Here is a 111,449-nt window from a genome sequence, read left to right as displayed (position 1 = left end):
TACCTGGCGATGGACGTCGTACGGCGCAACAACGACGAGCTGATCAAGGGCGTCGACCGGGCGGCCACCACGACCGTCTCCGCGCTCCGCATCTCGGTGATGCTGGCGTCCGCCCTGGAGAACCAGCGCAAGGTCGTCGACCAGGTCAACGCGCTGCGCGGCACCACCGAGGACCTCATCCGGGGCAACGCGGAGATGCTCGCCACGCAGAGCGGCGAGATCCAGCGCATCGCGGCGGACCCGGCGGTGGGCGCGGAGACGCTGCGGACGGCCTTCCAGCAGATCTACCGCACGCTCGACGCGATCGACACCTACAAGGTCCAGGCGACCGAGGTGATGGCGGCGACCGTGGAGTCCCTGACCTCCGAACTCCAGCAGGCCAGTACCTACTTGGAGCGCAGCCGGTCGCAGAGCGCGCTGGAGGGTGGCCTCGGATGAGACGCCTCCTCCCGCTCACCCTCACCGCGGTCGCGCTGCTCACCGCCTGCACCTCGCAGTCCAAGCAGCCCGCGACCGACGACAACGCCGCCAAGCCCGGCACCCTGCGCGTCCTCGCCTCCAGCGAACTCAGCGACATGACCCCGGTGTTCGACCGGATCCGCAAGGACACCGGCATCACCATCCGCCCCACCTACATGGGCACCCTGGACGCGGTCGACCTGCTGGCGAAGGGCAAGGTCGACGGGAAGTACGACGCCCTGTGGCTGTCGTCCGACGACTATCTGCGGCTGCGGCCCGACGCGGCGAAGAAGGTCGTGTCCGAGACGCCGATCATGTCGAGCCCGGTCGCGATCGGCGTGAAGACGGCCACTGTCAGGACGCTGGGCTGGCAGCCGGACAAGGTCAGTTGGTCGCAGATCGAGCAGGCCGTCCAGGACGGCAAACTGACCTACGGCATGACGGATCCGGCGCGCTCCAACTCCGGTTTGTCCACGCTGATCTCGGTGGCCTCCGCCCTCTCCGACGCCCAGTCGGCGCTCACCGACGCGGACGTCGCGAAGGCGACTCCCCGGCTGAAGGAGTTCTTCAAGGGGCAGCAGCTGACGTCGGGTTCGTCGGGCTGGCTGGCCCAGGCCTACCAACGCCGGGGAAACGTGGACGCGTTGCTCAACTACGAGTCCGTCCTCAAGGGCATCCCGGGCCTGACCGTGATCCGCCCGAGCGACGGGGTCGTCACCGCCGACTACCCGCTGACCTCGCTCGCCGCGACGGACGCCACGACCCGCGAGAACGTCCGCCGGGTGACGACGGACCTGCGCACGGACGCCCTCCAGAAGCTGATCACCACCCGCACGCACCGCCGCCCGGTGGTCGCCTCGGTGCCGCCCGCGTCCGGCCTCGACACCAGCCGACGGCGTGAACTCCCCTTCCCCGGCAGCCAATCCGTCGCCGACGGCCTCCTCGACTCGTACGAGAACAAGCTGCGCCGCCCCTCGCGGACCGTGTACGTCCTGGACACCTCGGGCTCGATGGCGGGCGAGAGGCTGTCCCGGCTGAAGAAGGCCCTCACCGATCTGACCGGCGACTTCCGGCAGCGCGAGGAGGTCACGCTGATGCCCTTCGGGTCGTCCGTGAAGAGTGTGCGGACGCATGTCGTGAGCCCCAGTGATCCACAGGCCGGGCTGAACGCGATCCGCGAGGACACCAAGGCGCTCAGCGCCGACGGCAACACCGCGATCTACACCTCGCTGGAGAAGGCGTACGACCATCTCGGCACCGGCGGCGACACGTTCACGTCGATCGTGCTGATGACGGACGGCCAGAACACGACGGGCGCGAAGGAATCGGAGTTCGAGGACTTCTACCATCAACTGCTCGCCGGTCCCCGGGAGATCCCCGTCTTCCCCATCCTCTTCGGCGACTCGGACAAGTCGGAGCTCCAGCAAATCGCCGACCTGACCGGCGGCCGGCTCTTCGACGCCCAACAGGGCTCGCTGGACGGCGCCTTCGAGGAGATCCGTGGCTACCAGTAAGTTCCTGGGCTACTTGGAGTCCCGCAAGAACCTCACCGGCAGCGCCTGCGGACTCGTCGGCCTGGTGCTGACGTTCGTGGGCGTGGCGGGGCCGTACTGGCCGGTCGTGGTCGTGGGGCTGTACGGCGCGGGCGCGCTGATCGCCCCGCCGGAGCGGCCGGCGCCGCCCGACTTCCCGGACCCTTCGGCCCAACTGGAGGAACTGCGCGACGACTTCGAGAAGCTCGGCGGCTATCTCACCGGCGTCGACCTGCCCCCGGCCGCCGCGGGCCGGCTCACCGAGCTGACCCAGCTCCTCGCCGCGCTCCTCGATCCGCAGGTCACCCACCATCTCGCCCAGGATCCGGAGGGCGTGCACATCCTGTCGCGGGCGATCCGGCAGGACGTACCGGAGGCGGTCGACACGTTCGTACGGACGCGGTGGTGGACGCGGCTGGCGCCGGGGGCCGAACCCCCGGAGCGGCACCTGGAGCGGCAGTTGACGGTGCTTCAGGAGGAGGCGCAGGGCCTGGCGCGGGGGCTGCGCGAGGCCGAGGAGCGGCGGCAGGAGACGCACACCCGGTTCCTGGAGGAGCGCGGGCGTTCTCAGAACAGCTGACCCAGCACGATCAGCAGGACGACGAGCAGGACCAGGACGCCCACCACCTTCAGCGCGCCGTACTGGAAGCCCTCACCGGCCGTCGGTGGCACCGGTGGCGGTGCGGGCACGGTCGGTCGTACCGGTGGGTTGAAGACGTCGTGGCCGGTGACCGCGGCCCGGGTGCACCACGGGCAGGTCGGGAGGTGGGAGCCGTAGGTGTGCAGGGGGCGGCCCTGGCAGACCTGGACACGGGAGCGTTCCTGGTCGAGGGCCCGTAGCCAACTCTCCGCGTTGGGGCGGGCATTCGGGGTGTGGACGCCCGCGCCGAAGGCGGTGTGAGCCAGGGTCAGGAGGCCGGGCGGGAGGACCGAGGGGTCGACGGTGCCGCGCGGGATGACGACCAGCTCGGGGCGGACGACGTAGGAGACGCTCGCGGCGATGTTGTCCTTGACGGTGGACTCGGGCGTGCTGTCGTGCGGGACACCCCCGAAGGGGTGGTTGCCCGCGGTGAGGAGCTGGTAGATCAGCACGGCGAGCGCGAAGTCGTCGCTCTCGGGGGTGGCCGCGGCGCCCGACTGGCGTTCCGGTGAGGAGTAGTCGGTGGTGTGCATCAGGCAGGGGAAGTGCTCGCCGGTGACCGGGTCGGTGAAGGCGATGGAGTCGCAGTCGAGGAACGTGACGAAGCCGTTGGCGTCGACGACGACGTTGCTCGACGAGAAGTCGCCGATGACGAGCTGGTCGTAGTGCATGCGGGCGGTCATGAAGGCGAGGTTCCAGGCGACGCCGAGCAGGAAGCGCCAGTCCGCGCGGTCCGGGAAGAGCCGTAGGCGCTGGGCGCGGGTGAACAGGCCGACCAGTTGGACGTGTTGGGGTTCGCCGAAGCGGCGCATCGCGTAGCCGAGGAAGGCGTCGTCGGGGCCGCGGGCGATGGCGGTGGGCCAGGCGAGTTCGGGGGGCTGGTTGGCGTCGGTGGGGCGGGCGGCCAGCGGTGACATGGTCAGCATGCGGGCGAGCCGGCGTTCGAGGTCGGGTCCCGGGCGGTCGCGGTAGAGCTTGACGACGATGGTGTCGTCGCCCTCGACGGGGAAGACGGCCGCCTGGCCGCCGCCCTTGAGCGGGAGTTCGGCGAGGGTGACGGGCTTGCCGTCCAAGTAGACGGTGCGGCCGGTCATTTCGCCACCGTGCGCACGGCCCGCAGCAGGGTCTTGTCGTCGGCGTTCAGGCTGGTCAGCCGGTCCGACCTGAGGAGGGCGGCGATGCCCTCGTGCGCGCTGTCGGTCACGGGCCCGGGGGTGTCCAGGGAGCGCAGGACGGCGTCGACGAAGGACACGTTGGGCTGCGGCGGGCCGCCGCCGGGGGTGGAGAGCGCGGCCTGGGCGAGGCCGTCGGTGGACAGCAGCACCCCGTCGACGCGCGGGTCCGCCACGCAGTCGGTGTGCAGTCGGCGGGGCGCGTCCGGGGAGGTGAGGAAGACGGTCTCGTTGCTGTACTCGCTGACGGCGGGCGGCTGCGGGAGGAGATGGAACTGCCGTTCCCCGTCCTCGGTTCCGGCGCGGACGACGACGAAGCCGTCGCCGACGCTGAGATGGCCCAGCCAGCCGGGGGTGAGGACCACCACGGTGAGGGTGGTCGCGTAGTCGGGGGCGGCGGCGCCGTAGGTGTCCAGGAAGATCTTGCTGACGTCGTGGAAGGCGTCGGCGAGCAGGTCGTGGACCTCCTCGCCCGGCGGGCAGCCGGACGCGGCGGCGGCCCGGCGCCGGAAGTGCTCGGCCGCCAACTCGACGGCGTGCAGGGCCCCTTGGTCGGAGTGCGGGCGGCTGCCCGCGCCGTCCGCGACCGCGAGGACGGTCACCGAAGCCGAGGCCACATAGGTGCAGGCGTCCTGGCAGGGGGTGCCGGTGCGGCGATGGCGGTAGCCCTCGACGCTCAGGCCGTGGATGCGCCAGGGCGAGTCGGCCACCGGTCAGCTCTCCCAGGCCGGGCGCTGTGTCTTGAACTGGCTGAAGATCTTCTCGAAGACCTCGTCGCCCGCGCCCTTCTGCTCGGCGTTCGCGCTGGCCGACATCATCTGGAGCAGCTCGCGGAACGGGAAGCCCTGGATGCGGGCGTTGAACTTCGGCGCGAAGGCCTGGAGGACCTGTTCGCCGCGGTCGGTGATGCCGCCGACGCCGATCGCGTAGAGCCGGAAGCGGCGGGCCTGCTGCTCCTCGGCGAGGACGGGCAGCAGCCGGTGCCAGGAGTCGGTCATATGGCCGGTGCCGTCGGTGGGGAGGCCGTCGGTGACCAGGCAGATCTGCGGGCGGTAGTACTGGAGTCCGGAGGCGCGCAGCTCCGCCTTGCGGGCCGCGACGACATGCATGGCCAGCTCCAGCGCCTCCGTCATCAACGTCACGCCGGACGCGGTGAACCGGGGTGCCTGGAAGGCGTGCGCGGGCACGAACGGGCTCATCGGAGTGCGCGGGTCGAGGAGTTGGGGCCCTCGCCAGGCGCCGACGCCCCGGCCGCCGAAGGTGATCACGGCGACCTCGACGCTGTAGCTGAGGGAGACGTCGTCGTGGAGTTCCCGGGTCCACTCGGCGAGGGCGTCGTTGAGCGACTGGATCGGTGCGCCCGCCATGGAACTCGACGTGTCCAGGCACAGCACCAGCGGCAGCCGTTGCGCGTTGTTCTCGAACTCGATGTCGGCGTACTCCGCCGGCAGCGTGGGCGGGTATTCGCTGTGCATGGCTTCTCCTGGGCGGACGGGCCCTAGCTGTTGCGGGCGTGGTGCCGGGCGGCCGGCGGGAAGGCGTAGAGGACGTCGGAGTCGGGTTCGCGGGCGTCGGTGACCTCGACGTACGCGCCGGGCTCGGGCGGGGTGCGGTCCGGTTCGGTCCACACCGCCCGGTAAAGGACGTGGTCGAGTTCGACATAGCCCTGCGGGTGAAGTGCCGTACGTACGACGGCTGTTCGGGACGGGCCGGTGCGGGGGCCGACCCGGCGGCCGGGGGACGCGGTGGGTGCGGGGGCCGGCGGGACCGGCCGCAGTCGGGCGGTGGTCTCCTCGGAGCGGACCTCCGGCGCGCCCGCCATGGCGACGGCCGGGGCGCGGGAGCGGCGGACGGCGAGGAGGAGGCCGAGGACCAGCAGAAGCAGTACGGCGATCAGGGCGACGAACAGGATGAGCGGGTAGTTCGAGGACTTGTGCCCGCCGAGTTCGGCCACGCCGTGTTTCTCGATCAGTTGACGGCCGGTCAGCGCCGACCCCTGGAGAGCCTTGCACACGTCGTCGCCGCCGCAGCCGCCGAGGGCGTTCAGCGTCTTGGTGTCCAGCCGGTCGATCCGGGCGTCCGGGTCGACGAGCCGGGAGCCGGCCAGGATGAACAGCGCGGTGCCGCCCTGGCCGGTGTGGACGCCGGCCGGTACCTGTACCCGAAGGTTCTTGAGCTCCCGGCGGACGTCGGCCTGGCTGACCCGCTGACCGGTGTCGAAGTTCAGGGGTTTGTTCAGCGTGACGGTGACCACGGCCCCGGAGTCGAGCGTGTCCTTCCAACAGCCCAGCCGGGTCGGAAAGTCCTTGCCGCAGTCGGCGGCGTCCGCGGCCGCCGGCCCCGCCGGAATCACCGCGATCAACAAGCCGAACAGCAAGGCAGTGAACAACGTACGTCTCATGACGACCCCCCGTTGCCGCCCATAGTGGAGGCAACAGGGCCGTGGCCGAAAGGGGTTGACCGAGAATGCTCAATTGACTTCTACAGCTTGAAAACCTGATGGCAACGGGTGAACATCTGCCGCGCCCGTTCCACCCAATCACTGGCCAGAACATCAAAATCGGTCTGCGAGATCCGGCAGGTCAGCGGGAGGTCGCAGACCCCGGCGAGGCACGGCCCGGGTCCGCGCACGTCCCACACCGACAGCATGGGATTCAGCTGTTCGGTGTTCCACGCGTTCGACGCGGCGGCGGCGATCGCCAATTGATCCTTGCGCAGGGAATGACCGTCGGTGACAAAGGCGACAAGGAGTCTTTTCGTGGTCATGAAACGCACGGTGAGCGTGCGCCCCGACGCCTCTAGATCGAATTGCAGGGACACGGAATCGACATCGCTCTGCACGTGGTAATTCCGGCGGGCTCCCCAGTTGTGCACCAACTGCCGCCAGGACGAGCCGATGTCGTAGTCCCGGCCGGGCGGGATGGAGGCCTCAGGCGTCGCCACGGACCACCGCCCGGGTGACCATCTCGTCGGTGAGGCCCGCGTCCAGCAGGGCCTGCGCGTGCAGCAGCAGACAGGACGGCACCGGCAGACTCGCGCCGCCCTCGCGCCGGGCCGCGAGCTCACCCCGGCGGACCTCGATCGTGCGGGCCACGGCGGGCGGCGGCCAGACGGCGGTGCGTGGCGGCGCCAGCAACTCGGCCAGCAGTACGTCCAGTCGGGGCCGGTCGGCGGGCCGCTTGGCCAGACACCGCGCGATCAGCGGCCGTATCCCCGGCGGTACGCCGTCCAGGTCGGGCTCGCCGTGCACGACCCTGAGGCTCACCGCCTCCCCCGAGCCGTAGGGCGGGCGGCCGGTGAGCGCGTACACCAGGACGCCCCCGAGGGAGAACACGTCGCTGGGCGGGCCGACGGGCGCCGCGGTCATCTGCTCCGGCGACATGAAGGGCGGGGTGCCCACCACGATCCCGGCCTGGGTGAGGCTCGGGGCGCCCTCGACTCGGGAGATGCCGAAGTCGATGACGCGGGGGCCGTCGGAGGCCAGCAGCACGTTGGCCGGCTTGAGGTCGCGGTGGACCAGGTTGGCCGCGTGGATCGCCTGCAAGGCCTCGACGAGGAACGCGCCGAGCCTGCGGACCTGGGCCTCGGGCAGCGGTCCGTCGGCGCGGACGGCCTCGGCGAGGGAGGGCCCGGGCACGTACATCGTTGCCAGCCAAGGGAGTTCGGCCTCGGTGTCGGCGTCGACCACGGCCGCCGTGTAGGCGCCGCTGACCAGCCGGGCGGCGGCGACCTCGCGGGCGAAGCGCTCGCGGAACTCCCGCTCGGCGGCCAGTTCGGGCCGTACGACCTTCACCGCCACCTCGCGGCCGGCCGGTGAACGGCCGAGGTACACCCATCCCATACCGCCGGAGCCGAGCCGCCCGGCGATCCGGTACGGCCCCACGCTCAGCGGATCGCTGACCGGAGTGCGCACCCCGCTCACCTCACTTCGGGGTTCGTTGCAGGTTGTCAGTCCCTGTTGCAGGTTGTCCCGAGTGTCCCCCGAAATGCCGGTCCAGGCAGAGGTGATGCCGGAAATGGGGAACTGGCGAACAACGTGGCAGGGCCCCGCACGCCGTTGTGCGGGGCCCTGCCACGTTCTGCGAGCGAGTCTCGGCTAGCCCAGGCGCTCGACCAGCGCCCGGTACTCGTCCCACAGCTCCTTAGGGGTGTGGTCGCCGAAGGTGTTGAGGTGCTCGGGGACCAGGGCGGCCTCCTCGCGCCACACGTCCTTGTCGACGGTGAGCAGGAAGTCCAGGTCGGCCTCGGACAGGTCGAGGCCCTTGGTGTCGAGGGCGCCCTTGGCCGGCAGCACGCCGATCGGGGTCTCGACGCCCTCGGCGCGGCCGTCGAGCCGGTCCACGATCCACTTCAGGACGCGGCTGTTCTCGCCGAAGCCGGGCCACACGAACTTGCCCGCCTCGTTCTTGCGGAACCAGTTCACGTAGTAGATCTTCGGGAGCTTCGCCTGGTCCTTGCCCTTGGCGACATCGACCCAATGGCCCATGTAGTCACCCATGTTGTAGCCGCAGAACGGCAGCATGGCGAAGGGGTCGCGGCGCAGCTCGCCGACCTTGCCCTCGGCGGCGGCGGTCTTCTCGGAGGCCACGTTGGCGCCGAGGAAGACGCCGTGGTTCCAGTCGAAGGACTCCGTCACCAGCGGTACGGCGGAGGCGCGCCGGCCGCCGAAGAGGATCGCCGAGATCGGCACGCCCTTGGGGTCCTCCCACTCGGGCGCGATGATCGGGCACTGGGCGGCGGGGGTGGTGAAACGGGCGTTGGGGTGGGCGGCCGGGGTGCCGGACTCCGGCGTCCAGTCGTTGCCCTTCCAGTCCGTGAGGTGGGCCGGAGTCTCCTCCGTCATGCCCTCCCACCAGATGTCGTTGTCGTCGGTCAACGCCACGTTGGTGAAGACGGAGTTGCCCCACAGCGTCTTCATCGCGTTGGCGTTGGTGTGCTCGCCGGTGCCGGGCGCGACGCCGAAGAAACCGGCCTCGGGGTTGATCGCGTAGAGCCGGCCGTCCGCGCCGAACCGCATCCAGGCGATGTCGTCACCGATGGTCTCCACCGTCCAGCCGGAGATGGTGGGTTCCAGCATGGCGAGGTTCGTCTTGCCGCAGGCGCTCGGGAAGGCGGCGGCGACGTACTTCGACTCGCCCTGCGGGGGCGTCAGTTTGAGGATCAGCATGTGCTCGGCGAGCCAGCCCTCGTCCCGCGCCATCACGGAGGCGATGCGCAGGGCGTAGCACTTCTTGCCGAGCAGGGCGTTGCCGCCGTAGCCGGAGCCGTAGGACCAGATCTCGCGGCTCTCGGGGAAGTGCGAGATGTACTTGGTGGAGTTGCACGGCCAGGGCACGTCCGCCTCGCCCTCGGCGAGCGGGGCTCCGAGCGTGTGCACAGCACGCACGAAGAACCCGTCGGTGCCGAGTTCGTCCAGGACGGGCTGTCCCATGCGGGTCATGGTGCGCATGGAGACGGCGACATAGGCGGAGTCGGTGATCTCGACGCCGATCGCGGAGAGGTCCGAGCCGAGGGGGCCCATGCAGAACGGGACGACGTACATCGTCCGGCCCTTCATGGAGCCGCGGAAGATGCCCTTGTCCCCCGCGAAGATGTCCCGCATCTCGGCGGGGGCCTTCCAGTTGTTGGTCGGGCCCGCGTCCTGCTCGCGCTCGGAGCAGATGAACGTCCGGTCCTCGACCCGGGCGACATCGGTCGGGTCGGAGGCGGCGTAGTACGAGTTGGGGCGCTTGATCGGGTCGAGCTTCCTGAAGGTGCCCTTTCGGACGAGCTCCTCGCTCAGCCGCTCGTATTCGGCCTCGGATCCGTCACACCAGACCACGCTGTCCGGCTGGGTCAGTTCTGCGATCTCGTTCACCCACGAGACCAGTTCTTTGTGCTCGGTTGGGATGACGGGGGGAGCCGCGATGTCGCGCGCCACGATTGCTCCTATGGTGAGGGATTTTGTCCTTGTTGCCCCGTGGGGGCCGCGACCCGGATGCTTCACGATGGTCGATCTTGGCGCTCATCCGGTGCCGACCGCACTCATTTGATCATCCGACGCACCCGCCCATATGTCCAGAGGGCCTCACACCTGAGCGACGTGACCATCGCCACGTAACGAGATGTTTTCCGTGCGTCACCACCGCTTCACCCCGGGTACCCGAATGTCGGCTACGCATGAGACAGTGGCCACTTCTGATCCCCCATCTCGGCACACTGACACGTAACTTACGGTCCCGTAGGTACGATTGCGCGCATGACTGCGTCCGTCCCCGACGCGCACACGGACACGCCGGCTGACAGCCACGGTCCCTCCGCGCTCTCGATCCCCGAACACGTCAAGCCGAAGCTGCGCGGCTGGCTGCACCTCGGCATGTTCCCGGCCGTACTCATCGCGGGCCTGGTGCTCACCGCGCTCGCCGACTCGACCCGGGGCCGTATCGCCTGCGGGATCTTCGCCCTGACCGCCTGCCTGCTCTTCGGTGTCAGCGCGCTGTACCACCGGGGCAACTGGAGCCCGCGCATGGACGGCGTCCTGCGCAGACTCGATCACGCCAACATCTTCCTGATCATCGCGGGCACCTACACACCCCTGACGATGCTGCTGCTGCCGGGCGCCAAGGGCGAGTGGCTGCTGTGGGGCATCTGGGGCGCGGCGGCGGCCGGTATCACCTTCCGGGTGTTCTGGGTCGGCGCACCGCGCTGGCTGTACACCCCCTGCTACATCGCGATGGGCTGGGCGGCCGTCTTCTTCCTGCCCGACTTCATGCGCACCGGCGGCATCGCCGTCCTGGTCCTGGTCATCGTCGGCGGACTGCTCTACAGCGCGGGCGGCGTGATCTACGGCATCAAGCGCCCGAATCCGTCACCGCGCTGGTTCGGTTTCCACGAGGTCTTCCACTCCCTCACGGTGGCGGCCTTCCTCGTGCACTACGTCGGGATCTCGCTGGTGGCGTACCAGCACGGGTAACGCACCCTCCCGCTTCCTCCTGGCCACGGCTCGCGAGCCGTGGCCATTTTTCATGCCCTGAAAGTTGATCCCCATTGACATCAACCACCTTTTGAGAGCTACTCTCATTTCATGGCTACTGTCACTCAGCAGAACAACGATGTGCGACGCGACCCGCGCCGCTGGTGGGCTCTCGGCGCCCTGGTCGCGAGCATGCTCACGCTCGGCTTCGACACGACGATCCTCAATGTCGCCCTGCCGACGATGGCGGGCGACCTCGGCGCGAGCACCGGCCAGCAGCAGTGGATGGCGGACGCGTACGTGATCGTCTTCGCCGCGCTGATGCTCCCGGCGGGACTGCTCGGCGACCGCTTCGGACGGCGCAGGATGCTGATCGTGGGGCTCGGCATCTTCCTGGCCGGCTCCGTGGCCGGCGTCCTGGCGAACGACGTGAACTGGGTCATCGCGGCCCGCACGGTGATGGGCGTCGGCGCGGCCCTGATCACCCCGCTCGCCCTGTCCGTACTGCCCTCGCTGTTCGGCCCCGACGAGCGCACCAAGGCCGTCGGCATCATCTCCGCGGCCTCCTCGCTCGGGCTGCCGCTCGGCCCGATCATCGGCGGCTGGCTGCTCAACCACTTCTGGTGGGGCTCGGTCTTCCTGGTCAACATCCCGATGGCCGCGATCGGCATCGCCGCCTGCGTCTTCCTCCTCCCCGAGACCAGCGACCCCGCTTCCCCCAAGGTCGACACCCTCTCCACCGCGTTCACGGCGGCCGGCCTCGGCGCCCTCATCTACGCGATCATCGAGGCGCCCAGCCGCGGCTGGGGCCACCCGCTGATCGTGAGCATGCTCATCGGGTCCACGATCCTGATCGCCGCCCTGGTGCTGCGCGAGCGGCGCATGGCACGCCCGATGCTCGACATGTCCCTGCTCACCCACCGCGGCTTTCTCTTCAACACACTCGCCGCGACCCTGGTGATGTTCGTCCTGTCCGGCCTGCTGTTCGTGCTGCCGCAGTACCTCCAGGCGGTGCTCGGCAACGACGCGCTGGGCACCGGTGTCCGGCTGCTGCCCCTGATGGGCGGCCTGATCGTCGCGGCCCGCGCCGCCCAGCCGGTCGTGGCCCGTTTCGGATCCCGCGCGGTCGTCACCGCGGGCCTGGTGGTCCTGGCCTTCGCCGCGCTCCTCGGCAGCCGTACGACGGTCGACTCCGGCTACGGCTTCACCGCGCTGTGGCTGTCCGTCACCGGTTTCGGCTTCGGCTTCTCGGTCGTCCCCGCGATGGACGGCGCCCTCGGCGCGCTGCCCCGCGACCGGGCCGGCAGCGGCGCCGGCCTTCTCATGACCATGCGCCAGGTCGGCGCCGCGATCGGCATCGCGCTGCTCGGCAGCCTGCTCGCGAGCACCTTCCGCGACCGCCTCGACGTCACCGGGCTGCCCGCGAAGGCCGCCGACACCGCCGGGGAGTCCGTGGTCGCGGCCCACATCGTCGGTCAGAAGGCAGGCTCGGCCGACCTCATCTCCTCCGCGAACAGTGCGTACGTCCACGGCATGGGCCTGGTCCTGCTGGTGTGCGGCATCGCGGCCCTGGTCACCGCCCTGCTGGCCGCTGCGTTCCTGCCGAACACCCCGGTCGCGCCCGCCACGAAGGAGGACGAGAACCCGGCCATGGCCACCGTTGTGGCGGATGCCGGACAATGAGCAACATGACGGCCGCACCCTCCCCCTTCCGCAACCCCGCCGACCGCCCCCAACTGGGCCTGCGCGAGCGGAAGAAGATCAAGACCCGCGAGGCGATCCGCTCCGCGATGTACGCACTGGTCAAGGAACAGGGGTACGACGCGACGACGATCGAGCAGATCGCCGAGCGCGCCGAGGTGTCGCCGTCCACCGTCTTCCGTTACTTCCCCACCAAGGAGGACATCGTCCTCACGGACGAGTTCGACCCGCTCCTCATGGAGGAACTCCGCGCCCGCCCCACCGACGAGCCGTGGATGACCTCCCTCCGCTACGTCATGAAGAAGGCCATCAGCCTCGGCATCAAGGAGGACGAGGAGATCTCCCGCCTCCGCACCCATCTCATGGTCCAGGTCCCGGCGGTGCGTTCACGCATGATGGAGAGCATGTCGGTCACCGGCACCATGCTCTGCGAAGCCATCAGCGAACGCACCGGCCGGGCCCCGGACAGCCTGGAAGTACGGGTCTACGCCATGGCCCTCATCGGCGGCCTGATGGAGACCTCCCTGTACTGGGCGGAGAACGGCCACCGGGACGATTTCACGGACCTGGTGGACCGCACGATGGATGTGCTGGAGCACGGGTTGCCGGAGTAGGGCTCGACCTCGAAAGCGGAGGTGTCGCTGACGGTCGCGGCCGGCTGGAAGCTCTGCCCCGGCGGCTCTCACCCGCTCAGCGCGGCACGCAACTGCTCCGGATCGGTCGTCGGCGCGTCACAGGTGAAGTGACGGCAGACATACGCGGCCGGTCCGCCAGCCACCAGCGGCCGGTCGGCGAGCAGCGGAAACTCGTCACTCCCCGCGACCCCGAACGCGACCACCGCGCCGGGCGCGATGCCCAGAAGTGCCGTACGGTGCAAGGTCTTTGCGGCCTCGTCGTCGAGGGAGGGTCCTACGACGGCGACCTCGCGCGGCCCGTCGACATACGCCTCGGCGACCGCGAGCCCCCACCCGACGAACCTCGGCACGCGGGGCCCGAGCGCCTTCACGACCCCCAACGCCCGCTCGGCCGCGCTGCGATGCGGCTCGGCGCCGGTCTGCGCGGCATACCCGAGCAGCGCGCCCGCGGCGGCGGTCCAGCCCGACGGGGTGGCGTTGTCGGTCGGGTCCTGCGGCCGCCGGATGAGCCGCTCGGCGTCGGCGGCGGTGTCGTAGAGCGCCCCCGACTCGTCCACGAACCCGGCGAGCACATGGTCGAGCAGCAGCCCGGCGAACTCCAGCCAGACCCCCTCCCCCGTGACCGACGCCAGCGCGAGGAAGCCCTCCGCGACATCGGCGTAGTCCTCCAACACGCCCGCGTTCGCGCCGACTTGGCCGTCCTTGCTGGTGCGGGCCAGCCGGGCGTGGTCGTCGAGATGCAGTCGTACGAGGAGATCGGCGGCACAGACGGCGGCCTCGACCAGGTCGGGGCGGTCGAAGTAGGCGCCGGTCTCGGCCAGTGCGGCGATCGCGAGGCCGTTCCAGGCGGCGACCACCTTGTCGTCCCGGCCGGGAGCGGGCCGCCCGGCACGGGCGGCGAGGAGCCGCGCCCGGATCGACTCGATCTTCTCGGCGTCGAACACGCCCTCGGTCTGCGGGAGTTGGAGGACCGACTGCCCCTCCTCGAAGGTGCCTTCGTCCGTCACCCCGAAGTAGTGGGCGGCGAGTTCCGCGTCGTCCGCGCCGAGGACCTCGGTGAGCTGCTCGGGCGTCCAGACGTAGTAGGCACCCTCGACGTGCCGGCCGGTCCCGTCGTCGCTGTCGGCGTCGAGCGCGGAGGCGAACCCGCCCTCGGCGATGCGGAGTTCACGCACCATGAAGTCGGCGGTCTCGACGGCGACCCGGCGGGCCAGATCGGAGCCTGTGCTTCGCCACAGGTGCGCGTAGACCCGGCAGAGCAGGGCGTTGTCGTAGAGCATCTTCTCGAAGTGCGGGACCACCCACTCGCGGTCGACCGAGTAGCGCGCGAAGCCGCCCGCGAGCTGGTCGTAGATACCGCCGCGCGCCATCCGCTCACAGGTGTCCCGCGCCATCTCCAGGGCGCCCTCGGAACCGGTGCGGGCGTGGTGGCGCAGCAGGAACTCGATCACCATGGACGGCGGGAACTTGGGTGCCCCGCCGAATCCGCCGCGCTGCGGGTCGTACTCCCGGGTGAGCCCGAGGAGCGCCTGGGACAGCTCCTCCTTGCCGGGGGCCTCGGCGGCGCCGTAGTCGATCTCGCGCTGGGACAGGTCCCGCACGATCTTCCCGGCGACCTCGGCGACCTCTTCCCGCCGGTCGGTCCAGGCGCTGCGCACACCCTCCAGGACCTGCCGGAAGGAGGGCATGCCGTGGCGCGGCGCGGGCGGGAAGTAGGTGCCGAAGTAGAACGGTTCGGCGTCCGGGGTGAGAAACACGGTCATGGGCCAGCCGCCCTGCCCGGTGGCCGCCTGCACGGCCTCCATGTAGACGGCGTCGACGTCGGGGCGCTCCTCGCGGTCGACCTTGACGCTGACGAAGTGCTCGTTGAGGTAGTCGGCGGTGGGCTGGTCCTCGAAGGACTCGTGGGCCATGACGTGGCACCAGTGGCAGCTCGAATACCCGACGCTCAGCAGGACGGGTCGGTTCGACTTCCGGGCCTCCTCGAAGGCCTCGGCCGACCAGGGCCACCAGTCGACGGGGTTGTCGGCGTGCTGGAGCAGATACGGGGAGGTCTCATGGGCCAGTCGGTTCGGCATGCCCCCATCGTGCCTGACCGGAGTCGGCTGCCACGGGACCGGCCGCCGCTTCCGCGCCGCGAACGGGTGATCGTCGCCCTCTCGCGCTCACGCCCCGCCCGAAGGACACTCATAGGCCAAGGAGTTGACGCCGGAGGGGGACGCGACATGCGGGACAGCCATCGGACCGACGCCGAGCGGCTGTTGGCCCGGGCCGTGGAGGAGGAGGTGCGGCGCTCCGGCGGGCGCATCGAGGGGCAGGTGCTGCTGGCGCGGTCCCGGGCCGCGCTGGACGCCATGGCGGAGACGGCGGCCGAGGAGTACGCGGCGTATACGGCGGCTCTCGACGAGGCGAGCGCCGGACAGCTCACCTTCGGGCAGCGCTACGCACGGCAGGGCGGCGGAACTCCCTTGCTGGTGGCGGCCGTTGCCGCGGTCGCGGCGGTGGTGGCGGACCTGGCGCTGGGCACCGGCGCCGGCACGGCGTTCGGCGCCGGGGCGACGGTCGGCGTCGTGGGCGCGGCGGCGACCGTGGTGAAGGTGACCGCCTCGCACCTGCCCGCCGCGCACCACCGTGCCGGTGCCGTGAGCCAGCCCGGCGGCCCGGAGCAGTTGCGGTTGCAGTGGCTGACGGCGCTGGAGGTGCGGGGCATCCGCCCGTTCCTGGACCAGCAGCGGGTGCTCGCCGCCTCCACCGGCCCGACGCGGAAGCCGGGGCCGCGACTGCGCGGTGCGGACAAGAGCGCGGCGGCCCGCAGGCGGAGTGTGCTGGAGCAGTCCTTCGGTCAACTCCCGGAGCCGGTCGGCCCGTTCGCCGGGCGGCGGGCGGAGCTGGCCCGGATCCGGCAGTCGGTGCAGGCGGCCCGCGCGAGCACGGAGACCCGGCCGACCGTGGTCGTCCTGCACGGCGCGCCCGGCTCGGGCCGCACCACCCTCGCGGTGCGCGCCGCGCACGATCTGCGGGACCAGTTCCGCGGTGCCTGTGTGGTGGACCTGCGCGGCGACAGCCCGGGCGAGCCCCCGCTGCCCACCCGCGACGCCCTGCTGCACCTGCTGAACCGGCTCGGCGCGCCCCGCGAGCAACTGCTCTTCCGGGAACGCTCCTCCCCCGACCAACAGGTCAAGCGGCTGGGCGAGTTGTACCACCAGCACCTCACCGGCCTCCCGGTCACGATCGTGCTCGACGACGCCTCCGACGCCGAGCAGGTGGCGACCCTGGTCCCGGAGCGCTCGGACAGCCTGGTCGTCGTCACCGCCCGCAAGCCCCTCGACCTGCCCGCCGAACTCGCCGCCTGGGTGCACCAGTTGCCGGTGGAGTCGCTGGACGCGGCGGGCGCGGAGGAGCTGCTCGGCGCGGCGGCGCAGGACACTTCGGGACCCTACGACGCCGAATCCGCCGAGCAGATCAGGGAGTTGTGCGGCGGACTGCCGCTGGCCCTGCGGATCGCGGGGTCGTCCCTCGGCCCGCGCTCCCCGCGCCGACTGGCCACCGATCTGGGCGCGTACGGCCCGGTGGAGCCCGTCGAGCGGGTGCTGTGGCTGCGCTACACCGACCAGTCGGACCCGGCCCGCACCCTGCTGCGCCGACTGGCGCTGGCCGGGCGGGCGTCCCTGGGCGCGGCCGCGGCGGCCGCGCTGCTGGCCACGGACGAGACGGAGGCGACCCGTCACCTCCAGGCCCTGTCGCGGGCGGGCCTCATCGACCACGTCCGCGGCACCCGCTACCGGCTGCACGACCTTGTCCGCGCCTTCGCCCAGGCCCGCCTCCTCGACGAGGAGGAGCCCGCGGAGCGCACGGCGGCGCAGGAGCGGCTGATCGTGAACTACGGCGAACTCGCCGACTCCGTACTGCGGTTGGTCGACGGGAACATGTCCACACGCTCGGACCGGTTCGGCCCGCACGGCTTCACCTCGCTCGACGAGGCGCTGCGCTGGCTGGACGACGAGTCGAGCTTCATCACCTCGACCCTGCGGCACGCGGAGGGCGTCGACCAGGGCGCCGTACTGAACCTCCTCGGCGCGCTGTGCGACTACTGCCTGCTGCGCGGCGACCTCTACCGCCTCGGCGAGATCAGCGAGTTGGCGCAAGCTGTCGACCAGGGCCTCCTTGTCCGCTCGGTGCAGTGGCGCACCGGCATCGCGGCCCGGCAGCTCGGCGAACTCGACAAGGCGTGCACCACCCTCACCTCCGTCGTCGACCTCTACATGGAGGCCCACCACGACGCGGGCGCCGCACGCGCCCTGTGCTCCCTCGGCATCACCCTCCACCACCAGGGCAACCTCACCGAGGCGGCACTGCGCCTGCGCGAGGCCCTCGACCTCCAGGCCGCCCCGCAACTGGCCACCGACCGCGCCTGGACCATGCACGCCCTGGCCGCCGTCGAACGCGACCGCGCCCGCCTCCCCGAGGCCATGCGGCTGCTCACCGAGTCCCTGGTCCTGCACCACGCGGGCGAGTCCGTGCACGGCGAGGCCTGGGCCCACTTCCAGCTCGGCCAACTCGGCCTGCGCATGGGCGACATCCCCCGCGCCGAAGCCGAACTGACCAGCGCCCTCGGCCTCTACGGCCGCACCCGCGACGCCCGCGGCGAGGCCTGGGCCCTGACCCAACTGGCCCGGGCCCGGCTGGTCGCCGGCGACCCCTCCCCCGCGGTCGACGGCCTGCGCCAGGCGGCCGCCCGGCACCGCGAGAACGAGGACGCCCGCGGCGAGGCCTGGACGGTCTACTACCTGGGCCAGGCCCTGGAGGAGACCGGCAACCTCGACTTGGCCGTACGGGAACTGGAACGCTCGCGGACCATGTTCTCCCGCATGCGGGACGTCTACGGCCTCGCCTGCGCCCGGCACCACTCGGCCCGCGTCACCCGCGACCAACGCGCCGCCCAGACCGGCTCCCTGCGCAACTCCGGCTTCGCCCGCCAGCTCCTGGTCGACGCCCGCGCCGACTTCCAGCGCATCGGCGTCGCCCACGGCGAGGCGTGGACCTGCCTGGAACTCGCGGTGGTCGACGCGGGCAATCTCCGTACACAACAGGCACTGACCCTGTGCGACGAGGCGCTGAGCCTCTTCACCTCCTACGGCGACCACCGCGGCGAGGACTGGGCGCACTTCCTGCGCGCCACCCTCCTGCCGTACGCGGCCCCCGGCGGAGTCGAGGTCGGCACGGCGGTCGCCCAGGAGGAACTGGCCCAGCTCTCCCGGGCCGGCCACCCGTCCCGCGACGAGAAGCTCGACGACTATGTGCAGGCGTACCAGCTCCTGCTGGAGCGGGGAGTGAACCTGGAGGCGGGCTGGCAGGCATGGCGGCTGGGCATGGTGCCGAGCCGTCACGCCCGTGAGGTGATGGGGGTGGCGGTGCCGGGCACTGCCTGAGTCACCCCCGGGGACCGCTCACACGGCCCGCCCGATCAGCCCCGCTTGGCCTTGGGTTCGGCCGGGGCGGCCTCGGACTCCGTCTCCGGGTCCGGGGCCTCCTTGAAGTCGACCCGGTTCATCTGCTTGCTCATGGACTTCATCAGTCCCCACACGGCCAGGGCCATCACCGCGAACACGATGAAGCCGAGGACGCCGGGGGTGACCTTGTTCTCGTCGACCTCGGCGAGGGGGACCAGGTGCGTCATTGCCAGGGCTGCGCTTGCGCTCATGTCAGGCATTGTCGCGGATGCCCGCAAAGAGGTCGTCCTCGGGGAGGGAGCTGGCGACGAGAGACTTCGCGAGCTCGTACTCCTCGGTGGGCCAGACCTCCTTCTGGATCTCCATCGGGACCCGGAACCAGCCGCCGTCGGGGTCGATCTGCGTGGCGTGCGCGATCAGCGCCTTGTCACGGATCTCGAAGAACTCGGCGCACGGGATGTGCGTGGTGAGCGTGCGCTCCTTGTGACCCGACTTGTCCCAGCGCTCCAGCCACTCGGCGTAGGGCGACTCCAGGCCCCGCGCCAGCAGCGCGTGGTGCAGCGCCTCGGTGCGCTGCCGGTTGAAGCCCTGGTTGTAGTACAGCTTCTGCGGCTGGTACGCCGGGCCGTACTCCGACTCCGGATAGGTCTCGGTGTCGGCCGCGCCCTCGAAGGCCACCATCGAGATCTTGTGGGTCATGATGTGGTCGGGGTGCGGGTAGCCGCCGTTCTCGTCGTAGGTGGTGATCACCTGCGGACGGAAGGAGCGGATCTGCCGCACCAGCTCGCCGGCCGCCTTGTCGACGTCCTCCAGCGCGAAGCAGCCCTCGGGCAGCGGCGGCAGCGGGTCGCCCTCGGGCAGCCCCGAGTCGACGAAGCCGAGCCACTCCTGCTTGACGCCGAGGATCTCGCGGGCCTCGTCCATCTCCTTCTTACGTACCTCGTGGATGTGCTCCTCGATGTACTTGTCGCCCTGGAGCTTCGGATTGAGGATGGAGCCGCGCTCCCCGCCCGTGCAGGTCACGACCAGCACGTCCACCCCCTCGGACACGTACTTCGCCATGGTGGCCGCGCCCTTGCTCGACTCGTCGTCGGGGTGCGCGTGGACGGCCATCAGTCGCAGCTGGTCAGTCAAGACTCAATCCTCAGTAAGTCGGCGCCCCGGTGTCCTGGGGTGCAATCGGCGCTTCTATAGTGACCGAATCGAGGGGCGAATAATTCCGGGGGCTGGTTTCGGGATCCCCTCGCCGGGAGGACGATCATGAGTACGGCGAGTACGCGCCTGCCCGAGGGCCGTTACGGCCGCTCGTCGGACGAGCGTGCCGACCACAAGCTCAAGATCGCCGGCGCCGTCCTCGCCGCGGCCCTGCTCGCCCTGGTCGGCTACTTCGCCTACCACTACGTCGTCGAGGCCAAGATCAGCGCCGAGGTGATCACCTTCCAGGCCTCGGACAACGAGGTCAAGGTGCATCTGGAGGTCCACAAGGACTCCGGCACCAGCGGCTACTGCACGCTGCGCTCCCAGGCCGCGGACCAGTCCGAGGTCGGCCGGGCCGACTTCCACTTCGACGGCTCCGCCACCCGCATCGACCGGGTCGTCACCCTGCGCACCACGGCCAAGGGCACCACGGCCGAGCTGCTCGGCTGCCACTCCGACTGACGTCACCCCCGTTACGTAGGCGCTGACCTGCGTTGACGTATTTCTGACGGCTTATGTCCTCCCCCTCACGCCGTTGAATTGTTAGGCTCGTGGTTTCGCCCTTCCATGAAGGAACATTCTTCTGGGTAGGGCGATGCTTTGTATTCCCAGTACCTACGAGGAGCACCCTGTGACCCAGACCAGCGAAGACGTCACCTGGCTCACGCAGGAGGCGTACACCAAGCTCAAGGACGAGCTGGAGTACCTGTCTGGTCCCGCGCGCGCCGAGATCACCGTGAAGATCGCGGCCGCTCGCGAGGAGGGCGACCTGCGCGAGAACGGCGGGTACCACGCGGCCAAGGAGGAGCAGGGCAAGCAGGAGCTCCGCATCCGCCAGCTCACCCAGCTCCTGGAGAAGGCCAAGGTCGGCGAGGCGCCCACGTCGACGGACGGCGCGGTCGCGCCCGGCATGGTCGTGACGATCGCCTTCGACGGCGACGAGGACGACACGACGACCTTCCTGCTCGCCTCGCGCGAGTACGCGAGCGCCGACATCGAGACCTACTCGCCGCAGTCCCCGCTGGGCTCCGGCGTGCTCGGCCACAAGGTCGGCCAGGACGCGGAGTACGAGCTGCCCAACGGCAAGAAGGCCTCCGTACGGATCCTCAAGGCCGAGCCCTACAACGGCTGACCCACAGCAGCGGTCCTTCGCCTTCGACCAGCCCCCGGCAGCCGCACGGCGCCGGGGGCTCCGTCGTGCCTCAGGCCGTCGCCGAGCGGTACTTCCGCACCGCCAGCGTCCGGAATATCAGGATGATCAGCAGCGAGTAGATCAGTGACGCCCACACCGGATGCACCATGGGCCAGGCGTCCGAGGGCGACTGTCCCGGGTTGGCGAAGAGCACCCGGCAGGCCTGCACGGTCGCGCTGAACGGGTTCCACTCGGCGATGTGCCGCAGCCACGGGGTCATGTGGCTGGTGTCCACGAACGCGTTCGAGATGAACGTCACCGGGAAGAGCCAGATCAGCCCGCCGGAGGTGGCCGCCTCGGGCGTACGGACGCTGAGGCCGATCAGGGCGCCGATCCAGGTGAACGCGTATCCCAGCAGAAGCAGCAGCCCGAAGGCGCCGAGGACCTTGCCGGCGTTGGTCCCGCCGTCCGAGCCGACGCGCCAGCCGACCAGCAGGGCGACGACGGCGAGGACCAGCAGGGTCAACGCCGTCTGCACCAGGTCGGCGAGCGTACGGCCGGTCAGCACCGCGCCGCGCGCCATGGGCAGCGAGCGGAAACGGTCGATGAGCCCCTTGTGCATGTCGTCGGCGATGCCCGCGCCGGAGCTGGCGGTGGCGAACGTGACGGTCTGCGCGAAGATGCCGGCCATCAGGAAGTTCTTGTAGTCGGTGGCGCTGGTGCTGCCGCCGATCTGCATGGAACCGCCGAAGACGTAGGTGAACAGGACCACGAACATGATGGGCTGGATCAGCCCGAAGATCACCATTTCGGGGATCCTGGACATGCGGATCAGGTTCCGCTTGGCGACGACCAGCGAGTCGTGCACGGACTGGCTCAGGGCGCTGCTCGGCGCCGCGATCGGTACGGCTTCGGTGACGGCACTCACTTCGCGGCCTCCTTCTTGTGCTTGCGGTCCTTGGCGTCCGGGGTGGTGTCCGCGCCGTTCTCCTCGGCCTTCTCCTCGGCCAGGTGGCCCGTCAGGGAGAGGAAGACGTCGTCGAGGGTGGGGCGGCGCAGGCCGATGTCGTCTATCTCGATGCCGCGGGTGTCGAGTTCGCGGATGACCTCGGCGAGGAGCTTCGCGCCGCCGGTGACGGGCACGGTGAGCTTGCGGGTGTGCTCCTCGACGGTGGTGTCGCCCTTGCCGAAGCCGCGCAGCACCTCCGAGGCGATCGGGATGTGCTCGCGCTCGTGCACGACGACCTCGACGCGCTCGCCACCGGTGCGGGCCTTGAGCTGGTCGGAGGTGCCGCGGGCGATGACCCGGCCGTGGTCGACCACCGCGATGTCGTGCGCGAGGTGGTCGGCCTCCTCCAGATACTGGGTGGTCAGCAGCAGGGTCGTACCGCCGGAGACGAGCTGTTTGATGACCTCCCACAGCATCTGGCGGTTGCGCGGGTCCAGGCCGGTGGTCGGCTCGTCCATGAACATCACCGGCGGGGAGACGACGAGCGCCGCCGCCAGGTCGAGCCGGCGGCGCATGCCTCCGGAGTAGGTCTTGGCGGTGCGGTCGGCGGCGTCCGCGAGGTTGAACTGGTCGAGCAGTTGCTCGGCGCGGACCTTCGCGGCCTTCGCCTTCATCTGGTAGAGCTGGCCGACCATCTGCAGGTTCTCTCTGCCGGTCAGGTATTCGTCGACCGCGGCGAACTGGCCGGAGAGGCCGATGGACCGCCGTACCTCGTTGGGCTGCTTGAGCACGTCGAGACCGGCCACGACCAGCCTGCCGCTGTCGGGGCGCAGCAGGGTGGTCAGACAGCGGACGGCCGTCGTCTTGCCCGCGCCGTTGGGCCCGAGGAGGCCCAGCACGGTGCCCTCGGGGACATCGAGGTCGACGCCGTCCAGAGCTTTCACATCGCCGAAGGTTTTCACCAGGCCTTCGGCATAGATGGCGCCTGGCATATCAGTCTCCACGTCGTCGGGGATTCTTTGAAAAGCCTGGGTTTGAGTCTTTTGCTCTGCCCACGGCAACGGCATGCTGCTGCCTGCGGGCGATTCGAGACACACCATAACGCGATGTATCGCGAGTCTCAACGGATTTTCTCGAACGAGTGACGGGACGGATGGGGAACGGTCAGGGAACGGGCTCCGACCTCAGTCGATGACCGTGTAGCCCGCGTCGCGCAGAGCCTGGCCGACCTCGGCGCAGTGCACCGGACCCTTCGTCTCCAGATGCAGCTCGACCTCCGCCTCCGTGAGCCCGAGCCGAGGGTCGGTCCGGACGTGGCTCACATCGAGGACGTTAGCGTCGACCACTGACAACACCCCGAGAAGCGTCGCGAGGGCCCCCGGCCGGTCCGTCAGCCGCAGCCGTACGGCCAGGTAGCGGCCCTGCGCGGACATGCCGTGGCGCAGGATGCGCTGGAGCAGCAGCGGGTCGACGTTCCCGCCGGACAGCAGCGCCACGACCGGTCCCTCGAAGCCCCGCGGATCGCTCAGCAGCGCCGCGACCGGGCTGGCGCCGGCCGGCTCGACGACCAGCTTGGCCCGCTCCAGGCACAGCAGCAGCGCGGCGGACAGCTCGTCCTCGGTGACCGTGCGGACCTCGTCCACCAGATCGGCGACGATCCCGAACGGCACGTCACCGGGCCGCCCCACCTTGATGCCGTCGGCCATGGTCGCCGGGTGCTCGACCGACACCGGCCGGCCGGCCGCCAGCGAGGGCGGGAACGCGGCCGCGCCCGCCGCCTGCACGCCCACGATCCGCACATCGGGGCGCAGCGCCTTCACGGCGACCGCGATACCGGCCGCGAGCCCGCCGCCGCCGATCCCGACGACGATCGTGCGCACCTCGGGGCACTGGTCCAGGATCTCCAGGCCGACAGTGCCCTGGCCCGCGATGATGTCGGGGTGGTCGAAGGGGTGGATGAACACCGCGCCCGTCTCATGGGCGTACTCCTGCGCGGCGGCCAGCGTCTCGTCGACCACCTGGCCGTGCAGGCGCACCTCGGCGCCGTACTCCTTGGTGGCACTGATCTTCGGCAGGGGCGCGCCCACGGGCATGAACACCGTGGAGCGCACGCCCAGGAGCGCGGAGGCGAGCGCGACGCCCTGGGCGTGGTTTCCGGCGCTGGCGGCGACGACACCGGCGGCGCGCTCCTCGGGCAGCAGTCCGGCGATGCGGACGTAGGCGCCGCGCAGTTTGAAGGAGCCCGTCCGCTGGAGGTTCTCGCACTTGAAGTGCACCGGTGAGCCCACGAGCTGGGTCAGATGCCTGCTGCCCTCCATGCCGGTCACCCGCGCCACGCCCGTGAGCATCTTCTGGGCGCCGCGCACATCGTCGAGGGTGACGGGTCGCAAGGAGTCAGCCGTGCTGTAGCTCATGACTCAAGCATCGCAGTTCACAGCCGCGCGCCATGGCTGTGACCAAGCTCCGAGACTGGTTTGCGCAGCGCCGGTACGGGCCGCCTTCCATCCGCGTACCCTGTCCCCCAACCCAGCACCCCTTCATGAAGCGAGCCCCCGGCCATGCCCACAACACCTGAAATGTCGATGGACATGACGACCGTCGGTGAACCCGGTCTCCTCGACACGCTGCAGCACGAGGTGGCGGTCTTCGCCCGCCGTGCCGAACAGACCCGGCTCGGCGGAGTCGGACAGGTGCGCAACTCCATGGACCGCGCCGCGTATCTGCTGCTCAACCGCCTCGACAAGGAGGGCCCGATGGGCGTCAAGGCGCTCGCCGCGAGCATGGGCATCGACTCGTCGACGGTCACCCGGCAGGTGGCCCCGCTCGTCGACACCGGGCTCGTCAAGCGCACCTCGCACCCGGAGGACGGCCGCGCGGTGGTGCTGCAGCTGTCCCCGCGCGGGCAGGCTCGCCTGGAGGAAGTCCGTTCGTCCAGGCGTCAGTTGATGGACGAGCTGACACACGACTGGGCGCCTGAGGAGCGCGAGGCGTTCTGCACGCTCCTCACGCGCTTCAACAGCGCCCTCTCCGCGCGGATGGCGGTCCCGGGCGGGGAGAACCAGCCGGCTTCCTGAGCCGGCTTCCTACAAGGGTGCCCGCCACGCGCGCGTGGCGGCGATGTGCGATTCCCGCCCTTCGTCCCGAACTCTTGACCTGGCGACAGACCTGGCCTCAGATGAAACCGGGTCGTTCAGGGGGGAGGCTCGGTGCGAGAACGGCAGGCGTCCCAAGGCGCCCGCCGGGCCCGGGAGTTCGAGGCGTTCGTCGCGGGCGCGGCAGGGCGGCTGCTGCATGCCGCCACGCTGCTCACCGCGGAGGCGCCGGACGACAACCCGCGCGCGCGACGCCTGTTGACGGTGTCCCTGGCCCACACGTACGCGTGCTGGGACCGGCTGCGCGGCGAGGACCCGTACGACCACGCCCGCCAGTACCTGGCCACCCGTTTCGCCCGCGCGGCCTGGCACCAGTACGGCGGTCTCGGCCGGGCGCGCCACCACTCCGGCGGCGCGCTGGGCGTCCTCGCGCCCCAGGAGCGGCTGATCGTCGTCCTCAGGCTGTACGAGGGGGTCGCCGAGGAGCAGGCCGCCGCGCTGCTGGGCCTCCCCACGGAACGGGTCCGGACGATCTGCGACCGCGCGACGGCCACCCTGCTGCATCCGTCGCGCGGTCCGCTGCCGAAGGTGGGCGGGGCCAAGGTGGCGCCCTCATGAGGCCGAGGAGCGGGGGTACGCGCGCGTGAACAGGCCCGAACGGGAGGCGGCCGTACGGCGGATCATGGAGCGGACTCCGCCGCAGGTGCCGCCCGAGCTGTACCCGGACATCGTGCGGCGCGGCGGCCGCATGCTGCGTCGCAGGAGGGCCGCCCGGCGGCTGATGTGGCTGCTGCTGTGGACGGCGGTCGTGGCGTTCACCGTGTGGGCGCTGATGGCCCATCCCTGGGTGGAGCCGCCGTCTGAGACGACTCCACCCCTGACGGGCTGGTAGCTGTGGGCTGTGGGCTGTGGGCTAGCCCAGTGCCTGCTGGAGGTCCTCCAGGAGGTCCTGCACGTTCTCGATGCCCACGGAGAGGCGTACGAGATCGGCGGGGACCTCCAGGGCGGAACCGGCGGCGGACGCGTGCGTCATCCGCCCGGGGTGCTCGATCAGCGACTCGACACCGCCCAGGGACTCGCCGAGCGTGAACACCTTGGCGCGGTTGCAGACCTCGACGGCCGCCTCCTCGCCGCCCTCGACCTGGAAGGAGACCATGCCGCCGAAGGCCCGCATCTGCTTGGCGGCGACCTCATGACCGGGGTGCTCCGGGAGCCCCGGGTAGAGAACGCGCGTCACGCGCGCGTGCCGGGTGAGCATGTCGGCGACCTTGGTGGCGTTCTCGCTGTGCCGGTCCATGCGCACCGACAGCGTCTTGGCGCCGCGCAGCACCAGCCAGGAGTCGAAGGGCCCGGCGACCGCGCCCATCGCGTTCTGGTGGTACGCCAACTCGTCGCCGAGCGTCTCGTCGGCGGTGACCAGCGCGCCGCCGACGACGTCCGAGTGACCGCCCATGTACTTCGTGAGGGAGTGCACGACGACGTCCGCCCCGAGGGCGAGCGGCTGCTGGAGGTACGGCGTGGCGAAGGTGTTGTCCACTACGAGCTTCGCGCCCGCGTCCCGCGCGATCTGCGCGACGACGGCGATGTCGGTGATGCCGAGCAGCGGGTTGGAGGGGGTCTCCACCCAGACGACCTTGGTCTTCGGGGTGATGGCCGCGCGGACCGCCGCCGGGTCGCTGGTGTCGGCGACCGACCACTCCACGCCCCACCGGGAGACGACCTTCGCGAACAGCCGGAACGTGCCGCCGTACGCGTCGTTCGGGATGACGACATGGTCGCCGGGGCTGAGCAGCGTACGCAACAGGCAGTCCTCGGCCGCCAGTCCGGACGCGAACGCGAGGCCGCGGCGACCGCCCTCGAGGGCGGCGAGGTTCTCTTCCAGGGCGGTCCTGGTGGGATTGGCGCTACGGCTGTACTCGTAGCCCCCGCGCAGGCCGCCGACGCCGTCCTGCTTGTAGGTCGAGACCTGGTAGATCGGCGGGACCACCGCGCCGGTGAGGGGATCGGCGGTGTTGCCGGCGTGGATCGCGAGAGTCTCGAAGTGCTGACTGATGTGCCTGTCGCTCATGGGGCCGAGCGTAGTGCGCTCGCGGGGCGGACGACGATCCCGAGGTTTTCCACAGGTGCGCGGGAACGGCGGCGATGGTTTTCCACAGGGCGGCGGACCGGGTTGGCCAATTGTCGGACCCGTCTGGTTCGCTTGAGGCATGGAGATTCTCTGGGTCCTGATGGCGCTGGTCATGATGGGCTTCGTGCTGATCCCGTTCCTGCGGCGCAGGCGCGGGATGATCGAGCAGGTCCTGCCCGGCCACCCGGACGCCGCGGACCCGGCGACCTACGGCTTCGTGCGCGAGGAGGAGCTGGACATCCGCATGCCCGGCCCCGACCAGGATCTGCTGGACGTCCTCGACCTGGTGCAGCGCACCCAGGACTACCACGCGGCGGCGCAGTTGCTGGCCGGCACCGAGATCACGGGCGAGCTGCGCTGGCAGCGCGTGCAGGCCTTCGCGGGCGCCGCGTCGCTGGAGCTGCAGCAGCGGCCCGGCGGGGTGAGCGAGATGCCGGGCGGGCAGTGGCTGCGGGTGTGGCGGGCCGAGAACCCGAAGGACGCGGGCGGCGCGGCCGTGCACGCGGAGTTCCTGGTGCAGCAGGCGTGGCGTACGTCGACGCGGGGGACGGACGAGTTCCGGATCATCATGGAGGAGGCGCGGACCGCGTGCGGTGAGGCTGCGCTCCTCTCCCCCGGTGACCCGGTCCCGTACATCGTCGAGCTGTCGGTGGCCCGCGGACTGACGTACACGCAGCCGGAGTTCGAGCGACTGTGGCTGACGGTCCTGGACCGCGCACCGGCCCACATGGGGGCGCACCTGGCCGCCCTGCACTACTGGTGCGAGAAGTGGCACGGTTCGCGCGAGCTGGCGAACTCCTTCGCGGAGGCGGCCGCCGCGCGGGCTCCCCAGGGCTCCCTCCTCGCCGCGATGCCCCTCTTCGCGGTCTTCGAGCACCTCCCCGAGGTGAACCTGGTCAGCAGCTTCTACCGGAGCGAGGTCGTGGAGAAGGCGATCCACGGCGCGCTCTTCGCCGTGCACGCGGCCCGCCCCGACGATCCGATGCTGGCGCACGTCCGCCATCTGCTGGTCTTCTTCCTGGTCCGCGCGGAGCGCTGGTCCGAGGCGATGAACCAGCTCATACACATCGACGGCCACGTCGGAGCCCTGCCGTGGACCCTGTCCCCCGACCCGGCGGCGGAGTTCGCGGTCTACCGCGCCCTCGCGGTGGCGGGCTACGAGGCGAACGGCGGAAGCCCGGCGAGCCTGCCGCACTGAGCGCCGGGGCGGCAGCACGGCGGACCGGAATTCTCGAAGCCCCCCGCCCGTTCCCACTCCGGACCCACCCTGAGGCCCGTTGGGAGACCGCATGTTCCTGCACAGCCGTACGCCCCGACTGCCGACCGCCGAGCAGGCCCTGCGGGGCCGCCCGGAGCCGGTGTTCACGGTCCCCGACCGCCACACCGTCCTCGGCACCCCACTCCTCGGCCCCTACCCCGGGCATCTGGAGATCGCCGACTTCGGCATGGGCTGCTTCTGGGGCGCCGAGCGCACGTTCTGGCGAGTCCCGGTGGGCGTGTGGACGACGCTGGTCGGCTACCAGGGCGGCTACACCGAGAACCCGCACTACGAGGAGGTCTGCTCGGGCCTGACCGGCCACACGGAGGCGGTCCGCGTGGTCTACGACCCGAAGCTGATCTCGTACGAGACGCTCCTCAAGACCTTCTGGGAGTCCCACAACCCGACCCAGGGCTTCCGCCAGGGCAACGACGTGGGCACCCAGTACCGCTCGGCGATCCACCCCCACACCCCGGCCCAGACAGCCACGGCAGAAGCCTCCCGCACGGCCTACCAACGGGTCCTCACGCGCTCTGGCTTCGGCACGATCACCACGGAGATCCTGCCGGCGGAGGGGCGGGTGTTCTATCCGGCGGAGGGGTACCACCAGCAGTACCTCGACAAGAATCCGGCGGGGTACTGCGGGATCGGGGGGACGGGGGTTTCCTGTCCGGTCGGGGTGGTCACGACGCATGGGTGAGCCTCTCCCGCCTGTCTCCGCGTTCGGTGATCGCCGCATCGGTGAGTTCAGCTTCAGGGAACACCTGGAGTTGATCCGGAAGCGGCCCGGCATGTACGGCCTGGACGGTTCGTACGGCGACTACGTCACGTACCTCCACGGCTACGATGCGGGCACTCGCGACAGCGCGCTGCTCGGTTTCCGGGAGTGGCTACTCCTCAAACTGGGCGACCGCAGCAACTTCGTGTGGTCCCGCCTCGTGACGCAACTGGCGCTGCCGGAGACGACTCCTGGCCGGGGCTACAAGGACCTGGACGAGAAGCAGAACAGCGTGGCCGTCGAGGCCCTGTTCCAGCTTCTCGGAGAATTCCTCCATGACCGTGACCTGGAGCGAGACGGATTGCGAAGCATCTTCCGCGACTACGCGCTCCGTTTTCGCGAGTGATCCCTGAGCCGCGAGACCCCGGCGGCTCACCCGTCGGGCACCTTGAGGCCATCTCTCCCCAAGGCCAAGTGTCAAGCATTTCGGCCCCGTTCGAATAAGAACGGCAGCCGCGTCCTCCCCGCCCTACGATCGCGCACATGCTGATTCGTCGGACATTACGGATGATCATCGTGTTCGCTGTGGCTCTCGCCGGAGCGATCGGGGGTGGGGTGGCGACGGCGCAGGCCGACGGGGGGCGGTCGTCGGTGGAGCGGCAGTTGTTGTTCTACAACCACTCCTACGGGGTCCTCGACCGGGAGACCGCCGACGCCATCGAACACTCCGCCTATCTGCGGGAGTTCGCCAACTTCCAGGTCCGCACCACGACCGGTACCGGCGGGCAGACCTGGACCGGCCGCTATCTGATGGGCCGCGAGACCTACCTGGAGCTGTTCGGAGTCGGTGACCTCGCCGGCCAGGACGGCACTCTCGGCTCCGCCGGGCTGGGGCTTTCGACCGAGCGGGACGGGGACCTGGCGACGGTCACCGAGCGGCTGAAGGACGAAGGGGTCGCCGACCCCATCGAGTTCCTCCAGACCCGGGACTTCGGTGACGGGGTGCCCGTGCCGTGGTTCGACGCCATCCTCACCGCCAGTGAGTACGACGCGTTCGGGGCCTGGGCGATGGAGTACCGGCCGGAGTACTTCGCCGATCCGCGCGGCAACACCGAGCCGGCGAGTTTCCCCGGTGACGTCGGCCGGGAGCGCTACCTCTCCGACGACTACCGGACCCACCTGATGCGTGACGTGACCTCGGTCCGCATCGCGGTGACCGAGGGGGACCTCGCCGACACCGTTCCGCTGCTGCGGGCCGGCGGGTTCACCGTCCGGACCCTGACGGGCGGTGGCGTCGTCGCGGAAGGCGGCGGCACCACGATCCGGCTCGACTCCGTCCCGCGCGACCAAGCGGGGTACCAGCAGGTCGACATGTCGCTCAACCACCCCGTGAAGTACCGGCACGTGGAACAGATCGGCAACTCGACCCTGACCGTCGGGCCCGGCAGCCGTGCCGTGTGGACGTTCGCCGGGGACGGCACCCCGTAGCGGGAAGAGTGTCACCTGGACGTGGTCGACCGGGCCGACGGCCATCAGCGCCCGGTTCGGCGCCATGCTGCCGTGCGAGCGCAACGGCACCTCGGAGTCCTCCTTGAACGTTCCCCGGAACGGCCTGCCGGCCACCATTCCCACGGGAACACCGGTCTCATGCCTGAGCCGTGGTCAGAAGAGCGGGTCGTCCATGCAGCCGCCGACATGGCTGCCGCCACAGGCGTGTTGGGCGCGCGCGGCGATGTCTTCGGCGGTTTCCAGGTGGTTGGTGTCGTGGCCCCAGGTCTTGAGTGCGTCCAGGGTGCGGCTGCGGTTGTAGCGGTTTGTGCTGGTCGCCAGGAGATGACGGGCGTGGCGCCCGAGTCCTTCCCGGTGGCGGGTGACCTCGGGATGCTCGGTCAGGGGGAAGGCGGCAACGACGGCGGCTTCGCGTACGGCCGTGTCGTCGTGGCCCAGGAAGGGGGCCACGGCACGGTAGAACGTGGGGCGCCGGTCCCGGAAGGCGCGCATGTCCGGGTAGTTGTCGAGATGGCCGCCGCCGAAGTGACGCTCACCGATGGCGACACACGCGTCATCGGCGTCGTAGGCGAGCGATCCGAGCCAGTCCAACAGCGCCGCTCGTACCGGATAGTCCCTTTCCCGCTTCCTTCGCAGGTCGGGCTCGAACGTCGTGGTGGCGGGATGGTCAAGGACGGCCGCCACGTACAGGGCCACGGGGAGGGTGGCTCCGTAGAAACTGTTCTGGTGGCATACCGGCTCCAACTCCTTGATGGCGTTGGCCTGAACCACCGGGTCGGCGTCGAGAAGTCGAGACAGCACGGCCGGCAGGAACGCGCCGTCCCCTCTCGCCGTACCGAGTGAGGCCCAGTCCGTGTCGGCCAACAGCGCCTGATGGCAGGGGAATCCATCGAAGGTGGAGCCGTCGGTCTGCTGGTTCCCACGGGTCACCGTGCAAGGCTACGTCGCTCTCGTCATGAGCGGTGACGGGCCGGCTCGCCAGGTCGCGGGGGCGGCGCCGTGCGTGCGGTCGGTCAGTCGAATGCCACGACGAGGCGGACGCCGTCATCACCGAAGCGGCCTGCGAGAGCCTTCATCACGGCGAAGACATGGGGCCAGTGCGTTTCCGGCCCCAGGACGGTGCCTGCGGTCAGCGGTTCGTAGGCGCACATCAGGTCGTCGGTGGTCCACTCCACGCCTTGACGCGGTGTCGACGGCAGCGATTTCGTGCGCCAGGTCAGCCCGCCGGTGAACTGTGCGGGCGCGGTCGGATCCATCGCAGCGAGTTCCGCCCAACTGACCCAGGTGGCGCCGGACAGACCGCCCGTTTCGACCGAGGACGCCAACTGCGAACGCATCCCACTCGACAGATCGACGGGGAGGCCGCGGTCCGGAGCGAGCGGTTGGAAGCCCGCGTGGTTGCGCACTCCGAAGAGACAGCCGAAGGCGGCGTAGTCCGTCTCGTCGTACAGCGGCCAGAGGTCCATGGCCGCTACCCACGGCTCACCGTCGTAGTAGTCGCTGTCGGATCCGGGGTGGCGAAACTCGATGCCGCCGTGGATGTCCGTACTCACGATGCGGCACCGTAACAGCGCGGGCCCGGACAGGCACCCGCAACCGAAGAGGATCAAGGAGGTGGCTCCGGTGGAGCGACCAGGGCGTGAACCGGTGTTCTCCGCGTACCAACAGGCCATGCGGGAACGGCTCCTCGCCGCCCCGGTGGTGCCCGCGCCCGAGCCCTGGCGGCCCGTCTTCGAGTACGAGTACGGCGTTCCTGTCGGTGGACTTCTCGGGATCGGCTTCGCCACGCATCCCGACAGCGGCCACGAGCTGGTGATGGTCGTCTCGGGCGACGGTCACGGCCTCTTCGACGCCGTGACCGGGGAGAAGGTGGCCCGGGACCGCGACCCGGACCCGGATGAGCACACTCCTGACGCGTCCACCGACCTGTCGTGCCCCGGGTTGGGTCCGATCGCCGGCGGCAGGGTGCGCATAGCCGGGGTCTTCGGCGGCGGGCTTCACACCGTCACCGCGGACGGCTGGATCCTGGAGGTCGTTGCCCCGGCCTGGCCCAATCATCGCGTCCTGGTGTCCCGGGACGGGGGGTTGCCCCACTCCGGTCCGCATCGAGAGGGGTGGTGGCACATCTTCCACGCCGGCTACTCCGAGTTCCGAGCCGCTGGTTTCTCCCCCTCCGGCCAGACCATCGCCGTTGCCACAAGCAGCGATCTGTCCCTGTGGACGCGCAGGCGGGCGTGAACCCGCCTGCTCCTCGTCGGCGTCGACTCAGCCCTCCGCCCGAGCGGGCAAGCGCCACCCCGGCCGGGGGAAGTGGCAGGTGTAGCCGTCCGGGTAGCGCTGCAGGTAGTCCTGGTGCTCGGGCTCGGCCTCCCAGAAGGGGCCGACCGGCTCCACCTCGGTGACGACCTTGCCGGGCCACAGGCCGGAGGCGTCCACGTCCGCGATCGTGTCCTCGGCTACGCGCTTCTGCTCGTCGTCCACGTAGTAGATCGCCGAGCGGTAGCTGAGGCCCATGTCGTTGCCCTGGCGGTTCTTGGTGCTCGGGTCGTGGATCTGGAAGAAGAACTCCAGGAGCGCGCGGTAGTCGGTCTTCTCGGGGTCGTAGAGGATCTCGATGGCCTCCGCGTGCGTGCCGTGGTTGCGGTACGTCGCGTTCGGGACGTCACCCCCGGTGTAACCGACCCGGGTCGCCGTCACACCCGGCAGTCGGCGGATCAGCTCCTCCATCCCCCAGAAGCATCCGCCCGCCAGCACGGCCCTCTGCGTCTGCGCAGCCATCGCGACCCTCCAATTTCTGTCAGCCCGGTCACTCGGACCGGCGTTCCGTACCCACCCCCCACAACGTACGAGGGTCCCGAGCGATTCCGCGCCCGGCCGACCACTCACCGGTCACAAGTCACGGGTCACGGGTCAGCGCGAAAAACCCGGTTGCCCGGCGCCGCCCGATGCGGGCTAATGCCACACATGGCTGACACGGCTGGAACCACTGGCATTCAGGGCTCCTACGACGGTCTCTTCACCGCCGTCCCCGACGCACTCGCCGCCACCCTCGCCGGCGGGGACGCGGGCGGCTCCGTCGCAGTCTTCGTGGACGGTGAGCCCGTGGTGGACGTGTGGGGTGGGTTCCTCGATGCGGAGCGGACGGTTCCGTGGGAACGGGACACGATCGTCAACGTCTTCTCCGTCACCAAGACGATGACCGCGTTGTGCGCGCTGATCCTGGCCGACCGCGGCGAGCTGGACGTGGACGCGCCGGTCGCCCGGTACTGGCCGGAGTTCGCCGCCGCGGGCAAGGACGGGGTGCTGGTGCGGCACCTGCTGTCGCACACCGCGGGGCTGCCCGACTGGTTCGGCAGTGTCGAGGAGATCTACGACTGGTCCGCCGCCACGGCCCGGCTTGCCGGACAGGCTCCGGAGTGGGAGCCGGGCAGCGCGGCCGGTTACCACTCGCTCACCCAGGGATTCCTGGTGGGCGAGGTCCTACGACGGATCACGGGCCGGAGTGTGGGTGAGTACTTCGCCGCCGAGGTGGCCGGACCGCTGAGCGCGGACTTCCACATCGGGCTGGCCGCCGAGCACGACCACCGCGTGGGGCTCACGATCCCGCCGCCCGGCAAGGACGAGGACTACACCGCGAGCGCGCCCGGCGCCGATGCGAGCGCGTCCGGCGCGACCGCGCTCCGGGTCCGTGACGGCAACAGCGTGGCCTGGCGGCGCGCCCAGATCCCCGCGGCGAGCGGCTTCGGCAACGCCCGTTCCGTCGCCCGGGTGCAGTCGGTGATGGCGGGCGGCGGTACGACGGCCGGGGTGCGGCTGCTGTCGGAGGCCGGCTGTGAGCGTGCGTGGGTGGAGCAGTTCAGCGGCGAGGACCGGCGGCTGGGGATGTCCGTGCGCTGGGGCCTCGGCTACGGGCTCTTCGGCAGCAGCTACGGGTGGGGTGGCTGGGGCGGCGCGCTGGTCATGGTCGAGCCCGCGGCCCGGATGGCGGTGGCGTACGTACCGAACCAGATGCGCGAGCCCGCGGTGGACACCCGGGGGATGGAGATCGTCATGTCCGTCTACGACGGGCTGACGGGCCTGCGCGCCTGACCTCGGCAGTCAGTCACCGGGTGTCCATCGCCCACGTCTCCGTGCGGAACACGGCCACGGCGTCACGCGCCCGGGCCTCGGGGCCATCCGGCAGATGGACGTCCTCACCCGCCCAGCCGGAACCGGCCTACGCGCCTCAACACACCGAGCACTCACGGGACACTCCCCGCCCAGCCAGAACCGGCCTACGCACCCGAACACAGCCAGCGCTCACGGGACGACGTCCGCCGCCCACCCAGTCGCGAACGGCGCGAACCTGTTCCCGGCCGCATGCGCCACCATCCGGGCATCACGCGCCCGAGCCTCGGGTCCGTCCGGCAGGTGGAAGTCCTCGCCCGCCCGGGCTGAGCTGGTCTGCGCGCCGGTGGCGGTCGTGAGGCGTCGGGTCACGTATCGGTCGAGGGCGTCCGGGACTTCGGACGGTGGCGTGTTCGCGAGGGCGTCGCCCAGGGTGGCCGCGTCCATGATGGCCTGGGCGGCGCCCTGGGCCGCGAAGGGGACCATGGCGTGGGCGCTGTCGCCCAGCAGGGTCACCCGTCCGAGGTTCCAACGGGGCAGCGGGGCGCGAGTGTAGAGGCCGTAGCGGAAGACGCGTCCGGCGCGGTCGAGGACGCTGAGCACGCGGGGGTCCCAGCCGGTGAACTCGGCGGTCTGCTCGCCGGGTTCGGCGCGGGCGGTCCAGGACTCCTGGGCCGTCTCGGTCTCCGTCTCCGTGCTGAACACGGCTACTACGTTGAGGAGTTCGCCGCGGCGCACCCAGTAGTGGACGAAGTGGCGGCCTGGTCCGAGCCAGACGCCGAACGGGGGCAGGTCCAGGTCGGTCACCTCGGTGGCCGGGAGCAGGGCCCGGTAGGCGGCGGTGCCGGAGAACACCGCCTCGTCGGCGCCGAAGAGCCACTGCCGGGCCTCGGAGCGGATGCCGTCGGCTGCCACCACCAGGTCCGCCGTCAGACGCTCGCCGCCCGCGATCATCACGGAGGCGGAGTCTTCGTCCTGGTCGATGCCCACGACGACGGTGTTCAGACGCACCGAGCCCGGTGGCGCCGTGGCAGCCAGGGCCCGGTGCAGGTCGGCCCGGTGGACCTGGAGGTAGGGCGCCCCGAACTCCTCCTCGACCTCGCGGCCCAGCGCGTACCGGCAGATCTCGGCGCCGTCGGACCAGGTGCGGTAGCTCACGTGGGAGGGACGGGCGGCCCGCGCGGCGACCGTGTCGAGGAGACCGAGCCGGCGCAGCGCGCGGGTGGCGTTGGGCGCGAGCTGTATCCCCGCGCCGGTCTCGGCGAACCGTGTCGCCTGCTCGACGACCGTGACCTCACGACCGGCCCGGCGCAGACTCAGCGCGGCGGCGAGCCCTCCGATACCCGCGCCCACCACGATCGCCGTACCTGTCGCCGTGCCGGTCGCCGTGCCTGTCGCTGCCGCTGTCGCCCTTGCCTCTGCGTCTCGCATAGCTCGACTCCGGTGCGACGGATTCGTACGTCAGGGTCGCCGCCAGCGTATCGAGGCGAACTCCCATGCCGTACGGGGCGATTCAGCCCCGGTCAGTAGCGCGCGGGGTACTCCAGCAGCGGCGGATACACCGCGCTCGGTACGCCGTCCACCGTCGCGCCCGCGTACTTGAGCATGCTGCCGACCCGCTGGTTGAGGTCGTAGGGGAAGTTGAGCGTGGGGGCGGACACCTCGTCCAGAGTGGCCGTCTGGGCCGGGGTGAGGTGGAGGTCCAGGGCGGTGAGGTTGGCCTCCAGGTGGGCCAGGGTGCGCGGGCCGATGAGGGTCGAGGTGACGCCGGGGCGGGACTGGACCCAGGACAGGGCCGCGGCAGCGGAGGTCGTGCCCGCGTCCGCGGCGACCTCGGCGAGGGCGTCGATCACCTTGAACTGGGCGGCGGTTGGGGCACCGAGGATCGCGGCACGCTTGCTGTCGGCGGGAGTTGAGTCGGACCGGGTGTAACGCCCGGACAGGTAACCGCTCTTGAGCGGGCCCCACGGCAGTAGGCCCATCCCGGCGTCCTGGGCCAGCGGGATCAACTCGCCCTCGATGGTGCGCTCCAGGAGGGAGTACTCCATCTGGAGCGCGGTGACCGGTGTCCAGTCGCGCAGCAACGCCATGGTGTGTGCCTTGGCGGTGAACCAGGCGGGTGTGTCGGAGAAGCCGACGTATCGGATCTTGCCCGCCGTCACCAGGTCGTCCAGGGTGCGCAGGGTCTCCTCGATCGGCGTCGAACGGTCGTGGTTGTGCAGCCAGTACAGGTCGATGTAGTCGGTACGGAGGCGGCGCAGCGAGTCCTCCAACTGGCCGACGATCGCCTTGCGGCTCGCGCCGCCGCCGTTGGGATCGCCGAGGTGGAGGTTGCCGTAGAACTTGGTGGCGAGGACGACCCGGTCACGCAGGCCGGGGTGGGCGGTGAAGTAGTCGCCGAGGATCGCCTCCGAGTGGCCGTTCGTGTAGAAGTTCGCGGTGTCGACGAAGTTGCCGCCGCGTTCGAGGTAGGTCGCCAGGATCTTCTCGGACTCCTCGACGTCACAGCCGAAGCCGCCGTCCTCGCCGAAGTTCATCGCCCCGAGGCAGAAGGGGCTCACCTTGAGGCCGGAACGGCCGAGACCGACGTACGAGTCGAGTGTGTCGTGTGCCATGAAAATGCTCCCATGGAGAGTGGGCGGGGAACCGACTCCTCGATGACACCACTGTGAGCAGGCATGTTGTTAGGGCGATAGCATCAGGCTCTTGCACGATCCTGCCGATTCGAGGAGGCGCACCGTGGACGACTCGGACGCGCGGCTGCGCGAGCTGCGGGCCCTGATCGAGCGGCACGCCTCCCGCCCCCACGCTGTCGGCGGCCTGCTGCTGTCCCGCGCGGACCGGCCCGAGGCGCCGAGCGCGAGCCTCGCCCGCCCCGTGCTGGCGATCGTCGCGCAGGGCTCGAAGCGACTGACCGTGGGCGACCGGGTGCACGACTACGGCGCCGGTCAGTATCTGGTCGTGTCGGTGGACCTGCCGGTCGCCGGGCACTACACGCGGGCCACGCCCGAGGAACCGTTCCTCGCCTGCGGGCTCGCCCTCGAACCCGCGAAGATCGCCTCGCTGCTGCTCGACGCCGGAACCGAACCGCTCGCCCTCCCCCGCCGTTCGGCCCCGCACGGTCTCGCCGTGTGCGACGCGCCCTTCGAACTCCTCGACGCGGCCGTCCGGTTGCTACGGCTGCTCGACCGTCCCGGCGACGCCCGGATGCTCGCGCCACTGATCGAGAAGGAGATCCTGTGGCGGCTGATCACCGGTGAACAGGGTGCGCTCGTACGGCAGATCGGGCTCGCCGACAGTCAACTCACCCATATCGGCAGGGCCATTCGCTGGATCCGCGACCACCACACGGAGACCCTGCGCATCGAGGACCTGGCCCGGCTGGCCGGGATGAGCGCCTCCCCCTTCCACCGCCACTTCCGCGCGGTCACCGCGCTGACCCCGATCCAGTACCAGAAGCGGATCCGGTTGCAGGAGGCCCGGTTGCTGCTGATGAGCGGCGCGGAGGACGTCGCCGGCGTCGGCTTCGCGGTCGGTTACGACAGTGCGTCGCAGTTCAGCCGCGAATACCGGCGCCACTTCGGCAGACCGCCGGGGCAGGACGCGGTACGGCTGCGGGGCGCGGCGCGGTTCGAGCCGACGGGCGCGGACGCGGACGCGGGCCGCCTGTGACCTCCGTCCATCACAACTCCGTCCACCACGCCTCTGTCCACCACACCTCCACTCAGGACATTCCAGCCCACCACACCTCCGCTCAGGACATCCCCGCCCACCACGCCTCCGTCCGCTACGCGACCACGTCCTCCCGCTCCGCCAGAAAGTCCTCCCACCCCACCTTGCCGACCTCCGCGCCCTCCACCGCCAGGTTCTCCCCCGCGCGGTAGGCCCGCCCCGCCTTGCCGGGGATGCGCACCGGCAGCGTCGGCCGCCGCCGCCTGCCGCGCAGCTTCAGGTACGGAGCCGTCAGCGCCGCGATGTCGTAGAGGCCGGGTCCGGCCAGGTCGGGCACCCGGCCCGCCGGGGTGCCGAGGGCCAACTCGACCAGCCTGGCGGCCACTTCACGCGAGTCGACCGGCTGGATGCGGAGGCCGCCGGGGACCGGGAGGACCGGGAGCTTCGCCATCTTCTCGACCATCGTGAGCGTCAGCTCGTGGAACTGGGCCGCGCGCAGGATCGTCCACGGGATGCCCGAGTCGGCGATCGCCCGCTCCGAGTCGAGCTTGGTGCGCAGCCAGGCCAGCGGGACCCGGTCCGCGCCGATGACCGAGATGTAGACGAGGTGACGGACGTCGGCCTCCGCCGCGGCACGCACCAGATTGCGGGTCGCCACGTCGTCGCCCTTCTGGCCGCCCGCGAGATGCAGCACGATCTCCGTGCCGGCGACCGCCGCCGCCACGCCCTCGCCCTTCAGCAGGTCGCCGGTGACGTACTCGACGCCGTCCGCCGCTGGTCGCGCCTGCCGGCTCAGCACCCGTACCTCATGGCCGGCCGCGCGCAGCAGCGGTACGACATGACGGCCCAGGGTGCCCGTGCCGCCGGTGACCAGGATCGGTGAGGTCATGACCCAACTCCCTCCACAGGGCCCGGAATCCCCCGGGCCGTCCGCGCCGCCCCGTGAGGCGGCTTCACCGGTATGACTCCGGGCGGCGGAAAAGTGTGACGACGGGAGTCGACCCCCTCCACATCCCCCGCGCTCAACCCCCTCCACACGCAAGCTAAGGTAAGCCTTACCTGGCCAGTGATCGGAGAGACAGACAGTGACAGTGCGCGCGTTCAAGAGGAAGGCGGTCACGGCGATGGCCGCCGTGGCCGTCGTCGGGGGGCTGCTGGCCGGGTGCTCGTCGTCCACCGCCGACAACGATGCCGAGCGGACGGCCGACGGACAGCAGAACAAGGTGCTCGGCGCCTCGGAGGGCCCGTCCGCCGCCCCGAGCACGCTCGCAACCGGTATGGGCGCGGACACCGACACCGACGGGACCTTCCCCCGTACCGTCACGCACTTCGAGGGCACGACGACGATCAAGGCGAAGCCCACGAGGATCGCCGTGCTGAGCACCGGGCAGCTCGACGACCTGCTCTCCCTCGGCACCGTCCCGGCGGTCACCACCCGCGCCGACAACGCCGGACTCGTCCCCGACTACCTCGCGGACGCCTTCCCGACCGACAAGTCGAGGCTCGCCGCGATGACGGACGCGGGCACGCGCCAGGCGCCCAACCTGGAGACGCTGGCCGCCGCCAAGCCCGACCTGATCCTCGCCAACGACTCGCTCGGCGACCTCTATCCCAAGCTGTCGAAGATCGCGCCGACCGTCATCACGGCGGGCAACGGCATCAACTGGAAGCGCGATCTGCTGCTCGTCGGCGACGCGATCGGCAAGTGGCAGCAGGCGCAGAAACTGCTCGACGGCATCGTCGAGGACGCGCACGAGAAGGGCGAGGCGCTGTCGAAGACCTCCGTGTCGATGCTGCGCTTCACACCCGGCAGGACGCGGATGTTCGGTGTCTCGTCGTTCACCGGTTCGATCGCCGTCGACATGGGGCTCGACCGGCCCAAGTCGCAGCAGTTCACGGCGATTTCGGAGGACATCGGCGCGGAGAGCATCGACAAGGCGGACGGTGACTGGATCTTCTACTCGGTGCAGGGCGACGCCGGCAGGACCGACGCGGCGAGCACGCTGGCCGGACCGCTGTGGAAGTCGATGAAGGCGGTGAAGGCCGGGCACGCGGTGAAGGTCGACGACGACCCCTGGTACCTCAACGCGGGCCCGACGGCCGCCGGCCTCGTCGTCCTCCAACTCGCCGAGGACATCAGCAAGTAGTGAGCGAAGAGCAGTGAATGTGAAGCGCCTCGCCTGGCCGGCGGCCACCCTCGCGGTGGCCGCCGCCGTGCTGCTCAGTCTCGCGGTCGGCACCCGGCCGGTCCCGCCGTCCGCGGTGCTCGACGCGCTGCTGTACGGCGGGAGTTCACCGGACGCCCTGGTCGTACGGTCGCTGCGGCTGCCCCGTACCGAGATCGGGCTGACGGCGGGCGCGGCGCTCGGCGTGGCCGGCGCGGCACTTCAGGCCGTCACCCGCAACCCGCTCGCCGACCCGGGCATCCTCGGCCTGAGCCAGGGCGCGGCGGCCGGTGTCGTCCTCGCCATCGCGACGGGGCTCGCGAGCGGTTTCGAGGGGTACGTCTGGTACGCCTTCGCCGGCGCTGTCCTCGCCGCCTGTCTGGTCTACGGCATCGCCGCGCGCGGTCGCGGCGGGGCGTCGCCGGTGAAACTGGCCCTCGCCGGTACGGCGTTGTCGGCGATGACCGCGGGCGGTACGACCGTTGTGCTGACGTCGAGTTCGGCGACGCTGGACCAGTTCCGGTTCTGGCAGGTCGGCTCACTGAGCGGGCGGGACGCCGACACCGTCGTACGGATGCTGCCGTTTCTGGCGGCGGGCGCGTTGCTGGTGCTCGCCTGTGCGCGCGGGCTGGACGCGCTGGCGCTCGGGGACGAGACGGCGCGGGCGCTCGGGCATCGGGTGGGGGTCGTGCGGGTGTGTGCGGCGCTCGGGGCGACCCTGCTGGTGGCGTCCGCGGTGGCCGCCGCCGGGCCGATCGCCTTCGTCGGTCTCGCCGTCCCGCATCTGGCCCGGCGCCTCACCTCCGGCGGCCACCGCGCGCTGCTCCCGCTGTCCGCGCTCCTCGGCGCGGCGCTGCTGGTCGCGGCGGATGTGGCGGGGCGGGTGGTGCGGGCACCGGCGGAGGTGCCGGCCGGGGTGATGACGGCGTTGGTGGGGGTGCCGGTCCTGGTGGTGCTGGTGCGGCGGAAGGCGACCGCCGTATGAAAGCGACGGCCGAACGGGACGGAGCGCGCGGGGACTTCCGGCCCGCCGGTGTCACGGTCCTGCGCCCCCGTCCCGCCATCTCCCTTCTCCTGCACCGGCGTTCGGCCGTCATCGCCGTAACTCTCGTACTGCTGCTGGCTGTTGCCATGACCGCCGCCGCCTGTCTCGGCCAGACCTACATCTCGCCCGGCGAGGTGTGGCAGACCCTCCGCACCGGTTCGGGACCGTACGACCTCGTCGTCATGGAGTTGCGGGTGCCGCGGATCGTGCTGGGGGCGCTGGTCGGGGTGGCGCTCGGGCTGGCGGGGGCGCTGGTGCAGACGGTCACCCGTAATCCGCTGGCCAGTCCGGATGTGATCGGGGTGGGGCACGGCGCCGCCGCCGCGACCGTGCTGGCGCTGTCCACCGGGTTCGTCGCCTCGCCCGGTGCGATGCCCCTCGTCTCCGTCCTGGGCGGACTCGCGGCTGCCGCGCTCGTGTACGTACTGGCGTGGCGGCATGGGATGCAGCCAAGTCGGTTCGTGCTGACGGGGGTTGGGATCGGGGTCGCGCTGTCGGCCGTGGTCCAGCTCTATCTCACGGACAGCGAGCTGGAGGCCGCCGAGCAGGTCAAGCTGTGGCTGACCGGTTCGCTGAACGGGCGGGGCTGGGAGCAGGCGGGCCCCCTGGCCGTCGTACTCCTGCTGTGTCTGCCGGCGCTGGTGTGGGCGAGCCGTGCCGTACGCCCCCTCGGGCTGGACGGCGACACGGCCGCGTCGCTGGGGGTGCGGGTGGACCGTACGCGACTCGCACTCACCCTGCTCGGCGTGGTGCTGGCCGCCACGGCGACCGGGGCGGCCGGGCCGATCGGGTTCGTCGCCCTGACCGCCCCGCAGTTGGCCCGTCGGCTCACCCGCACACCCCAACTGCCGTTGCTCTGCTCGGCGTTGACGGGTGCGGTGATCCTGGTGACGGCCGACCTGGCGGCCCGGACGATCCTGCCCCCACTGGAGGTCCCGGTCGGCGCGCTCACCTCGCTGGTCGGCGGGCCGTATCTGCTGTGGCTGCTGGGGCGGAGCCGGGCCGAACGCTGAGGGACCGGCACCACCTCCCGACAGCGCTCAGATGGTGGCGGTGTCGATCACGAACCGGTAGCGGACGTCGCTCGACAGCACCCGCTCGTAAGCCTCGTTGATCTGGTCGGCGGAGATCAGCTCGATCTCGGCGCCGAAGCCGTGCTCGGCGCAGAAGTCCAGCATCTCCTGGGTCTCCCGGATGCCGCCGATGCCGGAACCGGCCAGGGTCTTGCGGCCGCCGATCACGGAGAACAGGTTGAGGGAGACGGGCTCCTCGGGGGCGCCCACGTTGACCAGCGCGCCGTCCGTCTTCAGCAGCGAGAGGTACGCGCCGAGGTCGAGCGGGGCCGACACCGTGGAGATGATCAGGTCGAGGGAGCCCTTCAGCTCCTCGAAGGTCTTCGGGTCGCTGGTCGCGTAGTAGTGGTCGGCGCCCAGCTTCAGGCCGTCCTCCTGCTTGCGCAGGGACTGCGAGAGGACGGTGACCTCCGCGCCGAGCGCGTGCGCGATCTTGACGCCCATGTGGCCGAGGCCGCCCATGCCGATGATCGCGACCTTCTTGCCGGGGCCGGCGTTCCAGTGCTTCAGCGGCGAGTAGGTGGTGATGCCCGCGCAGAGCAGGGGCGCGGCCACGTCGAGGGAGATGCCCTCGGGGATGCCGACGACGTAGTTCTCGTCGACGACGATCTTCTCGGAGTAGCCGCCGTAGGTGGGCTCGCCGTCCTTGCCGACGCCGTTGTACGTGGGGACGCCGCCGCCGGTGCAGTACTGCTCCAGGCCGGCCTTGCAGTTGTCGCACTCGCGGCAGGAGTCGACCAGGCAGCCGACGCCCACCCGGTCGCCGACCTGGAACTTGGTAACTCCGGGGCCGACCTCGGAGACGATGCCGGCGATCTCGTGGCCCGGCACCATCGGGAAGATGGCCTCGCCCCAGCCCTCGCGGGCCTGGTGGATGTCCGAGTGGCAGATACCGGCGAACTTCACGTCGATCAGGACGTCGAACTCGCGGACGGCCCGGCGCTCGATGGTGGTGCGCTCCAGGGGAGCCTTGGCGGCGGGGGCGGCGTACGCAGCGACTGTGGTCATGCCGGAACACTCTCCTAGGGGGATGTGCGCCCGGCTGCCTTCCGGCCGGGCACGGTCACGAGCCTGCCCGAATGTCCTACGGCCACCCAGACCACGCTTCTGCGTACGTTCGCTGTGCCTACCACCAGCGAGGACAGGCTCGTGTGCGTGCGACCGGGAATACTGGGCCGTATGGACGAACAGCCCGCATCCGCCACGGAGCCCCCGAACCCCGGCCGGCCCCTGGACCGGCGTGCCGAGCTGAGCGAGTTCCTGCGCACCCGGCGGGCCCGGCTGAAGCCGCAGGACGTCGGTCTGCCGGACTTCGGGCGGCACCGCAGGGTGCCCGGGCTGCGGCGCGAGGAGCTGGCGCAGCTCGCCGGGGTGTCGGTGGCGTACTACACCCGCCTGGAGCAGGGCAACGGTCGGAACGTGTCGGCGGAGGTCCTCGACGCGATCGCCCGCGCGCTGCGGCTGACGGACGCCGAGTCCGCGCATCTGACCCACCTGGCGAAGCCGAAGCAGCACAAGAAGAAACAGTCGGCGCCCACCCAGCACGTGCGGGTCGCGCTACGGCAGCTCATCGACACGATCGACTCGGTCCCGGCGTATGTCACGGGCCGTCGCTGCGACATCCTCGTCTGGAACCGGATGGCGGCGGCGGTCTTCGGCGACTGGTCGGAGCTGCAGCCGGAGGAGCGGAACTGGTCGCGGCTGGTGTTCCTGCGGCCCGAGTACCGGGACCTGTTCGTGGACTGGGACCAGAAGGCCAGCGACATCGTCAGCTACCTCCGCATGGACGCGGGCTGCCACCCGGACGACCCGCGGCTGGCCGCCCTGGTCGGCGAACTCTCCCTGAAGAGCGAGGAGTTCAGGCGCCTGTGGGCCATACACGACGTCAAGGAGAAGAACCACGGCGTCAAGCGTCTGCGCCACCCGCTGGTGGGCGACCTGACCCTGCACTTCGAGGGCTTCCGCCTGGCCGACGACTCCGAGCAGTCCCTGATCACCTACCACGCGGAACCCGGCTCCCCGTCCGCCGACGCCCTGCGCCTGCTGGCGAGTTGGGGCGCGGACGCGACCCGCGCGGGGGCGTCGGCCGACCGTCCCGGGCTCACTCCGTGACCCCGAGGTCCGCCCGCATCAGCCGCCGCATCGCGGCCAGCCGGGGCTCGGCTTCTTTGAGGTCAAGCAGGAGTTGTTCGGCGTTCTCGCCGTCCCGGGGCAGACCCCGGTCGAGCCGTTTCACGGCGGCGTCCACGTCCGCGAGGATCTCGTTGACCGCGCGGGAGGCGTCCAGGACACGTTCGGGTACGACCATCTGCGCCTCGGCGTAGCGGTCGCGGTAGTCGCGGCGCGCCTCTTCCACCTGGTCGCGTTCCAGTTCGGTGTAGACGCCGTCGCGGACGCGGTGCAGGGCGTCCTTGAGGAGCGTGTGGAACTGCCGCGAGGAACGGTTCATGGCCGTGTAGGCGTCCCGCCGCTCCTCGAACACCCGCCTGCGCTCGGCGAGTTGGGTCTCCTCCGTGCGCTGCCGGGCGGTGAGGCGCTGGCTGAGGACGGGCGCGAAGAGCGTGCCGAGCACGCCGACGACGGCGGTGATCATGGCGGTCACGGCGGCGGTCATGCGGTGACCCTATGGCACCCCCGGTACGGCGACGTCACCCCTGATACGGCGGCATCGATCCCCAGCTCCACCGAGGTACCGGCTGCTCCGCAGGCGGCTGCGCGTCCGGACCGGAGAAGTACACGGCCAGCCGTGTCCCCCACTCCACGTACGCGACGAACGCCGACCGGAACTCGGCGTCCGTCGGCAGGCCCGCGGCGTCCGCCGCGTCCTGGACGAGATTGACCCAACGGCGGCGCTGGGGCTCGGTGATGTGCTTGCCGACGTGCTTGGCGACCATGTGGCCGTGGCCGCCCTGGGTCTCGGAATAGGCCGCCGGACCGCCGAAGACCTCCGCCAGCCAGAGGGCGACGTGCGCTGCGTGCGCGGGCGCCAGGTCGGCGAAGAGGGGGGCGAGGAGGTCGTCCTTGAGCACCTTGTCGTAGAAGACCTCGGTCAGCCGCGAGAAGGCGTCGCCGCCGCCCGCCCAGTCGTACAGGGTGGGGACCGCGGACCCGTCACCGCGCACGTCGGTCGGCCGGTAGTGGCGCATCTCCTCGATGTCCTCCACGTACGGGCCGATCTCGGCGAGGAACGGCGGGAACTGCTCCGACCTGCGGAAACCCTCCAGATGTGCCTCGGTCGACGTCCACGTGATGCGGAGCACGAAGTGCTCGGGGTCCTCCTCGCAGCGGGTCAGTTCGTACGCCACGCACTGCGGGGCCGCGGCCAGGTGACGCGCGGCACGGGTGTAGGCGGCCAGGAACTCCGCCGACCGCTGCTCGGGGATGCGGTACCGGATGTACTCCACGGTCTGGGTTGTCATGGAGGCACGGAAACACGAACGGCCCGCCGGAAGCTGCACTTCCGGCGGGCCGTTCGCTGTCGGCCTACTCAGGTACTAGCGGTTCACTTGGCGTAGTACGCGTTGTAGATCGAGATGGTCGACTTGTTGCCCTTCTTGTCGGCGATCTTCGCGTGGAAGGAGATCGCCTGGCCCTTGGCCGGGTTGGTGACGGTGATCTTGCCGTTGACCACGGGGATCTTCTTCCAGGTCTGGCCGTAGTCGTACGACACCCACACGCCCAGGGACTGGAGGTTGCGGCCGGCTGCCGCGCCCTCGACGGTGACCGGGAAGGTCATCTTCTTGCCGGCCGCGACGCGGCTGTCCAGGCCCGTGACCGCGTTGAAGCGGGCCGTGGAGACCGGGAGTTTGGCGATGGTGGAACCGCTCGGCTTCTTCGAGGAGAACGTCCAGCTCGCGTCGATCCGGGTGGAGGCGGCGGCGACCTTGACGCTGCGGATGACCGAAGTGGTCAGCTTGTACGAGGCGTTGGCGGCCGGGACCTTGAAGGACTGCTCGCCGAACAGCGGGTCCTTGTTGGAGCCGACCTTGGTGCCGTTGCGGTACAGGGTCGTGTTCACCGAGGTGAACAGCGACGAGCCGGGGTTCTTCTGGGCGTCGGCGAACAGCGGCAGCATCCCGGTGATCTCGTTGCCGCTGCGGAACACCCCGTAGTCGGCGTCGAGATGCGGCCCGAAGACCGCGGTGTTGAAGGTCCGGGAGTAGGTCTGGCCGCCCTTGAAGTTCTGCAGGCCGCTCAGCGAGTAGTAGGCCTCCGCGATCGGGAAGCCGTCCGCGTCGAGCCCCCCGTCCTGCTCGAAGTCCAGCTCCCACTGCACCCCGTTGACGGTGGAGACGTGCAGGGTGCGGGTGCCGGGCAGTTTCTGCTGGATGCCGATGGCGCTGCCGCCTGACCCTTCGGGCAGATAGCCGAAGGCGCTGACCGATCCGGTCTTGCCGCTCGACGCGGCGCCCAAGTGGGTCTTCACCGTGGCGAGTTCACTCGCCTTGTAGTGCTTGGTGTAGCCGGTGGCGAGCTGCTTGACCTTGGCGGTGGTCGTGGTGTCGTACTGCTCGTCGGCACCCTTGGTGAAGTGCGCGTCCCACTGCTCGGACAGCGAACCGTCCGTGATCTGCGGACCGAGGTGCGCGGTACGGAAGTTGTCGTACGTGTCCAGGAGCCAGCCGAAGGAGGCGCCGCCCCCGTCGGGTGTCTCGACCGTGTAGGCCGGTGCCGCGAAGACCGACTTGACGCCGGTGTCCGGGACCGTGATGTCGACCGGCTTGGCGGTGCGGGCGTCGATCGTGACCGTGGTGTTCTTGCTGATGTCCAGCTTGGGCCGGGCGATCCAGTCGGCGCCCTTGGTGGGGTCGTCCGGGTTCACGAAGATCCCGGCGTCGAGGATGTAACCGCCCTTGGGGACACGGACCTTGACCGTGCCCGAGGCGTCGTAGGGGCTGAAGGAGCCGCCGGCGCCGAGGCCCGACATGCCCACCACCGAGGCGGAGTAGTACGTCGCCGGGGTGCCGTCACGATTGACGAACTTCAGCGTGAGGTCGTACGACTGCACCTCGCGCACCACGGCCGCGGCCGTACGGACGCTCTGTCCGCCGCCCGTCGCCGTCACGTACGCGGAGTAGGCGCCGTCGAGCGTGCCACCGAGCTTGGTGTTGACGGTCAGGCCGACCGAGGCTGTGCCGCCGGCCGGGACGGTCACCGAGGACTTGGCGAGCTTGAAGAAGCCCGAAGGAGCCGCCTGGCCCTTGGGGTTGGTGGCGGCCGCGGTGAGCTTGAGGGTGACGGCCGTGGTGCCGAGGTTGCGGTAGGTGAGCTGCTTGGTGACCGGGGTGTCGTCGGTGTGCGGCCACTGCTGGATGCCGAAGCTCTCCGAGACCGGGTCGGCGATCACGCTCTGCTTGATGGCCTTGTCGACAGCGATCCGGCCCGAACCCTGTTGGAACGGCGTGTAGTTGCCGCCCTTCGCGGATCCGGTGAGGGCGCCCTTCAGCTCGGCGTACCCCCAGTCGGGGTGCTCCTGCTTGAGGATCGCGGCGGCACCGGCGACATGCGGGGTCGCCATCGACGTACCCGAAATGGTCAGGTAGCCGGGCGGGTTCTCGCCGACCTCCTGGTCGATGACGCTGCCCGGCGCGGCGGCCGCCGTGATGTCCACACCCGGCGCGGTGACGTCCGGCTTGATGGCGCCGTCGCCGACACGCGGGCCGGTGGAGGAGAAGTCGGCGAGCTTGTCGGCGCCGTCGACCGCGCCGACGGTGATCGCCGCGTCGGCGCTGCCGGGCGAACCGATCGACTGCGGGCCCTCGTTACCGGCGGCGATCGCGAACAGGATCCCCTTCTCGGTGGAGAGCTTGTTGACCTCCGCCTCCAACGGGTCGATCTCCGGGGTGTCCTGGCCGCCGAGGCTCAGGTTGACGATGTCGGCGCCCTGTTGGGCCGCCCACTCCATGCCCGCGAGGATGCCGGAGTCGTCACCGGAACCGCTGTCGTCGAGGACCTTGCCGTTGAGGATCTTCGCGCCGGGAGCGACTCCCTTGTACTTGCCGCCCGACTTCGCGCCGGTGCCGGCCGCGATGGAGGCGACATGCGTGCCGTGCCCGAAGTGGTCGTTGGCGTCGGCGGCGGTGGAGAAGTTCTTGGACTCCACGACCTGTGTCTTCAGGTCGGGGTGGTCGGCGTCGACTCCCGTGTCCAGTACGGCGATCTTGACGCCCTTGCCGGTGTAGCCGGCCGCCCATGCCTTCGGGGCGCCGATCTGCGGCACGGACTTGTCGAGGCTGGCCCTGCGGACGCCGTCGAGCCAGACGTGCGCGATACCGGAGGCCGTACGGTCGCCGTTGGTGACGGCGTCCCACAGCTCGGGCGTGTCCTTCTGCGGGGTCTGGACGGCGTCGGCGTTCAGGGTCTTCAAAGACCGGCGGAGCCTGCCCGCGTCCCGGACGTCGGCCTTGGTGGCGGTGGCGGCGCCCTGGTAGCCGACGATGACCTTGAGGCCGGACTTCTGGGAGGCCCGCTCCGCGGACTTGTTGAGTTCGGTGACGTCGAAGAGCCGCTGGTCGAGCTTGCCGGAGGCGACCAGCCGGGCCGCGTCGGCGGGTATGACGAGGGTGTGCCCGTCGAGCCGACGCACCTGAACAGGTATGTGTTGACGGCCCTTTGCGGGTTGCAGGCCCACGACCCGACCCTTGGCGTCGACGGCGACCCGGTCGCCGGTGATCAGGGTGATGTGGTGGTCACCCGCCAGCCGCGCCCGCGCGGCACCGGCCGCACCGGACGCGCGCTGCTCGGGCTTCGCCGACGCCGGGCTGGTCATGCCCGCGGCGAGGGCGACGGTGGCGGCCACCGCGACGGTGGCCGCGCACGCTCTTTTCACTTGTCTGCGCAAGGCTCCCCCTGGAGCTGAGGTACCGGGCGAATTCCCCGTTCACCCGACCAGGGGAAAGCCCGCACACCTGTGCGCACACCCCCCGGAACACGCAGTATGCCGAGGGGTGATCAGCCACTCAAGAGATGAGAGGGGGGTAAGAAAGCACATCCGCGGACTGTTACCCGCCCGCGCGGACTCCGTTACCCAGTCGCCGGGTGCGGCGCGCGGGAACTCCGGTAAAGAGCCACCGGCACCACCGAACTCCCTTGCCCAGCAACCCAGTTACTTGGACGCGGCGTTCTCCTTCACCGTGATCTTCCCCTTGCGGATGGTGGCGAGGCGCGGTGCCTTCTTCGCGATGGCGGAGTCGTGGGTGACCATGATGAAGGTCAGCCCGTGCTCCTTCCACATGCGCTCCAGTACGTCCATGATCTCGTCGCGCATCGACTCGTCGAGGTTTCCGGTCGGCTCGTCGGCGAGCAGCACCTTGGGCTGCTTGACCAGCGCGCGGGCGATGGCGACACGCTGCTGCTGACCACCGGACATCTCGCCGGGCAGATGCCCGAGCCGCTCCCCGAGCCCGACCGAGACCAGCGCCTCGGCGGCCCGCTCGCGCCGCTCCTTGGTCTTCACCCCGAGCGGTACGAGAGCGGTCTCGACGTTCTCCTGCGCGTTGAGCGTCGGGATCAGGTTGAAGGACTGGAACACGAACCCGATGTTCTCGCTGCGCACCTTGGTCAGCCTTGCTTCGGACAGCTTCGCCAAGTCGACGCCGTCCAGCACGATTTCACCGGAGCTGGGCCGGTCGAGCGCCCCGATCATCTGGAGCAGCGTCGACTTGCCGCCGCCGGTGGGCCCCTGGATGACCAGGCGGTCGCCGTCGCCGATGGTCAGGTCGATGCCGTCGAGGGCGTGGACGACTTCCTTGCCCCGCGCGTAGCGCTTGGTGACGCCTCTGAGTTCGTACATGGTCCAACTCCTGGAGAAGTAACGGGGGTTGGGGCCCGCCGCCGGTGCGACGGGCCCCAGTACCGGGCGGTGACTGCCTGCCGTACGGGTGCGGACTACTCGACGCGGCGCAGGGCGTCCGCAGGGCGCAGTCGGGAGGCGCGCCAGCCGCCGAAGGCTCCGGCGATCAGGCCGCCGGTGATGGCGAGACCGACCGCGAGGGCGATGGTGGTGGCGTTGACGGGCGCGGTGAGCGCGACGTCGAGCGTCTTGGCCGCGGCCTGCCGGCCGGGGCCGAAGCCACCGCCGCCGCCGGGTCCGCCGCCCGCCCGGGCGCCGCCACCGGCCGAGTTACCGAGGGAGGCCGACAGGGTCGGGCTGATCGCGGTCACGATGTACGCGCCCGCCAGGCCGAGCGCGATGCCGAGGACGCCGCCGACCAGACCGTTGACGATGGCCTCGCCGACCACCTGCCGGGTCACCCGGCCCGACTTCCAGCCGAGCGCCTTCAGCGTGCCGAACTCCCGCACCCGGCGCGAGACCGCCGAGGAGGTGAGCAGACCGGCGACCAGGAACGCGGCGATGAGCACCGCGATCGACAGCCACTTGCCGACGCTGGTGGCGAGGCTGGAGGCGGTGGACAGCGACCCGGAGACGGTGTCGGCCAGGTCGGCGGAGGTGGTGACCGTCGTACCCGAGACATTGCTCGTGATGGTCTTCTTGACGGCCGAGATCTGCTTGGAGTCGGTCGCCTTGACGTAGATGGTGGTGACCTTGTTCTTGTCACCGCTCAGGGTCTGCGCCTGCGTCAACGGGACGTACAGGTTGGCCGCCGCGTCCCCGCTGGTCGCGGTCGCGATCCCGATGACCTTGTACTTGACGCTCTTGATCGTGACGGTCGAACCGACCTTGAGCTTCTTCTCCTTGGCGTACGCCGAGTCGGCGACGACGACCTTGGCGTTCGTCTCGGACGTGGTGAAGGTACGGCCGCTGGTGATCTTCGAGGAGGTCAGCGGGCCGAGCGCGGGCTTGGTGACGTCCGTGCCGTAGACCGAGTACGAGTTGATGTTGAAGTTGGCGCCACCGCCGGTGACCTGCCCCTGCGGCGCCCCGGTGCCGCCGCCGCGGTTTCCGCCCTCCGCGTTGCCGCTGCCCTGGTTCTGCTGGAACTGGCCGCGGGTGAACTGCCCGTCGACCTTGACGACGTTGAGGCTCAGCCCGCCGACGGCGTCCGAGACGCCCTTCTGCCCCGCCACCTTGGTGACGGTGGTGGAGGCCAGCGTGGTGAAGCCCTGGACCATGACGCGGTCACTGCTCTGCGTCTTGCTGTCGTCGTTGTTGTTGGCGTCGAACTGGAACCGCGGCTGCTGCGAGCTGCTCGAGGTGGGCGTGGCCGCCTTGGTGACGGTCATGTCCGTGCCGAGTCCGTACAGCGACTGGAGGACCTTGTCCTGTGCCTTCCCCATGCCGGAGGACACGGAGTTGACCACGATGACCAGCGCAATGCCCAGTGCGAGGCCGGAGGCGACGACGAGGGCCGCTTTTCTGCGGCGGCGCAACTCGCGCCTCAGGTAGGTGAAGAACATGGGCCGCAAGCTAGGTACAGCGCGTGATGATGCCATAAGGCCGACATAAGAGAACGATGAGAAGCCTGTCCGTGACCCAGGAGCGGGCCCGCGTGGGGCTGTCAACGCAGGGGGTTTATATCCCCTTTGGTGGTTTTTTGCATTGCCCCCGGCGGCTGTCGCGAGTGTCCTCGTTGCCGTACGCGATGTGCTGGTGTGATGATTTCACCCATGTCTGACGGCGGGGGAAACGGCACGGGAGACGGTTCGGGAGACGGCACGGGAGACGGTTCGGGGACCGGGAACATACGACGGTCCCGGCTGTCGGACTACGCGGAGCCGGCCGCACCGGACCCGACTCCCGCACCCAGGCCACTGAGCAGTGAATTCCCGGTACTGCTGGGCGAGTTCCGCCGAACGGCGGTGCTGGTGCCCACGGACGAGGACGACGCGCCCCTGCTCGCCGATTTCGGCGGTATCCGGTGGATCTACGCGTTTTCGAACGATGCGGCATTGGCCCGGTTCGCGATCGCGAGGGGTGAAGGCGGCCGGGAGTGGCCCTATCAACGGATGCTCGGGGCGCGGCTGTTGGACGCCGCGGTGCCCGCTGTGGGCGTGCCGTGCGGGGTGGCGCTGGATGTGGGCACGGAGGGCGAAGGGGTGCTGTTTCCGCCGGTGGTGGGGATCGTGCCGGAGGCGGTGGCGGTGGACGCGCGGGAGAGGGGACCGGAATGAGCGAGGACATCGAGGCGACGGGGCTCGCCGAGATCGCGCAGGGGATCACCCTGACCCTGGCCGAGTTGAAGGAACTGGGTGTCGACAGCCTGGCGGGCGCGGGCCGGGGCTTCTCCGAACTCAGCCTGTCCGGCCTTGAGTTGGGCCACGGCGAACTGCTCTCGCAGTTCACGTCGTTCTGCGAACGCTGGGAGTGGGGCGTGCGCGCGCTGGTGAACGAGGGCAACAACTTCGCGGCGGGCGTGGGCCTTTCGGCCGGCACCCTCTACGAGACGGACCAGTACGTCGGCGGCGCGATGAAGATCGTGGTCAACGCGGGCATCGGCAACCCCTACGCGACGGAGGACGAGGTCACCAAGGAAGGCTGGGGCGATCTGCTCCGCCACAACGAGTACACGGGTGGCGTCGACTACAGCCAGGAGTCGATGGACAAGGCGCTGGACGCGAGCGCGCAGGGTTACAAGGACGCGGCACGGGACGTCCTGACCTCGCACACGCTCAGCCCGCTGGGACCGGGCCTCAACCCGGCCAACCTGGCGAGCGCGGCCGGGGTGAGCGGGGACGAGTACAACAAGATGATCGACGGGGTGGTGGGCCCCTCGCCGGAGGAACGAGCGAAGGCAGCGGAGCAGCAGGGCGGGGACGCGGGCTGATGGACTTCGGCGATCTGGTCAACTCCGGTCTGAGCAAGGCCGGCGATGTGGTCGACGCGGGCAAGAAACTGGTCGGCGAGGGCGTCGACAAGGGCACGGACATCGCCGGTGACGCGCTGGACAAGGTCGGGGCGCACGACCTCGCGAACAAGGTCGAGGGATACGGCGACCGCATCGCCTCCGACCTGGGCGCGACCCCGGCCGAACAGCAACTCGGCGACAGCGACCAGCCGAAGGACCTGATCCACGGCGACCCGAAGGCGATCAGGGCGGCCGCCAAGCACCTCACTGACTTCTACACGGCGTTCGACGCGGTCGGCGACGGCATGCGCAGGCTCAACTCCTCGTCCTGGCAGGGCGAGGCGGCCAACACCTTCCGCGAGAAGTTCGCGATGCACCCGGTCCGTTGGCTGCACGCGGCGGACGCCTGCGACACGGCGGGCAGGGCGCTGTCGTCGTACGCGGACACGGTGGAGTGGGCGCAGGGGCAGGCGCAGGACGCGATATCGCTGTACGGCCCGGGGAAGAAGGCGTCGGACGCGTACAAGGCGGAGGTGGCGAAGAAGAAGGACGCCGTGCCGTCGACAGATCCGGGCGCGGCCGACGTCCAACGCGCCCACGAGATCCTCTCCGAGGCCCGCCGCCAACGAGACGAGGCCGGCCACACGGCAGCGAGCGCGGTCCGCAAGGCCCTGGCCCACGCCCCCGCCGAACCCCCTCCCCTCACCCGGCTCAAGGCGGACGCGGTCGACGGCTACCAGGCCGTCAACACGGAGGTCCTCCACTTCGGCGGCGGCGTCCTGAAGGGCACAGCGGGCATCCTCAACTTCGCCCGCGGCCTCAACCCCATGGACCCGTACAACATCACCCACCCCGCCGCGTACGTCCAGAACGTCAACATGACCCTGGCGGGCCTGGTCTCGACGGCCGCGCATCCCGAGCGGGCCGCGAAGGTGATGCTGGACGACTTCAAGAAGGACCCGTCGGAGGGGTTGGGGCGGCTGCTGCCGAACCTGGCGGGGGACGGGGCGGGGTTGGAGGCGGGGTTGGCTCGGCTGGCCGCGAAGGAGGGGCTGGAGGGGGCGGCGGAGTCGGGGGTCCGCCGCGCGGCGCAGGAGACGGCCGAGAGCTCCGCCCGGGGCAAGGTCGCGGACGGGCCGGAGGCCGTTTCCCGCGAGGAAGGGTCGGTGGTCAACAAGGGAAGCGACCCGATCGACCTCGCCACCGGCAAGATGTACCTGCCGCAGACGGACGTCACCCTTCCCGGCGCGCTGCCCCTGATCCTGAAGAGGCGGGTGGAGTCCGGCTACCGCCTCGGCCGCTGGTTCGGCCCGTCCTGGTCCTCCACCCTCGACCAACGCCTGGAGATCGACCCCGAGGGCGTCGTCTTCGTCACCGAGGACGGCCTGCTCCTGGCCTACCCGCACCCCGCCCCCGGCCTTCCCACCCTCCCGAGCCACGGCCCACGCTGGCCGCTGGACCGCGAGGACGGCGGCTACACGGTCACCGACCCACAGTCCGTCCGAGTCTGGCACTTCACCGACCGCACCGAGGGTCTGGCGGTCCTGGAACAGATCGACGACCGCAACGGCAATTGGATCACCTTCGAGTACGACACGGGGGGCACGCCCCTCGCCGTCGTCTCCAGCGGCGGCTACGAGGTCCGTGTCACGACGGAGGCCGACCGAATAACGGCCCTCCATCTGGCCGCCACCGGCCAGGAGTTGAAGCGGTACGGCTACACGGACGGCCACCTGACGGAGGTCGTCAATTCCTCCGGCCTGCCGCTGCGCTTCGCCTACGACGACGAGGGCCGCGTCACCTCCTGGACGGACACGAACGACCGCGGCTACACCTACGAGTACGACGACCAGGACCGCTGCATCGCCGAGGGTGGCTCGGCGGGCCACATGAGCCTGCGCGTGACGTACGACGACAGGGACCCGGAGACGGGACACCGCGTCACCACCACGGCCACCGCCGCAGGCCACACCCGCCGCTTCCTCGTCAACGACGCCTGTCAGGTCGTGGCGGAGACCGATCCGCTGGGCGCGACCACCCGCCACCACCGCGACCGCTACAACCGCCTCCTTTCGGAGACCGACCCGCTCGGGCACACCACGACGTTCCGCTACGACACGCAGGGCAACCTGCTCGCGGCGACCCGCCCCGACGGACGCGAGGCGAGAGCCGAGTACGACGAACTCGGCCTGCCGGTAAGGCTGGTGAACCCGGACGGCACGACCGTGCGCCAGACGTACGATGCCCGTGGCAACCGCACCTCGGTAACGGACTCCCGGGGCCACACCACCCGCTTCACCTACAACGAGGCGGGCCACGTCACTTCAGTGGCCAACCCGCTTGGCCAGACCACAACGATCCACTGCGACCGCGCCGGCCTCCCCCTGGAGATCACGAACCCACTCGGCGCCATCACCCGCTACGAACGAGACGACTTCGGCCGACCCGTCACACTCACGGATCCGACCGGTGCGGTCACCCGCCTGGAGTGGACGACCGAGGGCCACCTGTCCCGCCGCACGGCACCGGACGGCACGACGGAGTCCTGGACGTACGACGGCGAGGGCAACTGCACCACCCACACCGACCCGCTCGGCAGCATCTCCCGCTACGAGTACACCCACTTCGACCTGCTCACGGCCCGCACAGGCCCGGACGGAGTGCGCCACGAGTTCACGCACGACACGGAACTGAACCTCACCCGGGTCACCAATCCACAAGGCTTGACCTGGACGTACACCTACGACCCGGCAGGCCGCCTGATCGCGGAGACGGACTTCGACGACCGCACCCTCACCTACGCCCACGACACGGCAGGCCGCCTGACCACCCGCACGAACGCCCTCGGCCAGACGGTCGAGTTCGAGCGCAACGCGCTGGGCCAGGTGACGCGCAAGAACGCGGCCGGCCAAGTCACCACGTATGCCTACGACTTGACGGACCAATTGGCCCAGGCGACCGGCCCGGACACCACACTGACGCTGCTGCGGGACCGCCACGGCCAAGTCCGCTCCGAGACCGTGAACGGCCGCGAACTGACCTACACGTACGACGAGTTCGGGCGCCGCGTGACCCGTAGAACCCCCTCCGGCGCGACCACCGGATGGACGTACGACGACTTCGGGCGCCGCGTCGGCATGACGGTATCGGGCCGCTCCGTCGACTTCACATACGACGAGGTGGGCCGTGAACTGGCCCGCCAAGTGGGCGAAACAGTCACCCTGGAGCACACGTTCGACACCCTCGGCCGCCTGACCACCCAGTCCGTGACGGGCCCGACCGGCACCTCGCTCCAGCACCGCGCCTACACCTACCGGGCCGACGGCAACCTGACCACGATCCACGACCAGCTCTCCGGCACCCGCCGCTTCGACCTGGACGCGACAGGCCGCGTAACGGCGGTACACGCGGCGAACTGGACCGAGACGTACGCCTACGACGAGGCGGGCAACCAGACCCAGGCGCACTGGCCGCCGGGACACCCCGGCCAGGAGGCAACGGGCGCCCGCTCCTACGTCGGCACCCGCATCACCCGCGCCGGCAGCCTCCGCTACGAACACGACGCCCTCGGCCGCATCACCCTGCGCCAGAAGACTCGTCTGTCCCAGAAGCCGGACACGTGGCGCTACGAGTGGGATGCGGAAGACCGCCTGACGGCGGTAACGACTCCGGACGGCACACGCTGGCGCTACACGTACGACCCTCTCGGTCGCCGCACAGCGAAACTCCGTCTGGCGGCGGACAGCGAAACGGTCATCGAGCGGGTGGCGTTCACCTGGGACGGCACCACCCTGTGCGAACAGGTCACCACTTCACCGGACTTGCCCAACCCGGTGATTCTCACCTGGGACCACCAGGACCTACGACCCATAGCCCAAACAGAACGCATCACCACGGCCAACACCCCCCAGGCCGAAATCGACTCCCGCTTCTTCGCCATCGTCACCGACCTGGTCGGCACGCCGACAGAACTCGTCGACGAGCAAGGCGACATCGCCTGGCACACACGAAGCACTCTGTGGGGCACCACAGCCTGGTCAGCCAACAGCACTACCTATACGCCCCTCCGCTTCCCCGGTCAGTACTACGACCCTGAGACGGGGCTGCACTACAACTTCTTCCGCTATTACGATCCCGAAGCCGCCCGCTACCTGACATCCGACCCCCTCGGAATTGAGCCCGCACCCAATCCAGTCACATACATACCGAATCCGCTCACCTGGACCGACCCGCTCGGTCTCGCACCCGGAGTTTGCCCCCTAACAGGTCAGCAAATAAATCCTCGCGGGTACACATCATTGTTTGAAATGCGGTTGGATCCGACAGACTTTGGGCGAAGCCGCAGCGTGCACTTCAATCGAGCCAATGCCGCACTGGATGAAGCCATCAAGGCCGACCCTGAACTTGGTAGGTATTTGGATCAGTTCTCGCCCGATATTGCAAAGCAGGTGAGCGAGGAAGGTGGTCGGCGGAACCCCGCAGGCCATACATGGCAGCATGAGCCGGCCGCCAACGCCGGCGGACGCCAAGGCGTGATGCGCTTGGTCCCGACATACCAGCACACCCCGGGCTCCCCATGGTGGGATGTTCTACATCCCGGGAATTCCGGAGGGTATGCTGAGTGGGCGGTTCCAAACGGGGCACCACCAAATCGTAGTAGGTGAAATCGTGTCATACTTCATGAACAACACCATGGGGGAATCAATTGATGAACCGAGCGAATCAAGGATGCGTGAGATTCTGGCAGAGTTGCACGGTGCGGATGTTGAGCACGGCGATGTCTCCCTGATCCACGAATCCGGTTGGTCTCTGAGCGTCTACCCGGACAAAGCACTGCTCTGGGAGAACGTCAACGACTCTGAAATTCCGCCTCGTGAGTTCACCGCGGCATCCTGGCAAGAAGTAATTGATGCGCTCATTAAACTTTCTCGCGGTGACATCGCAGCGGTGAATTCACTTAATTGGGACGCCACCTAGCCGTACGGAACATCTATGCCGTATCTCGACTGGGTGCGTGTTCGGGATCTTATCTGCGCGCTGTTTCTATCGAGCGAAGAAGTGGTAGACCGAGCTCTCGCTTACCGTCCGATCGAAACGTAAATCGCCAACAAGGATCGGTTTCTCGGGATGACGCGAAAACCCTGCTCAAGAAGTCCGGAACTCGATCTCGATAATATCGAGGAGATGTGCTTGGCCGCCACGCCCGGCCCGTGGTTCGTCAGAAGTCTCGACGATGACCATGCCATGAACCTGGTCGCGGTCAGTACGGCCGAGGAGAGCGGACTGGACGAGAGGTGGCCTGAGTTCGACGAAGGCGACTTGATTGCGGCGACGCTGGTGCAGCATCCGCGATACGTGGACAGCACTGACGGGCGCTGGGACGAGAACGCGGCATTCATTGCCATGTCACGAACTGCGGTTCCTCAACTGGTCGAAGAAGTGAGGCGCCTACGAGGCCTCCTCGCTGCACCGCGTATGCAGCATCCTTAGCGGTGGAACCAGAACACCAGCCAGCCCCAAGTCGGGGACCAGCTACATGGTGTCGTGGTCGACGCGAGTCGGGAACCACCACGGTTCGGCGCGCGGACGCCGAAAGTCAGCTTGGTCAGTCGATTTCTGTGCCGCTTCGGCGGCTGCTCATGGAATCCAACGGGATCGAAGTAGAGTACGGGACCGAACTGGTGTGGAGTTCAGAGAGAATCCTCACCGCGAACAGGGAGTTCCGAAGCAACGGCCACTTCCGATCCTTGTACATGCCGTTTGATCCGCTCATGTTTTTTTGGGGACAACGGAGGAGGGGAACAGTTCGCGCTCGTGCGGGCCCCCGAGCGGGACAATGTCTTCGTCTGGGATCATGAGACGGACAGCCGTACCTGGATCTCCCCTTCGTTGGAAAGCTTCCTTCGCAGCGCGCTTTCCAGTGCCGGCGCAGACTGATACCGGAAGTAGCGAGCACCGCCCGACCGTCCAGGAGGGCGGGCTGCGCTCTCGAATGGAATCCGACATGCCAGCTCGAAGTATGCAAGCAGTACAGGTGCTCAGTAGGTTCGGCGAACTTGCATGGTTCGGACTTCCCTCAGAGTCCCATCCTGTGTACGGCTACCTCCAGGTGCCGTACATGAAGTGGCGCTATGCGTCGCCCAGGGCGGGTACCTCTCAGCTCCTGGAGGACTCCGTCAGAGAGCTTCCAACCCAAGTCGATTGGACACTCGGCACGACACAAAAGAATTGGATCCTGATTCCCAGCAGGATTCTGGACGAGTCCCACGGCTTCGAAGATCCAGCTTTCATGGAAGCCGTGAACCAAACCAACGTGCAGGATCAGGATTTCTGCCTTAAGGCACTCGCAGACTTCAGGCTGATCATCCAGCACCTTCAGCAAATCCCGGCACCGGGAGGCTGAATTTCAGGCACATTGAGGTTGCGGAAGTCCCTGAGGCAGCATTGATAGATCAATACCCTTTGCCCGTAAGGCCGTTCAGTTCACACCACACCGTCTTATGGTCCGCGGCCGGGGTCACGCCCCATCTTGTCGCCAGGGCATCGAGAAGTGCCATGCCTCGGCCGTGTTCATCCGTTGCCGTGGCGCGGAGCAGGACAGGGAGTGCGCGGGGGTCCGGGTCGGTGACCTCGACTCTCATGTGGCCGGTGTCCGTGCCGAGGACCCGGACGGTCACCGGAGTTCCCTCGCCGACGTGGTCGATCACGTTCGTCACCAGTTCCGTCGCGCAGAGGCGAACGTCGTAGGAGTGGGCACGGAGGTGATGCCGTAGTTCCGGCACTGCCTTCGGGGTGGCCAGCAGGCGGAGTTCGAGGGTCACTGTTCCGCCGCCTTGCGAAGAGCCGCGGCGAGTTCGCGGACCGTGGCCGTGTTGCAGTTCCCGAGCGCGACAAGGCCGGCGGTCAGGATGTCCACGCCCAGGGAGGGCAGCGTGATGCCGTGCAGGGCGAGGGCCTCGCGGAGTTCCTCCACGCAGAGGGTGGTGTCGTAGGGGGTGGACATGGACGGGTGCCTCCTGTGCGTTCCGTGACGAATCACTCACAGGCTGACGTCTTGCTGGCTACCGTAAAAGGGGGTTCGCGTTCGCGATCCCGGTAGCGGAGGAGGGTGATCGGTGGCCCGGGGCAAGGACATTGACGGCTCGATGAGCGTTCCCACCTTCTACGGCAAGGAGTTGCGGTGGAAGCGGGAGGCGGCGGGACTGTCGCTGGAGACGTTCCTTGAGGGGATCTTCTACAGCAAGACGTTCCTCAGCGACATCGAGCACGGGGAGCGGAGGATGCCGCTCGATCTGGCTCGGCATGCGGATCGTGTGCTCAAGTCGGCGGACGGGTTCTTCGAGCGGCATTGCGAGGATGTGCGGAAGGCGCGCAAGGGGGCTCACGCCGAGTACTTTTTCGACGTCCTGGAGATGGAGAAGCGTGCCCAGGAGATCGAGGAGTGGGACCCATCCCTGATTCCCGGCCCGCTCCAACTAGAGCCGTACATCAGGGCTGTTGTCCTGGCATCCCACCCAACTTACTCCGAGGAGGAGGTGGCAGCGAAAGTCGCGGCTCGACGAGAGCGCGCATGGCTCTTCGAGGACCAGCAGGCACCGGAGACGTGGCTCGTGCTGCACGAGTCGCTTCTGTGGAACCCGATCATTGCGCCCGCCGATATGGCTGATCAGCTTGCCCACATCGCGGAAGTCGCGCGTAAGCGCCGGTCATTTCCGCAGATCCTTCTGCGGAACTCGGGGGCGCACCCCTTCATGATGGGCACTGCAAGGTTCATGACCTTTGCCGATGCCCCGCCGGTCATGTACACCGAGGGAATGTACAGCGGTCAACTGATCGATGACCCCGGTCTCGTAAGGCAGTATGCAAAGGCGTACGGACGGCTCAGGGCTGCCGCGCTACCGCCTGAAGCATCCCTGAAGCTGATTGAGCAAGCATCCGAGGACTACCGAAATGGCAAACACCCCAATCGACTTGAGTGACGCCCTCTGGCGCAAGTCCAGCTACAGCAACGGCGACGGCGGTCACTGCGTCGAAGTGGCCGCCAACATCCCCGCCCTCGTCCCCGTACGCGACTCCAAGGCAGTCCCCCACGGCCCCGCCGTCATCCTCACCGCCGCCGCCTGGGCCCCCTTCATCACCGCCCTCAAGACCGACGGCAGCCGCTGATCACGCTTGCGACGGGCATCTCAGCGGGTATCGTCGTCGTAGAACAAGAAGCCCCCGCCACGGCCGGAATCCGTGACAGGGGCTCCAGCTCAGCCAGGAGCTTGGTGGGAGGTCCCTAGTACGTCTGGGGATCTCCCGCTACCTGGTGAACCTTTACATCCACCAGAGCCACCACCTCCTCACATGCTTGGCCCACTTCTCCGGTAGCAACCGGGTGAGCCGACACACAAGAGTCGGTTTCGGCCTGGCATGACGTCCCACAGGCGCGCCTCCCTTTTCCTAGGGAGGCGGCTTTTTTTCTTGCCCGGAACCGCCTCGCTACGGGCCGGGCCCCGAGGGGACGGGGCCCGGAACAAGGGAGGCGCACCCGGAGGTGCGTCACATGACGGATATTACCGCCAACTTGCCTTTCCTCTGGACAACGCAAAAGGCGGCCACCCCCAGCCAAGGGGGGCAACCGCCTTCAAGCAAACCGGAGTTGGAGGGTGGCGTCAGACCGCCGACCCCGCCTTCCACTGCGCCCAGTCCATGTTCCAGCCATTGAGGCCGTTGTCCGGAGACACCGTCTTGTCGCCGGTGTTGGAGACGACGACCACGTCGCCGATGATCGAGTGGTTGTAGAACCACGCGGCGGGCGTGCTCGGGTCGTTGGCGCCCTTCTTGTCCTGGAGGCCGACGCAGCCGTGGCTGGTGTTGGTGCTGCCGAAGACGGACGAGGCGCCCCAGTAGTTGCCGTGGATGAAGGTGCCGGAGCTGGTGAGGCGGATGGCGTGGGGGACGTCCTTGATGTCGTACTCGCCCTTGCCGTCGTCGTCCGTGAAGCCGACCGTCGCGCCGTTCATCCGGGTCTGGACGAACTTCTCGGACATCACCATCTGGCCGTTGTACGTGGTGTGTTCGGGGGAGCCGGCCGAGATCGGGATGGTCTTGACGATCTTGCCGTCCTGCTCGACCTTCATCTGCTTGGTCTTCGCGTCGACGTACGAGACCTGGTTGCGGCCGATGTGGAAGGTGACCGTCTTCTGCTGCACGCCGTAGACACCGGAGGCGCCCTCGACGCCGTCGAGCGCGAGCTTCAGCGTGACGGTGGAGTTCTCCTTCCAGTAGTCCTCGGGGCGGCAGTCCATGCGCTGGGTGTTGAACCAGTGGCAGACGACCTCCTGGCCGCTGCTGGAGGTGACGGTGATGCCCTTCTGGACGGCGGCCTTGTTGGTGATCGCCTTGTTGAAGTTGATCGAGACCGGCATGCCGACGCCGACCGTGGAACCGTCCTCCGGGGTGAAGTTCCCTATGAAGCTGTTGGCCGGGGAGACCGTGGTGAAGGAGGCGTTCTCGTGGGCCGCCAGGCCCGCGGAGTCCTTGGCGGTCGCGGCGACCTTGTAGGTGGTGGAGCGCTCCAGCTGGGCGCTGGGCTTCCAGCTCAGCTTGTCGGCGGAGATGGTGCCCGCTACGGCCTTGCCGTCCGCGGTCGTCATCGTCACGGCGGTGAGCGTGCCCTTGCTGACGGTGACCGCGGCCGAGTTGTTGATGGAGGCGTTGTCCGAACCGTCCGCCGGTGTGATCTTGATCTGAGCCTCGGAGGACTTCTTCGCCGCCGCCTCGTCGGCCTTGGACTGCGAACTCTGGCTCGCGTCGCTGCCGGACGACTTGTCGTCGCTGCCGGAACACGCCGTGAGCACGAGCACACCGCCGAGCAGTGCGGACGCGGCCATCAGGCCCTTGCGCCGCTTACTGTCCGTCATCACACGCTTCTCCATCGTTGCCGAAACCCCTGCCGAATCCCCCGCCGGGAACACAGTCCCCGTCCAACCCCGTTTATCCGTCTCTGAAACATCTCTAAAACGTCTCTAAGAAATCAACGCTACGACCCGTGCGTCCCGTTCCCCGCGTCCCCAGGGTGTGGGGCACACCACGTGCACACCCACACCCCTACGTCCCCCGAGGCCCCGGCACGGCTCAGCCGACCACTGCCGCCCCGTCCGCTTCTTCCTCGTCGCCGTCGACATCATCCTCGTCGAGATCCCAATCCGGCGAATCCGGGTCGTAGTCGATCTCCTCACTGCTCCAGGAGGCCTGGGCCAGCTCGACCCCGGGCATCTCGCTGACCAGGTCGAACGGGTCCACGAGATAGGCGAGGGCCTCGGCGGTGTCTTCCGTCACAGCGTTCTCGGCGTGGGCCCGCTCGTCGCCGGGCAGCTCCGGATCGTCGGCGATCTTGGCCAGCGCGGCCCGGGTCACGGCGTCCTCGTTCTCCACTTCCAGAACGAGTTCGACACGAAGGCGTACAAAACGTGATGTCTCTGGGGTGCTCATGCCGGGAGCGTACGGCCCACAGCTCCCGCGACTTTCCCACGACCCGCAGAGTTCATTAGCATCGCTCCACACGGCCAATTCGCCAGCGCCACAAGGGGATCGATATTCCGTGTCAACCGCTCGCCGAACGATGCTGACCGCCACCGCCGCGGGCACCCTGCTGGGCGCCCTGTGGTTCGTCCCCTCCGCGCACGCGACGGTGACCGACCAGGCCAGAGCGGAGACTTCGGCGACGCCGGCCCCGCAGGTCACCCAGCAGGCACGGGTCACCTCGACCGACGGGGCGACGGGCGCCACCACCGCCTCGGACGACACCCAACTCGCCGACACCGGAAGCCCGAACACCACTCCGTACATCTTCGGCGGCACGCTGTTCCTCGGCCTCGGCGCCGGTTTCGTGGCGTATTCGGTACGGCGGGAACGGCTCGGTTTTTAACTTACTTGACGATTTCATGACGTGGGCTTCATAGTCCGCTCATGAAGAGATCATCGGGCGTACGCCTGTGCGCGGCGGTCGCCGTGAGCGCGCTCTCGTTCGCCCTCATCACGGGGTGCTCCAGCGGCGGTTCGGACGACGTCAAGAGCGATACGAAGAGCAACGCCAAGGACACCGGCAAGAGTTCCGGCAAGGCGTTCACCGCCGCCGAGTTGAAGAAGCTGGCCCTCGCGAAGGGCGATGTCGTCGGCTACGAGGTCGGGTCGGTCGGCAAGACGTACCCCGCGACCAAGAGCGCCGTCACCGTCGACAAGGCACAGTGCCGGCCACTGGCCTGGGCCATGGCCGGGCAGGCGCCGGGTGACGCCGCCGCGGCCACGAACAGGATGGTCACCGAGGCGAAGAAGCCCTCCTCCAGCCCTTCCAAGTCCGTGGAGGACATGACCGAGAAGGAGTTCGACGACGCGTTCGGTGCCGCGCTGGACCGTACGACCACCGTCGTCGGGCTGTCCTCGTACGACGGCGACGGCGCCGAGAAGACCTTCAAGGCCGTCTCCGACGCGGTCAGGAGCTGCGCCGGCGGCTTCACCATCACCTCCGGCGCCGACGACCAGAAGTACACCGGGATCGCGGCCGAGAAGGCCTCCGGCACCGGCGACGAGTCGGTGGCGTTCGGCGCGAGCGCCGAGATGGAGGACTCCGACGGTCAGACGGGCACCGTGCACACCGAGGTGGTGCGGCACGGCACCACCCTCGTCACGTACTACACGGTCAACCTCGGCGCCCTGATGTCGACGAAGGCCTACGACGTGCCGTCCGTCGTGATCGACGCCCAGGCAACCAAGCTGAAGTGACCTGTGGGGCCCTGCCGTTGACGCGCCAGGGCCCCCAACTGCCCTACCTGAGCGGTCCGGTGACCTTCTCCACGGCCTCGACCACATGGCCGCCGCGCACGAACGCGTCCGCCGCCGCCAGGTCGGGAGACAGGAAGCGGTCCGGGCCCGGGCCCTCAACTCCCGCCGCCCGTACGGCATCGATGACCGACTGCGAGGCGGGTGCCGGGTTCAGGCCCTCGCGGAGTTCCACCGCACGGGTGGCCGCGTACAGCTCCACGGCGATGATCCGGGTGAGGTTGTCGACGGCGGTGCGCAGCTTGCGCGCGGCCGACCAGCCCATGGAGACGTGGTCCTCCTGCATCGCGGAGGACGGGATCGAGTCGGCGGAGGCCGGTACAGCGAGCCGCTTCATCTCGCTGACCAGGGCCGCCTGGGTGTACTGGGCGATCATCAGGCCCGAGTCGACACCCGCGTCGTCCGCGAGGAACGGCGGCAGGCCGTGGCTACGGTTCTTGTCGAGCAGCCGGTCGGTACGGCGTTCGGCGATCGAGCCGAGGTCGGCGGCGGCGATGGCGAGGAAGTCGAGGACGTAGGCCACGGGCGCGCCATGGAAGTTGCCGTTGGACTCGACCCGGCCGTCGGGCAGCACAACGGGGTTGTCGACGGCCGACGCCAACTCACGTTCGGCGACCAGGCGGGCGTGCGCGATGGTGTCCCGGCCGGCACCGGCGACCTGCGGGGCGCAGCGCACGGAGTAGGCGTCCTGGACGCGGGGCGCGTCGTCCTGGTGGTGGCCGGTGAGTTCCGAACCGGCCAGCACGGCAAGCATGTTGGCGGCACTGGCGCCCTGGCCGGGGTGCGGGCGGATGGCGTGCAGCTCGGGCGCGAGCACCTTGTCGGTGCCGAGCAGCGCCTCCAGGCTCAACGCGGCTGTGACGTCGGCGGACTTGTAGAGCATGTCGAGGTCGGCGAGGGCCATGACCAGCATGCCGAGCATGCCGTCGGTGCCGTTGAGGAGGGCGAGGCCCTCCTTCTCGCGCAGCTCGACGGGGGCGATGCCGGCCTCGGCGAGGAGTTCGCCCGCGGGGCGTACGACGCCGTCCGGGCCCTCCGCGTCCCCCTCGCCCATGAGGGTCAGGGCGCAGTGGGAGAGCGGGGCGAGGTCGCCGGAGCAGCCGAGGGAGCCGTACTCGTGGACGACGGGGGTGATGCCGGCGTTGAGCACGTCGGCCATGGTCCGGGCGACCTCGGGCCGTACGCCCGTGTGACCGGAGCAGACGGTCTTGAGCCTCAGGAACATCAGGGCCCGTACGACCTCCCGCTCTACCTGCGGGCCCATGCCGGCGGCGTGCGAGCGGACGATGTTGCGCTGCAACTGGGCGCGGAGTTCCGGGCTGATGTGCCGGGAGGCAAGGGCCCCGAAGCCGGTGCTCACGCCGTACACGGGCTCCGGCTTCGCCGCGAGCGCGTCCACGATCTCCCGCGCGGCGGCAAGCGCCGCGAGGGCCTCGCCGGAGAGCTCGATCCGGGCGCCGCCACGCGCCACGGCAAGAACGTCGGACGCGGTGACCCCGGACGTCCCCACCACCACAGTGTGCATATCCATATTCAGGAGCGTACGCATTGAATGCGACAGTGTCACTACCGGGGTACGGGTTGAACCCTTACAGGTAGGTCACGTCCGACGGCGTCGGGGAGTGTCCCGCTCGGCAGACACCCCGGACACGAACAAGCCCCCCCGCCCCCACACCCTCACGTCCGCCGCCCCCGGAACCGCCGCCGCTCCGCCGGCATCTCCGGCGACGGCGTGTCCGCCAGCCGTACCACCGGATCGTCCGGGCCGTCCCGCCCGGCGACGACCGGCTTGTCGGCGCGGAGGGCCTTTGCCTGGTACTGGGCCGCGTCCGCGAGGCGGAAGAGGCGTCGGGCCGAGCGGACCGGGCCGATCGGGTCCTCGGTGGACGCGACGCCGCAGGCTACGCCCTCGCCCAACTCCAACTCGGCGGCGCGGCGGCACAGTTCGGCTGCCGCGTCGACCACCTCGTCGGCGGGCGGCCCGACCGCGAGGAGGCAGAACTCGTCCCCGCCGAGGCGTGCGGCGAGTGCGCCGGGCAGCATCGCGCCGCACAGTGACAGGACCGAGCCGAAGCGTTCCAGGAGCCGGTCGCCGACCGCGTGGCCCCGGGTGTCGTTGACGCGCTTGAGGCCGTTGAGGTCGCAGACGACCAGGCTGACCACGACGCCCTCGCTCCGATGCCGCTCGACCGCCTCGTCGAGCCGTACGTCGACGGCCCGGCGGTTGGCGAGTCCGGTGAGCGCGTCCGTGAAGGCGAGGCGCCGCGCCTCCTCCAGCCGCTCGGTCTGCGCGATCCCGGCCGCGACCACGGAGGCGAGGACCGTCGCGAAGTCGGCGTCGCCCCGGTCGAACACGGGCGCCCCCAATGGCCGCGCCACGTACAGCTCCCCCCACGCCCGCCCGTGCAGCACGATCGGGGCGACCACACAGCAGCCGCGCCCACGACGCCGTAGCGCCGCCACCCGCTGATGGCAGTACCCGGGGCTGCCCGCGGCCGGGCCCTCGGCGGTCTCGACCCACGCGTCCGGCTCGCCGCCCCCGGCCCACCGCTCGTGCAGGAACTCGGTGATCTCCGGGAACTGGTGCACCGGATAGGTCTCGCGGTCCGGGAACTCCTCCTCGCCCTCCGCCCGCTCCCCCACGTTGGCCAGGACCCGCAGCCGCCCCAGTTCCCGCTCCCACACCGACAGCGCGGCGAAACTCCCGGCCAGCGCCCGGCACGCGCCGGACGCCGCCGCCCGCCAGGACTCGCGCGGGGTGTGCGCCGCGGCCATCCCCTGCGCCAGCTCCACCACGGCCGCCAGCCGCCTGTCCTCACCCATCACTCCAGGCTAGGGAGGTTTGGGATATATCGGGACATTGATGCGGCGAACAGGTGTCAGCAGCGGCCCCCCTACTCGCCGGGCCACTCCGGCTTGCGCTTCTCGTTGAACGCCGCCACGCCCTCCGCCCGGTCCCCGGAGAACGCCACCGACCGCCACGCCGCGTCCTCGACCTCGAGACCGGCCCGCAGATCCAGCCCGTGGCCCAGCCGCAGCGCCCGCTTGGCCGCGCGCAGGCCGACGGGCGAGTTCGCGGCGATGCGCGCGCCCAGCGCCAGTGCCTCGTCACGGTCCTGGCCCGCCTCCACCAGGACGTCCACCAGGCCCAGCCCCGCCGCCTCGGCCGCCGCCAACCGCCGTGCGGTGAAGATCAGTTCGGCCGCGCGGGCCGCACCCACCCGGCGCGGCAGCAACTGCGTACCGCCGCCCCCGGGGATCACGCCCACGGACACCTCCGGCAGCCCCACCACGGCCGTGGCGTCGGCCACGATCAGGTCGCAGGACAGGGCCAGTTCGAAGCCGCCGCCCAGCGCGAAGCCGTGCACGGCGGCGATCGTCGGCATCGGGAGTTCAAGGACGCCGGTGTAGGCCCCGCGCGCGAGCGGGCGCTGCCGGACGAGTTCCGCGTCGGTGAGCGAGTTGCGCTCCTTCAGGTCGGCTCCGACGCAGAACGCCCGGTCATGCGACGAGGTCACCACGGTCACACGGACGTCCCGGTCGGCCGCCAGCGCCGTACAGGCCGCGGCGATGGACCCGGCCATCGCGGTGGAGACCGCGTTCATCGCCTTGGGCCGGTCCAGGACGAGTTCCGCGACGTGCTCGTGCCGCCGCACCAGCACGAACTCCCCGAACCGCGACTCGGACCGGGTCTCGGACCGGGTCCCGGAACGCTCCTCGCTCATGACCGCCTCCTGGTTAACGTGGGTTAACAGAACTCGTCCCGATCATCGCACGCGCTCTCCCCGTTCGGGTGACATCCCGCCCAACTCCCGCCGCACCGCCCGTAGAAGCGCATAACGTGCGTCCGCCACAGCACAGGGGAGGGATCGTGACGACGACCACGAAGGCGCAGCCGGTCGAGGACACCGCGGACATAGAGCCACCACCCCTCCCCAGGGCCCCGCGCGGACGGCACCGCCGGCCCCGGCCCCGCAAGGTCCTGTTCGCCGTCGGCGGGCTCGCCGTGGCCGCCGGTGTGCTGAGCCTCGTACGGCTGACGCCCGAGTCGGGCATCGGCGGGGTGGGCACGGCGGAGGCCGACCCCCGCCCGGACCAGGGCGCCGACACGGGTGACGGCACCGACCGCCCGGCCAACGCCGCCGCGACCGTCAGCGCCGACCCGACGGCGTTCCCGTCCGCGACCTCCGTGATGGGCGGCACGAGCGCGAGCCCGACCATGGCCTCCGGGGTCGTACCGACTCCGTACGCGACGACCGCACCCACGACCATCCCGGAGACAACGACGGCGCCCGGCATCGCGGAAGCCCCTCAAGCACCGGTCTCCCGCCCGACATCGACGTCGACGTCCGCGTCGACTCCGACGCCCGCGGCCACCGCCACGCCGACCCCCACTCCGACACCCAGCCGGACCGCCGACTCCCCTGCCCCGGCGCCGAGTCGACCCGGTCTGTGCGTGCCGATCATCGGGCTCTGCGTGAACGGACTCGGGCAGCACTGAGCGGCGGACCCGGCCTCTACGCCGGTGACGAGTCCCGGCGGGTGAGAAGCCAGGGTTCGACCACGCCGAGGCCGCGCACCGGGCGCTGCCACATGGGCTGGAGGGCGAAGCGGTAGGTCGGTGCTTCCTCGCCCTCCTTCTCGGCGGTGGCCGCGGCCTCGGCGGCCTCCGCCTCGGAGGCGGGGGCCTCGCCGCTGCGGATCAGCTCCTCGGCGAAGGCGCTGTCGACGAGGACGGCGTCGCGGGGAGCTATCGAGGTGAGCCGGGAGGCGAGGTTGACCGTGGTGCCGAAGACGTCGCCCATGCGGGTCGTCACCGTGCCGAAGGCGATGCCGACGCGGAGTTCGGGCATGGTCTCGTCGCCCGCCATGGTCTCGATCAGGCGCAGCGCGATCTCGGCGGCGACCCCGGCGTCGTCCGCGGAGAAGAGGACCTCGTCGCCCAGGGTCTTGATGAGCCGGCCGCCGCGCGCGGCCACCAGGTCGGCGGCGGTGGTCTCGAAGGCCTCGACGAGTTCGCCGAGTTCGTCCTCCTCCATGCGGCGGGTGAGGCGGGTGAAACCGACCAGGTCGGCGAAGCCCACGGCCAGGCGCCGGTCGACCATCTCCTCGTCGTCACCGGCCTGGACGACCCGGCCCGCCGAGGCGGCGAGCTGGCGGCGCCAGACGTAGACGAGGAACTCCTCCAGTTCGGGGAGCAGCAGCTCGATGATCGGGTACGTCACCTCGGTGCGGGACATGCCCGGCTCCGGCGGCTCGGTCAGGCCCTCCAGGAACGAGTCCATCTGCCAGCCGGCCAGCCGGGCGGTGGTCTGCCCGGTGGAGCGGGCCACCTGCACGGCCATCGCCTCGCTCAGCAGCCCCGCCTCGACCAGACCGGCGAGGCGCCGCAGCGCGAGGACGTCCGCCTCGGTGAACGCCTTGGCCTGGCCGACGTCGGCGAAGCCCATGGCGCGCCAGAAGCGGGTGGCCAGCTCCATGGAGACACCGGCGGTGCGGGCCGCCTGGAAGGGCGTGTAGCGGCGCTCCGCGCCGAGGATGAGTCCTTCGAGACGCAGCGCGAGCGGATTCTCGCCGGGATCGGCCGCGTCGGCGGCATCGGGGTCCACCCGGCCGTCCGCGTCCGCGCCGGAGCCCGTGTCGTCGACGGTCACGCCTGCTGCCCTTCCGATCTGCCACGGTCAGGTATCGACCGGGCCCAATGCTACGGCAGGTGTGGGCCAGCTCACTCCGTGAGTCACGCGGAGATGACGGTTGCAAGAGCGCCCGGGGTCATGCCGGGCGCAGGCGCACGATGTCTCCCGCCCCCCACGGGCTCCTGCACTCCGTCCGCCAAGGCCCGGGATCAACCACACGTCCCCGGCGATCATCACCACCACTCCGACGATCCACCACCCCGACAACCCGGACCAGGCCCGCCACGACCGACCGCGTCACACTGACACGACGGCCACCACAGCGGCCAAGGTCACGCGGGGCGCAGATGCACGATGTCCCCCGCCCCCACGGGCTCCTGCACTCCGTCCGCCGTGGCCAGGACGAGCCGTCCGTCCCCGTCGATCGCGACGGCCTCCCCGGTGATCGACCGGTCCCCGGGCAGTTCGGCCCGTACGGTCCGGCCGAGTGTGGCGCAGCCGGCCGCGTAGGTCTCCTGGAGGCCGCTCTCCACCGGGTCGCCGCCCGCCGCGCGCCACTTGTCGTACCAGTGCTCCAGGGACCGCAGCACGGCCCGCAGCAGGGGGTCCCGGTCCGTGGTGACCGCGCCGGCCAGAACCAGGGAGGCCGCCTGGGGGACCGGAAGCTCGTCCTCGCGCAGGGTGACGTTGATGCCGACGCCGACGATCACGGCCTGGTCCCCGGCGCGCTCGGCGAGGATGCCGCCGGCCTTGCGTTCCTCCCCACCGACAGTGACCAGGAGGTCGTTGGGCCACTTGAGTGACGTGTCGACGCCGGCCGAGCGGGCCAGGCCGGTGGCGACGGCGACCCCGGTGAGCAACGGGAGCCAGCCCCAGCGGGCCACGGGGACGTCGCCCGGCTCCAGGAGGACGGAGAAGAACAGGCCGGAGCGGGCCGGTGCGGTCCACTGCCGGTCGAGGCGTCCGCGCCCCGAGGTCTGCTCCTCGGCGACCAGGACGGTGCCCTCGGCGGCCTTGCCCGCGGCGGCCAGGGCCACCAGGTCGGAGTTGGTGGAACCGGTGCGCTGCACGACCTCCACCCCGGTCCACAGCCCGCCCGCCCGCACGAGTCCGCGCCGCAGCGCGCCGGCGTTGAGGGGAGGCCGTTCCAGATCGGACCAACGGCTGCTGTCGTCTGAGGCATCTCGCGGCGTCATGCAAGCCACCCTAGGTGTGTTGTACGCCGCACTGCCGATCGGTGAACCCGCCACTACTCTACGGATGAGTAACAGTCCCCCCTTTTGAGCAGGCAGGGAGCCGCAATCCCGATGTCCGAGCCGGAAGCGCCTCAAGAGATCGACATCCACACGACCGCCGGGAAGATCGCGGATCTTCACCGCCGTATCCAGGAGGCGACGCACGCCGGCTCGGAACGCGCGGTCGAAAAGCAGCACGCCAAGGGCAAGTTGACGGCCCGTGAGCGGATCGACCTGCTCCTCGACGAGGACTCCTTCGTCGAGTTCGACGAGCTGACCCGGCACCGGTCCACGGACTTCGGCCTGGAGCAGAACCGTCCGTACGGCGACGGGGTCGTCTCCGGGTACGGCACGGTCGACGGGCGTCCCGTGGCCGTGTTCTCCCAGGACTTCACCGTGTTCGGCGGCGCGCTGGGCGAGGTCTACGGCCAGAAGATCGTCAAGGTCATGGACTTCGCGCTGAAGACCGGCTGCCCGGTCATCGGCATCAACGACTCGGGCGGCGCCCGCATCCAGGAGGGCGTGGCCTCCCTCGGGGCGTACGGCGAGATCTTCCGCCGCAACACCCACGCGTCCGGTGTGATCCCGCAGATCAGCCTGGTCGTCGGCCCCTGCGCGGGCGGTGCGGTCTACTCCCCGGCGATCACCGACTTCACGGTGATGGTCGACCAGACCTCGCACATGTTCATCACCGGCCCGGACGTCATCAAGACGGTCACCGGCGAGGACGTCGGCTTCGAGGAGCTGGGCGGGGCGCGGACCCACAACTCGACGTCCGGTGTGGCGCATCACATGGCGGGCGACGAGAAGGACGCGATCGAGTACGTCAAGCAGTTGCTGTCGTACCTCCCGTCCAACAACCTCAGCGAGCCCCCGGCGTTCCCGGAGGAGGCGGACCTCGCCGTCACGGACGAGGACCGCGAGCTGGACACGCTGGTCCCGGACAGCGCGAACCAGCCGTACGACATGCACACGGTGATCGAACACGTCCTGGACGACGCCGAGTTCTTCGAGACGCAGCCGCTGTTCGCGCCGAACATCCTCACCGGGTTCGGGCGGGTGGAGGGCCGTCCGGTCGGGATCGTCGCCAACCAGCCGATGCAGTTCGCCGGTTGCCTCGACATCGACGCGTCCGAGAAGGCGGCCCGCTTCGTCCGCACCTGCGACGCGTTCAACGTCCCGGTCATCACCTTCGTGGACGTCCCCGGCTTCCTGCCGGGCGTGGACCAGGAGCACACGGGCATCATCCGCCGGGGCGCGAAGCTGATCTACGCGTACGCGGAGGCCACGGTCCCGCTCATCACGGTCATCACCCGCAAGGCCTTCGGCGGCGCCTACGACGTCATGGGCTCCAAGCACCTGGGTGCCGACCTCAACCTCGCCTGGCCGACCGCCCAGATCGCCGTCATGGGCGCCCAGGGCGCGGTCAACATCCTGCACCGGCGCACCATCGCCGAGGCGGAGGCGGCCGGCGACGTCGAGGCGACCCGGGCCCGGCTCATCCAGGAGTACGAGGACGCCCTCCTCAACCCCTACATCGCGGCCGAGCGCGGCTACATCGACGCGGTGGTGCTGCCCTCCGACACCCGCCGCCATGTCGTACGGGGACTGCGCCAGCTCCGCAGCAAGCGCGAGTCCCTGCCTCCGAAGAAGCACGGCAACATCCCCCTGTAGAGGAGCCGTTGTGACGATCAAGGTCGTACGGGGCAACCCGACCCCCGAGGAGCTGGCCGCCGCCCTGGCGGTGGTCAGGGCCCGCGCCGCGGCGGCGGCAGCCACACCGCCCGGCGCCCCGAGGCAGCGCGACGCGTGGTCGGACCCGGCCCGCATCGCGTCCGCCCGGCTGCCCCACCCGGGGCCGAGTGCGTGGACCCGTACCTTCTGGCCGGGTTAAAGAAGGTCGGCGACGGCTTCGGCCATCACCTCGTACCCCTCGTCGTCGGGGTGCAGGTGATCGCCGAAGTCGTACGACGGGTGCAGCCGGTCCGGGTCATCCGGGTCGGCCATCACCCGGTTCAGGTCGACGATCTTGTCGAACTCCCCTGAGCAGCGCACCCATTCATTGACCTCGTGGCTCACCTTCGCCGCGCGCTCACCCCAGTGGTCCGACCCGCCGAACGGCAGCAAGGTCGCCCCGATCACGGTCAGTCCGCGCGCCTGCCGTATCAACTCCCGGTACCCGGCGACGATTTCACCCGCCTCGACCACCGGCGCCGGCTTGTACGTCGGCTGTTCGTCCGTCTCGCTGAACCCGATGTCGTTGAGGCCCAGCAGCACGACGAGCGTGTCCACCCCGGCGAGCCGCAGCACATCCCGCCCGAGCCTGTGCACACCCCGCTCCCCGTACCACGCGGAGTCGTTGAGCAGCAGGTTCCCACCGATCCCCGCGTTCAGCACGGGTCGTCCCGTCCGCCGGGCCAGCGCGTCCGACCAGCGCCGGTCGGCCCCCGGCGTCGAGCCGAATCCGTCGGTGATCGAGTCGCCGAAGAGCACGATCCCGTCCGTGCGCCCCGAGTCGGTCTCGACGGCGGACAGGAAGTACCAGGACTCGCTGGACTCCGTGAACCCCTCCCCGTCCAGCAGGCACCCGGGACCCCGGTGGCTGGTCGCGAAGGCCTGCGCGTGAAAGGTCGCCGGCCCGGTCGCCGTGTCGAAGTAGAGGGTGACAGCCACCGACTCCCCTGCCGCTACGGCGAGTTGGACCGCGTCGCTCACCAACTCCCCCCGCGCCGGCATCTCCCCCACCGCCGCGCCCCCGAAAGTCAGCGGCGCGACGGCCCCGCCACGGGCCACGGAGCCGGCCGCGATCCGCACCGGCGAGGTCCCGTACACGTTCGAGAACCGCACCCGCACCCGCTCCCCACCCGCCGTCAGCCGCACGACCTGGCGCACCGACTGCCGCCAGAAGCCCTCGCGGGACCAGTTGGGGGTGAAGCCCTCGGCGGGGAGCTGGGGGGACGCGATCCAGGCAGCGGTGAACATGGCACACCTCTCCAAAGGGAACTGCAGCCCCATTACCTTAACGGAACCGTGGACCCTTTTGGTGAGCCCCGGAGAAGTTGAGTACGCGTACTCAGGCGCCCCCGCCCATGTCGCCGCAAGCTCGGAAACATGTTGTGGTCCGACCCTGACGACGAGCCTCCCGAGGAGCTGCGGGAGATGCAGGTGATGTTGCGGCGGCTCGGGGTTCTCATGGCGCTCGCGATGGTGCTGGCGATGATCGTGATCGGGCTGGCGTGAGCGGTGCGGGCGGCGCCGATACCCTGGCCGTATGACAGATCAGCCGCGCCGCCGACTCGTGCTCGCCTCCCAGTCCCCCGCCCGGCTGGGCCTGTTGCGGCAGGCCGGGCTCGACCCCGAGGTGATCGTGAGCGGGGTGGACGAGGACGCCGTCAGCGCCCCCACCCCGGCCGAGTTGGCGCTCGCCCTCGCCGAGGCGAAGGCCTCCGTCGTCGCCGCGAAGCCCGAGGTCATGGGTGCGCTGGTGATCGGCTGCGACTCGGTGCTCGACCTGGACGGGGAGGCCCTGGGCAAACCCGCCGACGCCGAGGAGGCCACCGCCCGCTGGAAGTCGATGCGCGGCCGGGCCGGCACGCTCCAGACCGGTCACTGCGTCTACGACACGACGAGCGGCCGGTATGTCTCGGCGACCGCGTCCACCGTCGTCCGCTTCGGCGAGCCGACCGACGCCGAGGTCGCCGCGTACGTCGCCTCGGGTGAACCCCTTTACGTCGCCGGTGCGTTCACCCTCGACGGCCGCTCGGCGCCGTTCATCGAGGGCATCGACGGCGACCACGGCAATGTGATCGGCATCAGCCTGCCGCTGGTTCGCCGCCTGCTGGCCCAACTGGGCGTCGGCATCACGGAGTTGTGGACCCCGCCAGAGGGGTGATCAGGAGGGGCTGGGGGCCGGCGGCGGGGCGATCGGGGCCGGGGCCGGATCGTTGTCCGGCTGCCCTGGGTCCTTGGGGCCCTCCGGCGCCGGGGCCGCGTCCGAGGGGCCCGCGAGACGGTCGTAGGTCATCAGCAGCAGGACGACCAGGCCGAGCACCACGACCATGAACAGGAACGCGCCGGTGCCCACCATGGCCCACGCGAACGCGCCCAGCAGCCCGTGCACCACCGCCACGCTGATCAGCAGCACGCGGCCGAGGCCGGCCGGGGCGCGGTCGCGCAGCGCGACGAGCAGGGCGACCACACCGCACAGGGCGAAGTAGAGGCCGAAGACGACCCCACCGGCCTTCGAGCCCACGGACATGGCGTCCGGGTCGAGACCCGCCAGGGACATGTCCTGGCGGTCGACGACGATCCCCAGGAACCAGTTCAGCGCCGCTATGCCGACGGCCTCCGCGAACAGGACGACCGCCAAGATCCAAGCCACCGGCCTGCGCACCACCGGCCCCCACCCACTTCCGTCCTGCTGCCGTTCGAGACACCCCGAACGCTACTAACGGGTAAACCACGGGACAAGGGTTGTGGCGGGGGCAAAGAATCATTGGGCCATTCGTAGGGACTCCACAAAGAAACGGCGTGGCGCGCGGCACGCTCTCACAGAGACCTTGACCACACCGGAGGGCTAGGGTTTTACGGAGGAGTCCTGCGTACCGAGGTGCGACAAGGGATTTCGCGGGTCGAGCGGGCCTCGCATCACGCTCCGTGTGGGCAAGCTCACCACTGGGGACGGGTCGATGCGTCGTGTCGGCAGTCCCTAAACTCGGCTTGTTTCAAGGAGGGAGCCTCAATCGTGCGCAAGGTGCTCATCGCCAATCGTGGCGAAATCGCTGTCCGCGTAGCCCGGGCCTGCCGGGACGCCGGGATCGCGAGCGTGGCCGTATACGCCGACCCGGACCGGGACGCTCTGCATGTCCGCGCCGCGGATGAGGCGTTCGCCCTGGGCGGTGACACACCCGCGAGCAGCTACCTGGACATCGAGAAGGTGCTGAACGCCGCCCGCGAGTCGGGCGCGGACGCCATCCACCCCGGCTACGGCTTCCTGTCGGAGAACGCCGAGTTCGCCCAGGCCGTCCTCGACGCCGGCCTGATCTGGATCGGCCCGCCCCCGCAGGCCATCCGCGACCTCGGCGACAAGGTCGCCGCCCGGCACATCGCGCAGCGCGCGGGCGCCCCGCTGGTGGCCGGCACCCCGGACCCGGTGTCGGGTTCGGAGGAGGTCGTCGCGTTCGCCGAGCAGCACGGCCTGCCGATCGCGATCAAGGCCGCGTTCGGTGGCGGCGGCCGCGGCCTGAAGGTCGCCCGCACCCTCGAAGAAGTCCCCGAGCTGTACGACTCGGCCGTCCGCGAGGCCGTTGCCGCCTTCGGTCGCGGTGAGTGCTTCGTCGAGCGCTACCTCGACAAGCCCCGGCACGTGGAGACGCAGTGCCTGGCCGACTCCCACGGCAACGTCGTCGTCGTATCGACGCGTGACTGCTCACTCCAGCGCCGCCACCAGAAGCTGGTCGAGGAGGCGCCCGCGCCGTTCCTCTCCGACGAGCAGGTCGCCGAGCTGTACGCGTCCTCGAAGGCGATCCTGAAGGAGGCCGGCTATGTCGGCGCCGGGACCGTCGAGTTCCTCGTCGGCCAGGACGGCACCATCTCCTTCCTGGAGGTCAACACCCGCCTCCAGGTCGAGCACCCGGTCACCGAGGAGGTCGCCGGCCTCGACCTCGTGCGCGAGATGTTCCGCATCGCCGACGGCGAGGAACTGGGCTACGGCGATCCCGAACTGCGCGGCCACTCCTTCGAGTTCCGCATCAACGGCGAGGACCCCGGCCGCGGCTTCCTGCCCGCCCCCGGCACGGTGACCACGTTCGCCCCGCCGTCGGGCCCCGGTGTCCGCCTGGACGCCGGCGTCGAGTCCGGCAGCGTCATCGGTCCCGCCTGGGACTCCCTCCTCGCCAAGCTGATCGTCACCGGCGCCACCCGTGAGCAGGCGCTCCAGCGGGCCGCGCGTGCGCTGGCCGAGTTCCAGGTCGAGGGCATGGCCACCGCCATCCCGTTCCACCGCGCGGTCGTCGCCGACCCCGCGTTCGCCCCCGAACTCACCGGCAGCGCGGACCCGTTCACGGTCCACACCCGCTGGATCGAGACCGAGTTCGTCAACGACATCAAGCCCTTCGCCGCCGCCACGGACACCGAGGCGGACGAGGACACCGACCGCGAGACGATCGTCGTCGAGGTCGGCGGCAAGCGTCTGGAGGTCTCCCTCCCCGTCTCGCTCGGCATGTCGCTGGCCCGCACCGGTCTCGCGGCGGGTGCCAAGCCCAAGCGGCGGGCGGCCAGGAAGTCCGGCCCGGTCGCCTCCGGCGACACCCTCGCCTCCCCGATGCAGGGCACGATCGTCAAGGTCGCGGTCGAGGAGGGCCAGGAGGTCAAGGAGGGCGACCTGATCGTCGTCCTTGAGGCGATGAAGATGGAACAGCCGCTGAACGCCCACAAGTCCGGCACCATCAAGGGCCTCGGCGCGGAGGTCGGCGCGTCCGTCACCTCCGGCGCCGCGATCTGCGAGATCAAGGACTGACCCGCAGCACGTCGAGAGGTGCCCGGCCGACAGGAACAGCCTGTCCGCCGGGCACCTCTGTAATGTGACGGGACAACGCGGCGGCGCGCCGAGGAGGGCGGAGGGGACCCATGGCCAACACAGCCAGGCCGCCGGCGGGCCTGCGTGCCGACGCCCGCCGCAACTACGAGCGGCTGCTCGCCGAGGCCCGCGTGTCCTTCGCCGCGCACGGCACGGACGCGTCCCTGGAGGACGTGGCCCGGCGCGCGGGCGTAGGCATCGGCACCCTGTACCGCCACTTCCCGAACCGGCAGTCCCTGATGAGCGCGGTCTTCGAGGACGCGGTGGGTGAACTCCTCGCCCGGTCAAGAGAGTTGCTGTCCGCGCCGGAGCCGTGTGCGGCGCTGGTGACGTGGTTGCGGGAGATCGTCGCCCACGCCGGTGAGTACCGGGGGTTGGCGCGGGCGTTGATGGCGGTGGCTCATGACGATTCGTCGGCGTTGGGCCGGTGCAGTGGCCCTATCCGGGAGGCCGGGGGCGCCTTGTTGTCCCGGGCGCAGGTCGCCGGGGTCGTGCGGGAGGACGTCGAGATCGGCGACCTGCTGCAACTGACCCATGCGATCGCGCTCGCGGCGGAGGGGGACCCTGGGGATGCGGGGCTGGCCGACCGGTTGCTGGCGTTGACCTTGCGAGGACTGAAGGCGTAGTCACCCGCACGCCCTTGGCGGCGCTGCCCCCTCCGCGTGCCTATTGGTTCATCGGTCCTGTTGCGGTCTTGTTGCGGTCTATTGCGGTCCTCTTGGTCAACGCCTGCGGAGGTCCGCCACCCTCGCCGCTCGTTCCGCGCGCTCCGGCGACTCGCCGCCGAGTACGCCGGCCGCTCGCAACCCCGGGCCCCCGCCCGGCACTTGACCCCGTCGCGGAGCCGGGAGGGGTACGTCCCGGCGGCGTTGCTCCCGCGCCGAGGCCTGATCACCCCCCTGGCTTCCCGACGCGCCGGCCACGGCGATCTGCACCCCCTGGTCGGCCAGGGCCTGCAACTCGGTGGCCGCACGGTCGTCGTGGCCCGGGGGCTCGTCGGTGACGAGGCGGGTGATCACGTCGGTGGGCACGGTCTGGAACATGGTGTCCGTACCGAGCTTGGTGTGGTCGGCGAGGACGACGACCTCGGCGGCCGCCTGGACGAGGGCCCGGTCGACGGAGGCCGAGAGCATGTTGGACGTGGACAGCCCGCGCTCGGCGGTCAGCCCGCTACCGGAGAGGAAGGCCCGGGAGACCCGCAGCCCCTGGAGGGACTGCTCGGCCCCGCTGCCCACCAGCGCGTAGTTGGAGCCGCGCAGGGTGCCGCCGGTCATCACCACCTCCACGCGGTTGGCATGGGCCAACGCCTGTGCCACCAGAAGGGAGTTGGTGACGACGGTCAGGCCGGGGACCCGCGCGAGTCGGCGCGCGAGTTCCTGGGTGGTGGTACCCGCCCCGACCACGATGGCTTCGCCCTCTTCGACGAAGCTCGCGGCGAGATCGGCGATGGCCGTCTTCTCGGCGGTCGCGAGATGCGATTTCTGCGGAAAGCCGGACTCCCGCGTGAACCCGCCCGGCAATACCGCACCGCCGTGCCGGCGGTCGAGGAGTCCTTCTGCCTCCAGTGCGCGCACGTCCCGCCGTACGGTCACTTCGGAGGTCTGGACGACGCGGGCGAGCTCACGGAGCGATACGGCCCCATTCGCTCGCACCATTTCGAGGATCAATTGGCGACGTTCTGCAGCGAACACGAAACTGACAGTAACCCCAACGACCGTCTGCTTTCAGCAGTTTGCGGTGAATAGCAGAAGTTGTTCGCACAGCAGGGCGAGAAGTGGTATAGGGCTTAGTCCCGCCGCCTATGCCGCACGAATGGGCGGCGACTCCCCGTGACCAGCGGGGAGTCGGTCCGACGTCAGACTTCGCCCGTCGCCTTCCGGGTGTGGAGCTGTCGGGCCACCTCGGCGATCGAGCCGGAGAGGGACGGGTACACGGTGAAGGCGTTCGCGATCTGTTCGACCGTCAGATTGTTGTCGACGGCGATCGAGATGGGGTGGATCAGTTCCGAGGCGCGGGGCGCCACGACCACACCGCCGACGATGATGCCGGTGCCCGGGCGGCAGAAGATCTTGACGAAGCCGTCCCGGATGCCCTGCATCTTGGCGCGCGGGTTGCGGAGGAGGGGGAGCTTCACGACCCGGGCGTCGATCTTGCCGGAGTCGACGTCGGACTGGCTGTAGCCCACGGTCGCGATCTCGGGGTCGGTGAAGACGTTGGAGGAGACCGTCTTCAGGTTGAGCGGGGCCACCGCGTCGCCGAGGAAGTGGTACATGGCGATACGGCCCTGCATCGCGGCCACCGAGGCGAGCGCGAAGACGCCGGTGACGTCGCCGGCCGCGTACACGCCGGGGGCGGTCGTCCGCGAGACCTTGTCGGTCCAGATGTGGCCCGAGTCGCGCAGCCTGACGCCCGCCTCCTCCAGGCCCATGCCTTCAGAGTTCGGGATGGCGCCGACGGCCATGAGGCAGTGGGAGCCGGTGATGACACGGCCGTCGGCGAGGGTGACCTCGACCTTGTCGCCGACCCGCTTGGCGGACTGGGCGCGGGAGCGGGCCATGACGTTCATGCCGCGGCGCCGGAAGACGTCTTCGAGCACGGCGGCGGCGTCCGGGTCCTCGCCGGGCAGGACCCGGTCGCGCGAGGAGACGAGGGTGACCTTCGACCCGAGGGCCTGGTAGGCACCGGCGAACTCGGCACCCGTGACACCCGACCCGACCACGATCAGTTCTTCGGGGAGTTCGGTGAGGTCGTAGACCTGGGTCCAGTTCAGGATGCGCTCGCCGTCCGGGCAGGCGTCGTCCAGCTCGCGGGGGTGACCGCCGGTGGCGATGAGGACGGCGTCGGCGACGAGGGTCTCCTCGGTCCCGTCGGCGGCCTTCACGATCACCTTGCGCGAACCGTCGATGGCCTGCATGCCGTCGAGCCGCCCCCGGCCCCGCATGACCCGGGCGCCGGCCCGCGTCACCGAGGCGGTGATGTCGTGCGACTGGGCGAGCGCGAGCCGCTTCACACGCCGGTTGACCTTGCCGAGGTCGACACCGACGACCCGGGCCGCCTGCTCCAGCGGTGGAGTGTCATCGGCGACGATGATCCCCAGCTCCTCGTACGACGAGTCGAAGGTGGTCATCACCTCAGCCGTCGCGATAAGGGTCTTCGACGGCACGCAGTCGGTCAGCACCGACGCCCCGCCCAGACCGTCGCAGTCGACGACGGTCACCTCCGCGCCGAGCTGCGCGGCCACCAGCGCCGCTTCATAGCCGCCGGGTCCGCCACCGATGATCACGATCCGAGTCACGTACCCCATTGTCCCGCACGCTTCAAGGTGCTTCCGCCCGGGGCGGCCGGGTACTGTCGCGGGAGCCCGGTCGCCGACCCGACGGGAGGGCCCGACGCCCTCCGCACAAGCGGCCGGCGCGTGCCCCGGGCACGGGGAACATGGGCGCCGGAAGCACTTCAAAGCGCTCACCCGAGGCAGCCGGGCCCCGCCCCCAGTCCCACCGCCAGCCCCGAGGACAGGCGCCGCGCGGCCGCCGCAGAAGCCGCCCGTGTCGCCGCCGGTGCGGGCCCCAGCACGGGGAGCGTAGGCGCCGGAAGCACTTCAAGGCGCTCACCCGGGGCGGCAGGGCCCTGCCGTCGGAGTCCCTCCGCCGACCTGGCGGGGCCGCACCCAGCGCGCAAAGCGGTCGGTGCCTGCCCCCGGCACGGGGGGGGAGAACATAGGCGCCAGAAGCACACTTCAAGGCGCTCGCCCGAGGCGCCGGGCCCCGCCCCCCAGTCCCGCCGCCTCCCCCGAGGACGACCCCCGCACCCACCCCGAAAGCCGCCGACATCGCACCCGCCGCGTGCCCCGGCGCGAGGAACATGGGCGCCGGGCCCCGCGCCAGGGCATTCGCGGCCGGGCCCGGAGTCGCCCCCAGGTGCGGCCGGTGCGGGAGTGACACGCGGGTTCGCTGCCGTACTCTCGGAGCATGTCGCTCTACGCCGCGTACGCCGGCAATCTCGACGCGCGGCTGATGACCCGCCGCGCCCCGCACTCGCCGCTGCGCGCCACGGGCTGGCTGAACGGATGGCGGCTGACCTTCGGCGGTGAGCACATGGGCTGGGAGGGTGCGCTCGCGACGATCGTGGAGGCGCCGCGCTCCCAGGTCTTCGTCGCGCTGTACGAGATCGCGCCGCCCGACGAGGAGTCCATGGACCGCTGGGAGGGCGTCGGCCTCGACGTCTACCGCCGGATGCGGGTGCGGGTGCACACGCTGGACGGCGAGGAACCCGCCTGGGTGTACGTCCTCAACGGGTACGAGGGCGGCCTGCCCTCGGCCCGGTATCTCGGTGAGCTCGCCGACGCCGCCGAGTCGGCCGGGGCACCCCACGACTACGTGATGGAGCTGCGGAAGCGTCCCTGCTGAGGGCTTCCACCACACAACGCCGGGCACAGGCCTCGTTGGAAACGACAAGACAACGATCGCAATCCCGTGAGCTCTGTCATCTACGCGCGTAGGCCCGGACCGGCTACGCTCATCCGCGTGAACGCATCTCTTCTTCCGGACGACATCCAGGGCGACCCCCATGCCGCCGCTGACGCCGCCGCCACGCGCCTGCGCGAACTGACGGGCGCCGAGACCCACGACGTCGCCCTTGTGATGGGCTCCGGCTGGGGACCGGCCGTCGACGCCCTCGGCGTCCCCGAGGCCGACTTCCCCGTCACCGAGCTGCCCGGCTTCCCGCCGCCGGCCGTCGAGGGCCACGGCGGCAGGATCCGCTCGTACGGGATCGGGGACAAGCGCGCGCTGGTCTTCCTCGGCCGTACCCACTACTACGAGGGCCGCGGTGTCGCCGCCGTCGCGCACGGCGTCCGTACCGCCGTCGCGGCCGGCTGCAAGACCGTCGTGCTGACCAACGGCTGCGGCGGGCTGCGCGAGGGCATGCGCCCCGGCCAGCCGGTGCTGATCAGCGACCACATCAACCTCACCGCGACCTCCCCGATCGTCGGCGCGAACTTCGTCGACCTGACGGATCTGTACTCACCGCGCCTGCGCGCCCTCTGCAAGGAGATCGACCCGGCGCTGGAGGAGGGTGTCTACGCCCAGTTCCCCGGCCCGCACTACGAGACTCCGGCCGAGATCCGCATGGCCCGGGTGATCGGGGCGGACCTGGTGGGCATGTCCACGGTGCTGGAAGCGATCGCGGCGCGTGAGGCGGGGGCGGAGGTGCTGGGGATTTCCCTGGTGACGAATCTTGCGGCGGGGATGACGGGGGAACCGTTGAACCACGAGGAGGTTCTTCAGGCCGGGCGGGATTCCGCCACGCAGATGGGGTCGCTGCTGGCTCAGGTGCTGGGCAGGCTGTAGGTCCCCACCCCTCACACCCCGAAACGCAAGGACAACAGGAGAGGTTGACCGGACGTGCACGACGACGATCTCATCGCGCGGGCCAGGACCTGGCTCGCCGAGGACCCCGACGCCGACACCCGTGAGGAGCTGGGGAAGCTCATCGACGCCGGGGACGTCACGGAACTCGCGGAGCGTTTCGGCGGCACCCTCCAGTTCGGCACCGCCGGTCTGCGGGGCGAACTCGGCGCCGGACCCATGCGCATGAACCGCGCGGTCGTCATCCGGGCCGCCGCCGGTCTCGCCGCGTACCTGAAGAAGAACGGCGACACCGGCGGACTCGTCGTCATCGGCTACGACGCCCGGCACAAGTCCGCCGACTTCGCCCGCGACACCGCCGCAGTGATGACGGGTGCGGGACTCCGGGCGACCGTACTGCCCCGGCCACTCCCCACCCCCGTCCTCGCCTTCGCCATACGGCATCTCGGTGCCGTCGCGGGCGTGGAGGTCACCGCCAGCCACAACCCGCCCCGGGACAACGGCTACAAGGTCTACCTCGGCGACGGCTCCCAGATCGTGCCCCCGGCCGACGCGGAGATCGCCGCCGAGATCGACGCCGTCGCCTCCCTGCACGACGTGCCCCGCCCGGAGACCGGCTGGGAGATCCTCGACGAGGCCGTCCTGGACGCCTACCTCGCCCGCACGGACGCCGTCCTCGCCGCCGGTTCCCCGCGCACCGCCCGCACCGTCTACACGGCGATGCACGGCGTCGGCAAGGACGTCCTGCTGGCCGCGTTCGCCCGCGCGGGCTTCCCGGAGCCCGTGCTCGTCGCCGAGCAGGCCGAGCCCGACCCGGACTTCCCGACCGTCGCGTTCCCCAACCCGGAGGAGCCCGGCGCGATGGACCTCGCCTTCGCCCGGGCCCGCGCCACCGACCCGGACCTGATCATCGCCAACGACCCCGACGCGGACCGCTGCGCCGTCGCCGTGAAGGCGGACGGGGACTGGCGGATGCTGCGCGGCGACGAGGTCGGCTCCCTGCTCGCCGCACACCTCGTGCGGCGCGGCGCCCGCGGCACCTTCGCCGAGTCGATCGTCTCCTCCTCCCTCCTCGGCCGGATCGCCGAGAAGGCGGGCCTGCCCTACGAGGAGACCCTCACCGGCTTCAAGTGGATCGCGCGCGTCGACGGTCTGCGCTACGGCTACGAGGAGGCCCTCGGCTACTGCGTGGACCCGGACGGCGTACGCGACAAGGACGGCATCACGGCGGCCCTGCTGATCACCGAGCTGGCGTCCGAGCTGAAGGAGGAGGGCCGCGATCTGCTCGACCTCCTCGACGATCTCGCCGTAGCACACGGTCTGCACGCCACCGATCAACTCTCCGTGCGCGTCGAGGACTTGACCGTCATCGCGGACGCCATGCGGCGGTTGCGCGAGCGGCCGCCGACGCGGCTCGCGGGCCTGCGGGTGACGAAGGCGGAGGATCTCACCGAGGGCACCGACGCGCTCCCGCCCACGGACGGCCTGCGCTACACGCTCGACGGCGCCCGCGTCATCGTCCGGCCCAGCGGCACCGAGCCCAAACTGAAGTGCTATCTGGAGGTCGTGGTCCCCGTCGCCGCGCACGCCGACCTCCCGGCGGCCCGGGCACGGGCGGCCGAGACCCTCGCGACGATCAAGCGGGACCTGTCGGCGGCAGCCGGTATCTGAGGGGAAAAGGCCCCGGTTCAGAGGGAGTTGGGCTGCCGAGGCGCTCCGGCAGCCCCGCAACCACGGTCAGGACAGCCACCGCGTGACGAGCAGCGCGACCCAGGCGATACCGAGGACCGCGGCGAACGGCCACAGCGGACGCCCGCGCTCCCGCTCGCCGCTCTCACCCGTGGGGCGCAGGGCGGGATCGTCGATCATCGCGGAGAGTTCGGCGGCGAGGGCGTCGTAGGGGTGGGTGAGGCCGCGCTTGCGCTGGAGCCAGGGCCAGCGGGGTGCGGAGACGTCCCAGTGGTCGCCGTCGCGCACCCGCAGCTTCAGCTCGAACGCCTCCCGGCGGGCCGAACGGAGGTCGTCCCAGAGGACGTGGCGCGGCCGGCGCAGACCGTTCAGCCAGATGCCGGTGCTGTCGGCGGTGATACGCCAGCACAGTTTCCGGGGGACGAGGGCGGCACCCGCGAGACCGCCGACGAACAGCACGGTCCCGTTCCAGAGGCCCGGGTCGCTCCCGATCCAGAGGACCCAGCCGGCCCACTGCACCACCAGGAAGGTCGACAGCCAGTCCACCGGCCCCGCCCGCCAGCGCCGTGCCGGCACGGGTGTCAACCCCCGCGCGGCCTCGACCAGTTCCTGGTGCTCCGCGTCGGCCCGCGCCGCCCGCTCCACGGCCCGCTTCTCCCGGGCGAGCCGCCGCCGCAGGCCGTGCTCGGACACTGGCCGCACGGGCCCGGTCGACCACTCCGTCACCGGCGGCTCGCCCGGCTTCGGGGAGGCGCTCACGAGCAGCACTTCGGCGCCGTCGCAGGGCGTGCCGTAGAGGACGGCCTCGCGCAGGGGGCCGTGCTCGTCGCCCCTGCTCCCGTCGAGGAATTCGTCCAGTTCCGCCTCGGCGTCCTCGTCGGCCGCCTTGTCGTCGGCGTGCTCCATCACAGGGACCGTGAACAGCGGTCGTAGCGCCGTCGGGTCGTCCGCCGCGAAGACCACGGCGTCCCCGTGGGCGTCCTTGCGGACGAGGACCCGCAGCACCGGCGCGGGCGCCCGGCGCAGCGCGACGGCCCGGCGCCGGCCGAGGGCTCCGGAGAGGATCAGGGTGAGGGCCAGCCCGGCCAGGAACAGGCCCGTGGCGACCGCCTCCGGGCGGTCGTCCGCCCACAGGCCGGAGGTGCAGAGCAGGACGACACCGGGTACGGCCAGAACGGCCCCGAGCCGGAGGAGAAGCACGCCCCGCCGTACCGGACCGTCCGCGTCCGGCAGTGAGGCCGTGACCCCGCCGGCCGCCGCAAGGGCGCTGTGCCGCTGACGGGCACGCGCGCGTGCCCGTAGTTCGGTGGCCGTCACGGGGACCAGGACCAGCAGGGCGGCGCAGACCAGGACCGGCCACGACAGCCCGGTCCCTCGCACCGCCACCACCACGATCAGGAGGGGGGCGGAGAGCCGTACGGCCTCGGGGCGCCACAGCCACCAGACGACCTGGAGCGGCAGCAGCGCGATCAGTTCCGGGGGCAGGTCCGTCGTCGTCAGCACAGCGGGGACGACCAACAGCGCGCACCAGACGGCCAGTTCGACGGCCCACCGCCGAGGCCGGACCGGCACCCACCACGGCACCGCGCCCTCGGCCCATGCGCGCGCGTGCTCCTCGTCCCAGCCCGCACACCCGTCGGGTATCGCGGCGGACGGCAGCCGCACCGGCTGCTGGGTGATCGTGCTCATGACTTCCCAGGGGCTCTGACCACAGGCGTGGTGACGGACCTTCGCCGTCGCGACCTCGCGGCCGGGTTCGGATCGGATCGGATCATGACCCAGAAGGCTGTGAGAGCGGGACGGGCGCCGGTCAGCCCGTGGCCAGCAGGATCGCCAGCAACACAGCTCCCGCGACCGCCGGCGCGATCAGTTCGTACGCCCAGCGCACCGTGACCTCGCCCTGCGCCGACTCCGCCTGCTCCCGGTTCTCCAGCAGCTCGCGCAGTTCGGTCATGATCTGGTCGGACTCCGGCCGAGTGGACCCGCCCGGCACGACGCCACCGCCGCCCATACCGCCGCCGAACCCACCGAGCCCGCCGCCGAGGCCGAGCCCCCCGGACCTGCCGCGCCGCGCGCCCGCCGCCTCCGCCGCGGCCCGTGCCTCGCGCCGCGACGCCTTCTTGCGGGCGCGCAGCGAGACGGGAACCGCCCAGAGCTGGAACTTGGCGCCCGACTTGGCCACCGCCTCGTTCGAGAACCCGGACCGCAGCGAGGCGATCTCGCCCCACGGCAGCACGACGACCCGGAAGGGGTTACGGATCCGCAGCCGGTCCTGGTTGGCGTACACCGCCGGACGGAGCGTGAACGCCGAGATCGCCGGTACGACGAGGATCAGACCGGCGAGCGCGAGCCACGGGGTGCGGCCGCTGCCCGACACGATCGCGTCGATGCCGAGCCAGAGCGCGATGCCCAGCAGCAGTACGCCGCCGATGAGGCCCATCGGGGACCGGTAGATGCGGTCTTTGGACTCGGGCTGCGGGGTCGTCATGGTGCCGATTCTGCCTCAGGGGGTCGCCCGGTCACCGTCGGGGACCTGCGAAGCGCTCGGACAGCTCCCCGGGGTGTACAGCCGCTACGCGCGTAGATATGCTCGTCTGGTGACCATGCCCACCACTGCACCCACAGCACCCGCTCTCGGCGACGTCACCGCGTCCGACAGCACGCTGCGCCGCTTCCTCCACGGGCTGCCCGGCGTCGACGCGGTCGGCCTGGAGGCGCGCGCCGCCTCGCTCGGCACCCGTTCCATCAAGACCACCGCGAAGGCGTACGCCATCGACCTCGCCATCTCGATGGTCGACCTGACGACGCTGGAAGGCGCGGACACCGCGGGGAAGGTCCGCGCGCTCGGCGCCAAGGCCGTCCACCCGGACCCGACCGACCGTACGACCCCCGCGACGGCGGCCGTCTGCGTCTATCCCGACATGGTGGCCACCGCCAAGGCGGCCGTCGCCGGTTCCTCCGTGAAGGTCGCCTCCGTCGCCACCGCGTTCCCGGCCGGCCGTGCCGCGCTGGACGTGAAGCTGGCCGACGTGCGCGACGCGGTCGCCGCGGGCGCCGACGAGATCGACATGGTCATCGACCGCGGGGCGTTCCTCGCGGGCCACTACATGAAGGTGTACGACGAGATCGTTGCCGTGAAGGAGGCGTCCGGGGCGGCTCGCCTCAAGGTCATCTTCGAGACCGGCGAGCTGTCGACGTACGACAACATCCGCCGCGCCTCCTGGCTCGGCATGCTGGCCGGCGCTGACTTCATCAAGACGTCGACGGGCAAGGTCGCCGTCAACGCCACGCCCGCGAACACCCTGTTGATGCTGGAGGCGGTGCGCGACTTCCGCGCCCAGACCGGCGTCCAGGTGGGCGTGAAGCCGGCGGGCGGTATCCGCACCTCCAAGGACGCGATCAAGTTCCTGGTCATCGTCAACGAGACGGCGGGCGAGGACTGGCTGGACAACCACTGGTTCCGCTTCGGCGCGTCCTCGCTGCTGAACGACCTGCTGATGCAGCGTCAGAAGCTGGCCACCGGCCGCTACTCCGGCCCCGACTACGTGACGGTGGACTGATCCATCATGACTGCCTTTGACTACGCACCGGCGCCCGAGTCCCGCTCGGTCGTCGACATCGCCCCCTCCTACGGCCTGTTCATCGACGGCGAGTTCACCGAGGCCGCCGACGGCAAGGTCTTCAAGACCGTCTCCCCCTCCACCGAAGAGGTCCTCTCCGAGATCGCCCAGGCGGGCGAGGCGGACGTCGACCGCGCGGTACGGGCCGCCCGCAAGGCCTTCGAGAAGTGGTCGGCGCTGCCCGGCTCCGAGCGCGCCAAGTACCTGTTCCGCATCGCCCGGATCATCCAGGAGCGCAGCCGCGAACTGGCCGTCCTGGAGACCCTGGACAACGGCAAGCCCATCAAGGAGACGCGCGACGCCGACCTCCCCCTGGTCGCCGCGCACTTCTTCTACTACGCGGGCTGGGCCGACAAGCTGGACCACGCCGGCTTCGGTGCGAACCCCCAGCCCCTCGGCGTCGCGGGCCAGGTCATCCCCTGGAACTTCCCCCTCCTGATGCTGGCCTGGAAAATCGCCCCGGCGCTCGCCACCGGCAACACGGTGGTCCTGAAGCCCGCCGAGACGACCCCTCTCTCCGCGCTCTTCTTCGCGGACATCTGCCGCCAGGCGGGCCTGCCCAAGGGTGTCGTCAACATCCTTCCCGGATACGGCGATTCGGGCGCCGCGCTCGTCGCGCACCCGGATGTGAACAAGGTCGCCTTCACCGGCTCCACGGCCGTCGGCAAGGAGATCGCGCGCACGATCGCGGGCACGACCAAGAAGGTCACCCTCGAACTCGGCGGCAAGGGCGCGAACATCGTCTTCGACGACGCCCCGATCGACCAGGCCGTCGAGGGCATCGTCACCGGCATCTTCTTCAACCAGGGCCAGGTCTGCTGCGCGGGCAGCCGACTGCTCGTACAGGAGTCGATCCAGGACGAGTTGATGGACTCGCTGAAGCGGCGGCTGTCCACGCTCCGCCTCGGCGACCCGCTCGACAAGAACACGGACGTCGGCGCGATCAACTCCGCCGAGCAGCTCTCCCGCATCACCTCGCTCGTCGAGCAGGGCGAGGCGGAGGGCGCCGAGCGCTGGTCCCCGGCCTGTGAACTCCCCTCCGCCGGCTACTGGTTCGCCCCGACGCTCTTCACGAACGTCACCCAGGCGCACACCATCGCGAGGGACGAGATCTTCGGCCCGGTCCTCTCCGTCCTCACCTTCCGCACGCCCGAGGAGGCGGTCGCGAAGGCCAACAACAGCCAGTACGGCCTCTCCGCCGGCATCTGGACCGAGAAGGGCTCCCGCATCCTCGCCGTCGCGAGCAAGCTGCGCGCGGGCGTCATCTGGTCCAACACGTTCAACAAGTTCGACCCGACCTCGCCGTTCGGCGGTTACAAGGAGTCGGGCTTCGGCCGCGAGGGCGGTCGCCACGGCCTGGAGGCGTACCTCGATGTCTGAGAACCGTTTGAGCGTCTTCAAGACCTACAAGCTGTACGTCGGCGGGAAGTTCCCGCGTTCCGAGAGCGGCCGGGTGTACGAGGTGACCGACTCAAAGGGCAAGTGGCTTGCGAACGCGCCCCTTTCGTCCCGTAAGGACGCCCGTGACGCCGTAGTGGCGGCGCGCAAGGCGTTCGGCGGCTGGTCCGGGGCGACGGCGTACAACCGGGGCCAGATCCTCTACCGCATCGCCGAGATGCTGGAGGGCCGCAAGGACCAGTTCGTGCGCGAAGTCGCGGACGCGGAAGGCCTGTCGAAGTCGAAGGCGGCCGCCGTGGTCGACGCGGCGATCGACCGCTGGGTCTGGTACGCGGGCTGGACCGACAAGATCGCGCAGGTGGTCGGCGGCGGAAACCCGGTGGCGGGACCGTTCTTCAACCTCTCCTCCCCCGAACCGACCGGTGTCGTCACCGTCCTGGCACCCCAGGAGTCGTCGTTCCTGGGCCTGGTCTCGGTCGTCGCCCCGGTGATCGCGACCGGCAACACGGCGATCGTGGTCGCGAGCGAGAAGTCCCCGCTCCCCGCACTGTCGTTGGGCGAGGTACTGGCCACCTCCGACCTGCCGGGCGGTGTCGTCAACGTGCTGTCCGGCAAGACGGCGGAGATCGCCGCTCCCCTCGCCGCGCACCAGGACGTCAACGCGATCGACCTCGCGGGCGCGGACGACGTACTCGCGAAGGAGCTGGAGATCGCGGCGGCGGACAACCTGAAGCGCGTTCTTCGTCCACAGGCTGTGGATTACGCGGAGACTCCGGGGATCGAGCGCCTGACGGCCTTCCTGGAGACGAAGACGGTCTGGCATCCGACGGGTTCGCTGGGGGCGTCGGGCTCGTCGTACTGACGGCCGCCGAGACCGGAGAGCCGCGCTTTCCCCCCGTCCGGGGAAGGCGCGGCTCTCTGCCGTGCTCGCGCGCTCAGTGGTTCAGCAGTCCCGTCACCTGCCCGAGCACCGGAATGCTCCCGATCGACTCCGCCTCCGCGACCGGCCCGGTCAGCGCCTGGGAGGCCAGCGGCTGGAAGTCGGCGAGCTGGGTGGCGACGCCGTTGTCGAGGGGGTCGACGCCGGTGCCGGCGAGGGGGTTGGGCTTGAGGCCGGTGATCGGGCCGGTGACGTAGCCGACGATGCCGGTGGTGGCCTGGAGGCCGGCCTGGGGGTCGATGTTGCCGAGCGAGGTGGGGCGCGTCCGCATCACGTCCACCACCGGGTCGGTGTCCGCGGCGGCCGTCGCCGCGCCCGCGCCCAGGGCGACTCCGGCCGTCGCGAGGGCGACCAGGGCGCGCTGGGCGGTCGGGTGCTGGGGGGACGTGTGTCGTGCCATTGCTGGTGCCACCTTCTGGTGCGCAGGGTAATCAGGTCAGCACGAAGGGTAGTTGACGTGTGATGCGCGTTCCAATGGCGACCCGCGGGGTCGGCAGTACGTACGGAATACGTCAAACTGGTGTCCCGTGAGCATCCTTTCCCCGTCACCGGCCCGTGTCGTGCTGCTGTGCGGCCCCTCGGGTTCCGGCAAGTCCCTCGTCTCGGCCCGCTCCGGTCTGCCCGTGCTGCGGCTCGACGACTTCTACAAGGAGGGCGACGACCCGACGCTGCCGCTGGTGGCGGGGAGTTCGGACATCGACTGGGACCACCCCGACTCCTGGGACGCGGAGGTCGCGGTCACCGCGATCGTCGAGCTGTGCCGCACCGGTCGTACGGATGTGCCGGTCTACGACATCTCGCTGAGCGCCCGTACGGGCACGGAGGCGGTCGACGTCGGGCGGACCCCGCTGTTCATCGCGGAGGGCATCTTCGCCGCCGAGGTCATCACCCGCTGCCAGGAGTTGGGCGTCCTCGCGGACGCGCTCTGCCTGAACCGGGGTCCGGTGCGCACCTTCCGGCGCCGGTTCCTGCGGGATCTCAAGGAGGGCCGTAAGTCCGTGCCGTTCCTGCTGCGGCGGGGCTGGCGGCTGATGCGGCTGGAGCGTTCGATCGTGGCCCGGCAGACCGGGCTCGGCGCGTACGCCTGCGACAAGGACGAGGCGCTGGGCCGGCTCGCCGCGGCGGCGGTCGGACGGCGCCCGACCCGGACGACTCCGGCGCCTTCCCCGTCGTAGAACGAAGAAAGCGGGACTGGACGGACCCCCCGGCCCTCCAGTCCCGCTCTCCCCGTTCCCCCGTGGTGCTTCCCCCGTGTTCCCCCCGTGGCCCCGTCGGCACCCCCCGGTACCGATCCCCCGCGGCCCCTTTTACTTCCCCCCGACCCTCAGGCGACAAGCTCCCCGAAGGCGTCCTCCTCGTCACGGCCGAAGCTGAGGACCTCGTCCTCGCGCATCCGGCGGAGCGACCGCCAGATGCTGGACTTCACCGTGCCGACACTGATGTCGAGGATCTCCGCGATCTCCGGGTCCGTGCGGCCCTCGTAGTAACGGAGGACCAGCATGGTGCGCTGGAGTTCGGGCAGCCGGGCCAGCGCCTGCCACAGGACCGCGCGCAGTTCGGTGCCGCGCATCGCGTCCGTGTCGCCGGGCGTCTCCGGCAGTTCCTCGGTCGGGTACTCGTTCAGCTTGCGGCGGCGCCACGCGCTGATGTGCAGGTTCGTCATGGTGCGGCGGAGGTAGCCCCCGACCGCGGCCTTGTCGCTGATCCGGTCCCACGCCTTGTACGTCGAGAACAGCGCGCTCTGCAGCAGGTCCTCGGCCTCGAAGCGGTCGCCGGTCAGGTGGTACGCGGTGGCGTACAGGGAGGCGCGGCGCTCCTGGACGTAGGCGGTGAACTCCGCCTCCGACAGCGAACGACGCTCCCCCGTCTCCTCCCTGTACGCACTCCCCCCGTGCGCCTCCCCCGTGTGCGCGTCAACCACCGTCATGTAACCGGTGTGCTGACGCCCGGCACCGCGAACGCACCCCCGCCCGCTCACGGCACCGGACTTCTCCGAACCCCGGTTCACGTCGTGCAGACGCGTGATGACTGCGTTGTTGCTGGTGCTGTGCAGCGTGTTCATCTCGCGCCCCCCGTAGTGGACTTGCCCGGTGTTCGGATGTTCCGGCGTGGTTCCTTGCCTGTGCCGAAAATCCTGCCCGTGGCACTTCATGGACGTGTCCCCCGACTGTCACAGACCTGTCACAGGGGTGGGTCTCTGCGGCTGCCCTCAGAATCCGGACAGTCCGGTCACAGAGAGCGGCGCTAGGGCATCGTCAGGGGCGCGTACCCGTACAGGTGTCGAAACCCCACCCCACCATGGGCCAGAATGAGCCCCGTGCCTTCCCTGTTGCTGATCGAGGACGACGACGCCATCCGGACGGCCCTGGAGCTCTCGCTGACGCGCCAGGGCCACCGGGTGGCCACCGCTGCCAGCGGCGAGGACGGTCTGAAGCTGTTGCGTGAGCAGCGGCCGGACCTGATCGTGCTGGATGTGATGCTGCCCGGCATCGACGGCTTCGAGGTGTGCCGGCGCATCCGGCGCACGGACCAGCTGCCGATCATTCTGCTGACCGCGCGCAGCGACGACATCGACATCGTGGTCGGGCTGGAGTCCGGCGCCGACGACTATGTGGTCAAGCCGATCCAGGGGCGGGTCCTTGACGCCCGGATCCGGGCCGTGCTGCGGCGCGGGGAGCGTGAGTCGACCGACGCGGCGAGCTTCGGCTCGCTCGTCATCGACCGCGCGGCCATGACCGTGACGAAGAACGGCGAGGACCTCCAACTCACGCCCACCGAGCTGCGGTTGCTGCTCGAACTGAGCCGGCGGCCCGGACAGGCCCTGTCCCGGCAGCAGTTGCTGCGCCTGGTGTGGGAACACGACTACCTCGGTGACTCGCGGCTGGTGGACGCCTGTGTCCAGCGGCTGCGCGCCAAGGTCGAGGACATCCCCTCCTCCCCCACCCTCATCCGTACCGTGCGCGGCGTCGGCTACCGCCTGGACTCGCCTCAGTGACCGACGCACCAGGGGGGATCCGCGGCTGGCGCCCGGGTCGTAAGGGAGTTCTGTGGCGGCTGCGGTTCACCAGCCTGCGCCTCAGGCTGGTCGTGGTGTTCGGGCTGGTCGCGCTGACCGCCGCCGTGTCCGCGTCCGGCATCGCCTACTGGCTCAACCGCGAGGCCGTCCTCACCCGCGCCCAGGACGCCGTGCTGCGCGACTTCCAGCAGGAGATGCAGAACCGCGCCGGCGCCCTGCCCGTCCACCCCACCCAGGACGAACTGCTGCGCACCGCGGGGCAGATGGCCAACAGCAGCCAGCGCTTCAGCGTGCTGCTGGTCGCCGAGGACGCGAACGACAAGACGGTCTACGGCAACTCGGGCGGCCTGAACGGCTTCTCGCTGGAGGACGTGCCCAAGTCGCTGCGTACGGCGGTGAACAAGCAGCAGTCGGTGACCGACGGCAACAAGGAGCCGTACCACCTGTACTGGCAGCGGGTCACCGAGCACGGCACGCCGTTCCTGGTGGCCGGGACGCGGATGATCGGCGGCGGTCCGACCGGCTACATGCTCAAGTCCCTTGAGCCGGAGGCGAAGGATCTCAACTCCCTCGCCTGGTCGCTGGGGATCGCCACGGGGCTCGCGCTGATCGGTTCCGCGCTGCTCGCGCAGGCCGCCGCGACGACCGTCCTCAAGCCCGTGCACCGGCTCGGCATCGCCGCGCGCCGGCTCGGCGAGGGCAAGCTCGACACCCGGCTCCGCGTGTCCGGGACCGATGAACTCGCCGAACTGTCACGGACGTTCAACCAGACCGCCGAGGCCCTGGAGAAACGGGTCGCCGACATGGCCGCCCGGGACGACGCCTCGCGCCGGTTCGTCGCCGACATGTCGCACGAGCTGCGCACCCCGCTGACCGCCATCACGGCAGTGGTGGAGGTGCTGGAGGAGGAACTCGACGCCGAGACCGGCAGCGTGGACCCGATGATCGAGCCCGCCGTACGGCTCGTCGTCAGCGAGACCAAGCGGCTCGGCGACCTCGTCGAGAACCTGATGGAGGTCACCCGCTTCGACGCGGGCACCGCCCGGCTCGTCCTGGACGACGTCGACCTCGCCGACCAGATCACCGCGTGCATCGACGCCCGTGCCTGGCTGGACGCCGTGGACCTGGACGCCGAGCGGGGCATCCACTCCCGGCTCGACCCGCGCCGCCTCGACGTCATCCTCGCCAACCTGATCGGCAACGCCCTCAAGCACGGCGGCTCGCCGGTGCGGGTGTCGGTGCGCCTTGAGGACGACCAACTCGTCATCGCGGTACGGGATCACGGCCCGGGCATCCCCGAGGACGTCCTGCCGCATGTCTTCGACCGCTTCTACAAGGCGAGCGCCTCCCGGCCCCGCTCCGAGGGCAGCGGCCTCGGCCTCTCCATCGCCCTGGAGAACGCGCACATCCACGGCGGCGGGATCACCGCCGCCAACTCCCCCGAGGGCGGCGCGGTGTTCACCCTGCGGCTGCCCAGGGACGCCTCCGCGCTCATGGAGGAGACCGACAAGGGCGAGGGCGAAGGGGACAGTTCGAAGGGGAACCCCTCATGACGGTACGCCGGTTGATGGCTCTGCCGCTGCTCGGCCTGCTGCTCACCGGGTGCGGGATCCGGCCCACCGAGGTGCCGACCGACTTCGGGCCCGCGCCCTCCCGGGTGCCCTGCACGCTCACCGAGCCCGACGTCTCGCCGCAGGCCGCGCACGGGGTGCCCGTGCAGGTGTTCCTGCTGTGCGGGTCGTCGCTGGTGACCGTCGACCGGGCCGTACAGGTGCCGGACGGCACGGCGGACGTGCAGCGGCGGGTGATCGTGGCGCAGGGGCTGCTGGACCAGCTCGCCGAGTCGCCGTCGGCGGGTGAGAAGGACGCCGGGTACACGACCGACGTGCGGGGCGGCATGACGGTCAGCGGGCCGCGCGCCAAGGACCCCAAGGACGCGCTGCGGCTGAGCAATTCACCGGCCGACCTCACGTCGTACGCGCTCGCCCAGATCGTCTGCACGTTCTCCGACTCGGCCGCGGCCGAGGGAGACGGCTCCGTGATCCTCGGCGGCCCGGACGCCACGCCCCTGCGCCGCTACGCGTGCACGGACGAGGTCCGCTCCGACCCGGGCACCAAGGCACCGCCTTCCAGCGAGGTGACGGGCGGCTGAAGGCGCCCCGGAGGTGAACGAGCCCAGAAAAGAGGGTGTGGCGGAAGCCTCACCATGGTGCTTGGCCGCCGCCCGGAACCGATCGTGCCGCAGGCCGCGTCTTGGGGGGCGTGCAGCGTCAAGGCTCCATCGGCGGCAATGCCGCGATTCGCATCCGTGTGACAGGGGGTGTCCTCCTCGTCGCACATCTCGTGCTCGTCGCCTGGGTCACGCTGCGCCCCAGGGACGTCCCCTGGGTGATGCCCCCCAATCTGCATCCGCTGGCCAGCATCCGGGCCGATCTGGCGATGGGCTGGCCGGAGGCGTCGAAGCGGATCGGTGAGGGCCTCGCGCTGCTGGCCCCGCTGGGCGTCCTGCTCCCGATGGTCAGCGGCAGACTCCATGTCTCCCCGCTCGCGTCCCTCGTCCGTACGGTCGCCGCGGGCGCCCTGATCTCCCTGGGCATCGAGCTGCTCCAGACCGGGGTGCCGGGCCAGGTAGTGGACATCGACTCGCTGCTCATGAACACCGTGGGCGTGGCCCTCGCACACGCCGCGATCGTCCCCGCCGCCCGCGCCTGGGTCCGCCACAGGGTAGAGGAGCCCCTCCCGTTGGCCGTCCTCCAGGAGGAAGCCACTCAGGGACGGACCCCGACGATTCCCAGGGTCGGCATCGCACCGTAGAGCGACGCCGGGCCCGCTCCGGGTCCGTAGCGTTGACGTCAGATGAGGCAGCCGCAGGGGAGGCCTCGGAGAGACGCTCACGAAGGAGCCATTATGGCCGCCATTGCCCGCCCCACCCAAGGCCGCATGATCGGCGGAGTGTGCGCAGCGCTGGCGCGGCGCTTCGGCACCTCCGCGACCACGATGCGGGTGATCTTCCTGCTCTCGTGCCTGCTGCCCGGCCCGCAGTTCCTGCTCTACATCGCGCTGTGGATCCTGTTCCCGTCCGAGGACAAGGTGCGCACCGAGGCCTGGTGAGGCTTAGGGCCGCGCGTACGCCGATGGGGCGCACCCCCCGACAAGGGGGTGCGCCCCATCGGCGCGTTCGGGGGTGGGTTCAGCCCAGCGGGATGCCGTTGACCGGCAGGCCGTGCGTGGGCAGGCCCGTCTGCGACAGCGGCAGGCCGCCCAGCAGTCCGGCGACGGGCGCGGTCGGGCCGTCGGAGAGGAGCTTCTCGGCGGCCGGCTGCACGGCGGACAGACCACCGGCGAGCGCGGGCTGCGCCTGGCTCAGCGCCTCGCCGGCACCCGGCAGCGCCTTGGTGACGTTCTCCGCGGGCAGCGTGTGGGTCACGGTGCCCAGCGCCTGGGTGGCGTCCGGGACCGCCGGAGCCGCGCTCGCGGCACCCGCGCCTACGGCGGCGAAGGCGGCACCGAGGGCGGCGACACCGAGGGTCTTGGCAGCAGACTGCTTCATGGTGAATGCGTCCTTGAATGGGATGACGGGGATGTGAGCGGTCCAAGACCGTAAACACGCGACGGCATCCGCCGCAAACATCGAAATGCGGACGGATTGTGAACACCCGTCCGCACCCCACGTATCCCCATCGGCCCTCTTCAGCCCTCTTCGGGCACAGAACCGCTGGTGGAAGCCGTCTGCCGGAACAGCCACTCGGATTTCAGTTCGGCATATCCGGGCTTGACCACGTCATTGATCATGGCGAGTCGTTCATCGAAAGGAATGAATGCTGACTTCATAGCATTGACGGAGAACCACTGCATGTCGTCGAGCGAATAACCGAACGCCTCGACAAGGTGCTCGAATTCGCTGCTCATGCTGGTGTGCGACATAAGACGGTTGTCGGTATTGACCGTCGCCCTGAAATGCAGCCGTCGCAGCAGTCCGATGGGGTGCTCGGCATAGGAGTCGGCGGCCCCGGTCTGGAGGTTGGAGCTGGGGCACAGCTCCAGCGGGATGCGCTTGTCCCGTACATAGGACGCGAGCCGGCCGAGCTTGACCGAGCCGTCGTCCTGGACCTGGATGTCGTCGATGATGCGCACCCCGTGGCCGAGCCGGTCGGCGCCGCACCACTGGAGGGCCTGCCAGATCGACGGCAGCCCGAAGGCCTCGCCCGCGTGGATGGTGAAGTGGTTGTTCTCCCGCTTCAGATACTCGAAGGCGTCGAGGTGCCGGGTGGGCGGGTAACCGGCCTCGGCGCCCGCGATGTCGAAGCCGACGACGCCCAAGTCGCGGTAGCGGTTGGCGAGTTCGGCGATCTCCAGGGCGCGGGCCGCGTGCCGCATCGCGGTGAGCAGGGCGCCGACGCGGATACGCCGGCCGTTCTCGCGGGCGAGCAACTCCCCTTGCCGGAAGCCCTCGTTGACGGCCTCGACGACCTCTTCGAGGCCGAGCCCGCCGTCGAGGTGCTGCTCGGGCGCGTACCGCACCTCGGCGTAGACGACACCGTCCTCGGCGAGGTCCTCGGCGCACTCGCGGGCGACCCGGATCAGCGCATCCCGGGTCTGCATCACGGCGACGGTGTGCGAGAAGGTCTCCAAGTACCGTTCCAGCGAACCGGAGTCGGCGGCCTCGGCGAACCACAGGCCGAGCTTGTCCGGGTCGGTCTCGGGGAGTCCGGTGTACCCGGCGTCGCGGGCGAGTTCGACGATCGTCCCCGGGCGGAGTCCGCCGTCGAGGTGGTCGTGCAGCAGAACCTTCGGCGCCCGGCGGATCTGGTCCGGCGTCGGGGTGTTCGGGGTGTTCTGGCTCGTCATTTCCGCACTCTAACTCCTACGCGCGTAGATCACCTGTTGTACGAATCCGTCGATACGTAACGGTGACCGCGCGGAAGGGTGGCGTACACGCTCGCTTCTGACACTGTTCTGTCATGGCACAGCAAGCGACGCCGGTTCGGACGGCCCGGCTGGGGAGGGCGCTCGGCCCCGAACCGACCTCGGTGAGCGGCGTGGTGCTGCTGCTCCCCGGCGGCGAGGAGACCTCCGGCCGCAGGCCCTCCCCCATGATGGCGACGGCCTCCGTACGGACGTTGGGACGTCGGCTGGCCCGCGCGGGCTCGGCCGACGGGCTCGCCACACATGTCGTCCACTACCGCTGCCGCGGCTGGAACGGCAGCGAGGCGTATCTCGCGCACGACGCCACCTGGGCGGTGGACGAGGTCGTACGACGCTACGGCGACGTCCCCGTGTGCCTCACCGGGATCGACATGGGCGGGCGCGCCGCACTGCGCGCCGCCGGGCACGAGGCCGTCAACTCCGTGGTGGCGCTGGCCCCTTGGCTGCCTGAGCAGGATGTGGCCGCGCCACCCGAACCGGTGAAACAGCTCGCGGGGCGGCGGGTGCTGATCGTGCACGGCACGAACGACGAACGGACCGATCCCGAACTGTCGTTCAGGCTGGCGGCGCGGGCGAAGAAGGCCAACCGGGACATCTGCCGGTTCGAAGTGCACTCCGACGGACACGGGTTGCACCAGCACCGGCATGAAGTGCACGCGCTGACCGAGGACTTCGTGATGGGGGCGTTGTTCGGGCGGGCGTTCGCGCGGCCGTTGGAGGACGCGTTTCAGGCTCCGCCGCCTTTGGGGTTGAGGATGCCGTTGGCTGCTGGGTTCGGGCGGTCGATTCGTCGGGGGTAAGGGTGCATCGCGGGGTGCGCGTTCGGCATGGCTGGTCGCGCCCGCGCGGCTGAGCCGCACATCGATACGGCGCCACACCCCTGCCCGGACGCGCCCGGGCGGCTGGAAAGCCGCCACCGGCAGTGCCACCACGTCGACATGGCGCCAGGTCCGCGCGGTCGGCAGGTGCTGAACCCGATCCGCGGCCCGCTCTTCCTCTGCGATCGCCGCCGCATCACCCGACGAGCACCATCCGGCCGCGCGGCACGAGGCACGAGGCACGGCGGGCGTGGTGTCCGACACGAAGCGACCGTGCTGGTCACAACCCTCGGCACGACCCTCGGCAAACGGCCGTGACCAGCGCTTTCGCAACGCACCCCCCGTGCAGAAACCTGCAGTGCAACAGTTTGAATCTTTCATTTCGTGACCTTTTCATGAAGGCTTCCGGCAAGCGCTTTCTGTGCACGAGTTCCTGACATCGGGGGGAGAGGGAATGCGGGCGAAAAGAAAAGGCACGTTCATGGGCCGGCCGACGTTTCGGAGGCCAATGCCTGTGGGCATCGCGAGCGACCCGGAATGGGACTCGATCTCAGCCTCCGACAGATTCGGGTGGTGACGGTACTCCATGTCTCGGAACCCGGCCGAGAGCCGAGGTCTCGGAGAACTGGTTCTCCGACACGCCCGCGCGACACCGGACAAGCCGGCCTTTGTTCTGGTCACCGATGTGAAGGCCGACGCATCGGACATCATGACCTACGGCGAGCTGGCGACACGGGCCTTACGGCGCCTGAGAGGGCTCACGGCGGAACCCGGACTGTCCCAGGGAGACCGGGTGGTGCTGGCACTGCCGACCGGACCGGAGTTCGTCGAGTTGTACGTCGCCTGTCTGATGGGCGGCCTCGTCGCCGTTCCGGTGCCCGTCCCCGGCAGTTCCCGCGATGCCGGACACCGGTTCGCCGGCATCGTGCGGGATTGCCGGGCAGGACTGGTGCTGACGACAGAGCAGGACCTCCGCGAGGTGAGGGCCGCCCTGGCGAAAACCGGACAGGAGCACCAGTGCAGGGCGATCATGCCGCTGCCGGAGGACGACACGGACCCGACCGCCCGCCCGGTCGTGGAGGACGGCGATGTCGCCGTCCTCCAATACACCTCGGGATCCATCAGCGATCCGAAGGGCGTGATGATCAGCCACGCCAACATCACGCGGAACGCCCGGGCTTTCGCCGACGCGCTCGGCCTGGGGCCGGCCGACCGCCTTGGCGGCTGGGCACCTCTCCACCATGACATGGGCCTGTTCCTGCTGCTCAGCACCTCGCTGACGCTGGGTGGCACATGCGTCCTGATGTCGCCGCTGTCCTTCCTGAAGCGTCCGAAGGACTGGCTCAGAATGGTCGACCGCCATCGGATCACGGTCACCGCCGCCCCGAGTTTCGCATTCGAACTGTGCCTGCGGACTTTCTCGGACGCCGATCTCGACAGCGTCGACCTGAATCGGCTCCGCTATGTGCTGAACGGTGCCGAACCCATTGTGGAATCCGTGATGAATGCTTTCATGGAACGTTTCCGACGGGCCGGGTTCAATCCCAGGGCCATGACACCCGGATACGGCCTCGCGGAATCCACTGTGTTCGTCACCTGTAAAGCGCCGGAGTCACTTCCGCAGGAATTCCGCGCAGATCCGGACGCATTCCAGCGGGGCGAGCTGAGGTCAGCCGAGAAGAACGGGACTCCCCTGGTCGGATGCGGGTTTCCCGGAGATCTTGAACTCCGCATCGCCGACCCGGAAACCGGTGAGGAGGTGGCTGCGCAGCGGATCGGAGAGATCTGGCTGCGCGGACCGAGCGTGGGGCTCGGGTACTGGAATCGTCCCGACGACACCGAGCACACGTTCCGCGCCGCGACCGCCGTTGCCGCGGACGGCTCCGACTGGCTGCGTACCGGCGACCTGGGTTCGGTGGTCGACGACGAGCTGTATGTGACCGGACGCCTCAAGGAACTCCTCATCGTGCGGGGACGGAACATCTATCCGCAGGACATCGAGGCCGAGGCGCGCGCCTCCCACCCCGCGCTCACCGGTCTCATCGGCTCCGCCTTCTCCGTACCGGACGCCACCGAGGAGCGGCCCGTCGTCGTGCACGAGGTGCATCCGCGCACCGCGGCGGAGGAGTTCCCGGCCGTCGCCGCGGCGGTGCGCGAGCGGCTCTTCTCCCGCCTGGGCCTGGCGCTGGGCGACATCGTCCTCGTGCGGCGGGGCTCCGTGCGCCGGACGACCAGCGGGAAGATCCAGCGGCTGGCGATGCGGGACAGGTTCCTGAGGGGCGAACTCGCCCGGCAGTACGCGGAGTCGGACACCGGAACGCCGGCGCCCGGCAGCTCTGCCGAACGGGCCATGGCTGACCTGGGGAACGCCTGATGACGGGTACGCCGATCACCGGGACCTCCGGCCGAAGCGACTATGACCTGGACCGTCGGCTGGCCCGAACTCTCTGCGCCGCCGGGCCGTTCACTCCGGCGCGTTCGGCACACGCCGACCGTGCCGAAGCCTTTCCACAGCAGTCCTGCGACGTACTCGACGGACTGGGACTCAGCGCCGGCTACGTCCCCGTCCCGTACGGCGGGACCTGGTCCGATCATGAGCGGCTGCTGCGCCAGGTCCGTGCGGTGGCGGCGAAGGACATGACCGTCGCCGTGGCCCACGTGAAGACGTTCCTGGGCGCCGCGCCGGTGTGGATTTCCGGCGACGGCACCCAGGCCGGTCGGCTTGCCGACGCGGTCCGGGCAGGCAGACCGGTCAGCTGGGCCCTGTCCGAGCCCGACCACGGCGCGGACCTGCTCGCCGGCGAGGTGACCGCCCGGCCGGTGCCGCGCGGCTACCGCCTGGACGGCGTCAAGTGGCTCATCAACAACGCCACGAGAAGCACCCACGTATGCGTGCTCGCACGTACGGGACCCGCCTCCGGCAGCCGCGCGCACAGCCTGTTCCTGGTGGACAAGTCGGCACTGGCGGAAGAGAGTTACGCGTACCTGCCGAAGTTCCGCACCGTCGGCATCCGCGGGGCGGACATCAGCGGCATCGCGTTCCACGACGCCGTTCTCCCCGTCGACGCCCTCGTCGGCCGGGAGGGGACCGGTGTGGAGACGGTGCTGCGCGCGCTGCAGCTCACCCGCACCGTTGCCACCGGCCTGTCGCTCGGTGCCGCCGAGCACGCGCTGCGCCTCGCCGTACGGTTCGCCGGCGAGCGGATCATCCAGAGCCGCCCCCTCATCGAGCGCCCCAACGTCCGCCGTACATTGACCCGCTGCCTCGCCGTGCTGTTGGCGTCCGAGGCAGCGTGCACTCTCGCCGCGCGCGGCGCACACGTACTGACCGGGGAGATGAGCGTCATCTCCGCGACCGTCAAGGCGTCCGTGCCCACGTGGACCGATTGGGTGATCAAGGAACTGGCCGAACTGCTGGGCGCGCGCTCGTTCCTGGACTCCACCTACGCCGACGGGATGTTCCAGAAGCTGCAGCGCGACCATCAGATCGTCGGCATCTTCGACGGCAGCACAGTCGTCAACCGGGCCGCCCTCATCGGCCAGTTCCCGCGCCTGGCGCGGGGCTACACGGAGGGTCGCGAGGACACGGCGGCCCTGGTCCTGGCGGCCTCGGCGGGAGGCGGCCTGCCGCCGCTGGACACCTCCCGGCTGGTGCTGTCGGCGCCGCACGGCTGCAGCGCGGTCCAAGCCCTGCCCCGTGTCGTGGCCGAGGAGGCCGCGGGAGTACCCGCCGTCGCCCGCCTCGGGCGGTGCGCGGACGAGTTGCACCTGCGGCTGGCCGATGTCGCCCCTGGCCCGTTCCCGCCCATGGCGGCATTCGAACTGGCCGAAGCGTACGAAGCGCTCTTCGCGGCTGCGGCATGCCTGCACCTGTGGCGGGCCGCCCGCCATGGCGACTCCGGCTGGTGGCTTGCCCTCACACTCGCCGAACTGCTGCCACGCCTCACCCGGAGCGGGTCCACGACGGACGTCGGCACGCCACCGGGCTCCGGAGCCGAGGCCGAACAGGCGGCGATGGACTGGCTGATCGGGACGGTCGCGGCGGATGCCCCGCTGTCGCTGCGGCATCTGCTGCTCACCGACGACGAAGGAGGACGGCCGTGACCGCCGCCCCACCACTCACCGGCGGGTCGGACATCTCCCCCGGCCGCTCGGCCGCCGCCCGGTTGGACAGCGTCCTCGGTGATCCGTGGGACGACGGCAACCCGTTCGGGTTCGCCGCCGTGCTGCGCGCCGACGAGCGCGCCGAGCGCAACGCGGCGGCCGAACGGACCCTCGACGCGTACGGACTGAACGCCGAGTTCGTGCCCGCCGGTCAGGGCGGCCGGTTCCGGGGCCTGGAGGAGTTCGTCGACGTCATGCGTACGGTATGGCGCCGCGATCCCTGCCTCGGCCTGGGATACGGCTTCAGCTCCTTCATCGCGGGAGTCAACGTCTGGGCCACCGGGAACACGGATCAGCAGGCCAGCACGGCACGTCTGCTGCTGCGCGGCGGGAGAGCGGCCTCCGTCTACCACGAGCTGGCCCACGGCAACGACTTCTCCAAGGCGGAGTTCTCCGCCCGTGCGAGCGATGGCGCATGGCTGCTGAACGGGCGGAAGGAGGTCATCACCAACATCGAGCGCGCCGACGCCCTGGTCCTCTTCGCGCGCACCGACGACGCCCCGGGCAGCCGCAGCCACTCGCAGTTCCTGGTGCCCAAGGAGGCCGTCACGGGAGGCCGCCTCGACCATCTGCCCCGCTTCACCAGTTCCGGCATGCGCGGCGTCCACCTCGGCGGTGTCGAGCTCACGGACTGCCGAGTCCCGCAGGGCTGTCTGCTCGGGTCCGAAGGACACGGCATCGAGACAGCGCTGCGCTCCTTCCAGCTCACCCGGGTCGCGCTGCCCGCCCAGTGCGTGGGAATCGTCGACACCGGGCTGCGGGCCGCACTGGCGGCCGGCCTCGACCGCCGGCTGTACGGGCGGAGAGTCGTGGACATCCCGCACGTACGGTCCGTTCTCGCCCGGGTCTTCGCCGATCTGCTGACGGCCGACGCGTTCTGCCGGGTCGTCTCCCGCCAGCTGAGCGTGTCCCCGGACGAGACGCCGGTGACCGCGTCGGCCGTGAAGTACCTGGTGTCACGGCTGCTCATCGACGCCATGGACGAGGTGCGCGGGGTCCTCGGGGCTCGGGCCTTTCTCCGTGAGGGGCCGTTCGGGATCTTTCAGAAGCTGGCCCGGGACCTCGCGCCCGCGGGCTTCGGCCATGCGTCCAGGGCGGCCTGCCAGGTGACGATCCTGCCGCACCTGCCGCGCCTGGCCCGCCGCGCCTGGTTCCGTGACGGACCCGCGCCCGACACGCTGTTTCACACTTCTCCCGACGTCGCACCGGTGGACTTCGCCGCGCTCATGCCCGGCGGCACGCGCAGCGACCACCTGAGTGGAACGCTCGTCGCCCTCGCCGAGGAACTCCCCGGCCTTCCCGGGCGGCTGGCGCGGCGCTTCGCCGCCGAACTGGCCGCGTTGCGCGAGGAGTGCCTCACGCTGCCGCCCACCGACCTGACCATCGATGCCTCGCCGCACGCCTATGCCCTGGCCGGCCGCTACGCCGCCGTCCTCGCGGCCGCCGCCTGTCTGGGCCGGTGGCGACAGGCACGGGACGACGGCGCTCCGTTCACGGGCGAGGAGGCATGGGTGTGCACCGCGCTGGACCGACTGGCCGCGAGACTCCCGGGCGGCGGACTGCTGACGGACGACGAGCGGGCCGAGGCGGAGCATGCCCTGTTCGAGCAGTTGCTCCGGCGCCAGGAGGAGAAGCGGCTCTTCGATCTGACCGCACGCCCGGTCCCGGGATGACTCCCACCGCTACCGCTACCGCTGCCGGAAGGCGAGTGAAGCACGTGACAACGACACAGCACCGACGCGACGATGTGGGCGCCATACAGACATGGATCACCGAGCAGGTGGCGCGCTACGTGAACAGGGCGCCCGGGGCCATCGACCCGGACGAGTCCTTCAGCGTGTACGGCCTCGACTCGCTCTACGCCGTGGCCCTGTGCGGGGACATCGAGGACCACTTCGAGCTGTCCGTGCCGGCCACCCTGGTCTGGGACCACGACTCGGTCACCCGGCTTGCCGACGCCGTGGATTCCCGGCTCCGTGAGACCCGGCCGTGACACGGCTGGCGGAGATAGCGGCCTTCGTGCCCGAGAAGGACGTACCGGTTGAGGCGGTGTGCGGTCCGGACGGCCCCAGCGAGGCCGAGGTCAAGCTGCTGCGCCGCTATTACGGACTGGACTCCGTGCGCTGGGCACCCGAGCTGGACCTGGCACGGTTGCTGGTCGCGGCCGCGGAGCGGCTGACGGCCCTGCCCGCCGTACGCGGTCGCGTCCGCTATGTGATCGCGGCTCGAACACTGCAGGCGGTCGCGCCGGACACCACCGCCGTTCTCCGACAGGTCTGCCGGGAGCTGGGGCTGGGCCACGCCCGCGCGTTCGCGCTGACCCAGCACGCCTGCGCGTCCGGACTGCTCGCGGTCGACGTCGCCGGCCGACTGCTCGCCTCGGACGGCGAACCGGACGCTCTGGCCCTGTTGCTGACCGGAGAGAAGGCGTTCACGCCGAGCGCCCGGTTCATCCCCGGCACGACGGTGATGGGCGAGGGCACCGCCGCCGTCCTGGTCGGCGGCGACACCTGCCCCGGGGACCGGGTGCTCTCCTACGCGACCCGTACCTGCGGCGAGTACCGCGACGGACTGGCCATCTCCCCCGAGCAGGCGGCGCGGTTCGGCAACACGTACACCGAGACGCTCGCCGAGGTCGTCCGGACCGCCGTCGACATGGCCGGCCTGTCCCTGGCGGACATCGACCTGGTGCTGCCGCACAACGTCAACCGGATCTCCTGGGTGCGGTGGTGCCGGCATGCGGGCTACCCGGTCGACCAGGTCCATCTCGACAACGTTCCGGTCACCGGCCACTGCTTCTGTGCCGACCCCTTCATCAACCACGACTCGGCAGTGGCCTCCGGTCGTCTGAAGCCGCACGACCACTATCTGATGGTCGCCGTCGGACTCGGCGCCACGTTCTCGGCGATGGTCCTCGAAAAGAGCTGACCACGCTCCCGCCCGTGTCGTCTACGCAGGGAGACACCCGTGTCCGTATCCGCCCAGAGCCTCACACACCGCCTGAGGAAGGCTGTGGGAGCACCTCCGTCGGCCCCCCTCGTCCTGCTGGCCAACTTCGAGGTCGAACAGCAGTGGGGACAGGGCGAGTTCGGCCTGCCTACCATCGGCTTCGCGGCCTCCGATGCCCTGGTCGGCCGCATGGACGAGTTCGCGCTGCTGCTCGGCGGCCCGGGTGACACGGTCGTACTCAAGGAGCCGCCGGATCCCACCTACCTGGACCACCTCGGCAAGGTGGGCCTCGCCCTGCCGCACGTGCTGGTCACCGGCAGTACGGACCCGGCGCGCTCGGTCACGGAGGAGGCGCTGCGCCGGCCCGGGGTGATCGCCGGGCTGAGAACCGTGGCGGAGCGTGGCGGTGTTCTCGTACCGCATGGGGCGTCCGCCGCGGAGGAGCGGCTGGCCATCGCTACCGGTCTCACCCTCGGCACCGCCGCACCCCCCGTGTGCAAGAAGGTCAACAGCAAGCTCTACAGCCGACGGCTGGCCGACCGGATCGGACTGCGGCAGCCGCGCGGTTGGGCCTGCGCCGCACTCGACGACTGGGACGAGGCGCTGGCGGGAGCCCGGCGGCTGCTGACGAACGGCAGGAGCGTCGCCGTCAAGGACGCCTACGGCGTCTCCGGAAAGGGCATTGTCAGGATCCGCGACGAGCGGCACCTCAGCCGCCTCGACGCCATGACCCGGCGGCGGCTGGAGCGCCACGGCGACGGCTCGCTCAACCTCGTCGTCGAGGAGTGGGTGGCGAAGTCCGCCGACCTCAACTACCAGTTCACCCTGGACCGGGACGGCGGCACCCGCTTCGACTTCGTCAAGGAGGCCGTCACCGAGCGGGGTGTGCACAAGGGCCACCGCATGCCGGCGCCGCTGACCGGCGCGCAGGGGGACACCATCCGCCGTACCGCCGGCGAACTGGGCCATGCGCTGGCGGATGACGGCTACCTCGGTGTGGTCGGCGTCGACGCGATGGTCGACCCGGACGGCGGCCTCTACCCGGTGGTGGAGATCAACGCGCGGCTCAACATGTCCACTTACCAGGACCGCCTGCAGACAGAACTCGTGGGGCCGGAACGGGCCGCCCTGGCACGGCACTACCCCGTCCGCCGCACGGAGCCGGTCTCCTTCGCCGAACTGGCCCAGGCACTCGGGGACCTGCTCATCACCTCACCGCACGGAGAGGGACTGGTAGTCAACAACTTCGCGACCGTCAACGCCTCGCTGGCCGTTGCCGAGCCGGGGTCCGCACCCGAGGGCCGGCTGTACGGGCTGGTGGTCGCCGCCGACCACGCCCGGGTCGCGTTCCTGGACGGACGGATCGAGGCCCGTCTGCGCGGCCACTTCGGAAAAGGAGCCCGATGACCACGGATCACCGTGTCCAGGGGATCGCCGTCCGCGACCTCGCCGACACCTTCGGCACACCGCTCTTCGTCTACGACGCGGACGTCCTCGCCGCCCAGTACCGCACCCTGCGGCAGGGGCTGGACCCCTCCGTCGAGATCTACTACTCCCTCAAGGCGAACCCGAACGTCGCCGTCTGCGCCGAACTGCACGCCCTCGGCGCCGGCGCCGAGGTGTCGTCCCTGGCCGAGCTGCTGACCGCGGCCAGGGCCGGTGTACCGGCCGAGCGGACGATGTTCCTCGGCCCGGGCAAGAGCGCCGACGAGCTGACGGCCTGTGTCAAGGAGGGCGTCGGGCTCGTGGTGTGCGAGTCCTTCCCCGAACTGGACCTGCTCAACGACCTGGCCGGGCAGCATGCCGCACGCCCGTCGGTGCTGCTGCGCGTGAACCCCGCGTTCTCGGTCAAGGGTTCCGGGCTCACCATGGGCGGCAAGGCCCGGCAGTTCGGCATGGACGAGGATCAGCTGGAGGCCGCCGGCAACGTCACGGCACGCTGGCCGCACCTGCACGTTCGCGGCGTCGAGGTGTTCATGGGCACCCGGATCCTGGACTCGTCCGTGATCGCCGAGAACACGCGCCGTATCCTGCTGCTCGCCGAGCGGCTCGCCGACCTGCTGGACTTCCCACTGGACGTGGTCGACGTCGGGGGCGGGCTGGGCGTGGCCTATTTCGAGGGCGAGCAGGACGTCGACGTCGACGGTGTGACGGGCGGAGTCAACCAGGCCGTGCTCGATTTCCGCGGCCGCAGGCCCGGCACCCGGGTGATCATGGAGCTGGGCCGCTATCTGACAGCCCTGGCAGGGCTGTACGTGACACGGATCCGCTACGTCAAGACCTCACGGGGCGAACGGTTCGCCGTGGCCGACGGCGGCACCAACCACCACATGGCGGCCGTCGGCACCGGCTCGTTCGTCAAGCGCAACTTCCCCGTGCAGGTGCTGACCGACACCGACCGGCCGGCCACCGAGACCTGGCATGTCACCGGCCCGCTGTGCACACCGAACGACACCCTCGTCAAGAACGCGAAACTGCCGCCGCTCCAGGCAGGCGACCTGATCGGGATCCACCGCTCGGGCGCCTACGGCCCCTCCGCCTCCCCGGTCCTCTTCCTCGGCCACGGCCACCCCGCCGAAGTGCTGGTCGCGAACGGTACGCCGCACCTGGTGCGGGAGCACGACATGCCGCAGGACCTGCTCGCCAAACAGCGCCTGCCGCTGCACACCACCCACCCCGTGAGGAGCTGAACCAAACGTGAGCATGGGAACCGAAGCCACTTCCGGCAGTCCCGCTCTGCAGGACGTCGTCCGCAGTGTCGTCGACGCGCTCAGCGAAGTACTGAACCGCGAACTGCCGGACGCCGACGCCGGCACCCGCCTCTTCGAGGACCTCGGTCTGGACTCCACCGCTGTGCTCGAACTCCTCATGGCGGTGGAGAACCGGCTCGATGTGGAGTTCGACCCCGACACCTTCGAGCAGGAGCACTTCGCGAGCGTCGGATCGCTCAGCACGTACATCCGGGAAGCGATCTCGTGATCCGCGCCATGCCGTACGGCCCGACGGGGCCGGACCTCCGCGTCGGGTCCACCGCCGCGTTCCTGGCTGCCCAGGCCTGCGTGACACTGGGCCGACCGGACCGGAGGCCGACGGCGGACCGGATGACCGAGCGGTATCTGCGAGACATGTTCACGTCCTACGGCGTGGACGTCTCCGGACCCGTCCGAGCCGTCGGGCACCACAACAGCTACGCGCGGCTGCTGGAGCGGCTCGTGTCCGAACTACGGCCGTTGCCGCCGCTCGACCTGGTCGTGCTGGCCCATGCGCGGTCCGACTGCGATCCGCGACGCTCCCTGTCGGGCACCGTGAACGCGCTCTGCCCGGGCGAGCCGCTGTGCTTCGCGGTGAGCGACCAGGGCGAACCGGCCGCGGTCACCGCTCTGGACCTGGCCGACCGCTACCTGCGGCACGGGTGGGCAGGCCATGCGCTGGTGGTGCTGCTCGACCAGTCGACGCATGCCGGAGCGCAGGTCCGCGGTCCGGCCGAGGACCTGGCAGTCGGCCTGTTGCTGCGGGCGGCGGACGGCGACGCGGCGGACGGCTGGGTCCTGCGGTCCCCGCGGACCAGTGCCATCGGACCGGTCGGTCCCGCGCCCGGCCTCGCCGCGCTCGGCAGCGCCCTGCCCCCGCTGCCCGACCGGGCCCGGGTCGTCGTAGCCGGTCCGCGGTCCGCACTGGGCCCCGCCCAAGGGGCCCGGTGGCCCGGCCGTCCGGATGTCGACGTCACCCTGCGGCCGGTGGCCGCGTCCCAGCCCCCCATGGCGGTATGGCGTACCGGGGCGGAGACGCTGGCTCAGGGCACGGCCCGGTGGGACCGGGTGTGCGTCGTCCACGCGGGCGCTGTCGCCGGCACCTGGGAGTTCTGCGCCTTCGACGCCGTGACGACACGAGGGGAAGGAGAATGACCAAAACCTCGACCACGGCCCCCGGACCGAGTTCCCTGTGCGAGCTGGTGACC

General features: G+C 70.2%; 109 protein-coding genes (2 of these 109 running past the window's edge). 64 read left to right on the top strand and 45 right to left on the bottom strand.

Annotated features, from left to right (window positions below; genetic code table 11):
* The 3 genes in view from AB0M63_RS03285 to AB0M63_RS03275 are tightly spaced (each overlapping or abutting the next) and all read left to right on the top strand, a layout consistent with a single transcriptional unit that may run on beyond the window.
* A protein-coding gene (locus AB0M63_RS03285; protein ID WP_355903445.1) for a toxic anion resistance protein crosses the window boundary here: on the top strand, nt 1-438 show its 3' portion. The gene continues 780 nt to the left of window position 1, outside the view; only the last 438 of its 1,218 coding nucleotides appear in the window; the start codon falls outside the window, past its left edge; it ends in the stop codon at nt 436-438.
* A complete protein-coding gene (locus AB0M63_RS03280; protein WP_366018193.1) occupies nt 435-1,973 on the top strand; it encodes a VWA domain-containing protein in 1,539 nt (512 codons plus the stop codon). Before AB0M63_RS03285 ends, AB0M63_RS03280 begins: the two co-directional genes overlap by 4 nt.
* Complete coding sequence (locus tag AB0M63_RS03275; RefSeq protein ID WP_366018192.1) at nt 1,960-2,571, top strand: hypothetical protein; 612 nt, start codon at nt 1,960-1,962, stop codon at nt 2,569-2,571. Before AB0M63_RS03280 ends, AB0M63_RS03275 begins: the two co-directional genes overlap by 14 nt.
* Here AB0M63_RS03275 and AB0M63_RS03270 read toward each other — a convergent pair.
* The 7 genes from AB0M63_RS03270 to AB0M63_RS03240 all read right to left on the bottom strand — a co-directional run bounded on the left by AB0M63_RS03270 (nt 2,559) and on the right by AB0M63_RS03240 (nt 9,723).
* Nucleotides 2,559-3,725 (bottom strand): hypothetical protein, encoded by a 1,167-nt coding sequence (locus AB0M63_RS03270; RefSeq protein WP_366018191.1) that lies wholly within the window; start codon nt 3,723-3,725, stop codon nt 2,559-2,561. The genes AB0M63_RS03275 and AB0M63_RS03270 overlap by 13 nt on opposite strands.
* The gene (locus tag AB0M63_RS03265) at nt 3,722-4,513 is read right to left on the bottom strand and encodes a PP2C family serine/threonine-protein phosphatase (RefSeq protein ID WP_366018189.1); all 792 of its coding nucleotides are present in this window, start codon (nt 4,511-4,513) and stop codon (nt 3,722-3,724) included. Before AB0M63_RS03265 ends, AB0M63_RS03270 begins: the two co-directional genes overlap by 4 nt.
* Before the next feature lie 3 nt (nt 4,514-4,516).
* A complete protein-coding gene (locus AB0M63_RS03260) occupies nt 4,517-5,278 on the bottom strand; it encodes a VWA domain-containing protein (RefSeq protein ID WP_355903431.1) in 762 nt (253 codons plus the stop codon).
* Between the two features lie 23 nt (nt 5,279-5,301).
* A complete protein-coding gene (locus AB0M63_RS03255) occupies nt 5,302-6,204 on the bottom strand; it encodes a hypothetical protein (RefSeq protein WP_366018188.1) in 903 nt (300 codons plus the stop codon).
* A gap of 80 nt (nt 6,205-6,284) precedes the next feature.
* Complete coding sequence (locus tag AB0M63_RS03250) at nt 6,285-6,746, bottom strand: hypothetical protein (RefSeq protein ID WP_355903425.1); 462 nt, start codon at nt 6,744-6,746, stop codon at nt 6,285-6,287.
* Nucleotides 6,733-7,716 (bottom strand): serine/threonine-protein kinase, encoded by a 984-nt coding sequence (locus AB0M63_RS03245; RefSeq protein ID WP_355903422.1) that lies wholly within the window; start codon nt 7,714-7,716, stop codon nt 6,733-6,735. The genes AB0M63_RS03250 and AB0M63_RS03245 overlap by 14 nt, the downstream gene beginning before the upstream one ends.
* A 183-nt stretch (nt 7,717-7,899) precedes the next feature.
* Nucleotides 7,900-9,723 carry a phosphoenolpyruvate carboxykinase (GTP) gene (locus AB0M63_RS03240; RefSeq protein ID WP_366018187.1) on the bottom strand — a complete coding sequence of 608 codons (1,824 nt, stop codon included), beginning with the start codon at nt 9,721-9,723 and terminating at the stop codon, nt 7,900-7,902.
* Nucleotides 9,724-10,041: 318 nt separating this feature from the next.
* Here AB0M63_RS03240 and AB0M63_RS03235 point away from each other — a divergent pair, with 318 nt between their 5' ends.
* The 3 genes from AB0M63_RS03235 to AB0M63_RS03225 all read left to right on the top strand — a co-directional run bounded on the left by AB0M63_RS03235 (nt 10,042) and on the right by AB0M63_RS03225 (nt 13,070).
* Nucleotides 10,042-10,755: a hemolysin III family protein gene (locus tag AB0M63_RS03235; RefSeq protein ID WP_355903416.1), complete on the top strand. Its 714-nt coding sequence runs from the start codon at nt 10,042-10,044 to the stop codon at nt 10,753-10,755.
* 111 nt (nt 10,756-10,866) lie between these two features.
* The gene (locus tag AB0M63_RS03230) at nt 10,867-12,438 is read left to right on the top strand and encodes an MFS transporter (protein WP_366018186.1); all 1,572 of its coding nucleotides are present in this window, start codon (nt 10,867-10,869) and stop codon (nt 12,436-12,438) included.
* Nucleotides 12,435-13,070, top strand: a complete 636-nt coding sequence (locus tag AB0M63_RS03225; protein ID WP_355903410.1) for a TetR family transcriptional regulator — start codon at nt 12,435-12,437, stop codon at nt 13,068-13,070. The genes AB0M63_RS03230 and AB0M63_RS03225 overlap by 4 nt, the downstream gene beginning before the upstream one ends.
* Before the next feature lie 68 nt (nt 13,071-13,138).
* On the opposite strand, the gene AB0M63_RS03220 is transcribed toward AB0M63_RS03225, so the two are convergent.
* Nucleotides 13,139-15,169 carry a thioredoxin domain-containing protein gene (locus AB0M63_RS03220; protein ID WP_366018185.1) on the bottom strand — a complete coding sequence of 677 codons (2,031 nt, stop codon included), beginning with the start codon at nt 15,167-15,169 and terminating at the stop codon, nt 13,139-13,141.
* A gap of 147 nt (nt 15,170-15,316) precedes the next feature.
* Between AB0M63_RS03220 and AB0M63_RS03215 the strand changes: the two genes are divergently transcribed.
* Nucleotides 15,317-18,520: a tetratricopeptide repeat protein gene (locus AB0M63_RS03215; RefSeq protein ID WP_366018184.1), complete on the top strand. Its 3,204-nt coding sequence runs from the start codon at nt 15,317-15,319 to the stop codon at nt 18,518-18,520.
* 35 nt (nt 18,521-18,555) lie between these two features.
* Here AB0M63_RS03215 and AB0M63_RS03210 read toward each other — a convergent pair whose 3' ends face one another.
* Both AB0M63_RS03210 and mca read right to left on the bottom strand, forming a co-directional pair.
* Nucleotides 18,556-18,801 (bottom strand): hypothetical protein, encoded by a 246-nt coding sequence (locus AB0M63_RS03210; protein WP_366018182.1) that lies wholly within the window; start codon nt 18,799-18,801, stop codon nt 18,556-18,558.
* A complete protein-coding gene (gene mca, locus AB0M63_RS03205) occupies nt 18,794-19,654 on the bottom strand; it encodes a mycothiol conjugate amidase Mca (protein WP_355903706.1) in 861 nt (286 codons plus the stop codon). The genes AB0M63_RS03210 and mca overlap by 8 nt, the downstream gene beginning before the upstream one ends.
* 147 nt (nt 19,655-19,801) lie before the next feature.
* Between mca and AB0M63_RS03200 the strand changes: the two genes are divergently transcribed.
* Together AB0M63_RS03200 and greA are read left to right on the top strand one after the other, a co-directional pair.
* Nucleotides 19,802-20,200, top strand: a complete 399-nt coding sequence (locus tag AB0M63_RS03200; protein ID WP_355903398.1) for a DUF4307 domain-containing protein — start codon at nt 19,802-19,804, stop codon at nt 20,198-20,200.
* Between the two features lie 169 nt (nt 20,201-20,369).
* A complete protein-coding gene (gene greA, locus AB0M63_RS03195) occupies nt 20,370-20,870 on the top strand; it encodes a transcription elongation factor GreA (RefSeq protein ID WP_356053515.1) in 501 nt (166 codons plus the stop codon).
* A 70-nt stretch (nt 20,871-20,940) separates the two neighbouring features.
* On the opposite strand, the gene AB0M63_RS03190 is transcribed toward greA, so the two are convergent.
* From AB0M63_RS03190 to ilvA, 3 genes are all read right to left on the bottom strand, one after another.
* Nucleotides 20,941-21,798 carry an ABC transporter permease gene (locus AB0M63_RS03190; protein WP_366018181.1) on the bottom strand — a complete coding sequence of 286 codons (858 nt, stop codon included), beginning with the start codon at nt 21,796-21,798 and terminating at the stop codon, nt 20,941-20,943.
* Entirely contained in the window at nt 21,795-22,811 is a 1,017-nt protein-coding gene (locus AB0M63_RS03185; protein WP_355903389.1) for an ATP-binding cassette domain-containing protein, read from the bottom strand. The genes AB0M63_RS03190 and AB0M63_RS03185 overlap by 4 nt, the downstream gene beginning before the upstream one ends.
* A 192-nt stretch (nt 22,812-23,003) precedes the next feature.
* Nucleotides 23,004-24,233 carry a threonine ammonia-lyase gene (gene ilvA / locus AB0M63_RS03180; RefSeq protein ID WP_355903386.1) on the bottom strand — a complete coding sequence of 410 codons (1,230 nt, stop codon included), beginning with the start codon at nt 24,231-24,233 and terminating at the stop codon, nt 23,004-23,006.
* Nucleotides 24,234-24,395: 162 nt separating this feature from the next.
* Between ilvA and AB0M63_RS03175 the strand changes: the two genes are divergently transcribed.
* The 3 genes from AB0M63_RS03175 (at nt 24,396) to AB0M63_RS03165 (ending at nt 25,803) form a co-directional block, all read left to right on the top strand.
* Nucleotides 24,396-24,893, top strand: a complete 498-nt coding sequence (locus tag AB0M63_RS03175) for a MarR family transcriptional regulator (RefSeq protein ID WP_355903383.1) — start codon at nt 24,396-24,398, stop codon at nt 24,891-24,893.
* Nucleotides 24,894-25,025: 132 nt separating this feature from the next.
* Nucleotides 25,026-25,529: a sigma factor-like helix-turn-helix DNA-binding protein gene (locus AB0M63_RS03170; RefSeq protein ID WP_366018179.1), complete on the top strand. Its 504-nt coding sequence runs from the start codon at nt 25,026-25,028 to the stop codon at nt 25,527-25,529.
* A 25-nt stretch (nt 25,530-25,554) separates the two neighbouring features.
* Nucleotides 25,555-25,803 carry a hypothetical protein gene (locus AB0M63_RS03165; protein WP_355903377.1) on the top strand — a complete coding sequence of 83 codons (249 nt, stop codon included), beginning with the start codon at nt 25,555-25,557 and terminating at the stop codon, nt 25,801-25,803.
* A gap of 21 nt (nt 25,804-25,824) precedes the next feature.
* On the opposite strand, the gene AB0M63_RS03160 is transcribed toward AB0M63_RS03165, so the two are convergent.
* A complete protein-coding gene (locus AB0M63_RS03160; protein ID WP_355903374.1) occupies nt 25,825-26,979 on the bottom strand; it encodes a cystathionine gamma-synthase in 1,155 nt (384 codons plus the stop codon).
* A 139-nt stretch (nt 26,980-27,118) separates the two neighbouring features.
* Here AB0M63_RS03160 and AB0M63_RS03155 point away from each other — a divergent pair, with 139 nt between their 5' ends.
* The 4 genes from AB0M63_RS03155 (at nt 27,119) to AB0M63_RS03140 (ending at nt 30,503) form a co-directional block, all read left to right on the top strand.
* Entirely contained in the window at nt 27,119-28,237 is a 1,119-nt protein-coding gene (locus tag AB0M63_RS03155; RefSeq protein WP_355903371.1) for a hypothetical protein, read from the top strand.
* Between the two features lie 91 nt (nt 28,238-28,328).
* Nucleotides 28,329-28,997: a peptide-methionine (S)-S-oxide reductase MsrA gene (gene msrA, locus AB0M63_RS03150; RefSeq protein WP_366018178.1), complete on the top strand. Its 669-nt coding sequence runs from the start codon at nt 28,329-28,331 to the stop codon at nt 28,995-28,997.
* A complete protein-coding gene (locus AB0M63_RS03145) occupies nt 28,990-29,421 on the top strand; it encodes a hypothetical protein (RefSeq protein ID WP_366018177.1) in 432 nt (143 codons plus the stop codon). Before msrA (AB0M63_RS03150) ends, AB0M63_RS03145 begins: the two co-directional genes overlap by 8 nt.
* A 161-nt stretch (nt 29,422-29,582) precedes the next feature.
* The gene (locus tag AB0M63_RS03140; protein WP_355903362.1) at nt 29,583-30,503 is read left to right on the top strand and encodes a DUF5829 family protein; all 921 of its coding nucleotides are present in this window, start codon (nt 29,583-29,585) and stop codon (nt 30,501-30,503) included.
* Between the two features lie 174 nt (nt 30,504-30,677).
* On the opposite strand, the gene AB0M63_RS03135 is transcribed toward AB0M63_RS03140, so the two are convergent.
* Together AB0M63_RS03135 and AB0M63_RS03130 are read right to left on the bottom strand one after the other, a co-directional pair.
* Nucleotides 30,678-31,454 (bottom strand): hypothetical protein, encoded by a 777-nt coding sequence (locus tag AB0M63_RS03135; RefSeq protein ID WP_355903359.1) that lies wholly within the window; start codon nt 31,452-31,454, stop codon nt 30,678-30,680.
* Nucleotides 31,455-31,537: 83 nt separating this feature from the next.
* On the bottom strand, nt 31,538-32,077 hold the full coding sequence (locus tag AB0M63_RS03130; protein WP_366018176.1) for a hypothetical protein: 540 nt from the start codon (nt 32,075-32,077) through the stop codon (nt 31,538-31,540).
* Nucleotides 32,078-32,171: 94 nt separating this feature from the next.
* On the opposite strand from AB0M63_RS03130, the gene AB0M63_RS03125 reads away from it, so the two are divergent.
* Entirely contained in the window at nt 32,172-32,762 is a 591-nt protein-coding gene (locus AB0M63_RS03125; protein WP_366018526.1) for a hypothetical protein, read from the top strand.
* 27 nt (nt 32,763-32,789) lie between these two features.
* Here AB0M63_RS03125 and msrA (AB0M63_RS03120) read toward each other — a convergent pair whose 3' ends face one another.
* Nucleotides 32,790-33,302: a peptide-methionine (S)-S-oxide reductase MsrA gene (gene msrA / locus AB0M63_RS03120; RefSeq protein WP_355903353.1), complete on the bottom strand. Its 513-nt coding sequence runs from the start codon at nt 33,300-33,302 to the stop codon at nt 32,790-32,792.
* Nucleotides 33,303-33,479: 177 nt separating this feature from the next.
* On the opposite strand from msrA (AB0M63_RS03120), the gene AB0M63_RS03115 reads away from it, so the two are divergent.
* Entirely contained in the window at nt 33,480-34,613 is a 1,134-nt protein-coding gene (locus AB0M63_RS03115) for a serine hydrolase domain-containing protein (RefSeq protein WP_366018174.1), read from the top strand.
* Between the two features lie 210 nt (nt 34,614-34,823).
* Here the strand turns inward: AB0M63_RS03115 and AB0M63_RS03110 are convergent, their stop codons facing one another.
* Nucleotides 34,824-36,062 carry an FAD-dependent monooxygenase gene (locus tag AB0M63_RS03110; protein WP_366018173.1) on the bottom strand — a complete coding sequence of 413 codons (1,239 nt, stop codon included), beginning with the start codon at nt 36,060-36,062 and terminating at the stop codon, nt 34,824-34,826.
* Nucleotides 36,063-36,154: 92 nt separating this feature from the next.
* Entirely contained in the window at nt 36,155-37,246 is a 1,092-nt protein-coding gene (locus AB0M63_RS03105) for an aldo/keto reductase (protein WP_355903344.1), read from the bottom strand.
* A 124-nt stretch (nt 37,247-37,370) separates the two neighbouring features.
* Between AB0M63_RS03105 and AB0M63_RS03100 the strand changes: the two genes are divergently transcribed.
* On the top strand, nt 37,371-38,303 hold the full coding sequence (locus tag AB0M63_RS03100; protein ID WP_366018172.1) for an AraC family transcriptional regulator: 933 nt from the start codon (nt 37,371-37,373) through the stop codon (nt 38,301-38,303).
* A 115-nt stretch (nt 38,304-38,418) separates the two neighbouring features.
* On the opposite strand, the gene AB0M63_RS03095 is transcribed toward AB0M63_RS03100, so the two are convergent.
* Nucleotides 38,419-39,192, bottom strand: coding sequence for an NAD(P)H-binding protein (locus AB0M63_RS03095; RefSeq protein WP_366018171.1), 774 nt, complete (start codon nt 39,190-39,192; stop codon nt 38,419-38,421).
* A 235-nt stretch (nt 39,193-39,427) separates the two neighbouring features.
* Between AB0M63_RS03095 and AB0M63_RS03090 the strand changes: the two genes are divergently transcribed.
* The 3 genes from AB0M63_RS03090 to AB0M63_RS03080 are packed head-to-tail and all read left to right on the top strand — an operon-like array spanning nt 39,428 to nt 42,526.
* Nucleotides 39,428-40,450, top strand: coding sequence for an iron-siderophore ABC transporter substrate-binding protein (locus AB0M63_RS03090; RefSeq protein WP_366018525.1), 1,023 nt, complete (start codon nt 39,428-39,430; stop codon nt 40,448-40,450).
* A gap of 13 nt (nt 40,451-40,463) precedes the next feature.
* The gene (locus tag AB0M63_RS03085; RefSeq protein WP_366018170.1) at nt 40,464-41,453 is read left to right on the top strand and encodes an iron ABC transporter permease; all 990 of its coding nucleotides are present in this window, start codon (nt 40,464-40,466) and stop codon (nt 41,451-41,453) included.
* A complete protein-coding gene (locus AB0M63_RS03080; RefSeq protein WP_366018168.1) occupies nt 41,450-42,526 on the top strand; it encodes an iron ABC transporter permease in 1,077 nt (358 codons plus the stop codon). The genes AB0M63_RS03085 and AB0M63_RS03080 overlap by 4 nt, the downstream gene beginning before the upstream one ends.
* Before the next feature lie 27 nt (nt 42,527-42,553).
* Here AB0M63_RS03080 and AB0M63_RS03075 read toward each other — a convergent pair whose 3' ends face one another.
* Entirely contained in the window at nt 42,554-43,594 is a 1,041-nt protein-coding gene (locus AB0M63_RS03075) for an NAD(P)-dependent alcohol dehydrogenase (protein ID WP_366018167.1), read from the bottom strand.
* Nucleotides 43,595-43,765: 171 nt separating this feature from the next.
* On the opposite strand from AB0M63_RS03075, the gene AB0M63_RS03070 reads away from it, so the two are divergent.
* Nucleotides 43,766-44,698, top strand: a complete 933-nt coding sequence (locus tag AB0M63_RS03070; protein ID WP_355903326.1) for a helix-turn-helix transcriptional regulator — start codon at nt 43,766-43,768, stop codon at nt 44,696-44,698.
* On the opposite strand, the gene AB0M63_RS03065 is transcribed toward AB0M63_RS03070, so the two are convergent.
* The 5 genes from AB0M63_RS03065 to AB0M63_RS03045 all read right to left on the bottom strand — a co-directional run bounded on the left by AB0M63_RS03065 (nt 44,688) and on the right by AB0M63_RS03045 (nt 51,943).
* A complete protein-coding gene (locus tag AB0M63_RS03065) occupies nt 44,688-45,200 on the bottom strand; it encodes a hypothetical protein (protein WP_366018166.1) in 513 nt (170 codons plus the stop codon). The two genes, AB0M63_RS03070 and AB0M63_RS03065, sit on opposite strands and share 11 nt — an antisense overlap.
* 34 nt (nt 45,201-45,234) lie before the next feature.
* Nucleotides 45,235-46,005 (bottom strand): antibiotic biosynthesis monooxygenase, encoded by a 771-nt coding sequence (locus AB0M63_RS03060; RefSeq protein ID WP_366018165.1) that lies wholly within the window; start codon nt 46,003-46,005, stop codon nt 45,235-45,237.
* A gap of 83 nt (nt 46,006-46,088) precedes the next feature.
* Nucleotides 46,089-49,415 (bottom strand): S8 family serine peptidase, encoded by a 3,327-nt coding sequence (locus AB0M63_RS03055; RefSeq protein WP_366018524.1) that lies wholly within the window; start codon nt 49,413-49,415, stop codon nt 46,089-46,091.
* A 276-nt stretch (nt 49,416-49,691) separates the two neighbouring features.
* Nucleotides 49,692-50,378 carry an ABC transporter ATP-binding protein gene (locus AB0M63_RS03050; protein WP_366018163.1) on the bottom strand — a complete coding sequence of 229 codons (687 nt, stop codon included), beginning with the start codon at nt 50,376-50,378 and terminating at the stop codon, nt 49,692-49,694.
* A gap of 95 nt (nt 50,379-50,473) precedes the next feature.
* Entirely contained in the window at nt 50,474-51,943 is a 1,470-nt protein-coding gene (locus AB0M63_RS03045; RefSeq protein ID WP_366018162.1) for an ABC transporter permease, read from the bottom strand.
* 285 nt (nt 51,944-52,228) lie between these two features.
* Here AB0M63_RS03045 and AB0M63_RS03040 point away from each other — a divergent pair, with 285 nt between their 5' ends.
* The 7 genes from AB0M63_RS03040 (at nt 52,229) to AB0M63_RS03010 (ending at nt 59,734) form a co-directional block, all read left to right on the top strand.
* Entirely contained in the window at nt 52,229-52,657 is a 429-nt protein-coding gene (locus AB0M63_RS03040) for a hypothetical protein (protein ID WP_366018523.1), read from the top strand.
* The gene (locus AB0M63_RS03035; RefSeq protein ID WP_355903311.1) at nt 52,654-53,310 is read left to right on the top strand and encodes a hypothetical protein; all 657 of its coding nucleotides are present in this window, start codon (nt 52,654-52,656) and stop codon (nt 53,308-53,310) included. The genes AB0M63_RS03040 and AB0M63_RS03035 overlap by 4 nt, the downstream gene beginning before the upstream one ends.
* Complete coding sequence (locus AB0M63_RS03030) at nt 53,310-57,995, top strand: putative T7SS-secreted protein (RefSeq protein WP_366018161.1); 4,686 nt, start codon at nt 53,310-53,312, stop codon at nt 57,993-57,995. Before AB0M63_RS03035 ends, AB0M63_RS03030 begins: the two co-directional genes overlap by 1 nt.
* Nucleotides 57,996-58,011: 16 nt before the next feature.
* Entirely contained in the window at nt 58,012-58,308 is a 297-nt protein-coding gene (locus AB0M63_RS03025) for a hypothetical protein (RefSeq protein WP_366018160.1), read from the top strand.
* Nucleotides 58,309-58,515: 207 nt separating this feature from the next.
* The gene (locus AB0M63_RS03020; RefSeq protein WP_366018522.1) at nt 58,516-58,821 is read left to right on the top strand and encodes a hypothetical protein; all 306 of its coding nucleotides are present in this window, start codon (nt 58,516-58,518) and stop codon (nt 58,819-58,821) included.
* Nucleotides 58,822-59,145: 324 nt separating this feature from the next.
* Nucleotides 59,146-59,268 (top strand): hypothetical protein, encoded by a 123-nt coding sequence (locus AB0M63_RS03015; protein WP_366018159.1) that lies wholly within the window; start codon nt 59,146-59,148, stop codon nt 59,266-59,268.
* 181 nt (nt 59,269-59,449) lie between these two features.
* Nucleotides 59,450-59,734: a hypothetical protein gene (locus AB0M63_RS03010; RefSeq protein ID WP_366018157.1), complete on the top strand. Its 285-nt coding sequence runs from the start codon at nt 59,450-59,452 to the stop codon at nt 59,732-59,734.
* Between the two features lie 49 nt (nt 59,735-59,783).
* Here AB0M63_RS03010 and AB0M63_RS03005 read toward each other — a convergent pair whose 3' ends face one another.
* Both AB0M63_RS03005 and AB0M63_RS03000 read right to left on the bottom strand, forming a co-directional pair.
* Nucleotides 59,784-60,152, bottom strand: a complete 369-nt coding sequence (locus tag AB0M63_RS03005) for an ATP-binding protein (protein WP_366018156.1) — start codon at nt 60,150-60,152, stop codon at nt 59,784-59,786.
* Nucleotides 60,149-60,334 (bottom strand): hypothetical protein, encoded by a 186-nt coding sequence (locus AB0M63_RS03000; protein ID WP_366018155.1) that lies wholly within the window; start codon nt 60,332-60,334, stop codon nt 60,149-60,151. Before AB0M63_RS03000 ends, AB0M63_RS03005 begins: the two co-directional genes overlap by 4 nt.
* A 112-nt stretch (nt 60,335-60,446) precedes the next feature.
* Between AB0M63_RS03000 and AB0M63_RS02995 the strand changes: the two genes are divergently transcribed.
* Both AB0M63_RS02995 and AB0M63_RS02990 read left to right on the top strand, forming a co-directional pair.
* Entirely contained in the window at nt 60,447-61,310 is an 864-nt protein-coding gene (locus tag AB0M63_RS02995; protein WP_366018154.1) for a helix-turn-helix transcriptional regulator, read from the top strand.
* A complete protein-coding gene (locus tag AB0M63_RS02990) occupies nt 61,282-61,497 on the top strand; it encodes a DUF397 domain-containing protein (RefSeq protein ID WP_366018153.1) in 216 nt (71 codons plus the stop codon). Before AB0M63_RS02995 ends, AB0M63_RS02990 begins: the two co-directional genes overlap by 29 nt.
* A gap of 491 nt (nt 61,498-61,988) precedes the next feature.
* Here AB0M63_RS02990 and AB0M63_RS02985 read toward each other — a convergent pair whose 3' ends face one another.
* Together AB0M63_RS02985 and AB0M63_RS02980 are read right to left on the bottom strand one after the other, a co-directional pair.
* Nucleotides 61,989-63,239, bottom strand: coding sequence for an Ig-like domain-containing protein (locus AB0M63_RS02985; protein WP_366018152.1), 1,251 nt, complete (start codon nt 63,237-63,239; stop codon nt 61,989-61,991).
* A gap of 214 nt (nt 63,240-63,453) precedes the next feature.
* Nucleotides 63,454-63,810: a hypothetical protein gene (locus AB0M63_RS02980; RefSeq protein WP_366018151.1), complete on the bottom strand. Its 357-nt coding sequence runs from the start codon at nt 63,808-63,810 to the stop codon at nt 63,454-63,456.
* A gap of 130 nt (nt 63,811-63,940) precedes the next feature.
* On the opposite strand from AB0M63_RS02980, the gene AB0M63_RS02975 reads away from it, so the two are divergent.
* Nucleotides 63,941-64,246: a hypothetical protein gene (locus AB0M63_RS02975; protein ID WP_355903691.1), complete on the top strand. Its 306-nt coding sequence runs from the start codon at nt 63,941-63,943 to the stop codon at nt 64,244-64,246.
* A 41-nt stretch (nt 64,247-64,287) separates the two neighbouring features.
* A complete protein-coding gene (locus tag AB0M63_RS02970) occupies nt 64,288-65,100 on the top strand; it encodes a hypothetical protein (RefSeq protein ID WP_355903278.1) in 813 nt (270 codons plus the stop codon).
* A gap of 43 nt (nt 65,101-65,143) precedes the next feature.
* Here AB0M63_RS02970 and hutH read toward each other — a convergent pair whose 3' ends face one another.
* The 3 genes from hutH to AB0M63_RS02955 form a co-directional block, all read right to left on the bottom strand.
* Nucleotides 65,144-66,682: a histidine ammonia-lyase gene (gene hutH, locus AB0M63_RS02965; RefSeq protein WP_366018521.1), complete on the bottom strand. Its 1,539-nt coding sequence runs from the start codon at nt 66,680-66,682 to the stop codon at nt 65,144-65,146.
* Between the two features lie 152 nt (nt 66,683-66,834).
* Complete coding sequence (locus tag AB0M63_RS02960; RefSeq protein WP_366018150.1) at nt 66,835-67,980, bottom strand: sensor domain-containing diguanylate cyclase; 1,146 nt, start codon at nt 67,978-67,980, stop codon at nt 66,835-66,837.
* A 71-nt stretch (nt 67,981-68,051) separates the two neighbouring features.
* On the bottom strand, nt 68,052-68,882 hold the full coding sequence (locus tag AB0M63_RS02955) for an enoyl-CoA hydratase-related protein (RefSeq protein ID WP_355903272.1): 831 nt from the start codon (nt 68,880-68,882) through the stop codon (nt 68,052-68,054).
* A 146-nt stretch (nt 68,883-69,028) separates the two neighbouring features.
* Between AB0M63_RS02955 and AB0M63_RS02950 the strand changes: the two genes are divergently transcribed.
* Nucleotides 69,029-69,658 (top strand): hypothetical protein, encoded by a 630-nt coding sequence (locus AB0M63_RS02950; protein ID WP_355903269.1) that lies wholly within the window; start codon nt 69,029-69,031, stop codon nt 69,656-69,658.
* Between the two features lie 16 nt (nt 69,659-69,674).
* Here AB0M63_RS02950 and AB0M63_RS02945 read toward each other — a convergent pair whose 3' ends face one another.
* Together AB0M63_RS02945 and AB0M63_RS02940 are read right to left on the bottom strand one after the other, a co-directional pair.
* Complete coding sequence (locus AB0M63_RS02945) at nt 69,675-70,811, bottom strand: adenylate/guanylate cyclase domain-containing protein (RefSeq protein WP_355903266.1); 1,137 nt, start codon at nt 70,809-70,811, stop codon at nt 69,675-69,677.
* A 314-nt stretch (nt 70,812-71,125) separates the two neighbouring features.
* Nucleotides 71,126-71,989, bottom strand: coding sequence for a biotin--[acetyl-CoA-carboxylase] ligase (locus AB0M63_RS02940; RefSeq protein ID WP_355903263.1), 864 nt, complete (start codon nt 71,987-71,989; stop codon nt 71,126-71,128).
* 111 nt (nt 71,990-72,100) lie between these two features.
* On the opposite strand from AB0M63_RS02940, the gene AB0M63_RS02935 reads away from it, so the two are divergent.
* Both AB0M63_RS02935 and AB0M63_RS02930 read left to right on the top strand, forming a co-directional pair.
* A complete protein-coding gene (locus AB0M63_RS02935; RefSeq protein WP_366018149.1) occupies nt 72,101-73,702 on the top strand; it encodes an acyl-CoA carboxylase subunit beta in 1,602 nt (533 codons plus the stop codon).
* Nucleotides 73,703-73,712: 10 nt separating this feature from the next.
* The gene (locus AB0M63_RS02930; RefSeq protein WP_355903257.1) at nt 73,713-73,922 is read left to right on the top strand and encodes an acyl-CoA carboxylase subunit epsilon; all 210 of its coding nucleotides are present in this window, start codon (nt 73,713-73,715) and stop codon (nt 73,920-73,922) included.
* Here the strand turns inward: AB0M63_RS02930 and AB0M63_RS02925 are convergent.
* Nucleotides 73,919-75,010, bottom strand: coding sequence for an SGNH/GDSL hydrolase family protein (locus tag AB0M63_RS02925; RefSeq protein ID WP_366018148.1), 1,092 nt, complete (start codon nt 75,008-75,010; stop codon nt 73,919-73,921). The two genes, AB0M63_RS02930 and AB0M63_RS02925, sit on opposite strands and share 4 nt — an antisense overlap.
* 129 nt (nt 75,011-75,139) lie before the next feature.
* On the opposite strand from AB0M63_RS02925, the gene AB0M63_RS02920 reads away from it, so the two are divergent.
* Complete coding sequence (locus AB0M63_RS02920; RefSeq protein WP_355903251.1) at nt 75,140-75,268, top strand: hypothetical protein; 129 nt, start codon at nt 75,140-75,142, stop codon at nt 75,266-75,268.
* A 31-nt stretch (nt 75,269-75,299) separates the two neighbouring features.
* On the top strand, nt 75,300-75,920 hold the full coding sequence (locus AB0M63_RS02915; protein ID WP_366018147.1) for a nucleoside triphosphate pyrophosphatase: 621 nt from the start codon (nt 75,300-75,302) through the stop codon (nt 75,918-75,920).
* Here the strand turns inward: AB0M63_RS02915 and AB0M63_RS02910 are convergent, their stop codons facing one another.
* Nucleotides 75,921-76,424 (bottom strand): hypothetical protein, encoded by a 504-nt coding sequence (locus tag AB0M63_RS02910; RefSeq protein ID WP_366018146.1) that lies wholly within the window; start codon nt 76,422-76,424, stop codon nt 75,921-75,923.
* A 348-nt stretch (nt 76,425-76,772) separates the two neighbouring features.
* Between AB0M63_RS02910 and AB0M63_RS02905 the strand changes: the two genes are divergently transcribed.
* Both AB0M63_RS02905 and AB0M63_RS02900 read left to right on the top strand, forming a co-directional pair.
* Nucleotides 76,773-78,545, top strand: a complete 1,773-nt coding sequence (locus AB0M63_RS02905; RefSeq protein ID WP_355903242.1) for a biotin carboxylase N-terminal domain-containing protein — start codon at nt 76,773-76,775, stop codon at nt 78,543-78,545.
* 110 nt (nt 78,546-78,655) lie between these two features.
* Entirely contained in the window at nt 78,656-79,231 is a 576-nt protein-coding gene (locus AB0M63_RS02900; protein ID WP_355903239.1) for a helix-turn-helix domain-containing protein, read from the top strand.
* A gap of 96 nt (nt 79,232-79,327) precedes the next feature.
* Here the strand turns inward: AB0M63_RS02900 and AB0M63_RS02895 are convergent, their stop codons facing one another.
* Both AB0M63_RS02895 and AB0M63_RS02890 read right to left on the bottom strand, forming a co-directional pair.
* Complete coding sequence (locus tag AB0M63_RS02895) at nt 79,328-80,296, bottom strand: DeoR/GlpR family DNA-binding transcription regulator (protein ID WP_355903236.1); 969 nt, start codon at nt 80,294-80,296, stop codon at nt 79,328-79,330.
* A gap of 164 nt (nt 80,297-80,460) precedes the next feature.
* Nucleotides 80,461-81,909: an NAD(P)H-quinone dehydrogenase gene (locus AB0M63_RS02890; RefSeq protein ID WP_355903233.1), complete on the bottom strand. Its 1,449-nt coding sequence runs from the start codon at nt 81,907-81,909 to the stop codon at nt 80,461-80,463.
* 664 nt (nt 81,910-82,573) lie between these two features.
* Between AB0M63_RS02890 and AB0M63_RS02885 the strand changes: the two genes are divergently transcribed.
* The 3 genes from AB0M63_RS02885 (at nt 82,574) to AB0M63_RS02875 (ending at nt 85,642) form a co-directional block, all read left to right on the top strand.
* Complete coding sequence (locus AB0M63_RS02885; protein WP_355903230.1) at nt 82,574-83,011, top strand: gamma-glutamylcyclotransferase; 438 nt, start codon at nt 82,574-82,576, stop codon at nt 83,009-83,011.
* A gap of 117 nt (nt 83,012-83,128) precedes the next feature.
* Nucleotides 83,129-83,953, top strand: coding sequence for a purine-nucleoside phosphorylase (locus AB0M63_RS02880; protein ID WP_355903227.1), 825 nt, complete (start codon nt 83,129-83,131; stop codon nt 83,951-83,953).
* Between the two features lie 54 nt (nt 83,954-84,007).
* Nucleotides 84,008-85,642: a phospho-sugar mutase gene (locus AB0M63_RS02875; protein ID WP_366018145.1), complete on the top strand. Its 1,635-nt coding sequence runs from the start codon at nt 84,008-84,010 to the stop codon at nt 85,640-85,642.
* 66 nt (nt 85,643-85,708) lie between these two features.
* On the opposite strand, the gene AB0M63_RS02870 is transcribed toward AB0M63_RS02875, so the two are convergent.
* Together AB0M63_RS02870 and AB0M63_RS02865 are read right to left on the bottom strand one after the other, a co-directional pair.
* The gene (locus AB0M63_RS02870) at nt 85,709-87,349 is read right to left on the bottom strand and encodes a hypothetical protein (protein WP_366018144.1); all 1,641 of its coding nucleotides are present in this window, start codon (nt 87,347-87,349) and stop codon (nt 85,709-85,711) included.
* Between the two features lie 121 nt (nt 87,350-87,470).
* Complete coding sequence (locus tag AB0M63_RS02865; RefSeq protein WP_366018143.1) at nt 87,471-88,148, bottom strand: PH domain-containing protein; 678 nt, start codon at nt 88,146-88,148, stop codon at nt 87,471-87,473.
* 115 nt (nt 88,149-88,263) lie between these two features.
* On the opposite strand from AB0M63_RS02865, the gene deoC reads away from it, so the two are divergent.
* The 3 genes from deoC to AB0M63_RS02850 are packed head-to-tail and all read left to right on the top strand — an operon-like array spanning nt 88,264 to nt 91,540.
* Complete coding sequence (deoC, locus tag AB0M63_RS02860; protein WP_355903685.1) at nt 88,264-89,220, top strand: deoxyribose-phosphate aldolase; 957 nt, start codon at nt 88,264-88,266, stop codon at nt 89,218-89,220.
* Between the two features lie 3 nt (nt 89,221-89,223).
* Nucleotides 89,224-90,660, top strand: coding sequence for an aldehyde dehydrogenase family protein (locus AB0M63_RS02855; RefSeq protein ID WP_366018520.1), 1,437 nt, complete (start codon nt 89,224-89,226; stop codon nt 90,658-90,660).
* The gene (locus AB0M63_RS02850) at nt 90,653-91,540 is read left to right on the top strand and encodes an aldehyde dehydrogenase family protein (RefSeq protein WP_366018142.1); all 888 of its coding nucleotides are present in this window, start codon (nt 90,653-90,655) and stop codon (nt 91,538-91,540) included. The genes AB0M63_RS02855 and AB0M63_RS02850 overlap by 8 nt, the downstream gene beginning before the upstream one ends.
* 73 nt (nt 91,541-91,613) lie before the next feature.
* On the opposite strand, the gene AB0M63_RS02845 is transcribed toward AB0M63_RS02850, so the two are convergent.
* Nucleotides 91,614-92,018, bottom strand: coding sequence for a hypothetical protein (locus tag AB0M63_RS02845; RefSeq protein ID WP_355903212.1), 405 nt, complete (start codon nt 92,016-92,018; stop codon nt 91,614-91,616).
* Nucleotides 92,019-92,145: 127 nt separating this feature from the next.
* Here AB0M63_RS02845 and AB0M63_RS02840 point away from each other — a divergent pair, with 127 nt between their 5' ends.
* Nucleotides 92,146-92,793 (top strand): uridine kinase, encoded by a 648-nt coding sequence (locus AB0M63_RS02840; protein WP_355903209.1) that lies wholly within the window; start codon nt 92,146-92,148, stop codon nt 92,791-92,793.
* 149 nt (nt 92,794-92,942) lie between these two features.
* On the opposite strand, the gene AB0M63_RS02835 is transcribed toward AB0M63_RS02840, so the two are convergent.
* On the bottom strand, nt 92,943-93,680 hold the full coding sequence (locus tag AB0M63_RS02835) for a SigE family RNA polymerase sigma factor (protein ID WP_366018140.1): 738 nt from the start codon (nt 93,678-93,680) through the stop codon (nt 92,943-92,945).
* A 255-nt stretch (nt 93,681-93,935) separates the two neighbouring features.
* Between AB0M63_RS02835 and afsQ1 the strand changes: the two genes are divergently transcribed.
* The 5 genes from afsQ1 (at nt 93,936) to AB0M63_RS02810 (ending at nt 97,745) form a co-directional block, all read left to right on the top strand.
* Nucleotides 93,936-94,613, top strand: a complete 678-nt coding sequence (afsQ1, locus tag AB0M63_RS02830) for a two-component system response regulator AfsQ1 (protein WP_355903678.1) — start codon at nt 93,936-93,938, stop codon at nt 94,611-94,613.
* A gap of 17 nt (nt 94,614-94,630) precedes the next feature.
* The gene (locus AB0M63_RS02825) at nt 94,631-96,187 is read left to right on the top strand and encodes a HAMP domain-containing sensor histidine kinase (RefSeq protein ID WP_355903675.1); all 1,557 of its coding nucleotides are present in this window, start codon (nt 94,631-94,633) and stop codon (nt 96,185-96,187) included.
* Complete coding sequence (locus tag AB0M63_RS02820; protein ID WP_366018139.1) at nt 96,184-96,786, top strand: hypothetical protein; 603 nt, start codon at nt 96,184-96,186, stop codon at nt 96,784-96,786. The genes AB0M63_RS02825 and AB0M63_RS02820 overlap by 4 nt, the downstream gene beginning before the upstream one ends.
* A 110-nt stretch (nt 96,787-96,896) precedes the next feature.
* Nucleotides 96,897-97,448 carry a VanZ family protein gene (locus AB0M63_RS02815; protein WP_355903199.1) on the top strand — a complete coding sequence of 184 codons (552 nt, stop codon included), beginning with the start codon at nt 96,897-96,899 and terminating at the stop codon, nt 97,446-97,448.
* A gap of 93 nt (nt 97,449-97,541) precedes the next feature.
* On the top strand, nt 97,542-97,745 hold the full coding sequence (locus AB0M63_RS02810) for a PspC domain-containing protein (protein ID WP_019055767.1): 204 nt from the start codon (nt 97,542-97,544) through the stop codon (nt 97,743-97,745).
* Between the two features lie 79 nt (nt 97,746-97,824).
* On the opposite strand, the gene AB0M63_RS02805 is transcribed toward AB0M63_RS02810, so the two are convergent.
* Nucleotides 97,825-98,184, bottom strand: a complete 360-nt coding sequence (locus AB0M63_RS02805; protein WP_355903195.1) for an ATP-binding protein — start codon at nt 98,182-98,184, stop codon at nt 97,825-97,827.
* 140 nt (nt 98,185-98,324) lie between these two features.
* Nucleotides 98,325-99,482 (bottom strand): adenosine deaminase, encoded by a 1,158-nt coding sequence (locus AB0M63_RS02800; RefSeq protein WP_366018138.1) that lies wholly within the window; start codon nt 99,480-99,482, stop codon nt 98,325-98,327.
* A 113-nt stretch (nt 99,483-99,595) separates the two neighbouring features.
* Here AB0M63_RS02800 and AB0M63_RS02795 point away from each other — a divergent pair, with 113 nt between their 5' ends.
* From AB0M63_RS02795 to AB0M63_RS02745, 11 genes are all read left to right on the top strand, one after another.
* Entirely contained in the window at nt 99,596-100,360 is a 765-nt protein-coding gene (locus tag AB0M63_RS02795) for a prolyl oligopeptidase family serine peptidase (protein ID WP_366018136.1), read from the top strand.
* A 604-nt stretch (nt 100,361-100,964) separates the two neighbouring features.
* Nucleotides 100,965-102,752, top strand: coding sequence for a fatty acyl-AMP ligase (locus AB0M63_RS02790; protein ID WP_366018135.1), 1,788 nt, complete (start codon nt 100,965-100,967; stop codon nt 102,750-102,752).
* A complete protein-coding gene (locus AB0M63_RS02785; protein WP_366018134.1) occupies nt 102,752-104,482 on the top strand; it encodes an acyl-CoA dehydrogenase in 1,731 nt (576 codons plus the stop codon). Before AB0M63_RS02790 ends, AB0M63_RS02785 begins: the two co-directional genes overlap by 1 nt.
* Nucleotides 104,479-106,215, top strand: a complete 1,737-nt coding sequence (locus tag AB0M63_RS02780) for an acyl-CoA dehydrogenase (protein WP_366018133.1) — start codon at nt 104,479-104,481, stop codon at nt 106,213-106,215. The genes AB0M63_RS02785 and AB0M63_RS02780 overlap by 4 nt, the downstream gene beginning before the upstream one ends.
* Nucleotides 106,216-106,259: 44 nt before the next feature.
* A complete protein-coding gene (locus AB0M63_RS02775) occupies nt 106,260-106,535 on the top strand; it encodes an acyl carrier protein (RefSeq protein WP_366018132.1) in 276 nt (91 codons plus the stop codon).
* The gene (locus AB0M63_RS02770) at nt 106,532-107,470 is read left to right on the top strand and encodes a 3-oxoacyl-[acyl-carrier-protein] synthase III C-terminal domain-containing protein (RefSeq protein ID WP_355903176.1); all 939 of its coding nucleotides are present in this window, start codon (nt 106,532-106,534) and stop codon (nt 107,468-107,470) included. The genes AB0M63_RS02775 and AB0M63_RS02770 overlap by 4 nt, the downstream gene beginning before the upstream one ends.
* Before the next feature lie 84 nt (nt 107,471-107,554).
* The gene (locus tag AB0M63_RS02765; RefSeq protein WP_366018131.1) at nt 107,555-108,898 is read left to right on the top strand and encodes a hypothetical protein; all 1,344 of its coding nucleotides are present in this window, start codon (nt 107,555-107,557) and stop codon (nt 108,896-108,898) included.
* A complete protein-coding gene (locus AB0M63_RS02760) occupies nt 108,895-110,181 on the top strand; it encodes a type III PLP-dependent enzyme (RefSeq protein WP_366018129.1) in 1,287 nt (428 codons plus the stop codon). The genes AB0M63_RS02765 and AB0M63_RS02760 overlap by 4 nt, the downstream gene beginning before the upstream one ends.
* Before the next feature lie 13 nt (nt 110,182-110,194).
* On the top strand, nt 110,195-110,470 hold the full coding sequence (locus AB0M63_RS02755) for an acyl carrier protein (RefSeq protein WP_355903672.1): 276 nt from the start codon (nt 110,195-110,197) through the stop codon (nt 110,468-110,470).
* A complete protein-coding gene (locus AB0M63_RS02750) occupies nt 110,467-111,396 on the top strand; it encodes a hypothetical protein (protein WP_355903166.1) in 930 nt (309 codons plus the stop codon). Before AB0M63_RS02755 ends, AB0M63_RS02750 begins: the two co-directional genes overlap by 4 nt.
* Nucleotides 111,393-111,449, top strand: partial view of a hypothetical protein gene (locus AB0M63_RS02745; protein WP_366018128.1) — the 5' end (the start) only. The gene runs 612 nt beyond the window's last position; only the first 57 of its 669 coding nucleotides appear in the window; the start codon lies at nt 111,393-111,395; the stop codon falls past the right edge of the window. Before AB0M63_RS02750 ends, AB0M63_RS02745 begins: the two co-directional genes overlap by 4 nt.

The sequence above is a fragment of the Streptomyces sp. NPDC051576 genome (genome assembly GCF_040681835.1).
Classification (GTDB): Bacteria; Actinomycetota; Actinomycetes; order Streptomycetales; family Streptomycetaceae; genus Streptomyces.
This window is presented reverse-complemented; position numbering and strand designations above follow the sequence as displayed.

Excerpts from the sequence above, each read along its gene's own strand:
- AB0M63_RS03140 (WP_355903362.1), top strand. The coding sequence starts at position 29,583 with ATGATCATCGTGTTCGCTGTGGCTCTCGCCGGAGCGATCGGGGGTGGG.
- AB0M63_RS03075 (WP_366018167.1), bottom strand. The coding sequence starts at position 43,594 with ATGACCACAGTCGCTGCGTACGCCGCCCCCGCCGCCAAGGCTCCCCTG.
- AB0M63_RS03270 (WP_366018191.1), bottom strand. The coding sequence starts at position 3,725 with ATGACCGGCCGCACCGTCTACTTGGACGGCAAGCCCGTCACCCTCGCC.
- mca (WP_355903706.1), bottom strand. The coding sequence starts at position 19,654 with ATGGCCGTCCACGCGCACCCCGACGACGAGTCGAGCAAGGGCGCGGCC.
- AB0M63_RS03235 (WP_355903416.1), top strand. The coding sequence starts at position 10,042 with ATGACTGCGTCCGTCCCCGACGCGCACACGGACACGCCGGCTGACAGC.
- AB0M63_RS02890 (WP_355903233.1), bottom strand. The coding sequence starts at position 81,909 with ATGGGGTACGTGACTCGGATCGTGATCATCGGTGGCGGACCCGGCGGC.
- AB0M63_RS03080 (WP_366018168.1), top strand. The coding sequence starts at position 41,450 with ATGAAAGCGACGGCCGAACGGGACGGAGCGCGCGGGGACTTCCGGCCC.
- AB0M63_RS03000 (WP_366018155.1), bottom strand. The coding sequence starts at position 60,334 with ATGTCCACCCCCTACGACACCACCCTCTGCGTGGAGGAACTCCGCGAG.
- AB0M63_RS03020 (WP_366018522.1), top strand. The coding sequence starts at position 58,516 with ATGTGCTTGGCCGCCACGCCCGGCCCGTGGTTCGTCAGAAGTCTCGAC.
- AB0M63_RS03160 (WP_355903374.1), bottom strand. The coding sequence starts at position 26,979 with ATGAGCGACAGGCACATCAGTCAGCACTTCGAGACTCTCGCGATCCAC.
- AB0M63_RS02800 (WP_366018138.1), bottom strand. The coding sequence starts at position 99,482 with ATGACGAGCCAGAACACCCCGAACACCCCGACGCCGGACCAGATCCGC.
- AB0M63_RS03045 (WP_366018162.1), bottom strand. The coding sequence starts at position 51,943 with ATGTTCTTCACCTACCTGAGGCGCGAGTTGCGCCGCCGCAGAAAAGCG.
- AB0M63_RS02850 (WP_366018142.1), top strand. The coding sequence starts at position 90,653 with ATGTCTGAGAACCGTTTGAGCGTCTTCAAGACCTACAAGCTGTACGTC.
- AB0M63_RS03090 (WP_366018525.1), top strand. The coding sequence starts at position 39,428 with ATGGCCGCCGTGGCCGTCGTCGGGGGGCTGCTGGCCGGGTGCTCGTCG.
- AB0M63_RS03185 (WP_355903389.1), bottom strand. The coding sequence starts at position 22,811 with ATGCCAGGCGCCATCTATGCCGAAGGCCTGGTGAAAACCTTCGGCGAT.
- AB0M63_RS02870 (WP_366018144.1), bottom strand. The coding sequence starts at position 87,349 with ATGAGCACGATCACCCAGCAGCCGGTGCGGCTGCCGTCCGCCGCGATA.
- AB0M63_RS02835 (WP_366018140.1), bottom strand. The coding sequence starts at position 93,680 with ATGAACACGCTGCACAGCACCAGCAACAACGCAGTCATCACGCGTCTG.
- AB0M63_RS02920 (WP_355903251.1), top strand. The coding sequence starts at position 75,140 with ATGTTGTGGTCCGACCCTGACGACGAGCCTCCCGAGGAGCTGCGGGAG.
- AB0M63_RS03035 (WP_355903311.1), top strand. The coding sequence starts at position 52,654 with ATGAGCGAGGACATCGAGGCGACGGGGCTCGCCGAGATCGCGCAGGGG.
- AB0M63_RS03155 (WP_355903371.1), top strand. The coding sequence starts at position 27,119 with ATGGAGATTCTCTGGGTCCTGATGGCGCTGGTCATGATGGGCTTCGTG.
- AB0M63_RS03025 (WP_366018160.1), top strand. The coding sequence starts at position 58,012 with ATGAACAACACCATGGGGGAATCAATTGATGAACCGAGCGAATCAAGG.
- AB0M63_RS03225 (WP_355903410.1), top strand. The coding sequence starts at position 12,435 with ATGAGCAACATGACGGCCGCACCCTCCCCCTTCCGCAACCCCGCCGAC.
- deoC (WP_355903685.1), top strand. The coding sequence starts at position 88,264 with ATGCCCACCACTGCACCCACAGCACCCGCTCTCGGCGACGTCACCGCG.
- AB0M63_RS03220 (WP_366018185.1), bottom strand. The coding sequence starts at position 15,169 with ATGCCGAACCGACTGGCCCATGAGACCTCCCCGTATCTGCTCCAGCAC.
- AB0M63_RS02975 (WP_355903691.1), top strand. The coding sequence starts at position 63,941 with ATGCTGACCGCCACCGCCGCGGGCACCCTGCTGGGCGCCCTGTGGTTC.
- AB0M63_RS03070 (WP_355903326.1), top strand. The coding sequence starts at position 43,766 with ATGGACGAACAGCCCGCATCCGCCACGGAGCCCCCGAACCCCGGCCGG.
- AB0M63_RS03210 (WP_366018182.1), bottom strand. The coding sequence starts at position 18,801 with ATGCCTGACATGAGCGCAAGCGCAGCCCTGGCAATGACGCACCTGGTC.
- AB0M63_RS02845 (WP_355903212.1), bottom strand. The coding sequence starts at position 92,018 with ATGGCACGACACACGTCCCCCCAGCACCCGACCGCCCAGCGCGCCCTG.
- AB0M63_RS02940 (WP_355903263.1), bottom strand. The coding sequence starts at position 71,989 with ATGACGCCGCGAGATGCCTCAGACGACAGCAGCCGTTGGTCCGATCTG.
- AB0M63_RS02795 (WP_366018136.1), top strand. The coding sequence starts at position 99,596 with ATGGCACAGCAAGCGACGCCGGTTCGGACGGCCCGGCTGGGGAGGGCG.
- AB0M63_RS02805 (WP_355903195.1), bottom strand. The coding sequence starts at position 98,184 with ATGAAGCAGTCTGCTGCCAAGACCCTCGGTGTCGCCGCCCTCGGTGCC.
- AB0M63_RS02810 (WP_019055767.1), top strand. The coding sequence starts at position 97,542 with ATGGCCGCCATTGCCCGCCCCACCCAAGGCCGCATGATCGGCGGAGTG.
- AB0M63_RS02985 (WP_366018152.1), bottom strand. The coding sequence starts at position 63,239 with ATGACGGACAGTAAGCGGCGCAAGGGCCTGATGGCCGCGTCCGCACTG.
- msrA (WP_366018178.1), top strand. The coding sequence starts at position 28,329 with ATGTTCCTGCACAGCCGTACGCCCCGACTGCCGACCGCCGAGCAGGCC.
- AB0M63_RS02900 (WP_355903239.1), top strand. The coding sequence starts at position 78,656 with ATGGCCAACACAGCCAGGCCGCCGGCGGGCCTGCGTGCCGACGCCCGC.
- AB0M63_RS02990 (WP_366018153.1), top strand. The coding sequence starts at position 61,282 with ATGGCAAACACCCCAATCGACTTGAGTGACGCCCTCTGGCGCAAGTCC.
- AB0M63_RS03145 (WP_366018177.1), top strand. The coding sequence starts at position 28,990 with ATGGGTGAGCCTCTCCCGCCTGTCTCCGCGTTCGGTGATCGCCGCATC.
- AB0M63_RS03200 (WP_355903398.1), top strand. The coding sequence starts at position 19,802 with ATGAGTACGGCGAGTACGCGCCTGCCCGAGGGCCGTTACGGCCGCTCG.
- AB0M63_RS02790 (WP_366018135.1), top strand. The coding sequence starts at position 100,965 with ATGTCTCGGAACCCGGCCGAGAGCCGAGGTCTCGGAGAACTGGTTCTC.
- AB0M63_RS02885 (WP_355903230.1), top strand. The coding sequence starts at position 82,574 with ATGTCGCTCTACGCCGCGTACGCCGGCAATCTCGACGCGCGGCTGATG.
- AB0M63_RS02935 (WP_366018149.1), top strand. The coding sequence starts at position 72,101 with ATGTCCGAGCCGGAAGCGCCTCAAGAGATCGACATCCACACGACCGCC.
- AB0M63_RS03060 (WP_366018165.1), bottom strand. The coding sequence starts at position 46,005 with ATGACAACCCAGACCGTGGAGTACATCCGGTACCGCATCCCCGAGCAG.
- AB0M63_RS03030 (WP_366018161.1), top strand. The coding sequence starts at position 53,310 with ATGGACTTCGGCGATCTGGTCAACTCCGGTCTGAGCAAGGCCGGCGAT.
- msrA (WP_355903353.1), bottom strand. The coding sequence starts at position 33,302 with ATGGCTGCGCAGACGCAGAGGGCCGTGCTGGCGGGCGGATGCTTCTGG.
- AB0M63_RS03215 (WP_366018184.1), top strand. The coding sequence starts at position 15,317 with ATGCGGGACAGCCATCGGACCGACGCCGAGCGGCTGTTGGCCCGGGCC.
- AB0M63_RS02755 (WP_355903672.1), top strand. The coding sequence starts at position 110,195 with ATGGGAACCGAAGCCACTTCCGGCAGTCCCGCTCTGCAGGACGTCGTC.
- AB0M63_RS03280 (WP_366018193.1), top strand. The coding sequence starts at position 435 with ATGAGACGCCTCCTCCCGCTCACCCTCACCGCGGTCGCGCTGCTCACC.
- AB0M63_RS02760 (WP_366018129.1), top strand. The coding sequence starts at position 108,895 with ATGACCACGGATCACCGTGTCCAGGGGATCGCCGTCCGCGACCTCGCC.
- AB0M63_RS03065 (WP_366018166.1), bottom strand. The coding sequence starts at position 45,200 with ATGACCGCCGCCGTGACCGCCATGATCACCGCCGTCGTCGGCGTGCTC.
- AB0M63_RS02785 (WP_366018134.1), top strand. The coding sequence starts at position 102,752 with ATGACGGGTACGCCGATCACCGGGACCTCCGGCCGAAGCGACTATGAC.
- AB0M63_RS03095 (WP_366018171.1), bottom strand. The coding sequence starts at position 39,192 with ATGACCTCACCGATCCTGGTCACCGGCGGCACGGGCACCCTGGGCCGT.
- AB0M63_RS03230 (WP_366018186.1), top strand. The coding sequence starts at position 10,867 with ATGGCTACTGTCACTCAGCAGAACAACGATGTGCGACGCGACCCGCGC.
- AB0M63_RS03105 (WP_355903344.1), bottom strand. The coding sequence starts at position 37,246 with ATGGCACACGACACACTCGACTCGTACGTCGGTCTCGGCCGTTCCGGC.
- AB0M63_RS03175 (WP_355903383.1), top strand. The coding sequence starts at position 24,396 with ATGTCGATGGACATGACGACCGTCGGTGAACCCGGTCTCCTCGACACG.
- AB0M63_RS03010 (WP_366018157.1), top strand. The coding sequence starts at position 59,450 with ATGAAGTGGCGCTATGCGTCGCCCAGGGCGGGTACCTCTCAGCTCCTG.
- AB0M63_RS03255 (WP_366018188.1), bottom strand. The coding sequence starts at position 6,204 with ATGAGACGTACGTTGTTCACTGCCTTGCTGTTCGGCTTGTTGATCGCG.
- AB0M63_RS02915 (WP_366018147.1), top strand. The coding sequence starts at position 75,300 with ATGACAGATCAGCCGCGCCGCCGACTCGTGCTCGCCTCCCAGTCCCCC.
- AB0M63_RS03115 (WP_366018174.1), top strand. The coding sequence starts at position 33,480 with ATGCCACACATGGCTGACACGGCTGGAACCACTGGCATTCAGGGCTCC.
- AB0M63_RS03110 (WP_366018173.1), bottom strand. The coding sequence starts at position 36,062 with ATGCGAGACGCAGAGGCAAGGGCGACAGCGGCAGCGACAGGCACGGCG.
- AB0M63_RS02960 (WP_366018150.1), bottom strand. The coding sequence starts at position 67,980 with ATGGGTGAGGACAGGCGGCTGGCGGCCGTGGTGGAGCTGGCGCAGGGG.
- AB0M63_RS02865 (WP_366018143.1), bottom strand. The coding sequence starts at position 88,148 with ATGACGACCCCGCAGCCCGAGTCCAAAGACCGCATCTACCGGTCCCCG.
- ilvA (WP_355903386.1), bottom strand. The coding sequence starts at position 24,233 with ATGAGCTACAGCACGGCTGACTCCTTGCGACCCGTCACCCTCGACGAT.
- AB0M63_RS03050 (WP_366018163.1), bottom strand. The coding sequence starts at position 50,378 with ATGTACGAACTCAGAGGCGTCACCAAGCGCTACGCGCGGGGCAAGGAA.
- AB0M63_RS02970 (WP_355903278.1), top strand. The coding sequence starts at position 64,288 with ATGAAGAGATCATCGGGCGTACGCCTGTGCGCGGCGGTCGCCGTGAGC.
- AB0M63_RS02820 (WP_366018139.1), top strand. The coding sequence starts at position 96,184 with ATGACGGTACGCCGGTTGATGGCTCTGCCGCTGCTCGGCCTGCTGCTC.
- AB0M63_RS02925 (WP_366018148.1), bottom strand. The coding sequence starts at position 75,010 with ATGTTCACCGCTGCCTGGATCGCGTCCCCCCAGCTCCCCGCCGAGGGC.
- AB0M63_RS02980 (WP_366018151.1), bottom strand. The coding sequence starts at position 63,810 with ATGAGCACCCCAGAGACATCACGTTTTGTACGCCTTCGTGTCGAACTC.
- hutH (WP_366018521.1), bottom strand. The coding sequence starts at position 66,682 with ATGCACACTGTGGTGGTGGGGACGTCCGGGGTCACCGCGTCCGACGTT.
- AB0M63_RS02955 (WP_355903272.1), bottom strand. The coding sequence starts at position 68,882 with ATGAGCGAGGAGCGTTCCGGGACCCGGTCCGAGACCCGGTCCGAGTCG.
- AB0M63_RS03260 (WP_355903431.1), bottom strand. The coding sequence starts at position 5,278 with ATGCACAGCGAATACCCGCCCACGCTGCCGGCGGAGTACGCCGACATC.